This window comes from Lactobacillus sp. W8174, assembly GCF_016100975.1.
Lineage (GTDB): Bacteria > Bacillota > Bacilli > Lactobacillales > Lactobacillaceae > Lactobacillus > Lactobacillus juensis.
In genome coordinates, this window is record NZ_JACFRN010000001.1 from 576,715 (window position 1) to 673,285 (window position 96,571).

The following is a 96,571-nucleotide window of genomic DNA, read 5'->3' on the forward strand; positions in this document are numbered from 1 at the left end:
AAAATTAAACGAAGAGAATCAGGAAAGCAACAACAATCGCCAAAATAGGAACGGCTTCAATCAAACCAACACCGATAAACATTGTTGATCTCAAGTTACCAGCGCTTTCTGGTTGACGGGCCATGCTCTCAACTGTCTTAGTGATAACTTTACCATTACCCCAAGAAGCTGCTAAAGCAGCGATACCAGCTACGATAGCTGCTGAGATATATTTAAAAGCTTGTGACATATTTAAACCTCCAATAAATTATTCTTTTGTAACCTTTTTTCCAACATAAACCATGGATAAGGTTACGAAAACATATGCCTGGATAGAGCCAATGAAGACAGAGAATCCTTGCCAAATCATAGCAAGCGGTGCTGCTAAAACCAAAGTGACAACACCAAAGCTAGGAGCAAAGCTGTTACCTATTAAAGTTAACAACACTTCACCTGCATAGATATTACCATATAAACGCAAAGATAATGTCAAGAAGTTAGTGACCTCTTCAATCATATTAATGGGAAACAGGAAACTAACAGGTTCGGCATAATTGCGCCAATAGCCACCAGTACCGAATTTTTGCATTCCAAATGTAAATGAAAGAAGCAAGGTCATCATTGCAAATGACATTGTCGTCACTGGGTCCGCAGTAGGAGATTTAACAAAGATATTATCTCCTGCTTTAACCTCTAAGAAGAGGCCTAACTGGTTCATAAACCAAATATAGATGAATAGAACAAAAGCATACAAGGAAAGGTGCTTTCTAGCATCCACATCACTGACATTGTCTTTAACAATACCATCAGTGAAGTCTATCAAATATTCCATGATATTTTGCTTTTTATTCGGTTTCATCTCAACTTTGCGTGATAGCCAGATGCAGACAAACAATACTACAGCAGCCATTAACGTCGAGCCTATGATCCCAGACAGATCAAATGTTAAACCCAGAAATTTAAAAACAAATGATTGCTCCAATTCTTCGTGACCTCCCTTCTCGTGTCCAAATTATCGAACACTCATACAATATTAACACCATTCAATAATTTTGTGAAAAATGTAAGCGAATTTTGCGACTATTTTACCTAAAAACAGTTATTTAGTACCAAATAGCCTGTCGCCGGCATCCCCCAAACCTGGTGTAATATAGCCGTTTGGCAGCAATTTTTCATCTTCTGCAGCAGCATAAATATCAACGTCTGGATTTTCTTCTTGAATAGCTTTAACGCCTTCAGGAGCAGCTACCAGTACAGCCAGCTTAATAACTTTGACGCCGCGCTTTTTAAGCGCACCAATCGCCATATTAGCAGAACCACCAGTAGCAAGCATTGGATCTACGACCAAACATTCACGTTCGGCCACATCTTTTGGCATTTTACAGAAATACTCATGTGGCGTAAGGGTTTCTTCATCCCGGTACATGCCAATTACTCCCACCTTAGCTGACGGAATCATTTCCATAACACCATTAAGCATACCAATACCGGCACGTAAAATTGGCACAATCGTCAATTTTTTGCCGGCAATCTCTTTTTGAGTGGTCTTGCCAATCGGTGTTTCAATTTCAACATCTTTTAGCGGCAAATCTCTGGTAATTTCATAAGTCATCAGTCCCCCGATTTCACCGACTATCCGCCGAAACTCGTTGGAACTCGTCTCCTTACGCCTAATAATTGTTAACTTGTGTTGAATTAACGGATGATTCAAAACCGTAAATTTGCCCATCTTTTTCCTCCTATAAACATAATTACGTTTACGAGTATTTTAATAAAAAAAACAAAGGGTTTAAAGTCCTTTGCTAGTAAATTTTTATTTTGTCTGATAATGATGACCCGCAGCTGCTTTATTTAGCCGGTTCATGTAGGCTAGGGTGTCTTCGCTGCCGTTAAATCCCTGCACAAAAATTTGTTTAATCTCCGGCTTATCGTCGAAGTAACGCAAGCCCCCAAATAGGTTATGATCGGCATCTGCTAAATTTTTGCCTAGATTAAATTTATTAACTGCTGGCAACTTGATTTTGTTAAGCACATCAGCTAAAGCCATTACGCCAGTCGCACTAGTTAATTCTATATTTGCAAAGTCCTGCGGATCATCTACAACGACTACAGGAGCGCTAGGAGCATAATGACGATATTTCATCCCCGGAGCTTTGGGCACATCCTTATCAGAAACTTTGCCACTGTTAATTAAAACTTTTTCACCCAAGGCATTACTCAACTCCTCTGGTGTGATTGCACCAGGACGTAAAACGACTGGCGTGGGAACAGAGAGGTCAATAATTGTTGATTCCAACCCCACTTCTGTAGGTCCGCCATCAATAATCCCGGCAATTTTACCTTTTAAGTCATGATAAACATGCTGGGCAGTAGTTGGACTGGGCTTAGTTGATGTATTTGCGGAAGGCCCGACAATTGGATAGCCTAATTTACTGATCAATTCATGAGTCAGCTTATCATTGGGGCAACGAAAAGCAACGGTGTCAAGGCCACCTGTTACAGCTTTAGGTAAACTATCCGGTTTAACATAAAGCAAGAGAGTTAGCGGACCAGGCCAAAATTTTTTGATTAATTTTTGAGCACGTTCTGGAACTTCTTTGGCATATTTAGACATCATTTGAGCATCAGAGACTGTCACAATTAAGGGATTGTCACTAGGACGACCTTTAGCTGCGTATACATTTTTAACGGCTTGCTCATTTGTAGCAATCGCACCTAAGCCATAAACGGTTTCAGTGGGAAAAGCAACTAACTCCCCTTCAGCAAGCAATTTTACTGCATCATCTATTTGATCTTGTGAAAAAATTTTGGTTTCCATCATTTATGCCACTTTCCCTTAACCATACGCGGTTTCCCGGCTAAATCTTTTTTAAATTCAATAGTAAAATCAGGCAGTTCCTCAGCAAATAATTCAGCCAGCTGGTCTTTTTCGCTAAAGCCAAACTCCAGGAAAAATTCTCCGCCACTAATTAAATGATCGCGCACCTGTTTAACAAATTTTTGATAAAATTCAATGCCGTTTTTACCACCAAAAAGCGCTTCTTTTGGTTCATTTTGCAGAACATTTTGGTCCATCACGTCTTTTTCTGTTTCCTTAATATAGGGAGGATTAGAAATAATTTTATCGAATTTTTCCAGTCCGATTAAGATATTGGCTTTACGGACAGTGACATCGACTTTATGAATTAAAAAGTTTTCTTCGCTTGTTCTTAAGGCAGCATCGGTGACATCGGAAGCGTATAAATCAAGATTCGTAATTTGCTTTTTGGCAGCTTCTTTAGCTAGAGCTACAGTAATGCATCCAGAACCGGTACCTAAATCAAGCACTTTGTCATCATTAGCTAGATTCTCGAGAGCCCATTCAACCAATTCTTCTGTTTCAAAGCGGGGTATTAAAACGCCGCGTTTTACTAAAATCTTGTAGCCAAAAAACCAGGAATAACCCAAAATATACTGAGGTGATATTCCTTTAGCCAGCTTGCGCACATCATTTTGTGCCTGTTTAACCTGCTGTGGTGTTAGTTCCATATCTTGTTTTAACTGGAACTCACTGGGACTCAGCTGCAATCTTTCAGCCAGCAAAAAAGCGATGTCTTCCGGCCTTTCTTCTGGTGCCGTTTCCGCAGCCCAAATTCTCAGACTTTTTAAAGTGTCAATCTTAGACATTTTGTTCAGCCAGCTCCTCTAGTTGCTTAGTTTGGTTATACAAAATCAAAGCATCAATTATTTCGTCAAGTTCACCGTTCATTACCCTATCAAGTTTATTAAGCGTCAAGCCGATACGATGATCAGTCACACGGTTTTGCGGGTAGTTATAAGTTCTGATGCGCTCTGACCTGTCACCAGTCCCGACAGCATTTTTGCGTTTAGCATCATACTTGTCCCGATTTTGACTTTCATAATAATCATAGACACGAGATTTTAAAATTTGCATCGCTTTTTCCCGGTTTTGCTGCTGACTACGTTGATCCTGCATTGCGACAACGATTCCTGTCGGCAAGTGCGTCATACGCACAGCACTCGATGTTTTGTTAATATGCTGACCGCCGGCACCACTGGAACGATAGACATCAACTCTAATATCTTTGGGATCTAAATCAAGGTCAACCTGCTCATATTCAGGCATTACGGCAACAGTTGCCGTTGAAGTATGAACACGACCTTGAGATTCGGTCACAGGAACTCTTTGCACACGGTGAGCGCCGTTTTCATATTTAAGCTTAGAATAAACCTTGTTGCCAGTAATCATAATGGCAACCCGTTTATAACCGCCAACTTCGGTTGGCTCACTGTCGACAATAGAAACCTGCCAGTTTTGTCTTTCTGCATATTTTTCATACATTCTGAGCAAATCGCCAGCAAATAAGGAAGCTTCATCTCCACCAGCTGCTCCCCTAATTTCCATAATGATATCTTTATCATCATTAGGATCCTTTGGCAGCATTAAAATCTTGATTTCATCTTCCAGTTTAGCAATATCCTGCTCTAAATCATTATTTTCTTCTTTGGCCATTTCTACCAGATCAGAATCATTTTCATTAGCAATAATATCCTTGTTATCAGAAATTTCTTTTTTATCAGCCTTATATTTGCGGTATTTTTCAACTACATCTCGCAAATCTGCTTCTTCTTTAGAAACCTCCATGTACCTTTTAGTATCATTGATAACTTCTGGGTCAGCCATCATTTCCTGTAATTCATCATAATGAGCAACAAGACTTTCAAGCTGTGCCATAATCTTATCCATGTTGTTCTAATTCCTTCCTATCTTTCTTGCTCCGGGTGAAAATAATGAAACCGACAAACCGGGTAATAACTTTCATCCCCGCCAATTTGAACCTGTTCGCCTTCATAAACCGGTTTACCATTGTGTATCCGCTGATTCATTGTAGCCTTTCTACCGCAGTAGTGGCAAATCGTTTTGATCTCTTTTATTTTATCAGCAAAAATCAATAAATTCTTGGTTCCTTCAAATAAATTATTTTGAAAGTCGTTTTTTAAGCCAAATGTCATTACCGGAATACCCAAATCGTCCACTATTTGTGCGCATTCCACCACATGATGACGCTCTAAAAACTGAGCTTCATCAACAAACACGCAGGCAATCGCGCCATCTCCACGTACTTTTTCCTGCTCATTCAACTTTTTTATATAAGCAAAAATATCAAAATCATGGTCAATTGGAACTGCATCTCTGTGAAGTCCAATTCTTGAGGCCACAGTTCCAACTCCGCTGCGATCATCAATTCCACTGGTTAACAAAGCAATTTTACGACCTTGAGCTTCATAGTTATGAGCATCCTTTAGTATCTCTAAAGTTTTGCCACTGCTCATCGTGCCATACTCAAAAAATAATTGTGCCATTTTTGCTCCTTTATTTCATTTAAATTCACCTAACTAATCTAGTATAATGTAAAAATTAAATATGTGTAGTTAAATGGTTAAAAACTCGTTTTCAGTTTGTGGCTATGCTATAGTTGATAATGATTTTAAAGCGAGGGAAGAAAATGAGTTTTAAGTCTGTAATAGCAAAAAGCGCGGGTAAATCAAGTTACTGGTTTTTACATAATGTTTTAAAGGGCGGTACTAGTTTTCCCGGCAAGTTGGCAATGGACCTGGATCCTGAAATTTTAAAAACACTGGCTGATGGCTATGAAACCGTTATTGTTACAGGTACAAATGGCAAGACCATGACTACAGCTTTGATCGTTGCTGCACTGCGGGAAAAATATGGCGATGTTTTGACCAATCCATCGGGTTCCAACATGCAACAAGGAATTGTGACAGCCTTTTTAGCACACAAAAAGAAAAAATCTTCAAGACCAATTGCAGTGTTAGAAGTTGACGAAGCAAATGTCAAAATGGTGACAGAACTGCTTCATCCCAGCGTTTTTGTTTTAACCAATATTTTTCGCGACCAAATGGATCGCTATGGTGAAATATACACTACCTACGATAAAATTGTTGAAGGCATTAAATTAGCACCTAAAGCTACTATTATTGCCAACGGTGATGCCAGTATCTTTTCTTCAGTCGACTTACCCAATCCTAAAATTTTTTATGGCTTTAAACTGCCTAGTGATGAACCGCAAAATGACAGCAAGGCCCCTGTCAATACGGATGGCATCTTATGCCCTAAGTGTGATCATATCTTACATTATCATGAACGTATTTATGCCAATTTGGGAGACTTTTTCTGTCCTAACTGCAACCATCACAGACCCGAATTAACCTATTCTGTTAACAAAATTATTGAGCAGTCACCAAATAAACTCAAATTTCAAATGGGCAAAAAAGACTACAGCATTAACATTGGCGGAACTTACAATATTTATAATGCTCTAGCTGCCTATTCTGTGGCACGCTATTTTGACCTGAGCGAAGAAGAAATTGCTCAGGCTTTTGCAAAAAACAAGCGGATTTTTGGCAGACAAGAATTAATTAAATATGAAGGAAAAGAGATTGACCTGATCTTAGTTAAAAATCCGGTTGGTCTAGATGAAGTGCTGCACATGCTTAACACTGAAAAAGATGATTATTCTTTAGTAGCATTGCTTAATGCCAACCACGCTGACGGCATCGACACTTCCTGGATTTGGGATGGTCAGTTTGAAGACCTCAACCATAAACAAATTAAAAAAATTCTGGTTGGTGGAGAGCGCTGGCACGACATGGGCTTTCGTCTGGAAGTTGCCGGTTTTGACCCGGGCAAAATGGTTACCTGCACCGACAATGAGGAAGTAATTGCCAATATTGCTAATTTACCAACGAAAAAGGTTTACATTTTGTCTACCTATACTGCTATGCTCTCTTTACGCAAGACTATGGCTGAGAAAAAGATGATTAAGGCTGGGATGTAAAAGTAACAGTAATATAAATTGAAAACCCGCAAAGTGTGCAATGAAACATTTTGCGGGTTATTTTTATTTTGTATTTTGTGCTAAGTTAAAGATCTTGACGTTGTTTTCTTGCGCTATTTTTTCGTTAAAGTTGTGAGCCACTTTAATAACAATTGAAGGCAGTTGGTAAATTAAGCGGTGTACTTCATCAGCATTTTGATGATCCAGGCTAGAGGTAATTTCATCTAGTAAAAAGATCTTCTTATGACGCAGCAGTCCTCTGGCAACAGCCAGTCTCTGCGCTTGCCCACCTGAAAGGTTTTTGCCTTGTTCCTTAATTTCAAAATCCAGTGCTTTGCTACCTAGCTCTTTGTATAAACCTACCTTTTTCAGAGAAGCAACTAATTCTTCGTCTGTGAAATTTTGCAAAAGAGAAAGATTTTCCCGAATCGTTCCTGCAAATAACCAAATATTCTGTGAAATAAACACAAAATCTGAATATTTCAATTTGTGTCCGCCAAATTTCACATCACCCATTTCAATTGGAATGTATCCTGCTATTGCATTTAGCAAAGTCGATTTGCCAACACCCGAGGGTCCAGTAATAATCATTTTGTCGTTTTCATTTAGGCTTAAAGACAGGTTTTTAAAAATTTCTCGGTCACCACGTTTAACCGACAGGTTTTCAACAACCAGTTTATGGTCAGCGACTGGCTGAGCAATTTTTTGATCTGTTTTTGTTTCAGTCCAATAAATCTTTCTAATTCCTTCTGTACTTTGAATTTGAGTTTCAAAATTAGTCAGTTGCCGAAAGCCACCAACCACGTGATCCGCAGTAAGAGTCAAGGTAAGAATCGTACTTACTGTGACCCCTAAGAAGTTGTTTTTGGCCATCCAAAGCCCTATGAAAATCGGAGTTAAAGTTATTAATATGGCAAATAACCAGGAAATAAACTGCAGAACACATTGGAAAGCATTCAATTGGTAATATCTTTGTTCCTCATCGTGCAAAGAATGATCAAATTTCTGCATAAATAGTTTTTTAACGCCAAAATTCATAATTTCAAAACGCCCTGCAAATAAGTCACGCGTAATCGCCAAAAAATTGGAATTAGAATGACTCCACATGTCTGTCTTAATTTTCATCTTTTCTTTCCCCAAATAACTGGGAAGAAGCGACATGAACGATAAAATTAAATAAATCAGACTAAAACCGGATTAGTCATTAATACTACAACTGTAGAAGATATGACTGTCATCAAACTTTGAAAAAGCAATAAAAGCGGCTCAAAATACTTTTCTTCTATCTGTTTGGAAATACTAGTCATGTTGTTCAAAACTTCAGATGAATCCAAATTAGGATTGTTAAATGAACTGGCAAAATTTGCCCTAAAATAAATGCCTTTTATCTTTTCATTTAAAGTCTGAATTGCTTTTTGCATTAACAGGCTAAATAAGAAAAGAGAAACATAAACGGTTAAATATGATAAAACTGCGGCTATGCCAAATACGATCAAACTGTGACCATCTTTGACGTTAAGTCTGGGAATATAACCTAAAATATAACCATTTAATACTCCTTCAAAAGAACTGGTAACACCAAAGATAAATAAAGAAATTATCATCCAGGGATTAAGATTTTGCAAAACCCATTTTAGTGTGACATTTACCTCTTTCTTGTTCATGCTTTTACCTCATATTAGCTTAAGTTATTTAGTTTGTAATTATAGCAAGATTAAAAACAAATGACTATCACATGTGAGTAAGAGGTTAATTTTTTCAGGTAAGTGGTTTAAAAAAGGATGTGGTACATATAACATTTGTTAGATCTGATGGATGTTTTGTGGATTTTAAAAGCTAAAGTTACAAAAAAACGATAAATTCAAATTAAAATTTATCATTTTATTAGTATAAGAAAATTAAATTTTTTAAATAACTATATTGAAGTTAGACTCAAGAAGTGTGGTTTTATTAAAAGTTTGCTTTCTTAACAAATCTATTTTTATCTACAATGTAATATTTTTTATTTTTAATTTTGACGGGATCACCATATGTTTTTACAGTTGAACCTTTTTTCAAAACTTTCTTATTCTTGCGATCACCATACTGATTATAAAGGTAGGCATTATGTTTTAATTTACGGACAACAGGATCAACATTACCGGCAGCAATGTAATATTTTATGTTGCTATTGGCCTTATCATTTAGAACGTAAAAATTCCGTCCGCTGATAGTCGTTTTACCACAGGTCATTAGTTGCGAACCAATTTTTAAAACAATTTGGTTTGCACGATTACCAGTATTGTCATAAAGATAAGCATTGTGCATCAACACTACAGTCTTTTCACTGCTTGAATCCTTATTATTGTTTTCGTCTTTGTCCTTATTTTCATCATTATTCTCCACTGGATTTGTCGGCTCAACCGGAACGGGATTAGGAGCAGGATTATTATTGTCGGTATCATCTGGTGGTGTTACTAGTTTCTTCCAAGTATAAGCACCCGGCTTGAGAGATCCATCTTGACTTTTTTGAATTAATTCAGCAGTAGTTAGTTGAGGCTCGTTATTATTATTGGGTAATCGCCATTTGTTGATAAAATTTTCTTTATTTGGTGTTTTTTCAGGATTTGGTTGCCCCAAAGCCACATCGGTACTTAATTTTGTTTTTGAGCCTAAAACTAAAGTAGTTATACCTGGTGCGTATTGGTATACTACCTTGCCGTTCACAATAGCCCCCACTGGTAGAGTCAAATCATTTGCCAGCATATTTTTCATATTGGGACTTTGGGTAGTATCAAACGAACTCAAATCCAAGTAGTTGAGGCTAATCAAGTAACTAAGCATATCTGCCATGTCAGTCACTTTTTCAGTATTGAAATGACTTAAATCAAGTTCAGTTAAATTATAATCACCATGAAACATATTTTTCATTGAAGTTACAGAACTGGTATTAAGATTTTTGACTCCATCAATTTTAGTAAGATTTGCACAGCCATTAAACATAAAAGTCATATCTTTGACATTTTTTGCATTGGAAGCAAAATTACCACCAATATTTAATGATCCGTCATCACCATCTATGAACATATCCGTAAACATGTAACTCATATCAGTAACTGCAGAAGTGTCCCAGCTTGATAAATCAAGAGACTTAATTTTACTGGCATAAAACATCCCTTTCATGCTAGTTACTTCTGAAGTATCAATGTTACTTAGACCACTGATCTCTGTGAGATTTATTAAACGCTCATCCTTTACAAATCGAAACCAATAGCCAAAGTCGCCTACTAGTTTTAAATGCTGGTCAAATTGGATCTTCTTTACGTTTTTTAAAATATCTGGGTCTGCAAATGCACCCGCGCCATTGTCTGTACCCTTAATTGTACCGGCACCCACTTTTAATGTGTTATTTGAAGGATCATAACTCCATTCAGGACCGTCAGCACCCCATTTGCCAGACTTGACAACAGTTGATTCATCTTGAGTTTGTACAGAATTTTTTTGTTTTTGAGAATCATCATCTACTCTTTTATCCAGTTCTTGATAACCAATTTTAATAGATCCAAATGTGTTTTTATTGCCCGCTGACGGCATTTTATTTGCAAGAGTTTGGTTTGACTTTTCCGCTGAATCATTAGCTTTGACAACATTGTTGTTAGCATAAAGAAAAATACTTAAGCCTGCAAAAGCCATACTGCAACTGATAAAAATTTTCTTATATTTGCTTGTAATCATATTTATATTCCTTTAATTTAATAATTTAAAAACTATTATTTTATATTCAATTTTAAATATATCACAAGAAGTATAAAAAGCACTGAATCTGCTTAATTATGCATTTAACCAAACAGCATATAGATATTCACAATATTATATACCCCTAAAAACTATAAAAATTATAGCAACTATAAACTTAAATATTAACTGTAGTTATAAAAGTAGTACTTTTTATTTAATATTTATAATTTGCTAATTCATCAGTTAAGTTTTTTAGAAACATATCATTTCTATATTGATTAAAATACTACAGCAACTGGAATTTAAGAATTAAAACTTCTCCAATTTGGCCGTAAATAAGATTAGTGAATATCATTTACGGTATTAACAATGTACGATAAAATTAAAGTATACTTGATTAGAAATTAATTATAAATCTAAAAATCGTCAATAATTTTTGCTATCAGGTATTTCTGTCCACCACGCCAATGACAACAAACCTACGGCAATATCGCTTCAGGAGGAAGTAATGGCTAAATTTAAGAAAACCCTTTCAATTGGCACCACTATTTTAGCGGCACTGACAATTGCAGGTTGTTCTAGCAATAAAACTAGTAAGGGAAGTGCTAACAAACCTGTTAAAACCACTCACCAGCAAAAGAAACCGAAGCCAAAAGTTGCAGACTATCCCAATATTAAAGACGCGGAAGCTGACCTCAGTAAAGGTAAAAATTTAAAAGGCAAGACGGTACAATTCAAAATTAAAAAATTTGAACCTCAAAGTTCCTTCGGTTACAACATGGAAACCGGCAAACATCTTAATTTTGTTAGTCCAGAAAATCCCAACGCTAAAAAGGGAGATACTGTTTTTCTAAAAATCAAAAAAGTAAAATCGGTACTTGGGTCCTTTGTCATCACCTATTCTGATCTATCTAAAGTAAATTAATGATTACAATCTCGAAAGCTTTGTAATATTTTTAAAGACCTGAAAAATATAGGAGGAAGTAATGAAAAAACGTAAGAACATTTTGTCAGTAGCTACTATTTGCTTAACAGCCTTATTCTTAGTTGGTTGCTCTAACAATAGCAATGGTAATAAGTCTGACAGCAATAACCCAAAAAGCAGCCAAAAAGCGAAGAAAACAAACACTCAAAAAACTTCTTTTAGGAAATCTTTTGACAAAATCCAAGTCGGTGACGTCATGCAGCAAGGTAATGGTGGAAGCACTCTTAAAGATGTGAAAAACATTTTGGGTCAGCCAAATTCGATTTCATCAACTGAGGTTAAAGGCTTTAAGGTAAAATCATATTCTTGGAGTAAATATGGGTCTACAATAATGGTTCAATTTAGTCATAAAAAGGCTATCACCAAAACAGTCTCGGGCTTTAAATGGAGCCGCAACAGCACTAAGCTAACGCTTAAAGCATTTAATTCAATAAAAACAGGCAGTTCTTACAGTACACTTGTCAAAACTTATGGTGAACCCGATGGATTGAACGAAAATGTCGTTTTAGGAAAGAAAAATGTAACCGCGGTTTACTTCACTGGAATTAAAGCAAAAAGTGCAGGAGCAAATGCCAGTTTCACATTTGCCGATGATAAACTAGTGTCTAAAACTGAAACTAATTTAAAATAAAGCAGTTTTTATTAAAAGAAAAATAAAACTACAATAGTTGTCTAGCTTTTGGTGCTTAGTACATATGGTTTGTATGAACTGTAGCAAGAAGTTAAGAAATAAGGGTAAATGGAATGTCAAATGTCCATTACAATAGCGACTCTTGACCTACAGCAAATTTATACAAATATTAAATTTGAATAAAAATGCTTCAAGATATATAACTTTTTTATTTATAGCTATTATGTGAAAAAATACAAGATGTTGTGTAATCTTCTCTATTTTTGGTGATTTTTGCAGAAAAACTACCAAATATTGTATATTTACTATAAAAATAAATTTGCTATAATACGAATATGGATCAAGTTCGAAGGGCCCGAGGAGTAGGTGTCGAACTAACAAAGCCTCATATTCTGTATTATTACAGATATGGGGCTTTTTGTTTTACTAAAATATTTTTTAAGGAATACAAATGTCAGTAAATGATTTTGGCTCTATAATTTATCCTGTTGATGGCTTATCTATGTGGTAAGCTGTTAATGGGTTTTTTATTGCATAAAAAAAGAGGACATTTTACCTCTTGCTTCGTGTAATAAAATATTAACTTCACCCAATATTTTTTTATAGAAGGTTTGAATTATGTCCTCTCTTAATAATTATATTAAATTTGCTCTTGATATTAAAGATCAAAACATTGTTTTTGAAGATTATTTCTTCCGTTTGGTTAACGGCTATAAGTGGAAGGTTTACCAAGCTGTCTTATTGAAGCCCAGTCGTCCCTTTTGTGACTCACAGGAGCTGCGACACAATGGCCGCTTGAAAACCGAAATCCGCTATCCTGCTGCCAATGCCAGTCAGCCAGTCATTATTAGACTTTTTAAGCAGAGAGGCTGGTGTTGCACCTGCAATAAACGCTCAATGACCAGCATTGCCCGGGAAAACAATGTCTCTGTCAATACCGTGCAAAGAGTGCTGGTCTCTTGCTCGCATCAGTTTAGTAGCAGCTATGATTATTTGCCGGAGCATCTGGCCTTCGACGAGTTTAAAGGCGTTGACCGCACCTTGCATTTTATTTGTCTTGATGCCGACAAACTCGAGGTGGTGTAGATTCTCCGTACACGCTATAAAAAAGCAATCATTGCCTACTTCAAAAAGTTTACGCCAGTGGCTTTGCAAGGCGTCAAAACAGTTTCTCTGGACCTGAATTTTTACTATCAGGACATTGTGCGAGCATGTTTCCCCAACGCTGAGCTTATGATTGATCGCTTTCACATGGTACAAATGCTTACACGCTCCCTCAACTCTCTGCGCGTGCAGGTCATGAAAAAATTCAAAAAGACCAGCAGAGAGTGCAAACTTCTTAAAGCACCGTGGAAGCTGTATCTTAAGAAGTACCAGGAGCTTGACAAAATTCATCCGCATTACAATTGGCACTATAAAGACAGCCTGACGCAAGAGCAGGTAGTTAGCGAAGGCATCGCCTGCAGCACGGAGCTCACTAATGCCTACAACCTGCTGCAGTCATTTTATGATGCTTTAGCCGCCAAAGATCCGCAGGCAATTAAAGAAGTCATTCATATGTTGGCTGGCAAATGCATCAAACACTGTTAACTTTTAAGCATAATCTAAAAGCAGTGATCAACGGGATAACATCAAATTATTTTAACGGCTGCTTAGAAGGCTTCAATCGCAAGATTAAACAAATTGAGCGCACAGCTTTTGGCTACGCCAATTTCTACAATCTGCTAACCAGGAATAAATTGGCAAAACTACTTTTATTAATTACTTTACCAGATGTCAACAATTGTTCTGAAAATTCATTAAATATTATATCTATTAATGTATAATTCTTTTTGAGGTGAGAAAAATGAGTAAAAAACTAAATGCAAAGGAAAATACTGAAAAAGATGCTAAACAAGATAAAGAAGAAAATACAGATACAGATGTTGAACAGGAAGCCTGGGAATTTGTTGATCTTGTATTTACAGGTAAAAAATGTACACCGGAACAGAACATTAATTTAGATAACCTTGCTAAAAAACTTAAAAATAATAAAATCGCTTTCCAGTACATTGATCTAGATATTAAAAATCTTATTTATAGCGTTGCTATTGGTAATGATAAAAAATTAATTAAGATATTTAATAAATGCTATGATGCACTTGAAACACTTGAAACACTTAACAAACTATATCCAAAACACAAACAAGATCTAGAGAATGATATTGAAGAGAACTTACCTCCTTACTTAAAAAAATTAAAAGGTTATACAGATCATGAAATTAAAAACCTTTATAAAAACGTAGTTACTTCATATAAATGGTATTATGGTATTATAACTAACAAAGGGGATTGGGCTAATGTTAAGGAAAGACTCGATGACATGGATCGAAAAATCGAAGATAACAGAATAAAGTCAGAAAACAATATTAAAAAAGACATTTACCCAGATTTTATTACAATTCTAGGCATCTTCACTGCTATTACTTTTGCTATTTTTGGTGGAATGAACTTGCTTAGCAGCCTATTCCGAAATATTGGTAGTACATCAGCTTCATTAGGTCAAACTCTAATTCTTGCCGCAATATTTGGTTTAATTATGTGGGGTATTACTATATTATTATTTTATTGGATAAGTACGATTAAAGAAGATCAATATAAAAAATTTTATAAAAATACGGGTTTTTGGTTAAACATACTGTTTATAGTATCAATTATATTACTACTAAAAATAGGTCTATGTTTTTTCTTTAAAAAATAAAATACTGTGTAGTGATGAAACAGAATAAATGCCAACATTTTACCTGCTTTTCTCAAATTAAACCCTAGTTAAAATAATTGCCTAATATTTTATTAAAACTTGAACACTTTCCCAAAAGCGAACTTTTTTGTCTAAATAAAAAGCTGTAGTGCCCAGAATGGTATTGCAGCTTATTTTATTAACTTAAATGAAGGGTTAAGATTCATACTTTTTTGAGTTTTAGCAAAATTCGCCATAAACTCATCAATTGCTATGTGCTTTAAATCGTAATATCGTGATTGCTTGTAACCAACATCCCTCATTACTACACGATTAGGTTTATCAAGTATATACACTTCAGTTAAGATTCTTCCTGATTTTTCTGAACAAGTCCTAATTGCTTTAATAATACATGTGGTAATATTCTTAGCATACTCAATTCTATTGTTAGTTTTAACGCCTTTAAATATATCTTTTGTCCCTTTGATTAAATCAACCTTATTTTGCCCTGATCGAACAGCAAATACGCTTAAATCACGTTTAAGAAAAGTTCTTACATCTTCTTTATATTCCATTTTAAGTCCTTTCGCTTAATTAAAACTTTATTTTTAACTACAGTTTGCAGTTCTATCCAAAATATGAAGTCTTTTTTACTAGTATTACTATTTAATTTAGCATTTTTTAAACAACTTTCAATTTACTTGGTATCCCTTTAAATCACTTAAAAATTAACGTTTTCCATTAATCAATTATACCAATTTAGCTAAATATTTAAGATTAGCCCACTTGCAAGTCTGCTTAAAAATATGAAGTCTAATATGAAGTTTTTTAGCTCATTTTGAGCTAATTTCAAAAAATGGCAAAAAATAAAAATGCCTTAGTACCAACACTTCAAACGAGTTGAAACTAAGACAAATTACAAAAATTGGGATATCCGGGCTCGAACCGAAACATGCAGGAACCAGAAACCTGTGCCTTACCATTTGGCTATATCCCAGTGTTAAATCACCCGCACGAGAATTGAACTCGTAACTCCACCTTGAGAGGGTGGCGTCTTAACCATTTGACCAGCGGGCAAAATCAACAGTAATTATTATGCTTGAAGAGACAGTTATTGTCAAGTACTTTCAGTTCAAAAACTAAATTTAACTAATGAGTACTTTTAACACAAAGAAAAACTTCCAGAATGCTATTCAATCCGGAAGTTTTTTATTATTGCTCATATTTTTTGCCAACTACACTTTTTTGCAGTTTTCTTCAACTACTTTGTGCAAATGAACAATTAGGTATATTTTCTCCTGTTTAGTAATCCTCAAGTTAATTTTTTTCTAATAAACTCATCGAAAGCATTAATAATTTCAACTTCCTTGGGCATTTTTGCAGCCAGGTCTTGGTAAAGTCCCTCTTGATCTTCATCTGAAAACAGTTCGTCTTCATAAACTCTTTCACAAAAATAATTTAGGTGCGTCAAAAAACGTGAATAAGTGAAAGTATTTTGGTCGATTTTTCCCCCGATAATCCTTTGAGCTATTTTCTCGAGACTGCTCACCAAATCAGCTATTTCCCTGTTTTTCTGTTGATCTTCAACGTCAATTTCCGCATCCACAAAATGTAGACCAATGCCCGTTGCTTCGCTATTTGGTAACGAAACATGCATTTTTTTATTAATCAAATTAACTGCAAATAACCCTACCTGATATTCGTTTCTTTGATGAAGTAAAACGTCAGGATAGTTGAAATTTTCACCAATATTTCCCTCTTTAACTCGTTTTACCACAAAAGAAATATGATCAGCCAAGGATAAATAAAGGTAATCTTTTACTTTGATTTGATATTTTCTGGCGGCAAAATCTATTATTTCCCTAACCATATTTAGATAAGTTTCATCTATTGTATTGGCTAGCTGAATAAAGTTTTTTAGCATTTTATTATCGGTTAAGACAAAAATCTTTTGAATTTCCTCTTTTTTAACAGGATAACCAATTGCTTTATGGTAACCTAGACCCTTGCCCATTAGGATACACTCTGCACCTGATTTATCTAATGCCAAAATAAGCGAATTATTCAAAACTTTTAGCACTTTCATCAGCTCACCGCCTAATTGCATACAATTGTTTAGTTGACCAATCCGTTATTTGCAATAACTTTTTGGTACCAGTAAAAACTGTCTTTAGGAATCCGACGTAGATCTTTTAGATCATTGTCAGCTCTATTGACGTAAATAAAGCCATAACGCTTTTTAAATCCCTGATGTGAACTTAACAGATCCATAACTGACCAAGGACAATAACCGATTAGCTTTACCCCATCCTGAATTGCATCATAACAAGCTTGGATATGATCTGCAAGATATTTTATGCGGTATTGATCATGAATCTTGCCATCCTTTGCCATAATGTCTGGCGTACCTAAACCATTTTCAGTAATAATCATTGGCAAACGAAACTGACGATAATATTCATTCAGTACAATTCTCAACCCCATAGGATCGATTTGAGCACCATATTCCGTTGCAGACAGGTTAGTATTTTTTTCGATCTTAAAATAGCCATACAGATCAAAATCCACATCATTTTTCCTTGTACCAAAAGGGTGCTTGGCATCACTCGGTAAGTAACTGGCAACGAGAGTACGATAATAATTGACTGCTATGAAGTCAGGCCGAGCATCGCGCAATACTTGCTCATCTTGATCTTGCATTGATGGCAAAATGCCCACTCTTTTAAGGTAATTGCTATAGTACCCCGGATATTGTCCGTAACAATACATTTCCAGAGCATAATTTGTTTTGAAATTGTCATTCATTTTAGCAGCCCAAACATCTAGTGGCTTGGTAGATGCCGGATAAGTCATGGTGGATGATATTGCAGGTCCTATTTTACCGTTTGGCACCATCTTATGACAATCTTGCATAACATAGGCACTTGCTACAAACATATTGTAATCCATTTGAGCTCTGACACGTTCTTTATTCTTGGCTTCAACATGATACATGTTTAAGCGCTCGTCTACACGAACCATCAGGTTTTGTTCGTTGATCACCTGCCAGTTCTTGACTCTGTCACCAAATTCCTTAAAACATATTTGGGCATATCTTCTAAAAGCCGAAATGCAAGATCTGTTTTCCCAACCGTTGTATTTTTCTACCAAGGCTAGGGGCAAATCAAAATGATATAAAGTAACAAACGGCTCAATCCCATTTGCAATCAGGCAATCAATCACTTTATTGTAAAAGTCTATCCCCTTTTGGTTAACCTGACCATCACCGTCAGGAATAATTCTCGACCAGGCAATGGAGAAACGGTATACTTTAAGACCTAATTCTTTCATTAAAGAAATATCTTCTCGATAATGATGATAAAAATCACTGGCCACTTTGGTATCAGCTTGCTGAGGACCAGCATGAACAAAAGAATTATAATCTGCTACTGATTCTCCCTTACCATCTTCGTTCCATCCGCCTTCAATTTGAAAGGCTGATGAAGATGCACCCCATAAAAAGTCTGGGTTAAATTTTTCCATAATTACTCCTCTAATAATCATATCTTAGATTTGGATATTATGATTTCGATAACAGGTATAACAACTGGTCGTTATTAGTGACGTTATCCTTGTTCGTCGAACCAATGGCTGCATAGTTTTTCGAATTAGTCACTACAACGGTCGTGGTTAAGTCATAACCTGCCTGCTCAATCTTTTGCATGTCAAATGAAACTAGCAGTTGCCCCTTCTTGACATGATCTCCATCTTGAACGTGCTTTTCAAAATACTTTCCATTTAGTTTAACAGTGTCGATACCAATATGGATCATCATTTCAATTCCACTGTCTAATATTAAACCAATTGCATGTAAAGTCGGATATATCATGCTGACTGTGGCATCTGCAGGAGCTAAAATTTTTCCTGAAGTAGGTTGAACTGCAATACCTTTACCCAAAACTCCGGATGCAAAGACATCATCTGAAACCTGAGTTAGAGGTATCGTTTTACCTGCAACAGGAGAATTTACAGATAAGTCGCAGTCATCTGCAACTAAATCTTCATCAATGGTTTTAGCAGGATTTTCTTCCTGATTACTCTCAATCTGGTCAGTTTTTGAACTACTTTTTTCTACAGGAGGTTCATCACTAGGTAAATCATTAAAACCTAATATAACTGTTAAAATGCAAGCTCCACCAAAGGCAATTAAGCAACCCAAAATGTAACAAATGAAAGCTTTAGTTCCGGCAGAAGCATATACGGGAATGGTCAAGACACCTTGATTGGCAAAAGCATTCCCATAAGAGCCACCCCAGCCCATTAAGGCACCGCCTAAAGCACCACTAATTACTGCATAAACCATAGGCTTTTTCAGACGCAAGTTAGCACCATAAATAGCCGGCTCGGTAATACCAAACAATGCAGTCACTGTAGCTGAAGCTGCCACAGTTTTCAGATTTTTATTTTTAGTTTTGAAGAAAACTCCCAAAGCCGCACCAGCTTGTGAAAAGTTTGCTGCACCAGCAAAGGCAAGCAGGTTTTGCCGTCCCGTTTTAGCAACATCGTTTATACCTATCGGAATAATTGCTCTGTGAGCACCAAAAATAACAAGTACACACCAGATACCACCAACAAAGGCACCTAACAAAATCGGACTTAAATTCATGATATAGTGATATGCCCAGTTAACAGCGTTACCAATATAAATACCAATAGGGCCGAAAATCATTAAGGTTGCAGGTACCATAATAAGTAAAGACAAAGTTGGTACCATAATAATTTTGAGCACATCCGGCATTATTTTTTTAACAAATTTCTCAACGTAAGCCAGTACAAAAACCGCTATGATGATGGGAACAACCGAGGAAACATAATTTGCCTTGGTAATTCCAATCCCAAACAGCGTTACTGCTTTTTTTCCAGTCATCAGCTCTACCAAAGTGGGATAACATAGCGTTGCTCCCAGAGTCATAGCTATGTATTCATTTGTTTTAAAAACTTTAGCAGCCGATCTAGCCAAAATCACTGGCATAAAATAGAATAGAGCATCTGACGCAGCATTCAAAATAATATAAGTATTAAATGTCTTTATATCAACGTGGTAGACATTTAAGCCAATTAATGCTGCAACAGCCAAAATACCCTTTAACATTCCCGAAGCGGCAATGGCCGGAATAGTTGGCGTAAAAATAGCAGTTACAACATTTAAAATCTTTGTCCCAATACCAACTTTTTTGTCTTGCTCATCATCTTCCGTAGCGGTACTTTCAAGCAGCGGCATGATTTCATCATAAATTTCTTCCACTTTATTACCTAAAACGACTTGAAACTGACCACTGGCCTCTACAACCTGAATCACTCCTTCTATACTGGAAACTTTGTCTTTGCTTACTTTACTTTCATCCTTTAAAACAAATCTCAATCTGGTAAAACAATGCGTTAAACCAGAGACATTTTCTTTTCCGCCCACTCCATCTATGATTTGTAGTGCGATTTTATGATTATTCATAATTTTCCTTCTTTTATTTCAATAAAAAAGACCAAACATACGTAAATAAAACCGTTAATCTCGGTTCTTAATTACATACATTTGATCTTGCCTGCATTACCAGTAACACGTCAAATAAAAGTTCTTTTATTTTACAAAATTAAATTTAACATTAGAATTCCATTTATGCAAGCGATTACATAAAATTTACCATTAAATCTATTTTTTAACATTTAAAATTTCATTCGCACTTATTTGCAAAAATAAATCAATGAATCGTATATAATAGAGTGAGAAACTTTGAACAAAGGATAGTTTTTATGATTGACTACTCAAACACCCAAAATTTAATTGAATCAATGGTTACGGAACGCATTGTACCGGGCGTAAACTATGCTTTTTTTAAAAATGACCAAGTTTTCACTTCAACCGTCGGCTTTGCAAGTACCTATCCGACAGTTACGCAACTTAGCCCGTTTGCTATTTATGATTTAGCCAGTCTGACCAAAGTAATTATTACTGAAAATATTTTGCTCAAATTATATCAAGACGGACAGCTCAATTTTACTGAACCACTGCACGACTTTATTCCTGAATTTAAAGATGAACGTGTTCGCCTTTTTCATCTGCTTACCCACACCAGCGGAATCCGTGGCTGGATTGAAAAGCGCGACCAATTATCCCACGACGAACTAATCAATGCTATCATTCATTTACCTGTCACAGACGAGTTTGAACATAAAATGCGCTATGCCGATACGAATTTTATCTTGTTGGGGTTGGTTGTTAAAAAAATATTTGGTCAACCAGTTCAAGAAGTTGGTCAAAAATTAATAATTGAGCCCTCAGGTTTAAAAAATACGACATTCAATCCCCCTAAGAACTTATGTGTGCCCACCGCTGTTTACCAAGGGAAAGTTTTGCAAGGTGAACCGCACGATCCTAAAGCACGCCAGCTTGGCAGTGATTGCGGTTCAGCAGGGCTTTTCTCCACAATGAATGACTTGGTTAAATTAAGCAAAGGATACTTGGGCTTGGATAAACACATTCTGCCCTTCAGTCAAAAAATTGTCGCAATGTTATTCGATAATAAAAATCCGGCGGGTGTCAAACCACGCTCATGGGGCTGGGACTTACGCTTTGACCCTCAGTTGCATTATCCCCTGATTCTGCATACTGGCTTCACTGGTGTTCTTATGCTTCTTGACCGCGTAAAAAAGTCTGGCTTAATTCTTTTAACCAATCGTATTCACCCTACTGGTCATAATCAGGTCTTTCTAACTATGAGAGAAAGAATTATTCAGAGTTTTTTAAAAGAAAATGACGAGTAAAAAGCAGCTTCATATAATAGAAGCTGCTTTTCTAGCATTTTTTACGATTTGGCCAAAAATGATAGACAAGGTCAACTACTGCTTGAGCCAGCATACCGCCTGCCATCCAGTACATCGCCATCATCATGTTACCGGTAAAGGTAAAATAAGCGGTAATAGCGTAAACAACTACCCACAAAATTTTGAAAAACAAATTATCACACATCATTTGTAAAAAAACTCCCTTCAATTCATTTCAAATTATACCTTTTTTTAGGCAAAAATTGGGGCTTTTTTTAGTTATTTAATCGCTGAAAAGCATATTTATCGAAATTATTTATTATAATTGTTATTGTTGCAAAATGTTTACATTCGTAAGCATTAGTAAACTTTTTTGAGAATTATTTTTTTGATGAAAGCATTTTAATGCTTTTTATTCGTTATGTAATTTAATTGCTTTTCAAACTATGAAAAAGGACTTTAATTTCATTCTTTTAAAGTCCTTTTATTGTTATGCAAAATAATTAGATTGTCGTAACTCTCTTCGACGTGATTTAAATATTGTTTTAAAAAACTTTTTATCAAATTACAATCAAAGTCTACTCATCAATTTCCATTTTGGTCACATTTTTTCCGTTCGTAGCAATTACTTTTTGATAAAAGTAGAAACTATCCTTTGGATATCTCTTCATATCAAGCATTGACTGGTTGTTCCTGTTAACATAAACCAAGCCGTAACGCTTGTCCATTCCGTCGTTAACACTTAACAAATCTAAAAACGACCATGGATTAAAAGAAATGACATTAACTCCGTCTTTAATAGCTTCACGTAATTCAAAAATGTGCCCGTTGAGATACTTAATCCGTTTTGGGTCATGCACCTGACCGTTTTCAAGTTGGTCACGTTCTGGCCAGCCGCATTCGGTAATAATAATCGGAATATTGGGATAACGATCATTGACTTTTTGCAAAGCAAAACGCAAACCGACAGGGTCATAAGAAAAGTCCCATTCAGAGTTCATTAGCCGGTCATCTGTTACTTTTTCTACATTGGAGATGACGCCGGCAAGCATTTTAGGGCTTTCTTCATTGCTCAGCTTAAATATTGACGTTGAATACCAATTTAATCCTAAAAAATTAGCACGACCGTTTTTTAAAATATCTGCATCCCCTTCATGGTAATCAAGGGTTATGTTGTTGTCCTTCAAGTACCGTAAATAGTAACTTGGTAGTTCTCCCCTTAAAGCCACGTCCATATCAATAAATGAGATTAAATCTTCCATGTTCTTACTTTTGAGTGCATTTTTAGAAGTATGATCATAAGGAAAATTAGTCATATAGGATACTGCTGGCCCAATCATTGAGTTAGGAAACATATTATGACAAAGCCTATATACTTTTGCCTGAGCTAAAAACATATTGTAATTAGAATTTTCACCTTTTTCCCTTAAATGGCGCAAATTCTCATCTTTAATGCCATTCATTTCAGGTACATTAGCTAGCAAAGATTGTTCATTAATCGTTAACCAATATTTAACTCTATCTCCAAATTCATTAAAGAGCGTTTTAGCATAGTTATAAAAATCATTAATGGCTTTACGATTAGCCCAACCACCATACTGCTCCACTAAAGAAATGGGGCAATCAAAGTGAAACATTGTTACAATGGGTTCAATTTGATTTTTGATTAGTAAATTAATCAGTTTATTATAAAAAGCAATTCCTTTTTGATTCGGTTTTTTGTCATTGCCATGAGGAAAAATTCGCGACCACGAGATTGAAAAGCGATAGCTTTTCAATCCGAGCTTTGCCATTAAAGCAACATCTTCTTCAACATGATGATAATGATCAACAGAAACAGAAGTATCTAAAAATTTGCTTTTTTTAGATCTTAAATCAGCAATTGACATTCCCTTCCCATCTTCATTTGCGGCGCCTTCAACCTGGAAAGCCGAAGTACTGGCTCCCCAGAGAAAATTTTCAGGAAAGTCATCTTGAAGATGAATTTTATTACCCATATTTACTTATTCTCCTCTTCAAATGCCTGCTTATCTACAACCTTAAAGAATGGCAGATAAATCATAAACATCAATAAAAAGTTAATTAACCAAACTACTGCCCCTTGCCAACCCATAATCATTGTATCAGCAATTATTTTAGGCATTGTCCATGGCATTCCCATTCCTAAACTGGGATTGTAATTGGTAATAAAACCAATCTTTACGGCTAACAAACCAATACCACCGGAAACAAAGGTTGATAAAACAAAGGGTACAAACATCAGTGGGTTTAAAACGATTGGCATACCAAAGATAATGGGTTCATTAATATTGAACAGATTTGGCAAAGCAGAAACCTTAAAAAATTCCTTGTACCGCTTGGACTTACTTAATATCAAACCCATTAAAACCAAACTAAGCGTTGCTCCAGCTGCATCATTATTAGCAAAAGCAAAGACTACCAGGTTATTCAAATAAGGAATTCTTTTTCCAGCTTGAAAGGCAGGCGTGCTACCCACCATCATTGAGATTACTAAAGGAATAATTACTGATTGAATAGCAGCCGGATGAATACCAAACGTAAATAAGATATTTGAGAGAGCAAAAACCAAGATTAAAGTTAACGGTGAACCACCGACGTGCATTAACGGTGCTGTTATTAACTTATTAATAAAGTCAAATACGTTATTAAACGGAGAAAAATCAAATATTGCCCTAACGATAAAGACAGCAATAAATATGATTATGCCAATTATTAGTGGCTCAATTGACGAACTGACCATACTTGGAACTGAATCTGGCAGTTTAATAGTTAGTTTCTTATTCTTGCTTAATTTTACATAAAATACACCAATTAAAATTGATAAAATAATTGCCACAATTATGCCTTCGCTACCCAAATAGGTCATTTGAAAAGCATTAACAGGCTTTTTACCGGGAACAGTTTGCGGCATCAGCACGAAAAAGCTGGCCAAGCCGAACAAACCAGCGACAATTCCGTTTTGCTTGCAGCTTTTGGCATAATTATAAGCAATGGTAAAAGCTATAAAAACAGCCAAAATGTTCATCGTACCATTAACAATGGCAGACATTGACGGGGTTATTCCTACCTTAGCAAACCAACCTGCCACAGGTTTGATTGGAAAGCTGGCAAATATTGAGAACACCGAGGCACCAATAGTGACTGGTAATGTCATTACCATGCCGGAAGATATACTTTGCAGGACCTTATTTTGTCCTAATTTATTTGAAAACGGGACCAGATATTTTTCCAGCCATTTTTGAAAATTTTTCATTTTCTACGCTCCTATCCTATTAATTCGCTTTCATTTCTTAAAGTATATGTTCATTGAAATAAGCGAACAATATGCAAAAGCTAGACAATCTATGTTGATTTCACAGATTTTAACGAAAAAAGAAAACACGAAAAAAATCCCTTATCTGGTATTAGAACGGTATTTTGCTGGAGAAATACCAAAGTAATGTCTGAAAATTTTATAAAAATAGGACGCATTTTCATATCCTACTCTGCTAGCAATTTTTTCGATTGAAGCCTTAGTGTAGGTTAAGTATTTTGCAGCGACATTCACCCTTTGTAACTGAACTAGTTTAATAAATGACAATCCGGTTTCATTTTTTAAATAATCTGATAGATAATTTGGATTAAAGCCAAAATGCTGTGCCATCTGTTCCAATGTGATATCAGAATAATTTTTCTCAATATAAAGTAACAAGGAAAGCAAATTATTGTTTTTCTTTTTTGAGTCTGTGACTTGAGCCTCACGATAATAAGTTTTTCGGATCAGCAAGGAAAACATAGTTAGCATTTCTAATTTAATGATCTGGTCTGATTGCACCCGGGCACCATAATATTCATCAATAATGTCATAAATAATTGCAGTTATTTTAGGGTCATGATCAACTTCAAACAAACTATATCGCCCTTCACCGTAATCTTCATCTGACAACAAAGAAAAAAGTAAATTGGAAATCGAAATCCCCTTTCCCTTTGATTGTAAAAAATCAAGTTCATTAAGAGAAAAAGCGGAAGTGCGTAATTCAATGTTTAAAACCACATCATTTTTACCAATTGGTTCTACTTTGTGGGGTGTTTTGTAACCGACAAAAATCATATTATCCTGATTAACTTTAATACGCTCATGCTCAGTTACTACGACACAATTACCCACTAAAGGTATGTTAATTTCTACATAATCGTGAACATGAAAAGGAATATATGATTTTACAGGTTGAACAGAAATAGTAATAGAACTACTGTTTAAAACAAAGTTATCTGAATATGTATCATAAAATTCATAGATCGGATCACTATTGATAGTACCGACAACTTTAATTGAATCATTTTGCGATTTTAGGTTAGCCAATAAAGTTTCCCAATCACGAAAGCCATTATTCTGGCGTAACATTTGAATTATTTTTTCATGCATTTTTGATCCCTTTTAATCAGTGACTTAAATTCTGTGAAATAGACAGTATTATCATGTAATTTAACAATAGTTTACTTTTTTACATTAAGTTAAAATGAAGAACAAAGCAAGACATTTCAAAATTTGGGAGGAAAAGATGACGGATTTAACTCAAAGTCCTTACAACTTAACAGCTGCAAAGATTAATTTTGTAAAAAATAAAGTAAATAATATGTCACTTGCTGCTAAAATAGGACAACTTTTCTTTGTTATTGGTGAAGATGAAGATAAAAAAGACTTAACTAAATTTATTCAGAAATATCAACCTGGCGGGATTATGTACCGTCCTGATAAAGCTCAAAAATTGCATCGTGAAATAGCAGTTTCGCAGAAAGCAAGTCAAACTCCCCTTTTTGTTGCTGCCAACTTGGAAGCCGGAGGGAATGGATTATTAAGCGAAGGGACTTGGTTCGGCAGACCTTTGCAAATTGCTGCTACCAACAACGAAAAGAATGCATATAATTTAGGCTATGTATCGGGCTATGAGGCTAAACAAGTCGGTGGCAACATGGCTTTTGCACCAATTGTAGATCTTGATTTAAACTTTCGTAACCCAATAATGAATGTAAGAACATATGGCAGCAATAAAGAACGTGTAATTAGAATGTCTGACGCACAAATCAAAGGTTTTAATGCTAATCATATTATTCCAGTAGCAAAGCACTTCCCTGGTGATGGCGTTGATGAGCGAGACCAGCATCTTTTGAGTTCAATTAACTCGTTATCTGCTGACAAATGGATGGAATCATACGGGCAAATTTATAGTCACTTAATTCAAAATGGTTTGCCTGCCATAATGATCGCCCACATTATGCAACCAGCCTGGGAACGCCGTTTACAACCAGGTATTGAAAATAAGGATTTACGCCCTGCCTCTACTTCCAAACTATTAGCTGATGGACTTTTACGGACTGTTTTGCATTTTAACGGTCTCACAATTACTGATGCCACGCCAATGATAGGATACAATGCAATTTTGCCACGCTCAGAAGCATTACCCGCCACCATTAACGCAGGAATCGACATGATCTTATTCAACAAGGATATCGATGAAGACTATCAGTTTGTGACTGATGCAGTCAAAAGCGGCAGGATTTCAATGACTCGACTCGACGAAGCTGTTACCAGAATAATTGCCACTAAAGTTGCACAAGGCGTGATGGATACAGAAAATAATCTTTGCGAACCTGCATCGCCAGATATTGATTTGAAATTATCTGCACATAAAAAGATGGCAAAAAAAGTAGCACAAGAATCTGTTACCTTAGTTAAAGACCGCGATAAACTTTTGCCTATTACTCCAGAAAAATATCCTCGAGTAAGGTTAGTTGTTTTAGGAGATACCGATGATGGCGGCTTCAAAGAAGGCGGCAAAGTAACCACTAAATTCAAGGAAAAGCTTGAAGAAAAAGGATTTAAAGTTACTGTTTTTGACCACAAAAATCTTGATTTTAAAGAAGTTTTCGAAGGTGGAGTGCAATACGAAAATGATCAATTTGACCTGGCCTTTTATGTGGCTAACGTTGAAACGGCAAGTAATCAGACCACAACCAGACTTGATTGGATTCATCTAATGGCAGCTGACGCTCCCTGGTTCATGAAGAGCATCCCTACAGTTTTTGTTTCTACTTGCAATCCCTATCACCTCTTTGATATTCCAATGGTTTCAACTTACATTAATGCTTATACAGGCAATGATGTCACAATTGATGCTCTTCTAGAAAAAATGACGGGACATGACAAATTTACCGGACAAAGTCCTGTAGATCCGTTCTGTGGCCATTTTGAAACTCATTTATAAAGAGGAAAATCAATGTTAAAAATCAAAGATATTTTAGTCAACCATTATACCGAACCTCTTGGTTACGATTTAGACAATCATTTAAGAATTGAATTCAGTGCTGAAGCTAATCAAAAGGCAAGTCATATACAAAAGCGTTTAACAATAAATGCCCATAAACCTGTTTATGATAGTCACTGGCAACAATATGATAATAATTATTTTGACTTCGAATTGGAACTAAAACCCCGAACCCGTTATGAAATAACAATTTTTCTAAAAGATAATCATACTCAAACAAGTAAAAATAGCTTCTTTGAAACTGGTAAAATGAATGAACCTTTCACTGCAGAATGGATTGGTAATCATAATAAAGACATTCAAAATACTCTATTAAAGAAAAGCATTGATATCACTAAAAAAGTAGTAAATGCCCGCCTCTATATCAGCGGTTTAGGTGTTTACGAAGCTTTTTTAAATAAGAAAAAAATTGGTAATGAGTTTCTTGCACCAGGTGTTACAGCCTATGACAAACTGGTACAGATTCAAACTTATGACGTAACTGAGATGCTGAATGAAAAATCACAACAGGAACTTTTAATTTCCCTAGGGGACGGTTGGTATAAGGGCAACTTTGGTTTTGACGGCGGTCAAAATTGCATCTATGGTGACCAACAAATGGCTATTGCTGAGTTGCATATCGCTTATGATGATGGCAGCAATCAGATAATAAACACCGACGCCACATGGCAAACTTCTGCTGGTAAAATAACCAAATCAGCCATTTATTACGGAGAGGACTTTGACGATACCAAAAAAATAACTAATTGGCAGCCTGCAATTATATTGCAGCATTCTAAAGAAATATTGCATGATCGTCTAAGCTTGCCCTTAAAAACAAAAGAATATTTACCTGTTAAAGAAATTATACGTACTCCTAAAGGTGAAACAGTCCTCGATTTCGGTCAAGATCATGCTGGTTGGCCAGAATTTTACAATCACGAATCAGCTGGCAAGGAAATTGACTTACAAATGGGAGAAATACTCCAAGACGGCAATTTTTACAGGGATAATCTTCGCCAGGCTCGTGCAGCCTTTCATTATATTTCAAACGGTGAACAAAAATGGATCAGACCACATTTCACCTACTATGGTTACCGTTATGTCAAAGTTTCCGGTAATTCTCAGCCTTTAAGAAAAGAAGATTTTAAAGACGCGGTAATCTATTCTGATCTTGAAATTACTGGTGGTATCAAAACCTCTAATACCAAAGTTAATCGCTTGCTCCAGAATGTTTTATGGAGTCAAAAAAGCAACTTCTTTGATGTTCCAACAGACTGTCCGCAACGAGACGAGCGCCTGGGCTGGACGGGCGATGCCGACATTTTTTCAGGCACTGCAATTTTAAATATGAATGCATACCCTTTTTTCAAAAAGTATGCTAAAGACATGAAAATTGAGCAGGCTGCCCATCAAGGTATGTTAACAATGTACGCGCCAGCTATGGGAAATGACAATGGCGGTGCAGCAATTTGGGGAGATGCCGCGACTGTTATTCCGTGGACAGCTTATCAGGCTACTGCTGATCCGGCCATCTTAAGACAAAATTATTCTAGTATGAAAGCTTGGGTAGATTGGATTGGTCAAGCGACTACGACCAAGAATCTTTGGACAGGGTGCTTTCAATTCGGTGACTGGCTGTCTTTAGACGGTGAAAACCCGGCTATACCTAGTGGAAAAACTGACGAAGACTATATTGCCTCAATTTATTACGCTTATTCCAGTTGGATTGTTGCTCAAGCAGCTCGCATTTTAGGTAATACCACTGATGCTCAAGAATATGACCGACAGTCTCAAGCTATTAAAAAAGCGATCAGAGATGAATTTATTACAAAAAATGGCCGTCTAGCAATTGATACACAAACAGCTTATGCATTAGCTCTTCATTTTGAGTTAGTACCAGAAGAACAGAAAAAACGCGTTGTTAACGATCTTGTTCAGAGGCTAAAAAAAGACCACAATCATTTACAAACTGGTTTTATTGGAACGCCCTTTATTTGTCAGGTTCTGTCAGAAAATGGAGAACATAAATTAGCAACGCAAATTTTTCTAAACGAGGATTTTCCAAGCTGGCTCTATGAAGTTATTTTGGGTGCCACCACTATTTGGGAACGCTGGAATTCAGTCTTGCCTGATGGCTCAATGAATCCCGCAGGAATGAACTCACTGAACCACTATTCAATCGGTGCAATCATGCAGTGGGTTTATCAACAAGTTTTGGGCTTAAGAAAACAAAATAATGGCTATCAAAACGTGCTTTTTGCTCCTCAATTTGATTATCGGTTTAAAAAGATTTCAGGACACTATCACAGTTCTTATGGCGATCTCAAAATGGCTTACCAACTTGAAACTGATGCCCAACACACTATCAAGGTCAACTTAAGCATTCCTTTTGGTCAAAGAGTAACCGTAAAATTACCTAGAGTGAAGGATAAAGTAGAAATTAATGGCAGGCAATCATCTTTGCCACTGGAATTAACTAACGGTGATTTTACAATTTCTTATGTGCCTGAAAAAAGTTATATTGAATACTACAATATCAATATGCCCGTAAAAGAACTAATGAGCGATGCGGAACTTGTTAAAGAGCTAAGGCCAATCCATACTGTTTTTGACTTTTTGCAAGATCCCGATAATCTCAAAAAATTTGGTGAAAATTCTATGGTAGAATTGAATAGTCTGTTGCCATTTATCAATATTTCAGACGAAGATTTTAACCAAATAAACAAAATACTTGATACTACGCCAGTAACAAGTGAAAGGAAGTTTTTAAATGAAAGGCGTTCTCTTTGATTTAGATGGAGTCATTGCAGATACATCCGTATACCATTTCCAAGCTTGGAGAAAATTAATCAAAAAACATTTTAATCTCGAATTGCCGGATGAACTTGAAAAGCAAACAAAAGGTGTAAGCAGAACAGATTCTTTAAAGGCAATCTTAAAATTTTTAAATATCTCCGTGTCACAAGAACAATTTAATGAAATGACCACTGAAAAAAATAATATTTTCCGCAATTTGTTGGCCAGTTTAACTCCCGCAAATATCTTACCTGGAATTAGTGAATTAATTTCATCCCTAAAGAAAAACAACGTCAAACTATCTTTGGCTTCTGCTAGTTTAAATGGTCCATTTATACTAGAAAAATTACAATTGACTGATGCATTTGATGCTATTGCAGATCCCAGTAAAGTTGCCGCTGGCAAGCCAGCACCAGACATTTTTATTGCGGCAGCTGAAGCAATTAATCTTAAACCACAAGATTGCGTAGGTATTGAAGATTCAATTGCAGGTATTACTGCTATCAACAAGTCAGGTGCTTTATCGGTTGGCGTTGGCTCTAAAACAGATCTAAAAGATGCTAAACTACTTTTTCCTAAAACAGCAGCATTAAATTATGATCAAATCGAAACTGCATGGGAAAAATTTAATTTAAATTAGGAATCAGTTTACAAATAAAAACTCGTGAATAAAACAAAATTTGTTTTTCACGAGTTTTTTTGATGTTTAAAATAAATTGGTGTAAGTAAGGATTTGTTTTTATGACAGATTTAAGTAATTACAATTATTCACCTAGATAGGCAAAGGCTACCTTTTCATCATAAACATGAAAGACTTTTTCAAAGAGAAAACGGCAAACCATTGCTACTACAACTGGGAATACAATCCAGACAATTAGCGCCATCACAATATTAATACTTGCTTTGCCAGCATCTAAGGATGCCAGAGGGCCAACCAGGCCAACGAGACCGAAGCCTGCAGAAGCCGGCGTGCCACTAACATGAAATAATGCTACTGGAATAGCGGAAAGCGCTGCTGTAATTAATGTTGGTAAAACGATAATTGGATGCCTGAAAAGATTGGGCATCATCATTTTCATTGCCCCTAATGCAATTGCAATAGTAACTCCTGATTTATTAGTTCGCCAAGAATGAACGACCAATACCAGTGTCGTTGCCGCGACTCCCATTGCTGCTGCACCTGCAGAGATACCATTTAATTGAATAGCCATTCCAATTGCCACAGTGGATATTGGTGAAATGATTAAAATTGCAAACATACAGGAAATTAAAATACACATTAATATTGGCTGTAAATTAGTAAAGGAATTAATTACTGAACCGAGCCAAGTAGTAATTTTGCTTACATACGGCAAAATCAGCATGCCAATCCAACCAGCTCCACCACCAACAACAATCGGTGCGGCAACAATTTTGACGGAGCCAAAACGTTGACCCACTAATAACAAAAGCCCCACAGCCAAGCCAGCTGTAATCATGGTGTTAATGAGATCACCTGTCCCTGCTGAAACAAAGACGCCTTGAGCTTTAGTAGCAGGGTTCACAATTTGTGGTACGAATTTTGTAACACCAGAGCCAACATAAGCAGAGGCACCTACAATTGCAACGTCCAGTGGGACCATTTTAAATTGAATGGCAATTAACGCCCCAATTAACAAAGGTGTGGCACATTGAAAAATCAGTAATGCCTGGTTAATAGATGCCGTCACCGGATTTTGACCAAAAAGTTTTAAAATTGCACTGACTACTGCATTTGGAATCAAACCCACGATAATTCCCGTTGCAGTCCCTGCCAAAATGTTGTTAAGAAATGTTTTTACTGTTAGTTTGTTAGTATTGGTTGTATCAGCCATATTTGTACTCCTTTAATAAAATAGTGCTTAGGTATACATTGTCAGCAAAATAATTTGTGACAAAATTGAAATATGCTGATTGCTAATTCGCCTCATTGCTTTTTCCTCCTTAAAATTAATTATTAAGTATTTTATCATCTTATTTAAAAAAGTACATAGAAAAATTAAAAATAATTTAATTTTATACTAAGTAATAAAAAAGTATAACTAGATACTCTTGGAGTCTAGTTATACTGCAAAAATGTATTTTATTTTTATAATATCAATGATAGTATCATTAAAATTCTAAAATCAGTCTTTTTAGGGAGAAACTAAGATAACAAAATTGTTACCTGTTTAAAGATTTACAAAACTGGTTTTCACTATTCTTGAGCAAAAAACTTTTCATAATGTACTAAATCCTCTCGAGGAATTTTCGCTATTAATTAAGTCATCTCAAAAAGTGCATTTGTTGCTTTTAAATTTTTTTCTTATTCCTGATTCATTTATATATATTTACCATTCGAGCTAATTACTCGTTTGTACCAGAAGTAGCTGTCTTTTAAGTAACGTTTTCTGCTTCCTTGTCCGTTATCATCAATATCTACATAGACAAAGCCATAACGTTTTGACATTTGTTGAGAAGAACACGAAACGATATCAATCGGTCCCCAAGCACAATAAGCAATTACTTCTGCCCCATCATGTATTGCCCTTCCTACTTGTTCAATATGCATACTCAGATATTCTGAACGATAAGGATCATGTACTTTTTTATCATTTTCCAATTTGTCATAAGCACCTAAGCCATTTTCAGCAATAATAATTGGTTTTTGATAGCGATCATAATATTGAGATAAAGTATTGTATAGTCCTTGAGGATCAATAGCCCAACCCCAACTACTTTGCTTCAAATTCGGATTTTGTAAATTATCTGCTGGCTGCATCTTATTCTTTGTTGAGTCAACCATACGAGAATAGTAATAAGAAATAGCTAAAAAATCCATACGATTTTCGTTAATTAATTTCAATTCATTTTGGGTAATATCAAGTTCAATATTCTTATCATTAAAATAATTTAAAGCAAATTTGGGATATTTACCTCTAAATTGAACATCTGTCACAAAATATTGCATACGATTTTGCTGCATTGCAAGAATAACATCGTCCGGCTTACTACTTGCAGGATAAACAGTACCATCAGCAACCATTGTTCCAATGTGTATATTAGGATTATTCAAAGAACGTGCATAATTTTTTATTTCGGCTCCTGCCACAATTTGATTATGCATTGCTTGATAAAGAGCTTGTTCCTGATTTGGATATTGATCATTAGCTACACCAACTGAAAGCCAAGGCTCTATTTGAACCATATTAATTTGATTAACTACAATCCAATATTTTACACGATCGCCAAACCAATCTAATAAAACTTTGCCAAATTTTACAAAAAGCGGAATAACCTTCTTATTTGGCCAGCCCCCATATTTAAGTGTAATATTTACAGGAGTTTCATAATGATTCATTGTCATAATTGGTTCAATACCCAACTCCAACATATAATCAATCATTTTTGAGTAATGCCTTAGTGCCTTTTCATTAGGCTTTTCATCGTCTCCATTAGGAAAAACTCTTGACCAATCTAGAGAAGTTCTAAAAGTTGTAAACCCTGCATTAGCTAAAAGCTGTAAATCTTCCTTATAAGTATGGTAAAAGTCAATACCAAAACGTTTGGGATAATAGTTTTCACTATCTTGACTGTTTTTCTTAACTTCGTTTAACGTCATCCCTTCTGACTCCGCGGCTTGCAACTCTTCATTTGATAATCCTTGAAGATAGGGTTGCACATCTGAGGAATTTAATCCTTTTCCATCTGCCTGAAAAGCACCGTCTGCTTGACTTGCAGCTTGAGCACCGCCCCATAAAAAGTTTTTGGGAAAGTATGGAAAATTATTTTTTCTCATTCTGATCACCTATACAATGACAATCACGCTTTTCAAATATCTTTATTAAATTATTTGCCAAATTATACTCAGTGTTGATAGTCATCAAAGTATCTTGAGCATGTGTAAATAATACTGAGTATTGTATTGGCTTACCTTCAGCTTCTTCTTGAATTTTTTTGGTTTGCAGACGATGAGCTTTTACTAATTTTTCGTTTGCTTTCTTCATGTTCTCTTTTGCGTTATCGTAATTCGAATTTGCTACATCATCCAGAGCTTTACTGATAAAATCACGGGCATCACCGGCGTTTAAAATAATGTTCATTGTATTTTTAACATTTTCTTCACTAAATTGTTTATTATCTTCCACCTCTATGCCTCACTTTCAGTTTCTTGTTTAACCAAATTTCTGTCATAAACTTTGAAAAATGGATAATAAATTAAACCACCAACGATAAAAAGGATTACTAATAAAATCATAGAGCTGACTGCTGGACTAACAATCCAGGTAACAAAAGGAAATGGAATATACCACATTTGCATTAATGAATGTGGTATAGGAGAAAGACCTGATTTAAACCAAAACGCAGTAATTAAAGGCAAAACAATGCCATTGATCCATAATGGAATCATTAAGTAAGGATTCCAAACTATTGTGCCAAATACAACTGGTTCATTAATATTAAAAATTGTTGGTAAAACACTGGCTTTTCCAAGAGCTTTAAGTCGATTCGACTTTGCCCAAAATAGCATCATTAAGACAAGCGGCATTGTACATCCAATACCACCAATCCAAGGAAAACTAAAAATAAGCTCACTAGTGAATATATGTTTAGCTGCATGTCCCAAAGAGTATGCACTTGCATTGGCAGCTATACCAGCCAGCATTACTGGCTTATCAATTCCAGATAATACCCAGCTGGAAATTCCCATTGAATAAATAAAACACTGTAAAAATAAATAAAATGTAAAACCCCACCAAGTATCTAAAGATGTCGCTATAGGTGAAAAAATAGCTACAATTAAGCGATAAAGATTAAAGTGCAAAATATCCGTAAGCAACCAACCTGTTGCTATTACAACAGCAATAGGCAACATTGAATCAAACCAAGCTGTCACAAAATCTGGCATTGAAGTATCATCACTAAAGAAACTAAACTTAGCAAATAGTTCCATAATCAAAGCAACAAAAACACCAACAACTAAGGCAACAAACATCCCTCCTGCACCGAGTTCTGAAAATTGGTATGAAATTACATTACCAGTTTTATCCCATGAAGGGTTAGCAAGCATCAGAAAAAGTGCAACTGAGGATAGGCCTGCTATAATTCTTTGCTTATTGATCTTTTTAAATTCCATGAAATTAAATGGGACTAAAAAGGCAACAAAAATTGAGGTCAAGCCAAAAGTGAAACTATTAATTGGCGAAAGATTTGGCCACCATTTCCAAAAGTTTGTCGGTATATTTAATAAAGTAATTAGTGAACCGACAAAGATAAATGGTAAAACTTCCAAAATAGAATTTTTGATAGTGATAATCCATTGATTATTAGCAACTTTTTGTGCCTTAGGAGCAAATTTTGTATTTAAAAAGGTCATGAAGCCATTCATTCTTAAATTTTCCTTCTTTCTTTATTGTTCTAATTCTTTTTTCAAATGATCTACTGCACCCTTACCATCAAGGATTGCATAATATTCTGGCTTCATTAAGATTACTTTTACCTGTGAAGGTACTCTTTCTTTTATTGCATTAAATTCTGCTTTTAAGTGAGGTCCAACCATTAGTGCATCAATATCGTTAGCATAATCAGATAATTCTGCTTCGCTTCTTGCTTGAATTTTAAAATCCAAACCTGCTTTTTTTGCAGCTTTACGCATGTTTGCTGCCATAAAGCCAGAAGATGCTCCGGAACCACAAATTAATAGAACATTTTTAGTCATTGCTTTTTCCTTTCAAGTATTTTTTAGTAATATTTCTTGACTATTTTTTAAACATACTTTTACTTTGTTTTATGTAAATGGTTTTTTCACTTTTTCTCCTCAAAACAGAAAACGACTTTTCTACCAAAGCCATGGTAAAAAAGCCGTTTTAAAAACAGAAATTAATGTTTTAAATGCTGATTTATCCATAGTTCGGAATTTACGGTTCCGAGTAGAAACTGTCGTCCGTATTACGACAATATATAGATATCTATATCTCCTGTATTTTAGCAAAGCTTTATTTTAAGTGCAAGATCGCCAAAAATAGAAAAAGGGAATATTTTAGCAAATATTCCCTTAATAGTTCATTTTTAATTTTGGTATTTATTTTTGATTTTATTTCAATTTCTTCTCAAGTCTGAATAAGTTTAAATAACTAAGCAAAATTATCACACTGACAAATGTCAAAAATAAAAATGCTTCTTGACTGCCTTGGGCCGTAAGTGCTGCATAATTACCAGGTCTTTTTTGCCAAGATGAAATAATAGCTGCCATTACTGTTGTTCCCATTGATCCGGCATACTGTTGACCAGTTTGAAAAACTGCGGTCGCATCGGTATGCAATTCTTCTGGTTGTAATTTCGATGCTTCAGCCATAGTATTGTTAAACGCCATCTGGCGACCGATAATCATAATGCCATAAAAAACACCAACCATGAATGTACTGATTTTCAAACTAAACAAAGAAAAAAGCAAACAGGCCGTTAAGCAGAATATTGTTCCAGTAAGTAGTGGCAATGGTGCACCCTTTTTATCATAAACATGACCAAACCAAGGGTTTAAAATACCACTGATAATACAACCCGGAAGTAAAACCAAGCCTCCGATTAAAGAACTGGCATGATTAACAATTTGCACATAATTTGGTATCGCAAAGCTGGTGCCAATATTGATAAACTGCAATAGTAGATAAGATATCATGGCAAAAATAAAGGGTTTGTTTTTGAAAATGTTCAAGTTAATCAGCTTCTTTTTGCTAGACCGTGACAATTTTATAAATGCGTATACCAAAATTGCCACGATAATCATGCTGAGCCAAAAACCGATATCTGTAAAACCATTGCTAATTCTATTAAAACCTAAGTTAAAAATTACCATTGCACTAGCAATAACAATATAACTTAGCCAGTCAAAACTCGGATGTTTTTTCTCATGGTATTGTTCAATTACGAATAAACCCAAAATCATAATAAATACAGCAATCACCGCTACAATTTCAAAAATTAAGGGCCAGCCAAAATAGTAAACAACTGTACCGCCAAATGTAGGGCCTAAAGATGGTGCAAGAATAATGACTAAACCAGTCAAGCCCATATAGAAGCCCCATTTTTCTTGCGGCATTAGTTCTACAACCATATTAAACATTAATGGTATTGATAATCCTGCTCCGATTGAAGAAATTATCCGACCTGCAAGTAAGATCCAGAAATTAGAGGCAAAAGCAGCTACAATTGAACCGGCAATGAATGCAATTGCGGCAGTTAAAAACAGTTGCCTTGCTGAAAAACGGTCGTTTAAATAAGAGCTTGCAACCATAATTACAGAAATTGTTAGTAAATACCCTGTTGTCGTCCACTGGACTAATCCTAAACCAATGTGAAATTGTTTCATCAATGTGGGAAAAGTAACGTTTAAACTTGTTTCTGTCAAAATGGAAACAAAAGCCATTAAAGCACAACTGATAATTGCCAAAACCCGCTTGGGTGTTTCTTTCTTTTCCGCCATAAAATTAAATCTCCTTAATAAAAAAGGCTAAAAGCCAAAAACTTTTACCCTTTCCATAATGGTTAATATGAATAAATACAATGTACAGGATGATATGTCTTTTTCTGATATAAACATAACTCATGTAAAGTAAGCATATATTTATCTTAATCTTATTTTAAAAAAGTTTCAATAATTAAAAATTATTTTTCCTGCTTAAATCTATTTGCTAGGTCATCGTGTAGTTCTTCGTAACCCGGTTTATTAAGCAAACCAAACATATTGCGCTTGTATTCTTCAACACCAGGTTGATTGAATGGATTAATGCCATTAACATAGCCAGAAACTGCAATTGCCAGTTCAAAGAAGTAAATTAAGTAACCTAAAGTGTGTTCCGTTTGATCAGGAATATTAACTGTCATAACAGGAACACCACCATCAGTGTGAGCAAGAACTACTCCTTCATAGGCACGTTCATTTACAAAGTTTAAGCTTTTACCAGATAAGAAATTCAATTGGTCTAAATTACGATCGTCAGAAGGAATTTTGACATCATTTGCCGGATTCTCGACTCTAATAACTGTTTCGAAAAGATTTCTGCGGCCTTCTTGAATATATTGACCCAATGAGTGCAAATCAGTCGTAAAGTTGGCACTGGCTGGCCAAATACCTTTATTATCCTTTCCTTCTGATTCTCCCATTAATTGTTTGCACCATTCACTAAACATTCTTAAAGTTGGTTCATAGTTTTCAACAATTTCAGTGGTGTAGCCTTTGCGATAAAGAATATTACGCAAAGCAGCATATTGATAAGGAGTCGCGTTACTTAAATCTGTATTGGTATACTCTGCTCTGGCATCAGCAGCGCCTTTCATTAATTGGTCAATATCGGCACCAGAAACTGCAATCGGCAACAGACCAACAGCTGACAGTACGCTGTAACGTCCACCAATATCATCTGGCACAACAAATTCTTCATAACCTTCAGCATCTGCTTCAGTTTTTAAAGCACCTTTAACGCGATCAGTGGTAGCAAAAATTCTATTCTTAGCCTCATCTGCGCCATACTTTTCAATTAATTTATCTTTAAAAATGCGAAAAGCAACAGCTGGTTCAGTGGTGGTACCGGATTTAGAAATAACATTAACACTAAAGTCCTTGTCACCAAGCCATTCAATCAGATCATGTAAATACGAGCCTGATAAGGAGTTGCCGCAGAATACAACAGTAGGATATTTTTCTTTACCCTTGCCATAGAATGCACCATTTAGAAACTCAATAGCTGCCTGAGCGCCTAAATATGAACCGCCAATACCGATACAAACTAAGACTTCAGAGTCACTTTGAATCTTTTGGGCTGCTTTTTTGATTCTGGCAAATTCCTCTTTGTCATAATTAACCGGCAAATCAACCCAGCCCAGAAAATCATTGCCTGCCCCAGAACCATCTCTCAGTTCTTTGTCGGCAACATTAACTAAAGCTTGCATCTCGCCTAGTTCATTATCGTGAACAAATGGTGTCAGTTTTGTACCATCAAATTTAATTAAACTCATAATCACGCTCTCCTTACTGAATTAAATATGTATTTCACAAGAACATTTTAGCAATCTTATTTTACAAATACCAGTGCTTTTAGTTAGTTTTATGGGTCCTTCTCCTGATTATCATTACAAGCCAATAGCAGAAATAGCCAATTACCGTTCCGCAACTGTTAAAGAACACATCATCAATATCTGTAACTCCAGTTTCCAGTAAAAACTGCATCCCTTCAATAAAAACTGAAAAAATGATACCAGCGAAAACAACACGCCAAAAGGTTTGTTTTTTGGAAAAAACAAATGGTGATAAAAATCCAAATGGAATAAAGCACAGGATGTTACCCAAAGAATTGTATACAAAGTCTAGCCTGCTGGGGGCATGATACATTTTCCAGGTTTCCCTCAAAAAGACAAAATTTATTTCGTTTAAAGGCCTGTGCAGATTAAGGGTCAGGTTCCAGGGAAAATAAGTGTTACGAAAAGTAGTTAACATCAGCACTAAAATTAAATAAAAAGCAAATAACCATACTGACGCTTCAGATTTAATTGTACGCCGACTCCTAATAGTCATTAGCCAGATTAAGCGTATTACCATAAAAAACAGGAAATAAAAGATAGTTTTATCAAGTGCCAGTACAATCAACTTAATCAAAGCAAAATGATTGATTTTAGTAGCGTAAAGTTGCGAAAGCAGGTTATATAGTGGTCCTAAAAATATCATTCTGATTCAATTCCTAAAATATAGTTCATTTAAATTATACTCAAGTTTCTGCAATTAATTATTAAAAAAGGTCTAACAAAACAGAAAAGATTGTCTAAAAGGACAGAAACTTTTAAAATAGTCTGATAAGGGAGAGTTCATTTTGAATAAAAAAAATCTGACTAACTTCATTCAGACTCGTATAGGCTTTTTCTGCCTTCTGGTTGTTTTATTTGCGCTCAAGTACATTTTTGCAGCCTACCATGATTTCAATTTGGGTATTTCAGATCCTTATCAACATATTATCATGTGGTTAAGTCCTGTTGGTAGTGCAATTTTATTAATAAGCATCGGATTATATTTTTCCAAGCCTGTCATTTCATATTGCGCAATGGTCCTGCTTGATGTAGCAAATTCTGGCCTGTTATTCGCCAATGTTCTTTATTATCGGCAATTTTCCGATTTTATTACCGTAAAGACTATTACTAATGCTGGAAAAGTTGCTCCTGGTCTAGGAAAAAGTGCAGTCGCATTGCTTCAACCTTCTGACTTGTTATTGTGGCTTGACCTTATCATCATAATCATATTACTGATTGCTCACAAAATCAGAATTGATCAAAAATCCTTTGGCCTTCTTACACCATTTGCTGTTACTTCAGTTGGTGCTTTAATTTTAGTGCTGAATGTCTTTTTGGCTGAATCTTCTAGACCACGCTTGTTAGGTACCACATTCGATCGTTCATACATTGTTAAATATCTTGGTATTGATACCTACACGGTTTATGATGCTGTTAAAAATGAACAAACAGAGCAGGTAAATAAAAATGCCAATACAGCTGACTTAAATAAGATTTTGGCTTATACTCAAAAAAACAAATTACCAGTAAATACAGAATATTTTGGTAAAGAAAAAGGCAAAAATGTAATAATAATCCATTTAGAAAGCTTTCAACAGTTTTTAATTGATTTAAAAATTAATGGTAAGGAAGTTACTCCCTATCTCAATTCACTTTATCACAATAAACATACATTAAGTTTTGCCAATTTTTACCACCAGGTTGGAATTGGCCGCACCAGTGACGCAGAAAACATGCTGGAAACCAGCACTTATGGTATTTCTGACGGGTCTTTATTCACTGCCATGGGCAGTTCAAATACTTTTCAGGCTGCTCCTCAAATTTTGCGTCAACATGGCAACTACACTTCAGCCGTATTTCATGGCAATGTCGGTACTTTTTGGAACCGTGATGATGTTTATAAAAACATGGGTTATAACTATTTCTTTGACCAAAATTACTTTAGTCATGATAAAAATGACCATATTGGCTATGGCATCAAAGATAAAATTATGTTTGCTGAAAGCATCAAATATTTAGAAAGGATGCAGCAGCCTTTTTATACTAAATTTATTACCGTTACAAATCATACTCCCTTTGACATGGATGAAGAGGATCTGGATCCGAGCTTTAAAACCAGTGATACGTCAGACAATTCAATTAACAATTATTTTGAAACTGCTCATTATCTGGATCAATCTATTCGCGAGTTTTTCAATTACTTGAAGAAATCAGGTTTGATTAAAAATACCATGGTTGTAATCTATGGCGACCATTACGGATTAACTAATTCTGAAAACGAAACTTTGGCACCAATTGTAGGTGAAAGTTCTGATACTTGGAATGCTTATAATAATGTCCAGATGCAACGTGTACCTTTCATGATTCATGCTCCAAATTTAAAGGGAAAAATCAAACAGGAAGTCGCAGGCGAAATAGATGTTTTGCCGACTTTGCTCCATCTTCTGGGAGTTTCAAATCGCAATTATATTCAGTTTGGCAGTGATCTGCTAGCGCCAAAATATCGCCCCTGGCTTATTTTTAGAAACGGCACTATTGTTAGTCAAAAATATATTATTATTGGTGGTAAAGGCTTAAAAGGCGTTGTTTACGACCGCCAAAGCGGCAAGCAGATCATTAATTTTACTGAACAGGAAAAATATGAAATCACAAAATTGGCCAAAGAAGGCAAGAAGTCACTGAAATACTCTGACTTGTTAAATAATCATAATTTGTTACGTTTTTACACTCCGAGCGGGTTTAAGCCTGTCGAACCCACACAGTTTGACTATTTAACCAATTACAAACAGATGGAAGACATCAGACAACAATTAAGAAACAAATCAACAGCACTGATAAGCAAGCAGCGTAGATCTACTACCAGACTATACAAAACAGATGCTACAGAGCTTAAGGGTCATGAAGAAGAAATCACAACAATTCCGGAATCTGTTTCTGGCAATCATTTAACTGAAAAGCATATTAAGCCTAGTAAAAATCGTAAAAAGTCATATAATTAAGAAATAATCATTATTTTTTAATTTTGGAGGTTAAGATGAAATATTTCATAATTGTTGTGCTGATTTTGCTTTTATTATTTTCTATGTGCCGTGTTGTCCCGCAAAACAATGAAGGTTTAATAGAAACATTGGGAAAATATTCCAGAACAGTAAAAGCTGGTTTAGTAATAATCATCCCCGTAATACAGAGGTTACGCAAAGTTTCCCTAGCAATGTTTCCGGCAGAAATTTCGAAGTATTCAATTATCACCAAAGACAACGCAGAAATTACTACCAGCTTAACCTTAAATTACTTGGTAACTGATTCCTATAAGTATTTTTACAATAATACCGACTCGGTAAAGTCAATGGTGGAACTAATCCGTGGTCATTTAAGAGATATTATTGGACGGATGGATCTAAATGATGCTCTAGGCTCAACAAGTAGCATTAATAGTCAGCTGTCCGATGCTATTGGTGATTTAACGGACATTTATGGCATTCGTGTAGTCAGGGTCAACATTGATGAGCTTTTGCCCAGCACTGAAATTCAAAAAGCTATGGACAAGCAGTTAACTGCCGATCGTGAAAAAATAGCAGCTATTGAAAAAGCTGAAGGTGAAGCTAAAAATATTGAACTGACTACAAAAGCCAAAAACGATGCTTTAATTGCAACCGCTAAAGCTAAGGCGGAAGCTGTTAAAACAGAAGCAGATGCTGAAGCATATCGGATAGATCAGTTGCAAGCCAGCCTGGCTAAAGCAAGTGACGGCTATTTTAAAAATCAGAGTTTGGACAGTTTTAATAATTTAGCTAAAGGACCTAACAACTTAATCGTAGTTAATAAAGACGACCTTACCAGCCTGGGAACCATTCCAGCAATGGCAAAGGTCTGGCATGAGGCAACAAAAGATAGCGAATAAATTCTAAGCAGCAAAAAATCATTTCCAAACTCGGAAATGATTTTTTAGTTTTCGAGATATTGTTCATATCCACGATCAAATAAAATAATTGTAAATTCAGCTCCATGATTTATTTCTGACTGCACAGTTATTTTGCCACCATGTTGTTTGATCAAAGAAGAAACTATCGACAGTCCTAAGCCATATTCTCCTCTTCCTGAGCGGCTACGAGACGGATCGGCTTTAAAATATCTTTCAAAAACATATTTAATTTGTTGTTGATTCATCCCAATCCCATTATCTTCAACAATAATAGTTGTTGCATGAGCCACCCGATAGCCGCTTATTTGAATTTCGCCATCAGAAGTGAACTGAATTGCGTTCTGGACCAAATTGACCATTATTTGAGTAAAGCGATCTTTATCAGCATAAATTGGTAAATCTCTTGGTGCATTGATAGTAATAGTATCATTGACCTTAGCAGCATTTTGTTTAAGCTGCATTGTCACATCATCTAGCGTTTTTCTAGCATTAAAGGTGGTCTTAACTAAGTTTATTTGATTATTACGAATTTTTTCATAATCCAAATTTTCATTAACTAATCTGATCAGACGCTTAGTTTCCCTATTCATCAGGTCAATGGATTTAGGCTTTGCTTTATCAGGAATAGCATCATATTGCAAGCCCTCTAAAATACCATTAATGGTAGTCAGAGGCGTACGCATTTCATGAGCTGCATCAGCCATAAATTGATCACGCCTTTTTTCCTGCTCCTTAACCTCTTGGTTTGATTTCTTTAAAGCGCGAACCATCTGGTTGAAGTTATCAGCAAGCTGGGTTATCTCATCATTGCCACTGTAATTTGTTTGGACGTCAAAATCTCCAGCAGCAACTTTCTTAGTAGCTCGTGACAGCTTTTTTATTCTGTCAGTTGCATAAAAAGAAAGAATAAAGCTAAGCATCAAGCCCACAATTATTGCCGAAACAAGAGCACTAAATAAATTTTGCTTGGCTATAGTCACTGGCTTTTCAACCTTGGCAACTCGGACACCTAACCAAATCGCCCCGATAAATTTACCTTTGTCTTTCCATGGTAAAAGAACGCCGGTACAAGCATCTTTTTTATGCCCTAAGCTGGAAAGAGCCTCATTATTATTTTTGATATGAAGCTTCTTTCCCTGTTTTAATTGCATAACGCGCTTTGAAGTTAGGCGTATGTCTTCATTTTTCTCAGGATAGATTTGAGTACCATGCTTGTCAAAAACACTAAGATAAACCCTATCGCTATGAAGAACGAATTCCAATTTATGCAAAAATTTGGGGTTTAACATGGCTGAGCCATTTTTTTCATCGCTTGCGGCTAAAGTACCTAAAGCTGAGGCAAAATCCTCCATTCTCTGATAATTATATTCATATGATTGTTTAGTTGCATTATTTATTTCAGAAAAACCGATTATTGATACCGTAGTAAGAATGATTAGTAAAAAACTAAGCATATGCTGATAAATTAACTTCATGTTAAAACCTACGAATCATCAAATTTATAGCCAACGCCCCAAACGGTTTGGATGACATTTGCACCTACTTTTTCCAATTTTTGGCGCAGTTTTTTAATATGTGCATCCACGGTGCGATCTTCACCATAATAATCATAACCCCAGACAGACTCTAATAATTGTTCACGAGAAAATACTTGTTTGGGCTTCTGTGCCATAGTATAGAGTAAATCAAACTCTTTAGGTGTAATATTTTCAACATATTGACCATCATAAAGCACCTCACGCCGACTTTTAGAAATTTTGATGTGATCAGTTTCAACATCAAATTTTTCAGTATTTTTTACCGCTTTCGTTTGTTCCTGCTTATCATCAATTCTAATCCTACGTTGTAAAGCCTTAATGCGGGCTATTAAAGCTAATGGACTAAATGGTTTAGACACATAGTCATCAGCACCAGCATTAAATCCTTGAATCTGCTCTTCCTCACTACTTCTAGCAGTCAACATGATAATTGGTATGGTAGGTGAAATTGCACAAACTTCTTTAGCAACTTCTATGCCATCTTTTTTTGGCAAGTTAAGATCTAATGTTATTAAATCATACTGATCTGGATTTTTAGCAAACATTTTAACGGCTTGTTCTCCATCAGTTGCAATATCCGTGGTCCATCCTTCTTTTTCAAAGAACATCTCCATCATTTCTGCAACTGACTGATCATCCTCGACCATTAAAATTTTCAGTTTCATTTCCGGTCCCTAAATCCTTTTGTTCTCTCCTTTTTTACTTTGTCAGGGTCTATGTAATCTGCTGGCAGTTCATGACGCTTTTGCAAAAAGCTTTTTAAACTTTTCTCTGTAGCCATGATTGGAAAGATAATGAAAAGATAAAATGTCAGCAGCCAAAGTAAAAAATATCGATCCCATTTAAGTAAATGGATTCCAATCCCCAATACTAATTGGATTAAACCAAATATAATAAAATAGTAACTTGCTTTGTGTTGAGCAAATTTGAAACTAGCTTTATTAACTTGGGCCAAGTAGGAATAATAACTATAAAATGGACGTGGTCTTTTTGGAGGCGATATCAGCCATAACAGTCCAACTACCATAATAATCGAACCGCACGCAATATAAATCATTCTCTTTTCCTTTCCACCTTAAGAATTAATCCTGATTACCAGGAGTAGAAATAACCATTTTCATATTACCTGAAAATTTAAATTCCTTAATATTATTCGGAATTATCATATTTGTGCCAATAGATAAATTAAAAGTCTTGTTTTCACACTCAATTGTACCTGAACCATTAATAATTGTTACTAATAAGAAAGGATGCCCATTTAAGCCAGTATTCCACTGTCCATTTAAATCTATTTGCCACAGATAAAAATGAGGAGACAATGGTGGCTCCACCAAGGTTTTAATGATGGCATCTTGATTTCTTCTAGATGTTATTTTAAGTTTAGGATCCACATGAGGTACTTGAGTGACGTCAATTGACTTCTGCGTGTGCAGCTCCCTTTTTTTACCAGTCTTTTGATCTACACGATCATAATCATATAAACGGTAGGTAACATCACTTGACTGCTGCGTTTCAATGACTAAAATCCCTTTAGTCAAAGCATGTATCGTTCCCGAAGGGACATAGAAAAAGTCTCCGGCTTTGACAGGAACCTTGCGCAACAATTTTTCCCACTCGCCCTTGTGAATCATATCCGCAAGTTCAGAACGTGTTTTAGCAGTATGACCATATATTAGATATGAGCCTGGATCTGCCTGTAAAACATACCAGCTTTCTGTTTTTCCACTGTCATTTTCTACTTTGCGGGCATAATCATCGTTGGGATGAACCTGTACAGATAGATTATCATTGGCATCCAGAAATTTTACGAGAAGTGGAAACTCCTTACTCTTGGGGTTACCAAACAGTTCCGGATTTTCATAATACACTGTACGTAAACTCTGTCCTTTAAAGTCACCATTTGTAATAGTTGAAGCATCATCCTTATAACCGGAAATAACCCAAGCTTCACCTACTTTACCATCTGGTATATCGTAATTAAAAATGGTTTTTAATTTGCGTCCACCCCAAATTTTGGGTCTAAAATATGGGGTAAGAAAAAATGGTTCCATTATGATCACCTCACTATTAGTTTAAGCTTTTAAACTATAAATTTAAAACTATTTTTTCAAATATGAAAACAATTGTTATTATTTTAAGAGTTAATATCCTTATAAAATACTTATAATAAATAATCTCGTTTATTTTAATATATTGCTTTAAAAAGGCCAAAGAAAAAGCCTGTCAGATTGATTTGACAGGCTTTTTAAATGGGGAATAATTTACTACTATTTTTAATGTTTTCTGCTACTTTCTCTTACTCTTTAATCCCTCCAGTCTTGATTCTGCAATCTCATGTTCCAACTCGTTTTCATATTTTTCTCTTTGAGCTTTATCCCAGCCATAATAATCAGACATGTGTTTAATCACGCCATTCTTTATTTGGTCTAATGTATCACTCTTGAATAAAATATGATAAGTACGTCTTAATAGATAGTCAACTGGTGTTAATGTCATTTCCTCTGCCAGCGAGTAATCAAGAGCTGCAGTTTCACCAATACTCAATCCTTCTTCTGGTTTGATTGTTTGGGCATAATCGTAAATTTGCTCCGCCTGAGAGCCAAATAAGTTTGCAATCTCTTTTGCATCGTCAGCTGCAAGGCCGGCAGCCACACCATCTTTAGCAATGCGAGCAAGTTCTGCTTCTGCATTGTCAGAATCAAAATCGCCACCAGCAACTTTAATTTCAGCTGAATCTTGCAACGTAAAGTTTTTAGAAAACTCATCATGAAACTTTTGCTGGATTTTCTTCATTGCACCATTGGCCATGATGCGGTAATCTGTCAGCTTACCGCCGGCTAAGGTGATCAATCCATCTTCTGCTTCGGTTAACGAACTACCACGTGATACTGCAGATGGTGCTGAAGTACTATCAGAAACGCTGGCACCTGTTGCCGCATCTGCAGCCTCGTTACCCTCAACTTCAACTTCAATCAGGGGCCGTACGCCAGCCCAGCTGGCTTCAATATCGTTAATTGTTAAATGAGCCGCAGGATACTTTTTATTAATGATATTTAACAAGTAATCTACATCGCTTTGTTCAACTGTTGGATGAGCATAATCACCAGAAAAGTCAGTATCTGTAGTACCAAAGTAAGTTTTGCCTTCTCTAGGAATGGTAAAAATCATTCGGCCATCAGCCGTACCAGAACCAAAATATGTTGGCTGTGGCACGGTCAAACGGGATTGGTCAACTACCAGGTGGACACCTTTTGTAGGACGCAAACGTGGTTTCTTGTAAACTTCTTTATCTTCTTGTCTTACCAAGTCTGACCAAGGTCCTGAAGTGTTAATAACAACATCAGCATGAATATCAAATTCTTCACCAGTTAAATTGTCGTGAACCCGCACACCATTAACTTGTTTTTGATCATTATGCAAAATTGCTACACATTTTAAGCGACTAACAGCCAGACAACCTAATTCATGCGCTTTTTTAACATTTTCTACTACTAAGCGGGAATCGTTATTTTGGTAATCCAAGTAAACACCTGCACCTTGCAGGTTAGCACTATTTAATTGTGGTTCTCGTTTTAATGTTTCTTCCTTATCCATCATGTAGTTGGCATATTTAATTAAAGGTGAGTCTCCTTCAATACCTGCTAAATGATCATAAAGATCCATTGCCACTTTTACCGAGAACATAGTAAATGTTGTCCCCGGTTCGTCATAAATTGGCAAAATCATAGGATCAGGTTGGGTCATATGCGGAGCAATATGCTGGATAACAGCACGCTCCTTGACTGTATCAGAAACGACTTGGACATCAAAAGTCTTCAGGTAGCGAATACCACCGTGTACAAGTCTGGTAGACCTTGATGATGTGCCTCCACCAAAGTCTTGCATATCAATCAAGCCTGTCTTCATTTTAGCCGCACTGGCCTGAAGAGCCACACCTGCTCCGGTAATGCCGCCACCGATAACCAGCAAATCTAATTTTTCATTTTTTAAACGTTCAATTTCTTCTTTTCTGGTTTCAATTGAAAACGCCATGATTTAGCCTCTTTCTTTTTAATAAAAATTTCTAATTATTTTTCTGATATGGCTTATATGAAAAGCTCTGAGCAGCTTTAACAGCTGATTTCCAGCCTTCATAAAGGTGATCTCTTTCTGCACTGCTCATTTGCGGTTTAAAGGTTTTACCTACTTTTTGAATTTTCTTGATTTCATCAAAGTCCTTCCAAAAGCCAATAGCTAAACCAGCTAGAAAAGCTGCACCTAATGCCGTTGTCTCGAGGTTGGCAGCACGCTCAATTTCGATACCCAAGATATCAGCTTGGAACTGCATTAAATAGTCATTATTGGCAGCACCGCCATCGACCTTTAATTTAGGAATTTTAATTTTAGTATCTTCATGCATCGTGTCAATAACGTCACGGCTTTCATAAGCTAGAGACTGCAAAGTAGCTTTGGTAAAGTCATCACTGGTTGTGCCCCGAGTCAGACCGAAAACAGCTCCACGGACATTAGAATCCCAGTAAGGAGCACCTAAGCCGGTAAATGCAGGGACAACGAAAACCTCATTATTGTCTTTTGAGCGCTTGGCAGCTTCTTCTGATTGAGGAGCATCGTCAATAATTCCTAGTTGATCACGCAGCCACTGAATAGCAGAACCAGCTACATAAATACTACCTTCCAAAGCATAATTTACTTTGCCGTTGATGCCATAAGCCACAGTAGTTAACAAATTATTAGCTGAAAATTTAGGCTTTTCACCAGTATTCATAACGGTGAACGCACCAGTGCCATAGGTGTTTTTAACCATTCCCGGCTCAAAGGCCAACTGTCCAAACAAGGCTGATTGCTGGTCACCTGCCATGCCGGCAATTGGTACTTGACTGCCATAAAAGTGAAATTCAGCTGTAGTACCATAAATCTCGGAGTTAGACCGAATTTCAGGCAAAATTTTTCTTGGAATGCTTAATAACTTAAGAATTTCATCATCCCAATCAAGTTTGGTAATATTAAACAGCATTGTCCGACTGGCGTTCGTATAATCTGTCACATGAACCTTGCCGCCAGTCAATTTCCATACCAGCCACGAATCAATGGTACCAAATAATAATTCGCCGTTTTCTGCACGTTCCTGAGCTCCTGGAACATGATCAAGAATCCAGCGAATTTTGGTAGCTGAAAAGTAGGCATCAGGAATTAATCCCGTTTTTTCATGAATCATATCTGAATAGCCATCAGCAATAATTTTATCGGCAATATCCGAAGTCTGACGCGATTGCCAGACAATAGCATGGTATATCGGCAAGCCGGTCTTCTTATCCCAGATAACGGTCGTTTCACGCTGATTTGTGATACCGATAGCTGCTATTTGGTTAGGTTTAATCCCTGAGTTAATAAATGAATTGGCAATTGTGGACAAAACTGAGTTCCAAATTTCATTGGCATCATGTTCTACCCAGCCAGGTTTAGGAAAATATTGATTAAACTCTTTCCGTGAGTCAATTACTTTTTTACCAGAATGGTCCAAAATAATTGCTCTTGTACTAGTAGTACCCTCATCAATCGCTAAAATATATTTTTCAGCCATTATACTTTCTCCTTTTTAGTCTTAAAACTAATTTAGTAAAGGTAACTGTCGTTACAAATTCAATTTTACCCTCGCTTTTTGGGAAGCGCTAACATATAATGATGATAACTTATTAGTTAAAGTTATAAGCAAAAGGACATAATGTGATGAAATACAGTTTATTAACATATAAGTACTTTATTGACGTCGTTGAAACTCAAGGTTTTACCCCCGCCGCTAAGAGAAATTTTGTCTCCCAAACAGCAATTAGCAATGCAATTAAAAATTTAGAAAAAGACCTGGGCGTTCAACTGATTGATCGGTCAACTTCTCATTTCAAAGTCACTTTGGCCGGAATTAATTTGTACCATTGTGCAGTGCCAGTGTTAAATAAATACTATGAATTTAGCGAAAAAATCAGTCAATTGAATAATTCTTTTCAAACGTTAAGAATACATTACTTACACGCTTTTGATTATTGGGCTGTTGAACTAGCACATTCTCTTGCAAAAAATAATCCTGATTTACAATTACAACTCGATACTGAAAATTTTGCCGCTAGCATCCCTAAACTTGATGCAGGCGATTATGACGTATTGATTGGATTTTCCACTGCCGTCAGTAAAATTAAAAATATCCATGTTAGAAAAGTTGGAACTGCCAATTTTGGCATTTTATTGAATAAGAATTCTTTTGATTCTAACGAAAAGTTTAAAAAAGACCTACTAAAAAAGCAGCCCCTTTTTTTACAAAAATGGACTGCTACTGATAATAACGACGTACAAACAAAAATTAAAAATATTCTGGAAAAAATGAATATCAGTTATGACCAAATAATTTACTTAGACAGTTTCGATGCCGCTCTAGCCAACGTTGTGTTAGATCACGGTATGGCAATTTATCCGGAGGAATTGCCCTTGCCAAAAATATATGATAGTTATGTTACTTTTTTACCAAACTTGCCTAAACTAAAATACGATGTTGTTGCGATATATAAAAATCCAGCTATTTTTAATATATTAGACCGCTCTTTATCAGTAGATTAAGTAATTTATTTTATATCATATATCATATAGTTATTATTCTTATTAACGAAGTTAGAAATAATACTTTTTATTGCAGAATTATTTTCGTTCTTGTTAAAATACCTGAGATAGAGATAAAGTTTTATAAAAAACAAAAGCAACTTGCTGATATTTTTGCAGGTTGCTAGTTTTATAACTTTATTCACTAAAAAGTATTTGACCAATGTCTTGTTTCAAATTATTAACTGAAAAGTTTTTATTTTTAACTCTTTTATTTTTTTGCGGCAAAGCAACAATAACTATTGGATCTTTATCTTTTGCCTTAATTTTATTCAAATTCATATTAACAAGAATATCTCCGTGTTTTACTTGCTGTCCTTTTTTTACTTTTACTTCGAAAGGTTCACCATTTAAGTCAACAGTGTCAATTCCCAGATGAAGTAAGATTTCAGTACCATCTTTGGTTTTTAACCCTAAAGCGTGCTTACTTTTTGCAATCATTGTTACCTCACCAGTAACAGGACTATAAATCTCCTCACTTTCTGGTATAACAGCAAAACCATCTCCGAGCATACCTTTTGAAAACATGTCATCTTTTACATTACTTAAAGGGATAATTTTTCCTTTAACTGGTAAATATATATTATTTGTAGCCTTTCGTTGGCCTCGTTTGCTAAAAAATAATGTTAAGCCAAAAGACAATAAAGCTGATAAACAAAGAACTAATATTGCAACCCATAGGTTCATATCCATTTGTCCATTATTTGCATGTATAAAAGTTGGTAAAGCTGCTATTCCAGGCGAAACAATTGCATATTGTTTTAATCCCAAAAATCCTGCTAAAATCCCAACTAAGCCTGAAGCAGCCATTGTGCTTAAAAATGCAATTTTATTTTTAATTAAGATACCAAATAATGCCGGTTCCGTTATACCCATTAAACCTGTCAGGCCAGAAGAGAGGCCTAACTGTTTTTCTTTACTATTATTACTATATACAGCTACAGCCAAAGCTGATGCACCAACTGCTACATTAGCAGCTAACATACCAGGAAGAATAAAGGCATCATATCCAGTAGTTGAAACGGCTGCAATACAAATTGGAAATAAGGCCTGATTGGTACCAGTCATAACAAGGAATGGAGTGATCGCTGCAATGATTCCGACAGAAAACCAGCCAAATTTTAAATTGATAAATTTTAAAATATTAGCAATAATAGAACCAATTTGAAATCCCAGAGGACCTAACCATAATAAAGTTATTGGAACAACAATTAGCATTGTAACTAACGGGTTTACGAAAAATTTAATACTTTTCGGAACTACCTTTTCCAAAACTAGGTCAACCAATTTCATAAAGATAATGCCCAACAAAACAGGAATTACAGAGGTATTATATTGTATTTGTGGAATAGGTAATCCCAAAAAGCTCAAACCTTTTGCCGAATCAATGGTTTTATATACTAAAACAGCACCTAAAAATCCACCCATCATAGGATTCAGATTTAATTTCCGGGCTGCACTGTACCCCAAATAAAGAGGTAAAAAGAAATAGCCTGCTTGATAAATAGCAAATAAAACTGTGTAAGTCCCACTCTTTGTACTTAAACCAAAAAATGATGTTCCAATATTTAAAACTGCGGAAATCAATCCAGCAGCAACTAAAACTCCTAGTATTGGTACAAAAGTACCTGATATAAAGTCAATTATAGTATGCCCAAGATTTGACCACGAAAAATTAGTATTTTTTATATTATCTGTTTTTTCATGGCTTTGGTGATCTGTTTTATCATTAGTACCATTAATCTTAATAATTTCGTTATAAACGTTTGCTACGTCTGTTCCGATAACTACTTGATATTCTTTTCCGTGATTTACAGTGCCTGCCACCTGTTCTATATTTTTAATTGCTGTATCATTTATATTTTGAACATTATGAACACGTATACGTAGTCTCGTAGCACAATGATTTATATTTTCAATATTTTTACTTCCTCCAACATTGTCATAAATTTGTTGCGCCAAACTTTTATAGCTGAGCATGTTATTCACCCCAATCTTCTCCATTTGACTTAACTAACTTTGAATACCAGTAATATGAATCCTTAGGTATTCTTCTAAAATTAAGTTTCTTTTCATCGGTAGTGTTAACATAAACAAAGCCATATCGTTTTGACATGCCATTACCTGTACTTAGCACATCTAAAAAAGTCCAAGGATTATATCCAAACACTTTACAGCCATCTTGTATTGCTAAACCAACTTGTTTAATTTGTTCGCGCAAAAAGGTTATTCTTTCTGGATCGTGAACTTTTCCATCATCACTTACTTTTTCATGTTCTCCATAACCATTTTCAGTAATAATCATTGGTAATTGATAGTGATCCCAAACATAGCGCAACATATATCTTAAAGAAACAGGATCTTTTTCCCAATCCCAATCCGTATACTCGACATATGGATTTCTTACCAATTGATATAGACCAGGAACTTTGGGGAATATTAATCCGCCCTTTTTACCGGTTTTATTGAGTATATATGCTTGAGATGTATCATTTTGAGAACAATATTTTGCCGTGTTTGAACGATAGCAATTTAAACCAAAATAGTCTATTTTAGCTTGTTTTATTAAATCCATGTCTCCAGGACGAATATCTGGGTCAATTTGATATTGTTTCCAATAGTTTTTTATAAAACCGTTGTATTCTCTATGCACATAAAGATCATTCCAAACTTTTTCTGTTAGTTCTTCGGCATTCATAGCGGCAATTTGATCTTGCGGATTACATGAATATGGATAAATAGGAACATATCCAGGAACAGGTCCAATTTTGCCATCAGGGACTAATTCATGACAAGCAATAACTGCTTTAGCGTGACACAAATTCATAACATGATTAACTTTCCATTTGTCTTTAAACCATGTGTCTGGATGTTTATCTATACCCAACCAATCACCGTAGCAAATTTGCATATTTTGTTCATTAATTGAAAGCCAATATTTGACACGATCGCCAAATTCAGAGAAAAGCGTTCTGGCATATTTATCAAATTCTTTTATTATCCCTCTGCCATACCAGCCGTCATATTCTTGGTCTATCCATACTGGCATATCATAGTGATAAATGGTAACAATTGGTGTAATATTATATCTCAATAACTCATTAATTAAATCATTATAGAAATTTATTCCTTGCTGATTCAATTTACCATCTTTAGTTGGATAAATTCTAGACCAAGATATTGAGAATCTATAGGATGTTAGACCTGCTTCAGCCATCAAGCGTATATCTTCCTTATAGTGGTGATAATGATCAGAAGCATATGTGTCATCGGCATAGGGCTTTTTCTTTCTTGAGTTTAAATCCATTAAAGATAAAGTCTTTCCGTCTTCTTCAACTGCTCCTTCAATTTGCCATGAGGATGATGACCCTCCCCATAAAAATCCTTTTGGAAATATCGGTTTTTCAATGTACTCTTTCATATCTATCTTCCTCTCTTCCTCATCTATCCAAATTATAGATTTGACTCGGAAGCAAGGCGCATCAGCATTTGAACCCTATTTATCTGTAGGGTTCAAAAAAAGATTCCTGTAATTATTAGCCAAAATTGCAAGGAAGTAAGGGACACCAAACTCTCTGTATATTTGAGCATTAGCAGTTTGATCAACATGACTCATAAAATATACGTACGTAAATTTGTTTGTAAATTCTTTAAGTCTATTACAGGTTATTAAAATTGATTTAGAGGGACAGCTATGAACATAATCCCCAATCTTTTCTGCGTATTTTCCTGTAACAGAGATAGAAAATATTAAATCTGTTTTTTGAAAATTTTCTTTTATTTTTAAAAATTGTGTTTTCGTTGTTATTGGAAAAACTATTTTTCCGCACCTTGCTAATTCAATTTGAAACTCCTTAGAAACATTATTTTCAGTATTTTCCGCGAGTATATAGAATTTAGAAGAATTTTTTATTCTTTCACTTATTCTACCCACTTCGTCAGTATTCATTCGATTGTCCAACTCTCGTATAATTGCAAGAATTTCTGAGGTTAAGTTTTTTCTGTATGCAGAATCAGTAACTACATCCCCCATAGAATTATTTTCAATCATTGCTTTTTTTAAATTAAAGAAGTTTTCAAAACCAATTCGCTGACAATATCTTCTGATGCTGGATCGAGATACGTTGCATTTCTCAGCTATTGTATAAATATTAAAGTTTTTTGCTTCATAATAATGGCTAATAAAATACTCAGCTAAAATTGTATCTATATCGCTAGAATCAACACTGATAGTTTTTGTCAAATTTCCTAAAATATTTGCTTGGACTGGATTCATTTAATATCCCTTCTTATTCTCTGAAGAAAAAACATATCAAAGTTTACAAACAACAACCCTTTTACCTATAATACCAAATATTTAAAACTAAATTTATAGAATAATAAGCTGATTAAATTTTTACTTAGAAACGAAGTTTTAGCCTCTGATGTATGTATATGTTTTTTAAGGAAAAAATTCAGGATAAAATTAAAAAGGACCATCTCTAATCCAAAATTTGAGGTTAGTCCTTTACTAGAGTTTAATAAAATATTTTTTTAGAGACAAAATAATAATTTTCATAGTTTTCCTAATTTACCTAAACCAGTAACTATAGTTATAAGCATTGAAAAGAACATACAGATAGCGGCAACAACGAATATTGAATGTACTTCTGCTTTGATTAAAAATCCACTAACTAAAGACATAATTGGTCCTATAATCCTGGTTAACGAAGTTGAAATCGAAGTTATGGTGCCTTTGTATTGGTCTGGGGTTTCTGCTTGAATAACAGTAAAGAAGTTGGCTTGCGACCAGACGCTACCAAACGAAACCAATGCGTAACCAAAAGTGACCCAAAAAAATGACTGGACATCAAGCATAATTAGGAAGCCTACCATTATCAACAAGGCTATCAGAATCATTTGCATACCTAGTCTCATGTTTTTATTAATTCATAAATAAATAAAATTGCCTAGAATACTTGCAATCGCTGCTACCGTGAAAAAGATGCTGACCATATTAACAGAAACTTTCATTTCTTGTTTTAACAAAAAAGTAAGCATGGGAACAACTGCTTGAAAGCCAATATTTGCCACGAAAAAACTTGCAATCAGCCATTTAATATCATGATTTCTAGATAAAAAAGTGATTCCCTCTTTTGCACTTTTATTAAATGACTTTTCACCTTTTACTGACTTTTTTTCTATATGTAAAGGTTCATAATCTTTAATAACATAAGTTAAGTAACCAAAGCTTAAGGCATCCAGTAAAAAGCCACCAAGATAATTAATTAAATTAATAATGACAGCAGCAATACCTGGACCAAAAGTTTTTTGAATCGACGAAATTAATCCCATTTGTCCTGAAACAGATGAAAGTTCTTCTTTTTTAACCGACTCGGCTATGAATATTTGATATCCAGTCCAAGTAATTAAATCAAATGTACCAAGTATAAAGACTACTAATAAAAGCCAATATAATGAAATGTTTTTTATAGCCAAAAATGGTGCAATTATAATTAGCACCATTTGCATTATTAAAGAAAAGAGCATGATTTTCTTACGAGAATATATATCAAAAATGGGTCCAATTGTTAGTCCAAATAGAGCTGTCGGCAGATATTCAACTGCAGTTAACAGTCCCATTATGACTGATGAATGGGTTCTAGACAGCATCAGCAATGGAATTGCAAAAGTGTAAAATTGATCACCCAGTCCTGAAATGGCATAGCCTAAAAGTAGTTTGTTTTTTTGTGTTAAATTTTTCATTGTGACTTCTTTTTTAAATTTACGACAAACTATGTGCTTAACTATTATAATGCACATATTTTTCTTTTTTTAGTTTAAATTAAATTGAGTAGTTTTATTGTTAGTAAAATAGTTTTTAAATCAGATCGTTTTTTGATTTATTTTTAGTATAATAAATATATATAAATAGAATAACTTATTTGAAAAGTGATAAAACATGAGTAATTAAACAGGTAAAAGTTGGGGCAAGTTGGACAGCCCTTTTCTTTGGTGCGTGGGTACCAATTTTCAGAGGAGATTGGAAGTTTGCCATTCTTTTTGGAATTATTCATTACTTGAATTTTGTTCTTTTGGAATTATAGGATTAATTATAAGAATTGTAACCTGTGTCAAATATAATTCTTGGTATATATCAGAACTACTAAATAATGGTTATTTTCCTGCTGATAAAACATCTGAACAGGTATTAAGACAAAAAGGTCTTTACCTAATTTGAGAGGATTTTAAATAAGCGGATTTATAATTACAAGTGGAATGGTAAACTTTAATACAACTAACTAAAATTAAACTATTCAATTAAAATACAATTATTACAAAATGTGACCTCAAAACTCAAAAAATATTTGGAGGTTATATTTTTTGATTAACAATTTATTTCTTGATTTCACACGCACTCACAATTTCTGAGATGCGAACTTCATTTTCTTCAGATCCTCCTATAAATGTTAATTCTGGTTCATCATCTTCTTCATTCATAATATCTTGGACAAATATTGTTTTCTTTTTACCATTTTTTAAATTAAATTGAACTGTTCTACCATAAAAAAGTTTTCCTAACTCTTGCAATGTCATTTTGTGTGGATCCATTTCATCAACTTCCTAGTCATTAAACAATTATTATATAATTTTGATACTGAAATAAATAAGCATATAAATTATCATTTTTAAACACTCGGTGAATAACAAGTAACAATTATTTTCACTTTTTTAACTTTATAACACTTACTTATTTTTTTACTGCTTTCCTTCATCATAATACTCTATTAATTCCTTTGTCTATATAGTTAATAAGCATTTTTACTACACGATTAATTGTTTCATATTATTTTTACTGAATAATCTTTCACAGAAAATGTTTATCAAAATGGATTGTTATCCATTAACAAATGCTTCAATCTAATTTCCGTATTCAAAGAATAAAATAATTAGATTATTTATTCTTTTATGCAGTGCAAATACCGTTCGCAGACAAAATAAAGAGTCTGGGAAAAAAGTGTTCTTTGAAGTTAAATTAAAAAATTTCACAATTTAAAAAGACCGACAAATCAACGTTTTATTGACGTGATTTGTCGGCCTTTTTTAGTTAGGTTAGAGTTTTTTCCCAGACTCTATATTTAAATATTTATGGAGGTGAGGGGAATTGAACCCCTGTCCAAACGCATTCCGTCACTGACATCTACGATCATAGTTATATTATTTGAACTTCACTAGTCCAAAACGCCATATAACAGGGCTAGTATGGACTAGCTAACCTGGAATGACTCTTTTTAACTATTCAGATGAGGTAGTTAAACGTAACTCACTAAGTTGATACTTGAATTCAGACGTGAGTAATCCGAAAACAAGCAACACATGCGCCTAAATTAGGCAGCTAATGCGTAAGAATTTTCTTTATTTGCAGTTATAAAACTGTGACGTTTTTACGTAGACGTGACCTACGAACCGCAGTCAATGCGAATCTACGCCTGTCGAATCCCAAAACACCCCCGCTTTGGGTAAAAACAATTATAGCATAATATAGCAAACTTGCCTAATATTATAAAATCCTTTCTTATTTATCAAAAAACAAATTTTTCAAAAGCCAAGGCTATACCATCTTGATCATTCGATGCAGTTTCAAAGTCAGCTTGTTTTTTTGCTTCTGCAGAACCATTATCCATGACTACTGAAGTTCCAGCTACTTGAAACATTGGTATGTCATTTCGTTCATCCCCAATTGCCATTATTTCTTCCGTTTTGTAATTTAACTTTTGTGCTAAGTACTGTAATGCAATACCTTTATTAACATTGGCATGCATTACTTCTAAAAAATTAACGGCTGCTCTGACAACATAATTATCTTGACCAAAAACATGCTTAACTTCAGCTTCAATTTTATCTAGTTTTTCTTTTTCATCGCCAAAAACGGCTTTGATAACAGTTTCATTACTTGATAAATCTTGTGGTTTCCTAATCAATAATCCGGCATTGTTTTCCCATGCCTGCGTTACTGTTATTCTACCCACATTCAAATTGCTGGTAATAATTTGACTGTCAGCATTCACAATATTATAAAAAACTTTGTTTTTCTGACTAAATTTGTCAATTGCTTCATAAGTTTTTGCAGACAAACATTTCTCAAGTAATTTTACGTGCAACCCTGTTTCAATTACGGCACCATTAAAAGTTATTACATATTGATTATTGTTATTCAACGCTAATTCATCAATGAATTTTTTAACTCCAGCATAGGGTCTTCCTGAACATAAGACCACTTTAACATTTTTGCTAATTGCTTTTGTAATTGCTTCTCGAGAAGATTCTAGAATCTTACCTTGACTATTTAATAAAGTATCATCAACATCAACAGCTACTAATTTAATCATTTATGTTTCTTTCTAACAGTTAGTTATTATATATCGTGGCTTCTAAGCTTACTTTTCATTATACAGAAATTTTAAAAATAAAAAATTGTATATCTAAACGATTTTAAACATTTATTTATGTTAACTGTTAACACAAAATATGTAAATTCTATAACTAAGTCACTTCTAAGATCAGCAAATCTACCGCATATTAGCTCATTTTCAAAGCAAAAGAAAAACCGTTAAGAAACTTTCTTAACGGTCCATATATTTTTCTAAATATATTAATCTAAATGTGCTAATCGAACAACATCACGTTCAATCATCAATTCTTCATCAGTTGGAATAATTAGAGCTTTGATCTTTGAATCTGGTTTAGTAATAAACTTCTCGCCATTGGATTTATTAGCTTCTAAGTCTGGCTTTAAGCCGATGAATTCAAAGGATTTCATAACATTTTCACGAATACCTGAATCATGCTCCCCTACACCAGCGGTGAAAATAATCGCGTCTGCACCTTTCATTTCCACCATATAAGAACCAATATATTGGATGACACGATTTACAAAAATAGCTCTTGCAAGATCAGCTTTTTTATCAGAATTATTCTCTAGGTCTCGCATATCAGAAGAAATTTCAGAAATTCCCAGCAGACCAGACTTATCATTTAAAATGTCAATCATTTCGTTAATATCAATATGATCTTTATTCATGATATATTGCAAAACAGACGGGTCAACGTCACCTGAGCGAGTACCCATCGTAATGCCAGCTAATGGAGTGAAGCCCATAGATGTATCAAAAGATTTGCCATCTTTAACTGCAGTAATTGAAGCTCCTGAACCAAGGTGACAAACAATCAGTCTCAAATCTTTGGCATCCTTACCAAGCATTTGAGCAGCACGACCAACAATATAACGAACGGAAGTGCCATGAGCACCATACTTGCGCACACCATATTTTTCATAATATTGATAGGGAATTGAGTACATATAATGTACGGGATCCAAAGTCTGATGGAATGAAGTATCAAAAACGCCTACTTCTGGAACACCAGGCAGTAATTTCATAAAGGCTTCAATACCTTTACCTTCAGCTGGATTATGAAGTGGTGCATATTCCTTCAAATCATAAACTTTTTGTAGATTTTTCTTATCAATTAGAGCAGAATCTTTAAAGTCTTCTCCTCCCGCAACTATTCTATGACCAACCCCTACAATTTCACTCAAATCGCTAATCACATGATATTCTTTTAAAGCCTTAAGCAGCAAATTAACAGCAGTTTCCTGATCTGGAATTGCCACATCCTCAGTGTGTTTTTCACCATTAGCCAATTCAATTTCAAAGGAAGAGCCATCAATACCAACTCTGTCAGCAAGTCCACTAGCTAAGACCTTTTCTTCAGGTAACGCAAACAACTTATATTTAAATGAAGAACTGCCTGAGTTGATTGCTAAAACTTTTTTCATAAATCTAATTCCTCCATAAACATGACTTTATAAATTTCACAAATCAATTAATGTTTTTAGTATACCACTCATTTAGTTTGACATTAAGCTTTATTAGGTCCTGTTCACTCTTAAATGAGTCTAACTTTGTGAGAAAAACTTCACTATTTCTGGCATTTTTTCCATGATTTTGAAAAACTAAAATTGATTTTTGATTAAATTTATTCTGAAAGGCACTATCAGGTAACTCAATTATTGCACGCAAAAAAACCTTATCACTTAGCCATGGCATAAAGTCACTACCACCCTTGCCAGACAAAATATTTTGAGGCACTATCAGGAAAGCATAGCCACCGGCTTTAAGATTTTTAATGATCTGTTCAATAAATAAAAGGTGAGCAAGCGAGTGACCATTTTCAGATTTGGTAGCAAAATTTTTAGCATTTTTATCAAGTGGATAATAGCCAACTGGCAAATCGCTTACTACAACATCAGGGCTTTTAAACATCCATGGAGTTAAAGCATCCTGGCAAAACATTTCAATATTAATATCATTCAAATGAGCTTCAATATCAGCAAAACTTAACATTTCTTCATCATTGTCAATACCATAAAGTTCAAAATTAGACTTTGAGTGATTAGCACTTTTTAACTGACTGATTACAGAAAATAATAAATTCCCAGTTCCAATTGCAGGATCAACAATTGTCAATTTTTCTTTTGGTAAAAGTTTTAACATAAACATTGCAATTACTGTTGAAATCGCAGGCGGTGTTGGCATTTGATTGACATCCAATCCATCCTCATTAACCGCTTTTAAAGTTAAATAGGTAAAAATCTGCAGCTTTAATTTATTGGAAAGTTTATTATAATTTAATTTTGCATATTTTTGACTCAATTCTTGAACAGCTTTTTTATCGGGAGCACCCAGCTCAACCTTAATTTGATTATTTTCAAGGTTATCAAAAGTTTCCGTCAGAGCATCTCCAAACGAGACATTTAATGCCTCTTGTAAACAGTTAACACAGTCTAAGAAATCATTAAACAGTTTTTCAATTTTATCCATTGCTTATTCCCCTTATCTCTTAAACATTTTAATAGAAAAAAGGTAATTAGAGCAAGAGAATCAATCATTAATTAAATATTCAATTAATAAAAAATCATTTTCCATACTCTCTTGATAAATATCCAGATAAAATTGAATAAAAATTAAACAAGTGATTAATACCAGAATACTGCTCAGAAACGCATTAGCTTTTAGTCTTATGCTTTTGCTTTTGATCATTTAATTCCTTCTCTTTATTCTTTGGTCTAGAGCCAAATTTAAAATACAACTCTGATGTTCTGCCATCTGCTTCCGTAACTTTTATTTTCAACAATCTATTTGCAGTGGTAAAACTAGACTTATTTACATTTAATAATAGCGGCATGTGTCCGCCTTCAGGAGTAGTAACGCGCAACATCTTTTTATATTGTGTCAAACGATATATTGTATCTTTTCCCTGCGCATCGCTCTTTTTAAAAACTGCCTTTTCAGAATTGGATCGCTCTGGTAAAGTATATATTCTTTCATTTTGTTTCTCTTTAATAAACCGGTTGAGCTGCACATAAGAAAATACAACGTCATCTGTTCGATGCTGAACTTTATTTGCTAGAGTAAGACTTTTTACTAAATTTTGTAAAATGAGAACTACTAATAGCGTCACAAAGACTGCAAATACAGCTTCTGCCAAAATAAAACCTTTAGTATTTAATTTTGTATATCTTTCTTTCTGATTCATCATAAATGCTATTATTACCATAAAGTTTATAAATATGATCGTGAATTAATATTCTTTTTATTTCATGCTTTTTCAAAACACTCCAAGCATATGTTCGGTCAGTTTTTTGCTCTACTCTGCGTTCGATTACTCTACTTTCTCTAATAGTTAATGCTAAAGTTGTAACACTAATTAATGCAATCATTAAACCAACCATACTCTCTGCCATCATAAAACCGCTTTTTTTCCTATTTATCATCAATTGCTCGTCCCCAAGTCATTTGCAACTTCACTCTTCTTGTATATTGATGGTTAGTAACAGTAATTGTGTGAGGCGGTAACGAGCCACTAATTGAAATTTTTAATAGACTTAAGTTACTTATACTTATTTGCGGTTTCATTTTTATTATCTGCGGCTTTTTTCCACCAATAATTATCAATTTTTTTGACGGAGGATAATATCTGACTATACTTGTCCGATTTTGTATAGCTGATCTTCTTGCTGCATGTTCAATAGAGCTCTTAATTTCTTTAACTGTATTTTCCAGTATTAGTTTTTCTCTATATTCATTTATTTTTATAGCACCTAAACCGGCTAAACCAAGCGTAATAGTGAGGGTAACAACCATTTCAACTAGAGTAAAACCCTGTAACTTAGACTTATTTAGCATTTCTTTCAACTACACCATCAGTAACCGTATAGTTTTTAGACTTTGAGAATTGTTTCTTCGTTAAGTAGCCATCATCAAACATATTTTGAAAGTTAATTTCTTTACCATTACGGTCTTTATCATCCTCATAAAGTGTAGCTTGAGTTTGCAAGGTTATTTTAAAAGCATCATTAGTCCTTTCATTTGCACTATTTTTCTGCTTAGTTAAATTTGGTGCAATGATTATAAGCAGCATCACTATGATTGCAACCACTACTACCATTTCAATCAAAGTAAAGCCTTTTACCTTACGTTTATCAGTTGTAGATTTTGTTATGATGTTTTTCACTTTTTCCTCCTATATTTCCTGCATCATTGCATACATTGGCAATAAAAGTTTCAAATATAATCCAATAATGCATAAACCGATTAAAATAAAACAAATGGGTTGAACATTTACTATTAGTTTTTCTATTTTTTGTGTTAGATCGTTAAAAAAAGAACGTCCTAATAATAAAAACTTCTTACTCAAGTCATCTCTTGTTGATCCGGCTTTTAATAGCAATAAAATTTCATTAGGCAAAAATTGCTCTTTTTTTATGATTTCTTCAGGATTCATCCCCTTAGCCAGCTGTTTTCCAACCTTTTTTCCTACATATTGCTGTAAAGATCCCTTAACTTGCATAGCTGAATAGTCACAAATCTTTTGCAAGGAAAAGCCACTAGACAGTAGTAGTCCGGTGTCATAGATCAAGATATATTTCACATAAATTTGAATTAACGGCCCAACAATTGGAAAGCTACTAAGTCTCTTCAAAGAGCGATAATCTTGTTTTCTCAATAAGAAAATCATTCTACTCATGAAATAAACTAAACTTAAACTCAAAATTAATAAAAGCAATAACAGATAGTCTCCAGTATGTTCGCCAGATTCAGCAAACTGATTAGATACAAAAGTTTGCATAAATAACAGAAGAAAAATCATCATTAACACTAAAATGAAAGGGTATGTCATTTCAGATTTCAACTTTTTTATTTGCTCCTGTTTCAAACGAGTAAGAGTCGCAATTTGGGTTAAACATTCAATTAGGTTTCCCTGTACCATTGATAGCTCAATCTGAGTAGCAATAGTCTTGGAAAAACCCAAATTCAACATTTCAGAACTTAGTTTCTTTCCTGACCTAATTCTTTTACTTAACCTATTAAATAAAATCTTCTTTTTAGGCCATATTATTGGCATCATTTCCAAACTCGTATTTAATGAAAAACCATTTGACAAACTATTTTGCAAATATTCAAGAAATTCTAAGCGCTCTTTATTTGATAATTTATCCTGCCTGAAATTTTTCAAAGACTTGTTCACTAATTTTATTCCTCTCCCTTAACGTGACCAAATTGTGATGCCAATTAACATAATCACCTCGCTTATGCTTGCTTATGTCCGCTTGTAATTGGCGGCCACTATCAATGTCCATTAAGCAGGCAAAACCCTTGTCAGTTGGTAATAGTCGTTGATAACTAACCGCGGTCAGGCAGTTATAAAGATCTGCCGTGTTAATCTGTAGACTTTCTAATCTCGAAATGGTCTGCAGAGTACTCTTAGCATGGACTGTTGCTAAAACAAGATGGCCACTTAAAGCCGCATCTACTGCAAGCCTAGCCGTTATTGCATTTCTGATTTCACCAATTATTAAAATATCTGGTCTATGACGTAATGCTGCCTCAAGCAATTTGGAATATGTAATTTCTGCTGTGAGATTAACCTGCGTTTGCAAAAAATTTATTTCATGTATTTCCACTGGATCTTCAATTGTCATGACCATCTGGTTCTGCCCAATCATTTTTGCCAAGTTATACATAGTTGTAGTCTTACCAGAGCCAGTTGGACCACTGGTGACTATTAAACCTCTTTGCTGTGCCAAAGTTTTCAGAATTTCTATTTGCTCATTAAAAAAATATTCACCTGTATTTATCTGATAAATAATTCTAATTACCAGTGATTCACAGTCATTAAAGTCTCCAATACTGGATAAACGCAGATAATATATTTGATCATGAAAATGATACTCAAAAGCTCCTACCTGTGGCCTACGATGTTCAGCAATATCCATTTGAGCAGCAAATTTCAAAAAATTGATCATTTCCTTGCCTTCATTTATAGAATATTCAGCTTGATTTTCTAAACCTGTTATTGTGCGGAATTTAACAACCAAATTATCACCAACTATTAAAAAGAATATGTCACTCGAATGCTCATTTATCGCGTCTTCAATTAAAGAATTAGCAGCTTCTTTGATTTTCATAAAAAACCTCCTTTCCTTGCGACCATAATTAATTACGCAAAAAAGCAAACTTTTTTCAGATATATTCAAAAAAACTAGAAATCTTCTCAATTAAATTTATAAAATAGATATAAATAATTATTCAAGCTTTGACTATACTTTATTTTCTCAAACAAAAAAGCAGCACCAAAGTGCTGCTTTTACCCATTAAATACTTTACTGAACTGCATTTAACACATACTTATTTAGATAGAAAAATTTTTTATTAATATGAATAAACACTAGGAATAATAAAATCATATATTTGCAGTTAATTAAGTAGTATTTAACGCTTGAGCTTATTGACCTCACTCTCCTTTCTTTTTACGGATGCCTAAAGCACCTGTAATTGAACCGAAGAGTGATATTATTCCTGCTACTAAGAGTGAACTTTCCAATGAATCTTTTTGACCAGTTTGAGGTAATTTGTTTTTGTTAGAATTTATTTTTTGATTTTTTGAGGGAACATAAGGAGTTTTATTTACTAAGTGTACAACTTGTTCATTTTCTTTTACCGGAACAAGATGTGGTCTTTTTACAGAATCTTTTTTATCAGGAGATTGTGGTTTTGAATTATCGGTTGAAGGAATTTTTGAAACATCAGTTGGAGTACTATTATTATCTTGATTCGGATTTTTTTGCGAATTGTTTTTGGTATAAATGTAAATTATATTTTGAGGGGTATTATTAAAGTAACCAATTCTATTGCCTTTGCCATAGCTGAAGGTATAACCAGTAATTCGAATAGGCGAACTTATATAGCCGTCACCAATATTGCCAGACAAAACTTTATCAGGAGCTATTTGCTGACCGTTTTCATCTTGGTAATGAATGGTAACATTAGCAGCTTTTACGGGAGCGTTTTCTCTACTTTTAACTGTAACTTTAATATTAGCTTCTTTGGTGTTGCCACCTTCATCAGTATATGTATATTTTACCTGATAAGTTCCAGGAACATTATCATTAACTTTTCCTGTAACTTTCACTTGATTTATTTTTATCATATTTCCAAAAGCATCTGTACCACCATCAAAAGCTTCCTCTGGAGCCCACTTATGTCCTTGATTAATTGTAATATCGTGCGCCTTGATACTTGCTTTACTTTCAACTACTTTTACTGTGGCTGTTTTCTTAATTGAGTGTCCTGTGGCATCCGTATATGCATATTCTACTTGGTATTCACCCGGCTTTTGTGGGTCAACAGACCCGTTAACTTGAAGATCTTTTATCTTCAAAGGATGACCATCAATATCTTTAGCACTAACAAAATTATTGTCCGGTTTCCAAGTTGATGATGGACCAGAAACAATCACAGTATCCTTGGTTTCAATTGCCAATTGGTTAGCTAATACATTTACATTTGCATCAGCTTCTTTAATGTTTCCAGCTGCATCTGTGTAAGTGTATTTCACTGGGTAGGTACCAGCTTTACTATTGTCAACAGTCCCGTTAACTTCGACCTGATCAAATTTAATTGGTTTTCCATCGACATCAGTTCCGGCATCAAATGCAGTTTCAGGTGACCATTTATCTCCTTGATAAATAATTACGTCATGTGCTTTAATACTTGCCTTGCTTTCAACTACATGAACTATAGCTTCGCTTTTTGCTACAAAGCCAGTTGAATCAGTATAGGTATATGTTAAGGTGTAATCACCCGCTTTACTTGTGTCAGCAATACCGGAAACTTTAATGTCACTCAAATCAAGCTTTTCACCATCTTTGCCTACTAATTTATCAACATTATCTGCCATATTCCACTGACTATTTGGACCTGCTACAAAAGTAGTATCTTTTGTTTTTATTTCAGACTGGTTATGTTTAACAGTAATTGTTCTGTGAAAAGTAACAACATTACCTGCATCATCTTTAACACTGTACTTAATTAAGTATTCATCTTCCTGTGGCTTTTTGCCATCTGTTGGATAACCATTATAATCGGTTACTGTAATTTTATCGGTTAGTACCTTAGATCCTTCAAAAGCATAAACATCCTTTTTTGCATCGTAATCTTGAGTGTCATAAATAACTGTATCAACGCCTCTAAAAAACGGAGTGTTCATGTCACCATCAACGTTTTGAAACAGAGAAGTATTTTTAAAATTTTTATACCATCCCGTTACATAATTTACATTGTTCACAGCATTAATTGTTTCTTCGGGCACATAGGCACGTAAAAACAAAGGATGCCACAAGTTGTTTTTAACTAGATAATCACCTGCGTCAACTTCAATTTCATTATCAGTAATTGTCCATTTCAACAATGGATCATTAGTTATGTCAACAATTTCTCCATCTTTATCCATGAACAGATGGTAATGGTTTAAGTCAAATTTATCCTTAGATTTAATACCTAACTTAGCCCCTGCCTGTCCACCAATGGAAGCTTGATAGTTGACTAGATAAGAAAAGAATAACGAACCTGATTTACTTTTATCATTAGGATTTCTAAAAACCAAATCGTTAGGTAATCTATTTGGAAGAGTTTCATTTGGATATTCATTCACATCATTTAGTTTAGCATTACCACCATTACCTGTGTCCCCATAACCGGGTATGCCTGAATTATTTCCGTTCTGATATCCATAAGGTTTGATGTAAACATTGTCAGTAAAAATTGTCTTACTTTTTCCTGCATTTTGGTAAGTAACTAAAACTTTCCCTGGAACAACATCTGGATCTTTAGTATTAGTGCCTTCTGGCTTATCCCAATCATATCCAGGATTTGCAGTAGCAAAATTTACAATAAAATTATATTCTCCAGCTAATAAATCATTATTAATACAAATATCATAAGTACCATCATTATTATCAGTTACAGAAAAATCATTCTCATGTTGATTAATGGAAGCAAAGTTAAGAAATTTATTATGAGGAACACGAGAATCAGGTTGAACTTTTATTCTAAATTTAGTACCTTTAGGAATAACTTTATCGTCCATACTTGTATTTTTGACCTTAAATTTTAGCATGTATGCTTTATTACCAAAATCAAGTGGCTTTTCTAATGCACTTTTAGGATCAGAAGTGACTGACACTGACATATACGACAAATCATCTGCATTTTGACTATCATTATTGCCAGTTCTAGTGGAATCCTGATTGTTTGCGACTGAATCAGATGGCTCATGGTCACTTTCACTATTGTCGTTCTTAGATTGATTCAAGTCTTTATTACTATCACCTATATCATTTTTTTCTGTTTGAACATTCTGATTTGAATTTACTGTCTGGTCAGCTTTAACTTGATTAGTTTGTAAAGCAACACTAAGTAAACAAACAGGAACTGATAGGACAGTAGCTAACATTTTATTTTTATATCTTTTGTACAAAATTTTCCTCCATCTTGCAATTAAAAGCACAGTAAAAACCACTTTTACTTTGTTGGCTTCTAAAATTATACATATATATAATATTTTTATTAAAAAAATATTGATTAGCAATCTAGGTAATAATCAAATTAAATTGGTCACTACCTAAACCAACTAATTAAATCATTTACACCTCTAAGGATTTTATATGCTAGGTAAATATATAAGTGTAATTATCAATTGGTTGTGATTGCTAACCAATATAATGCAATAAAAAGACTTTTTTTATTGCGGTTTTGTCTCCTTGCATATATCATTAACAAAGAAGCAAAAAACCTGAAACATTTTTCTTCTTTGATTTAAACCTATTCTGACCTCCAATCTTCTTTTTACACGCAATAAATATTATTGCCTTCTCCGCTACCATAAGTGATACTATTTAGGTACACTAAAAAAGTAGTCAAATTCGAACCGAGGCTACTAAATTAACTAACACAATAATGAAAAGTTTGTGCCCGACCACTTTGTGGATGGTTTTATTATATTACCATATATGATAGCGGTCAAGCTCAAATACAATCATTTGTGATACTTTTTTTAAGGATGAAAATAGCATGAATGTTTATTCTCGTATTTACGACTCCGCTAAAAAACACGGAATGTCAATAAAAGAACTGGCCAGAAAAGCCCATATAGGTGAAAATAGTATTTATCGCTGGAAGACAATCAAACCGTCAATCCAGTCTTTGACCAAGGTTGCACAACAATTGCATGTTTCAACTGATTACCTTCTTGGTCAAGAAAAAGATAACTCAAAAAGCTATCCTGTGGATATAGCTGACAAAAACATTCAATTGCTATATCAGGGACATGAAGTGCCAGAAAAATATATTAAAATGCTTCGCTTTATTATGGAAGAAGATAAGGAGGAAAAACGTGAAAATTGATTTTTAATATAAAAAATTCTCTAGAACCGAAATTTCGATTCTAGAGAATCCATTAAATTAAATGAATATTTTCTTATTCTTCGTCAGCTGCAGCCGTATAGACATTCTGAACATCATCGTCATCTTCTAGAGCATCAACTAAATGGTCAAATTGCTCTTTTTTATCATCTGGAACAGGCGTTGTGTTTTCAGGTATCATTGTCAATTCTGCATTGGCTAACTTATAGCCATCTTTTTCTAATGCATCCCGAACTTGTGCAAATTGTTTTGGATCTGTATAAATTTCATAAGCGTCATCACTGGTTTGCAAGTCATCGCCACCAGCATCCATTACATCAAGTAACATCTGATCTTCATCAGCATCAGTAGTTGTGCGATCAATGACAATATAACCTTTACGATTGAACATATATGCAACAGAACCAGTTGCTCCTAAAGAACCACCGTTACGAGTAAAGGCTACTCTAACTGCAGAAGCTGTCCGGTTCTTATTATCAGTCAGTGCTTCAACAAAGATGGCTACACCACCTGGTGCGTATCCTTCATAAGTGATTTCATCATAATGCTCTTCTGAATTGCCCTCTGCCTTTTTAATAGCACGGTCAATATTTGACTTAGGCATATTGTTGGCATGAGCCTTGTCCATTACCATACGCAAGTTAGGATTTCCGGAAGGGTCAGGACCACCGTTCTTTGCAGCCATGTAAATTTCACGAGATAATTTTTGGAAAATCTTACCCCTCTTTGCGTCTTGTGCATTCTTGCGGCCTTGAATATTGTGCCATTTTGAGTGTCCTGACATTTAAGAATCCTTCTTTCTTTTCTTATCATTAACGTTATTATCTTACCGCAGAGGACCATAAATTTCAATACAAGCAACTATTTCTCCTGCTTTTTTAATTAAATATGAATGTGCTTTCATTAAATAAGTTTGTCTAGCCTCTGGTCATCTTTTTATTTAATTAGTAAAATAAAAACATTAGTTGTTTTTCAAAGGAGAGAACTTTAGTGGAAGAAATAAATTCAAACAAAAAATATATTTCTTGGCCCGTTTTAACCTTAATGGCTTTTTGTACCGTTATTGGGTTAGACGATATAATGTACAACTTCCAAAACCAGGGAATGCCGGTTGTAACTTCATGGATTATCATGTGTTTATTCTATGTTATTCCTTATTCTTTAATGGTTGGACAATTGGGATCCGTTTTCAACAGTGAAGGTGGAGGTTTATCTTCTTGGGTTCGTGGGACTAATGGCGAATTTCTGGGATATTTTACTGCCTGGACATACTGGGCTGCATCTATTCCCTATGCTGTTGATTCTGCTAATGAAATTATAGTTGACATTGGTTGGGCACTGACAGGTTCTGAAAAGTTTCAAAGCCAAATTTCTAACACAAAATTTGCTTTAATGACATTTGCCATGTTTATTATTTTCATTATTGTTGAACATTACTTTTCTCACTCAATGGAAGTCTTATCTACTATTGGTGGTGGACTCATGCTTATTATGACCTTGATGTTTGTTTTTCTCGCATTTCTAGGACTGGCAAAATCAGGCGGTCATATGGCTACACAACCATTTACCTGGCGGACATTAATTCCCAAGTTTGACATGCATTATTGGACAACTATCGCAATGCTCATTTATGCCTTAAATGGCTGTGAACTTGTTGCTCCTTATGTGACCAAAATGAAAAAGCCTAAGTCTGACTTTCCTAAAGCAATGATCGCACTTGCTTTAATGACTATTTTTTTAACAGTTTTCGGTTCATTTGCTTTGGGAATATATTTTAACAGTTATCATATTCCAAACGATTTAAAAATGAATGGTGCATACTATGTCTTTGATATGGTGGGGCATCAATACGGTCTGGGCAAGACTTTGCTTTATGTATGGGCTTGGACTTCTGTTTTCTACAATGCTGCTTTATTAGCAGTGCTGCTTGACGCCATGACCAGAATGCTTATTTCTGATACTGGTGATAAGTACATGCCTAAATTTTTACAGAAAAAAGATAAAAACGGCCTTCCTATCAATGGCTACGTATTAACCGTTTCTTTATCAGCATTTATCATGCTCTTGGGTATCTTTTTACCAGACATGAACGACATTTTTAATTGGCTATTGAACTTAAATGGCATCATCTCACCAGGAGTAACTTGCTGGATATTTTTCTCCTTCATGCAAATTAGGAAAAACTCTAAAAAATTTACTTCAGACTATGTCTTTATTAAAAACGATAAATTAGGATATCTTGCAGGACTATTTTTACTAATAGTTACTGCTGCAGCTACTATTTTAGGCATTGCACCACAAGATATTAAAAAATTCAGCGGTTATTGGTGGTATGAACTAATTATCAACATCGTTGCCATTATTGTCTTAATCGGCTTGGGTGTGATATTACCAAGCATCAGACGTCGTGAAGAAGAGTATGGCATTGCATTTAACCGCAAACAATGGATCACCATGTTCATCCTAATCATTGGTTCAATTATCTTTGACCTTTATTTAGGAGAAAAAAATGCTTTATTTAATAATGCAGTTATTAATTTCGGCCAGGTAAAAATCGGTATAAATATCTTTTTGATTATTATTGAAACGATATGTGCCATTTTAATTTGCTGGCTAGTTGGCAAAAGAAAACCCATTACAACTAAATAAATATAGATAAAAAGCAGAAACGTTGCCAGTAACATTTCTGCTTTTTCTTTTAAATTAATGAATATCTAGAGTTAAACCTGACGCTAATTACTATATAATATACCTAGTAACACTTATTAAGGAGATTAAAATGACACGTATTCCCTTTAAAGCAGTAGCAGTAGACATGGACGGTACTTTTGAAAATGATGACAAACAATATGATCATCAACGCTTTGAAAAAATTTTAACCAAGTTGAGACAACACCACGTTCATTTTATAGTTTCCAGTGGTAGGCCATTATCACGTTTGCGCCAAGATTTCTATGATTTCTTGGACAGGATAGATATTGTAGCTGATAATGGTTCAATTCTCACTCAAGACAATAAGATAATTGTTCGTCATGTTTTTACCTATAAAACGGGTATTAAACTGATCAGTTTTATTGAAAATAATTATCCACAAGTACATATTGCTGCTAGTGGGTTAGATCATTCTTATATTAACAAAAAAGCCCCGACTCAATTTAAAAATATGATGCATTTCTTTTACCCCAATGTAGTAGAGATTGCGAAATTAGTTGATATACCTACAAGCGATAGTTTAACAAAGCTAACTCTAAACTGTTCCTCCAAGCTCGCTGGCGAACTAGAAAAAAAGTTCAATCAAACAAACCCTGAACATATTCACTGTACTACCAGTGGTTTCGATAATATTGACGTTATGCCCAACAATGTTAATAAAGGGCAAGGCATTAAATATTTTTTGAGGTATTTTAATGTTAAGCCAGAAGAACTCATAGCGTTTGGAGATGGCATGAATGACCGTGAAATGATTGAATTGGCTGGGTACAGTTATGCGATGAAAAACGGTCATGAAAAACTTAAAAAGATTGCAAAATATGAAGCACCATCAAATAATGACATGGGCGTTTTACAAGTATTAGAAAGTTTTCTAGATTAAAATAAGTTTATATCAGTTATTTTAAAATCACTAAGGACAGATTTTCATGAGTTATATTGACGTAAGACACAACTACAAACGCTATCAAACTGGAGATACTGAAATATTAGCCAATAATGATGTCAGTTTTACCGTGGAAAAAGGTGAATTGGCTATTATTTTGGGTGCATCCGGTGCTGGTAAGTCCACTATTCTAAATATTTTAGGCGGAATGGACACCAACAGCTCTGGTGATGTCATTATCGACGGTAACAATATTGCCAAATACAATAAAAGACAATTAACCAGCTATCGCCGCACTGACATTGGCTTTGTATTCCAGTTTTACAACTTAATTCAAAATTTAACCGCAAGAGAAAACGTAGAGTTGGCATCAGAAATAGTTCCAGATGCACTTGATCCGGTCAAAACTTTAATAGATGTTGGTCTTAAAAACCGCATTAATAATTTTCCTGCAGAACTTTCAGGGGGTGAACAACAAAGAGTGGCAATTGCTCGGGCAATCGCCAAAAACCCTAAAATTTTACTTTGTGATGAACCGACAGGCGCACTTGATTATCAAACTGGAAAAAGTGTTTTGCAAACCATTATCAATATGAGTCGTGACAATGGCACTACAGTAGTCATAGTTACTCATAACAGTGCTTTAGCTCCCCTTGCAAACCGTGTGATTCACTTCCATGACGGCAAGGTTACGCAAATTGAAGAAAATACACAGCCAGCAGATGTTGCCAGCGTTAAATGGTAGAAAAGGCTAATCATGAATAAAGTTATTCTGAAAGATTTTTGGCGATCAATTGAACATACTAAGGGACAATTTATTTCTATCATGGGATTAATGATGATTGGTGCATTTGCCTTAGTTGGTTTAATGGTGACAGGACCTGACATGCGTGATACCGGCAATCACTATGCGCAAAAACTAAATACAGCTGACCTGACCGTTATCTGTAATTATGGTTTAGACCACAAAGATACGCAAAAAATCAAGAAAACTAAAGGCTTGCAGGCCGTTGAATTTGGCTACATGACAGATACGGTTATTAAAAACAGCCGGGAAAGTTTTCGCATTTTTTCAAAGCCAAAATCAGTGGGCAAATATGAATTGCGTAAAGGTCGTTTGCCGGTAAAAACAAATGAAATTGCTTTGGCAGACCATTATTCACATAAATATAAAATTGGCCAAAATATCAGTTTTACAGAGAAGAAGAATATTTTAGGAAGCACTCTGCTAAAACGAAAAAGCTTCAAAATTACAGGTTTCGTTCGGTCCAGTCAAATTTTATCAAATGTAAACTTAGGGCAAAGCAACAGTGGTACTGGAGAACTTAAAGGTTATGCAGTAGTCAGCCCTAATGCCTTTAATCATACGGTTTATACAGTGGCTAACCTAAGATACAAAGACTTGCGTGGCCTTGACTCTTATGGCAAAGTCTACACTAGTAAAGTTAAGCACCATAAAAAAGTTTTACAAGATAAGTTAAAAAACACCGCACGTCAAAGGCAAAAAAGAATATTATCTGCTGCTAACAAAAAAATTGCCCCTCAAGAAAAGAAAATTCAACAAGCAGAGCAGAAATTAGAGACTGCAAGTGAGCAAATTAGTTCCGCAGAAAAACAACTAACCCTCCAAAAAAGTAAATTAAATGCGCAAATATCACAGACTGAAGCTGCAGGAGCTAATTTACCTCAAGCAGCAAGATTGCAACTAGAGCAGGCTCAGCAAGAAATTGCTGCAGGTGAGCAAAAATTAAAACAAGAAAAAAAGATCTTTGCCCGTAAATCTGCGAGAGCCAATAAAAAAATTAAAAGTGGTAAAGAAAAAATCAGCAAAGCTAAAAAACAATTGCGGAAATTGGCTCTGCCGAGCTATAGCGTATACAATCGGCGCGAGGTACCAGGCGGTGAAGGTAATTTAGTTTACACAACAGTTGCGCAAGTAGTGGAAGATTTAGCTAAAGTATTCCCTATTTTTCTATACTTCGTTGCGGCTCTAGTTACCTTTACTACAATGAACCGCTTCATTGATGAAGAAAGAATCAATTCCGGTACAATGAAAGCCTTAGGCTATAATGATCAAATCATTATTAATAAATTCATCGCTTATGGCTTTATTTCAGGTACAATCGGCACTATTTTGGGCGTTTATTTGGGACACACTTTGATGCCACAAATTGTTTACCATGCTTATTACAAGTCACTGACTATCCCACCCATTGAATTACACTTTCATTGGCAAATCAGTTTGATCGCTTTATTCTTGTCTTGGATCAGTTCCGTTTTGCCTGCTTACTTAACTGCTAAAAATGAGTTTAGAGAAAAACCGGCCGCATTACTATTGCCTAAGCCTCCTGCAGCAGGCTCTAAAATCTTGCTGGAAAGGATTCCTTTTATTTGGAACCATCTCAGCTTTACTCATAAAGTTACTGCCCGTAATATTTTTCGTTATAAAAAGCGCATGCTGATGACTATTTTTGGTGTTTGTGGTGCCGCTACTATGCTCTTTGCCGGTTTTGCTGTAAAAAATTCGATTACTAATATGAATAACCGGCAATTCAACGATCTTATTCACTACAACATGATCGTCGCCCAGAAGCCTGGTATTTCAAACCATCAGCACAAAGCTTTAAATAGCAAATTAAAAGAAGACAGTATTAAGTCAGAAACACCAATTTACTATGAGTCAATGTCTAAAACTGCTGGTAAAACTGGCGATACACAAGATATTACCTTAATTGCTCCTTCTTCTAGCAAGGTACTGAAGAACTATGTTCATTTAAATAATCGTAAAACCAAGCAGACGTTGCACTTATCAAACAACGGGGTTATTATTTCAGAACGATTGTCAACATTGCTCAAAGTGAACAAAGGTGACTATATATCTTTAACGGATAAGAATAATCAATCTAGGAAAATGAAGGTAGCTGGCATCACTGAAATGTACATGGGACATTTTGTCTTCATGAACAAAACGCAATATCAGAAAATTTTTAACAAACGCTTCACGTCAAATGCATACCTTGTTAACTTAAAAAATTCTACTCGCAAAAACACGAGAAAAATCGCTGCAGAATTTATGGCTCTTAATGGTGTAGCAGGAGTGGTGCAAAACACTGCAATTAGCCAAGAGCTGGATGTGGTAGTAAAATCTCTGAACTTGATCATGGTCGTTTTGATTGTAGTTGCCGGACTTTTAGCAATTGTAATTCAATATAATTTGACCAACATCAATATTGCCGAAAGAATTCGCGAACTCTCAACCATCAAAGTTTTAGGTTTCTACGATAATGAAGTTACGATGTATATTTATCGCGAAACTATTCTTTTAACAGGTATTGGCATTTTAGTTGGCTACCTCACAGGAGATTTACTTTACCGCTATATTCTTTATGTGGTGCCACCTGACAATGTCATGTTTAATCCGGCATTATCTGTCTCAAGTTTTTTGTGGCCATTAGGAGTTATCGGTATCATTACAATAGTTCTAGGATTTATTGTTAACAAAAAATTAAAAGACCTTGATATGCTTGAAGCTTTAAAATCAGTTGATTAAATAAGTAGAACTGCTCTCACAAGAACAGTTCTATTTATTTCTGCAAAAATTAAAAACTAAATAAAAATATGTTATACTTTACTCATTAGATTTAATGTTCTCGACAAGATCTTCAAATTAACGTGGATAAAGAACTTGATCATCCTTCCTTTTTAATTGATGAAGTTTCAATAAATTAATTTTGGAGATAAAATTGAATAATATTTTACAAGTTAAACATTTAATAGAAACATACAAAGATAAAAACCAAAAGTTTCAAGCTCTAGATGATGTTTCTTTTACAATTGATCAAGGAGAAATATTAGCTCTATTGGGACCTAATGGTGCAGGGAAAACTACCACAGTCTCAATTATAGGTGGCTATTTGCTCCCTACTTCTGGTCAGGTAATTTTAAACGGACAGGATATTACTACTGCTCGTAAAAGACCCAACATAGGCGTTTCTTTTGGTGGAGATCTAGGGTTTTACCGTAACGCCACAGCAAAGCAAAATTTACAATTTTTTGCAGATCTGGCCAAAGTACCCTTTCGTAAGCAAAAAAAAGAAATACAGCGAGTTCTGTCTATTGTTGAGCTGGATAATGTCGCAAATAAAAAGGTAGGGAAATTTTCTAAAGGAATGACGCAAAGACTGCATATCGCCCGTTCCTTGTTAAATAGTCCAAGTTTATTACTTTTAGATGAACCTACTAGTGGTTTAGATGTTGAAATAGCGCAAAGCGTTCAGAAGACTATTAAAAAATTAGCAGATTCCGGCATTAGTATTTTATTAACCAGTCACACAATGTCAGAAGTTGAAAAGCTAGCTAAAAATGTAGTTATTCTAGGTGCAGGAAAAGTTTTTTTCACTGGCACCGTTTCTGCTGTTTTGGGTTTGGCTGAAAAAGAAATTAACCAAAAACCTAAAAATTTGGAAGAAGCTTATTTGGCAATAGCACCTAAACTAAGGAGGAATTAGATATGCGTTTTATTCGTCTTTTCCTCTTTCATGTAAAAGATTATCTTTCCGATCAGTACTTTGTCTGGTTAACAATCACTAGTACTGTTTCCATTTTTTTGATGCAATATATTATGGCCTATGCTTCTCACGATTTGAATAATCCACAATTGTGGCTGCAAAGTGGTATTTTTGGCATGTGGACCTCGTGTACAACCGTTGCCGGTTGTATCGGTTTTGAACGATACAAAGGAACGCTGCCATATTTGCTAAACAGTCAATATGACGAGCGTGCTTCTTTAATTACTTTACTTTTACCTGCTTCGAGCTATGGTTTATTTTCATTTCCTATTGCTTATATTCTTGCCAAAATTTTAGGAGTAGCTACTGGTAAAATTTTTCTGTACCAGATTTTGCTAATTTTACTACTGTGGATCGGATGCTCAGTAATGGGAATTTTAATTTCTTCATTTCTTACTCTTTCACCTAATGCAATGGTTTATGAGGGCTTAATTGGCACTCCTATTTTGTTATTAGCAGGATTATTTGGCAATGAGACAATTTTGAATCCCTTAACCAAGTTTTCTCAGTGGTTTATTCCTATAACTGGACCAATTGCTTCTTTGTCCCATAATAAAAGGCTCAACTGGACTGCTTATTTTTGCAGTTTACTTTTTTGGCTTTTGTTAATTGTGATTATTGTGAGAAAAATTAACGACCTTGTCAGAAAGAAAGGAGCTCTGAAAATTATCTAATGTTTGCTACACAATTCTCTGGCCTTTCTTTTCTCAATAATTGGCGTACCAAACTAACTTATTTCTTTATCACACCAATGATAAATCTGGCCCTGTTAGTATTAATCAATATGCAGTATTCTAATCAATTTAACTGGGATGTTGCGATCAGTTCAATTGCAATAGATGCTGCGGTACTTGCTCTTGAAACATTTTGTTCTGCCGTGATTAATGATGCAGATTTAAAAATTGACTTTGAATTAATTGCCAAAAGACCTTTTAGTATCATGTATTGGCTTTCTAAATGCATTGTTGCCATTATTATAGGTTGCACTTTAGCATTAATTAACCTATTTTTATTGTACTTAGCCGGCTCTCCCATAGTCATTATTGAACGAGCTTTGCTCATGCTACCGCTTTTATGTATTTATGGCTGCGTTTTAGGTTTTGTATCTTGGGCCATCTCATGGCAAATGAATGATCCTTACTTTTTGGAGAATATTTTTAGCAGTTTAGCCGAATTAGTATCAGGAGTCCTAGTTGTAATTTCAGCTTATCCTGAATGGTTAAAAGAAATTGCTTTACTATTTCCTTTTGCAGAACCTGTTACTTACATCAAAACTGGTAGCGCCAATTTGATGTACAGTGCATTAATTACATTTATTTGGCTCATTATTGGAATTTTAGCTTATATTAGCCAAATCAAGCCAGTTCTGGCTAAAGGTAAACACCATTATTAAAGCTTACACAGTAAAATAGCAGTCGCAAGATTTGCGACTGCTATTTTTATATCTATATTTTTGTTTTTCCTAACAAAACTGAACTGATTACAACCGATAATGAACTAAAGGCCATTGCTAATCCTGCTATTTCTGGACTAAGTGTGAGACCCACACCTGCAAAAACACCAGCGGCAACTGGAATGCCCAGTACATTATAAATGAAAGCCCAAAACAGATTTAGCTTTATCCTATTAAAAGTCTTGCGACTAAGTTTCAAAGCGCGAACAACATCTTCTAGGTCATTTTTGATAAGCACGATACCACCCGCATCGATGGCAACATCCGTACCCGAACCCATGGCAATTCCAACATCTGCCTGGGTTAGAGCTGGTGCATCGTTGATCCCATCACCAACAAAGGCGACATGGTGCTTCCCCTGCAATTTTTTAATAACATCTGCTTTATCAACCGGCAAAACCTCAGCAATTACCTGATCGATATCCACCTGTTCTGCAATAGCGTCGGCTACTTGTTGATTATCTCCAGTTAACATGACAGTTTTCAAGCCTAAACGATGTAAGTCGTATATCGCATTTTTGGCATTCACTTTAGGAGCATCCTGAATTGCAATTAGACCCAGCACTTGATTATCTTGAACAACAGACACTACTGTTTTTGCCTCATTTTGCAATGCCACTATTTGCTCTTCTAATTCTGGAGCAATTTTAATTTCTTTTTGTTTTTTGGGACTGCCGACCGCAAAATTTGTACCAGAAATTTTACCAGTGACACCCCATCCCTCAATTACAGTAAAATTTTCTACCGTTTTTAACTGCAACTTTGCCTTCTTAGCCGCAGCTAATATAGCTGGAGCAAGAGGATGTTCAGACAATTTTTCTAAACTGGCAGCATATTGTAGGACATTTTCTTTATCTCCAACAATATCTGTTACTTGTGGTTGACCTTTGGTAATCGTTCCCGTTTTATCAAAAACTATAGTATCAATGCTGTTTGCAGCCTCTAAAATTTCTCCATTTTTAATTAGGATTCCCATTTTGGCACCACGACCAGTTCCAACCATTAATGCAGTTGGTGTTGCCAGCCCTAAAGCACAAGGACAGGCAATAACCATAACCGCAACGGCAAAAACTAATGCAGTTGCTATACTTTTACCTAGGAAAATATACCAAACTAAAAATGTTACAATTGCAATAATCAAAACTGTTGGAACAAAAATATTTGCAACCTTATCAGTTAATTTTTGAATCGGTGCATGACTGTTCTGTGCCTTTTTAACAATCTCAATAATTTGCGCCAGCATCGTTTCATTACCAACTTTTTGGGCTTGCATTACAAATGATCCCGTTTGATTGATTGTAGCTCCTATTACCTGATCGCCTGTCACTTTTTTAACTGGCATGCTTTCGCCAGTTACCATAGATTCATCAATGCTTGAATTGCCAGAAACAATTTTGCCATCAACTGGTACTTTTTGCCCAGGCATTACTTGTATGTAGTCGCCCTTCACAACTTCAGTGATAGGAATACTGACAAATTGATCATCGCGCTTTACTAAGGCATTTTTTGCGCCCAAATTAAGCAATTTCCCCATAGCGTCAGAAGCAGTTGCCCGCATTTTTTCTTCTAAAACCTGCCCTAATAAGACGAAAGTAATAACAAAAGCAGCACTTTCAAAGAAAACAGGCCTTTTAGTAAACATCGCATAAATACTGTAAATATAAGTTATCGATGTTCCTAAAGCAACGAGAGTATCCATATTTGAATGGTGCTTTTTAAAGGCAGACCAGGCACTAGTAATAAATGGACCTGCTGAAATCAACATAATTATTGTTGTAAAAATAAGCATGGTCCATTCGCCACCTGGCAACATCCATCCAGTAAAAGGATGAATAATCATTTCCAGAAGCATTGGCAGTGATAATATTAGCGACGTCCAAAAACGTGTTGTAATTTTCATTATTTTTCCTTAGCTATTTGACAATTACCTTACCATGAAACATGTTCATACTGCATTCCCATTGATATTCACCTGGTTTTGAAGTATCAATTTTAACCGTTTCTACTTTGCCTTCAGGTAATTTCTGATTTATGCCAAAATCTGAAAATACAACATGATCTAAACAATTGGAGGAGTCTGTTCTCTTAAAGTTTAAAGTAGCTGGTACTCCCCTTTTAAGAACGACTCTTTCTGGTGAATAACCACCTTTAACTTCAATATCAACACTCTGTTTGTTTGACTTCATAGTGGCTTTCTCCTCTTCTACTTGATGGCTACCAAAGAACCACCATGCAATAAAAGCTATTAGTGCAAGACCCAAAGCTAGGATAATAATTTTATTCATGATAATTCCTCCCCGATGAAGCTTATTATTAATGTCTACATTTGTAAACTAAATTAAGTATAAATTATGTATCTACAAATGTAAACATAAATGCTCAAAAAAAACTTACTGATTTTTTTCAGTAAGTTTTACCTCATTAATCTGCATCTAATCGCTTTAACCAATGAGTCAGATCATTTTTTTCCACCATTATTTGCTTAAGTTCGGCCTTATTATTAGCGGCCAAAAAGAGCATTAACTGCAGATACTTTGCCACAGAAAGTCCATAATTTTCCAGGTTAGCCTTAGCTGCTTTTACTACTGTATCATCTAAACTAATTGTAAGAAGTTCGTCTTTCAAAGTCTATCCCATTTCTATATTCTAAATAAAAACTAACAGGATTATTTTAGAAAAACCTCTAATGCTATGCAAGTATTTAATTCAAAATCTTAATTCTTTTTATCTACCTGCTCCATTATATTTCTTCAAGCCTAAATTCCATACCCAATGGTCTAAGAAAAGGAATAGTGAAGCTATCAAGAGTTGCAATAACGTTATTTGCCATTGCCGTGGTTTTATTAAAATAACTGTTGCAGGACAAGCAATTAGTCCAAAAGGCAGGATGAAATTAAAAATAATATTACCCAGTCCCCGATAAATACTTGCAGGGTAGCGACTCATTTGTATCATACTTAAAAATAAATCATTTCTGCCAAAATTTGTGGGAAACCAAAATGCCGAAATTGTCCATAAATACCAAAGAGAATAGTATAAAATGCAGCCAAAAACGCAAGAAAGCAAAAATAACAACACCTGGCCTATATTAATACTTATACCCTGACATGCATAAATAATTACAAATAGTCCCAGCACCGAATTAATTAATTGTGTAAATTCAATTGCACTAAAAAAGTAATATACCTTAGCGTTAATTGGTTTTAATAAAATTGAATCTAAGGTTCCTTCTCTAATGTCTTTTTCCATTTTAGGCATCGATTTGACCAAGAAAGCCATTAAGAAGCCGTCAAGCATAGTATAAACGCCAACTAGCAATAAACATTCTTTGTAGGTCCAACCACCAATAGTATCAACATTTAAATAAATTACCTTAAAAAAAGCGATCGGAATGCCTAACCACAATATAGAAGAGATTATACCAAACAATGTGTCTAATCTGAAACTAATGGTTTGCAATAAGGCAATTTTAATTAACGATTTGACTACTTTAAGTTTACTTTTCATAATCAACCCATTACATCAGAGTATCTCTGAAGCCCTTCTTTATTAACTATTTTTACTATTAAATAAAAAACTATCATCCATACAATTTCAATGATTGTGTTTTTAAGCCATATATTTAATGGTAATGCTTTAACAAGCGTATCAATTGGAAAAGAGCTGAAATATTGAAATGGCAGTAGTTTAATTACTTTTACCAAAAAAGGCGGCAAAATTTCCAAGGGAAAGTAAAAACCTGCCAGCAGATTGACTACAACTTCTTTTACCAGTAAAACAAAGAAAAGATTGTCAAACCAGTATGCTACACATCCAATAATGTAAGAAAAAAGAAACCATAATATGGCTGCCATAATTAAACTAAATGCAAATTCAAGCAGTACAAGTAAAGAAATATGAATTAAATTACACGCAACTATATAGACAAATCCAATAATTAAAATTGGAGCAAGCAAAATCAAATTTGCCAGTCTGTCGCCCAGCATTTTAGCAAAATAGTATTTTTCAATTGTTATTGGTCTATGGATGATATTAGACAATTCTCCTGAATGGATATCATCATTTAATTCCCAGTCAACTGCATACCATACAAAAGAATTAATAAAATTAACCCCAATATAATAAATTACCATTTGATTTTTGCTAAAACCACCAATCGTTTGACCATGATTCAATATTAAAGACCATAAATAAAACATCACTAAACTTGGTACCAGTGCCTGCAAAAGCAAAATTATGACGCTGCTCTTATTGGCTAATATAGACTTCAATGAGATCTTGCTTACTGAAAAATAGGTTTTTATCATTTTTCTTTCTCCTCAGCAAATAGCTCTAAGATAATGTCTTCAAGCTTCAGGTCATTTATTTGATAGTCGGAGCCTTGATTATCCCCTGCCAGCTGAACAACCTGATCATCTACCTTTTCTACAGGAACTTTAATTGTCACAGTCAAATCATCCTGATCAATAATCTTGGCGCCCAGTTTACTTTCGTTGAAGTTCTCCGATTTAATAAAAGTAATATATTTATTTTGATTAAACCTCTCTAATAAATCTGTTTTTGGTCCATCCCACATTATCTGACCGCAATTTACAATAATCAGGTGATCACAGATAGTAGCAATATCTTCCATGTCATGAGAGGTAAGAAAGACAGTCAATTTTTCTTCCTGATTCAGCCTTAACAAAAACTTGCGTATATCCCTTTTTGCCAAAACGTCTAAGCCAATAGTCGGTTCATCTAAAAAGAGTATTTTTGGTCTAGTTGCTACGCCAGCCAGAAATTCTACTTTCATTCGTTCTCCCAGTGATAATTTGCGGGTTTGTACATCTAATTTTGAAGTTACATTTAATATCTGAGCCAGATCATTGACCGTTTTTTGAAAAATTTCTTCCGGTATATCGTACATTGACTGCAATAATTTTAAATAATCTCTAGGGGTTAAATCAGGAAAAAGTTGCGATCTATTTCCCATAACGACTGAAATTGATTTCTTGAAATCATTTATCCTTTTTGTAGGATCATAGCCATTTACCCTGCAAGTTCCGGCTGATGGAAACAAGGTACCAGTCAGCATCTTAATGGTCGTGGTCTTACCTGCCCCATTTTTGCCAATAAAGCCAACTTTTTCACCATTCTTGATAGTAAAATTGAGCGATTTGACTGCTTGCACTGCCGTCTTTTCAGGCTTAAAAATATTTTTAACAACTGCACGCCAGTTTTCACCCCTGCTGCTAATAAAATAATCCTTAGAAAGATTATGAACTTCAATTGCATTTTCGTTCATTTTTGACCTCATTTAGTTATCTAGCCAGCACAAAAAAGCAATTTTTAAAAGGACAATCCTTTTTACAAAATTGCTTTAAGTTTTGAACACCTATCATCATACATTTAGAAACTGTCATTGGTTTAACCTTATTACTTATAGTTTTTAAATCAGCAACAATTAGATAAATTTTACCACATTTTTAACAGTTTTTAAATATAATTTAATTTTTGGCACAAAATATATTTTCTATCTAGAAAATATCACCTTTTACTTGAGATATATTCATCTATTTGGGCAAGATAGCTTTCTTTTTCTTGCTGACTGATCCAAGATGTTTTAAATGAATTTTGTGCTATTCGAATCAGTTCTTTTTCACTCCAATCGCACTTTTGGGCAAATTTATAGTAAACATCATTAATATAATTACTACCCTTATAAGCCGGATCATCGGAATTAAAACTAATCAGTGCGCCGCTATTAAAAAGCTTATTAATGGCCTCTTGTTCCATAACTTTGCGGGTGTAAAAATAAGCCATGGGACATGCTGTAATACCAATTTTTTGGTCTATTAAAAATGCCATTAAATCCGCATTTTCAACTATATTTAAGCCATGATCCAAACGATCCACCGTAATAATTTCTAAAGCTTGTTTGATATGATCAACTGAATCAACTTGGTGTAGATCACAATGCATTGTTAAATAGTAACCTTGAGCTCGGGCCTTAGCAAAAACCAGCATAAACTTCAACGGTGGGTTATGATGCTCATCTGAATCAAGACCAACACCTAATATCCAGCCTTTTTTATGATATGGTTCAGCTTCTTTTAAAGTTTGCATTGCTGATTCTTGTGAATACTCTCTTAAAAAGCACATTATTAACCTTACATCAATGTCTAATGATGCTGCATCAACAATCGCTTCATGAATGCCTTCAATTACTGTAGCAAAAGGGATGCCGCGACTAGTGTGTGCTTGAGGATCAAAAAATAATTCAAGATGTTTGACATTGCTGTCAGCTTCTTTGCGCAAAAAAGCTGCAGTTAAATCATAGAAATCTTGTTTTGTCCGCAAGACCTGCATCCCTCTATAGTATGCCTTTAGAAATTCCGGCAATCCTACTCCATAATTCCTGTCAATATCCGCTGGAGTCTTAGCACCGATATCAATCTGGTTTCTCTTAGCGATGGCAAATTCCATTTCGGCTTCTAGTGTTCCTTCTATATGAACATGCAGTTCAGCCTTAGGCAATCCGTCAACAAACTTACGAGATAATTTTTGGATCATCTTTTTCTCCTTAACAAAATAATTTTAAATACGAACATTTTAAGTGAAGTCTAATTACCCTCTTTATCATTTAAGCTTTTATATAGCTATAAATCAATATTAAAAATCATAACATTTTTATTTATAACTTACAATATCTATTAATATTGTGATTTTGTTCGATTTTTACATTGAAATACTTCGCTAGTAATACTATAATTTTAACAATACGATCTATAATTTTATCTTGACCAAGGTTAAAATCACTAGTAAAGTGTAATCAATTTAACTTTAATATTTTTGAAAAGGAGAGTGCATTAAATGTCAAATTGGACAACAAAATTTGTTAAAGAGGGCTTAACGTTTGACGATGTGTTATTGATTCCAGCGGAAAGCCATGTATTGCCAAATGAAGTGGATCTTCATACTCAATTAGCGCCTAATCTGAAACTCAATATTCCTATTATTAGTGCCGGAATGGATACCGTAACTGAAGGCGCAATGGCAATAGCAATCGCTCTGCAAGGTGGTTTAGGAGTGATCCATAAAAATATGTCCATCACTGCCCAAGCTGGCGAAGTTGCAAACGTCAAAAATGTTGTTGTTCCATCTAACATTACTAAAGCAGCTGTCGATGATGACAATCATCTGCTCGTCGCTGCAGCGATTGGCGTGACCAGTGATACTTTTGAGCGGGCTGAAGCACTTATTGAAAAAGGTGCAGATGCAATTGTCATTGATACTGCCCATGGTCACTCAGCTGGTGTTTTACGCAAAATTAAAGAGATTCGTGATCATTTTCCTAATATTACGTTAATTGCCGGTAATGTTGCTACAGGCGATGCTACCAGAGCACTTTTTGATGCTGGTGTGGATATCGTAAAAGTGGGTATTGGCCCTGGGTCTATCTGCACAACCCGCGTAGTAGCTGGTGTTGGCGTACCACAAATTACAGCAATTTATGATGCTGCTACTGCTGCAAGAGAATACCACAAACCAATAATTGCAGATGGTGGAATAAAGTATTCAGGTGATGTTGTTAAGGCCCTCGCAGCGGGTGGCAATGCTGTCATGCTTGGGAGCATGTTGTCAGGTACCACTGAAGCACCGGGAGAAATATTTGAAAGCGATGGTCAAAAATATAAGACCTATCGGGGTATGGGATCTGTCGGAGCAATGGCTCAAGCCCATGGATCCTCTGATAGATATTTCCAAGGTGGTGTCAATGAAGCTAATAAATTAGTTCCTGAAGGTGTTGAAGCACGCGTAGAATTCAAAGGTGATGTTTCTGATATTATTTTCCAAATTATTGGTGGTTTGCGTTCAGGTATGGGTTATGTGGGTGCAGCCACTATTGATGAACTACGTGAGAATGCTCAATTTGTGAAGATTACCAATGCTGGTTTAAGGGAATCTCATCCACATGATGTCCAAATTACAAAAAAAGCACCTAATTACGAAAGATAAAAATTTAAATTAAAAAATAGTTATTGCGTGAAAGCAATAACTATTTTTTTGATCTATTTTTCAGATATGGCTTCATTCAGCTTCTGTAGATTTTTTACCAATTCTTTCTTCGTATCAGCTCCTAAAATTTTGGCATAACTATTCTCAGAATTGACAAAATAATTAGTTATTTTTGGTCTTAGCTTGACAGCTTTCTCAGTTAGAATTATTGCCTTTAATCGTGTATCATATTGATCAACTTTTTTGGTAATTAAGTTTTTTTCTTCCATTAAGCGTAATACATTAGTAGCAGTAGACTTCCTAATGTTAAATTCATGCTCAATATCCTTCTGATAAATTGACTTGTTTTGGGCAAATGAAGCCAAATATTCAATGATCAACATCTGTGTTCCAGTTAAGCCAATTTTTCTGGCGTAGTAATCAGCATTACGATTAAATGTATTTTGTACACGCTGTAAGGCTAATCCTAATCTGTTCATTAATCTATTCCTTTGCCTTCATTGGTTTTGTTGCTTGGTAAAGTAAGTATACACCAACAAGAACAATAATTAGAATAAAAATAAAACCTACCTGAGCAGCCTCAATGTATTTTCCAGTAGTAGAGCTTTGACTACTCATCTGTTCTACAAATTGCATAATAGCTGAAATAATTGCCGTGCCGACAGCTCCAGCAAATTGCTGTGCCATATTGAACAGCCCATTGCCATCTGTATTTTCTTTTTCATCTAGTTGACCAATGGAAGCAGTCATCGTGTCACCCATTACCAGACCTATACCCATCATTGTAATAGCATAGAACAGAATAATTTTGCCAGATGATAGTGAGGAAGCAAATAAACAATAAAGAATGCCGCCTATTATTTCAAAAAAAGCACCCGTCATAATTGGCTTTCTGGGACCGTAATTGTCGAGCAATCTGCCACTAATTGGTGAGAGCACCGCTCCAACAAGTCCACCGGTTAAAAGCAGAAGACCTGCAGTCATTGCTGTAGAATGATTAACAATTTGAACATAATTAGGCAAGATAAACGACAATCCTAAAGTATTAACTTGAAAAATAAAATAAGCTGTTATGCCTTGAGTAAATTTAGTGTTTTTAAAAACTCTAATATTAATTAACGGAGTAGCGGTATTTAATGAATGCTTGATAAAAATAATTAAACAAATAACACCAACTGCCAGAGGCAAAATGAACATTAATGGTTTTTGTAATATGGTAGACAAATTGCTAAAAGCAAAAATAAAACCTATGAATGTTAAAGCAATACTCAGAAATCCTGCTGTATCGAGTTGAGTATGTGCAATTTTTTTGGATTCATCATTAATTGAAGCTATACCCATTAGTAGAGAAATAATCATCACAGGAATGATAAAAATAAATATGTAGCGCCAACCTAAAGTATTGACGACTAATCCGCCAAATGTTGGACCTAAAGCTGGAGCAACCGCCGTAATCATTGTTCCTATTCCCATAAGCAGTCCAATTTTATCTAATGGCGTCCGTTCCAAAATAATATTAAACATTAATGGAATAGCTATTCCTGCACCTGCTCCTTGGATGACACGACCAAGTACCAGAAAAATAAATTGATTTGCTACTGCATCAATTACTAAACCACAAATAAATAAGGTAGCGGCTGTCACAAAAAGTTTTCTTGAACTAAAATTTCTTTTTAAATATGCAGATAATGGCATAATAATAGAAGCAACTAACAAATAACCAGTTGTCATCCACTGTACGGTAGCCATATTAACATGAAAATCATTCATTAAAACGGGAAAAGTAACGTTTCCTGCTGTTTCAATTAGCACACCTGAAAAAGACATTAATCCGGCTGCGAAAATTGAACAAATTAATTTTGCATCTAATTTTCTTTGCATTCAAATTCCTCCTAAAATTTAGTTAGCAAGCTAACTAATTAACCATAGTAACTCACATTTTTTTGAAATGCAATAAATTTAAAGCAAAGAAAAACCCACCTTAAACTTCAAGGTGAGCAATTTTTTAAAATACTTATTTATCTGTGTCAATCACATATTTTTGCCAATAACGCCAAACGCTTTCGCTTGAAAAACGCTTGGCATTTTCATATGCACCATCGTTCAGTTTCCTGCGTATTTTAGGACTAGCAAAAAACTCAGTAATTTTGGCAGCTAAATCATCTATATGACCACTTGGTACGATAAAGCCACTCTTTCCGTCAGCGATTAAATCCTCTACTCCATAATTAAAATTATATGAAGCTACTGGAACACCGTGAGATTGAGCTTCAAGTACAGAAAGGTTAAAGCCCTCATACCGGGAAGTAACAACAGCAAGCTGCGCATCATCATAAATATAATTCATATCTTTCGCATAACCCATAAAATGGACTACATCTTCCAAACCCAGGTCCTGCACTAATTTTTTTAACTTTTTTTCTTCCTTGAAATTATCAGCGCCATTTCCGTAACCATAAATGTCTAAAGTCAACGAGTCGTTATTTTGATAAGCCTGATTGAAAGCTTTGATGGCATCATCAATCCGTTTTTCATAAAATATTCTAGCCACTACTATTATTTTACCTTTTGTGCGCTCACTCATTGGTATATGTTCAGCATGTAGCTGCTCATCTGGCACTATTCCAACAGGAATAGCAACGATTGGTACTTGCGTCCTCAGCCTTTTACGCATGTCATCTGCTTGTTGTTTTGTAGGAGTAATTACTAAATCGGTTTTACTAAGTAGCTCATTATTAGAAATTGAGTTGTAGGTAAGAGGTGAAGTAGGATCCCAGTAATCTCTAAAATGAATACTGTGAAAATGCTCAATTTTTCTGGCAGGCGTCTTCATATTAATCATTGGTACATTAGTAATATTGCTACGATCCGAAATAAATGTTGATCTTTCATCCCCATCTTGCTCATTCAATTCATCGAGCATAATAGTAAAGGCCTGACCATTATTCATTAGTGAATGGACAATGCCATGAATATCGGTCATTTGAATGTTAGTAGCAGGATAGACATTTGGTTTTCTTTCATATGAAATTTCATAGTAAATGGTATTGTTCGGACGAAAGAACAATTCATAAATCAAATGACCGTCAACTGTATCATAAATTTGGGTCATACTCTTAAATCCACGTGTATCGTAAAATTCCTGCTTAATACAGTGGACATCAGCATTAAAATATTTTATTGTATCAATGCTGCCATTAGGCAACATATTAACGGTCATTGTTTTACGTTGACCTTCAAAGACTTCATAACCATTGTCAATTTGTTTCACATTATTACCACTCGGAATCGGCAAATCTTTTATAGTTACAATACGACTAGTAAATTTTACTGTGCCGGCAAAAAAGTCGAACTTATTGACATAATCATCATCTGTCATGTTATACAAAGGTAAATTACGATGAGCAAACCGATTATATTCTGATGTCACTATTTTTGCCTTAACGTGATTGCGTTTGAAAAGCATTAATCTTTTGACTTCTGCGTGCTCTATTCCCGAACTATTCGCATCTAATCTATTATCTAAAAAGTAATACATAAATTGTCCTTTATTCCTATATTCAAACTATCTTAGTCAATTTTAGCATATATTTTTTAAATATAAATAATGGATTTAAATGCAAAAAAGCATTAACCGATCAATATTCGGCTAATACTTTAGTTGAATTATAAATTAATTACTGCTGCTTTTTAGTTAATTTTAAAATTAAAGGCCAGATAATTGCAGCAATTATCCCCAAGGCTAACCCGGACCACAAAATCGGAGAGGTAGTTAATGAAATTCCACTAACAACATTGTTCTGTAGCCATTGAACTAATTGGTTTGCTAAAAACTGTAGTGCTCCAAATGATCCTATGGCCGCAACCAATAAAATAATTGAAGCCCAATATTTACCAAATAACATCAACAAAGCAGCTAGAATAAAAACTAATATTGTTGCAAAGAGGCAATAATGAAAAATACTAATAGTTTGGTTAACTTTATCTTTGTTTTCATTCAAGCCATTGTTAATCTTATTTAACAGCAGGTTGCTTACAGCTTTTTGTACTTCATTATTTTCTGGGAAAGACAAATTCTTAGCAGATACTTCTCCATTTTCTTGATAAGTAACACCGAGATTATATAGACTAACATAAGACATATCCTTATGATATTTTTTGGGTAACTGTTCTAAAATTTTGTCTTCAACACCAAAATCCTTAGCCAGTTTCAAGGTACCCTTTAGCCTTGAATCACCAGTATCATTTACACTTTTTTTAATTACTTTCTGTGCCATGCCACGAACATTTTGCACATTAATAGTTATTGGAGATTCCAGTAACAGAAAGCCAGAAATACAAACCACTGCAGTAAAAATCACTCGGAATAGAATACTAGCAAATTTTTTCATTAAATCAACCTCCCACATTAATATTAACTATTTAATCTAGCAGTCATGTTGACCCGAAGCTAAACAGTTACAATTAACCATTTCAGGAGCACTTTCTTTTTTATAAGCAAGTTCTTTTTCTATTTTAGCAATGTCACCCTGAGCAAGAGGCATATCTTTAAGAATAGCTATCATTACCTGACCTTTATGCATATCACACATATGGCTCATCACTTCTTTTGTGACCTCAATCATCATTTCAATCTGAGTAACAGTAGCTGAATAAACAAAACGGCGGCCATCTTTACGGGTTTTTAACAGACCCTTTTTGACCAAACGTCCCATCAAAGTTTTGATAGTAGATTCAGACCAGTTCTTTTTTGCCTGAAGCTGTTGAATCACTTCACCAGTGTGAATTTCTCCTAAAGTCCACACTATTCTCATAACTTCCCACTCAGCTTCGGAAATATTATGTTCTCTATTTTTTTCTACCATAATAATCAACTCAACTTTATTTTACTACAGAACAAACTTTTTTATTGCTTTGGCAATTCCATCATGGTCATTATCTTCTGTTACGTAATCGGCATAATCTTTTATCTCTTCGATTGCGTTACCCATGGCTATTTTCATAAAGTCGGGATTCGTAAACATTGAAACATCATTGCCTTGATCGCCAAACACCATAACTTGACTTGGCTTAATTTTCAATCTGTCAGCCAGCTGTAAAACAGCATTTCCCTTGGAAGCATCTTTAATGTTGATTTCAACAATTGACGAAAAACTGCGAACAATATCATATTTTGCAAAAGCCCATTGAGGAATATTATTCCATAGTTTATCAACTTCTCGCTCATCATCAAGGACGCTAAGACCCACTTTATTAAAAGCAAAATCTTGTGTTATTTCTTCAGCTTTACGTACTTTAAGCACATTATTAGTAAAAGTTGCATTTCGTGCCAGGTTAACTCCTATATCACGATCACATGTCCAATAGCATTCTGGGGTTTCAAAATGAAGGTTAACCTGAGCTAATCTTTGTAATTTCCTCATGTTAGTAAAATCGCGATAGTTCATTTCTTCATTCATTAAGATATTGCCCGCTAAATCTTGGATCACAGCGCCATTGAAAACAATGTCATATTGCCTTTTTCCTTGCAAACCCAACTGTTTATTAAATTCAATTGTACCAGACAATGGTCGACCTGTAGCCAGAACCACTTTTATACCCTGACTATCTGCTTGTTTAAGAACTCTTTCAGTTTCCGGTAAAATCTGCTTTGTAGTTGTCAACAAAGTGCCATCTAAGTCAACCGCAATCAACTTTATTGCCAAAATAATATCCTCCTACACTTTTTCACTATTTTCTTTATTATACAAAAGTGTCCGGGAAAAAAGTAGGTCATTGTCCATACCAAAAAAGTAGACAAGTCTCAATTTGATATAACTATCAAATTTGAGGGTCATATCATTTTGAGTGGTTTGCCTACTCTTTTATTTGTCAAGGATTATTTAATAATGTAATTTAATTTTCGAAGGTAATTTTTTAACCCTTCTTTTCTGCCAATATCTTTTTCCAAAAATCAAAATATTATTCTACCGTTACGCTTTTAGCTAAGTTTCGTGGTTTGTCCACATCCAACCCCTTATCTTTTGCTGCAAAATAAGCAAATAATTGTGCTGTTACCACACTAACAAGTGGCGACAGATAATAATTAACTTCAGGTAAAACAATATCGTCACTAGCTTTAGCTAATGATTTACGCGCAATAGTAATAACTGTTGCTCCACGAGCAATCACTTCCTGAATATTACCCCGCATCAAATCCGCTGTGACAGGATCATTAATCAATGCAATTACTGGCGTGCCTTTTTCAATCAATGAAATTGTTCCGTGTTTTAGTTCTGCTGCCGCAAAACCTTCAGTTTGGATATAAGAAACTTCTTTAAGCTTTAACGCCGCCTCTAAAGCAACTGGATAATCAATCCCCCTGCCAATATAAAAGGCATTACGACTTGGTATAATATCCTTTTGAGCGAGCTGCTCAATTTTTTCCTGGCTGGAAATTACTTGTTCTATTCCTTCCGCTGCTAAAGCAAAATTCTCTTTTAAGTCAAACGCTGCGGCATCTTTAATGCCTAATTTTTCTCCTAATGCCTTGGCAACTATAGCTTGAACGGCAACCTGGGCAGTATAAGCCTTAGTTGAGGCTACAGCAATCTCCGGACCTGCTTCGAGTGACATAGCATAATTAGCTTCGCGCGCCAGAGTCGAATTAGGCACATTTGTTAAAGTCAGACTGGGAATGCCCCGTTTAATCGCCTGTTGCAAGACAACGCGTGAATCAGCCGTTTCACCTGATTGCGATAAGAAAATAAAGAATGGGTGTTTTGACATCATTGGAAAATGATAGCCCGCTTCTGAAGCAAAACCTACTTCAGTTGGAATCTTAGTCAGCTTTTCAAAAAGTTGTTTACCAACTAAACCCGCATGGTAACTTGTACCGGCAGCAAAGATATATAATCTATCTGCCTTTGATAAAGCATTAATAATTTTAGCATCTACTTTTGGGTCACCATTTTGATCAAGATAATATTGATCTAAGTGCCGTAAAACACTTGGCTGCTCACATATTTCTTTAAGCATGTAAAATTCATAAGTGCCTTTAGAAGCGGCATTTTCGTCAATATTTAACTCATAAGGTTGATGCTCAACTTTTTGACCAGTAATAGTTTCAAGCTGATAATCGTTTTTAGTAATATCTCCGACTTCACCATCTCGTAAATCAACGAAAGTTTTGGTTTGATCCAATACTGATAATGCGTCAGATGCGATTACATTAAAACCGTTACCAAGTCCCAACATCAAAGGAGATTTATTTTTAGCAATAAAAATATGGTCTGGATTTTGATTGTCTATTAATAAAAGGGCATATGATCCCTTTATTACTTGTAGGGCCTGTTTTAAAGCAGTAAAAGTATCTTCATTCTTTTCACGAGCAAATTTGCTAATTAATTGAACAATCACTTCAGTGTCTGTGTCAGATTTAAAGGAAACATCTTTGAGATATTGCTTTTTTATGTCCTGGTAGTTTTCAATTACACCATTGTGAACCAAATAAAAGCGTTCGGTTTCATCAAATTGGGGATGAGCGTTAGCTTCAGTGGGCTTGCCATGTGTTGCCCAACGAGTGTGGCCAATTCCAACCATGCCCTGTTCTTGTGGGCTCATCTTGTTCTTCAAGTCCTCAATACGGCCAGCAGTTTTAGTTAAATATTCTTTTCCTGCCAAATCATTGAGATAAATTCCTGCAGAATCATATCCGCGATATTCAAGCTTTGACAAGCCATTTAAAACAATTTCTCTAGCAGATTTTCCAACAATGCCAACAATTCCACACATATATTTCTCCTTTGGTCTAGTAAAATATTTTTTATTTGGGCTAATCAATTAATTCAACTTACGTATGGAATATTAGCCTTTTTAGCAAAATTGGTCAAGCTTTATTTTTATAATTGGTCTATACTATAATGTGAAACTACTATCGCTAGTACAAAAAATAGGCAAAAATAAATGATAAAAGCTGCAAATTGAGAACAGTTAAATAGGTATAATTTTGAATAAATATCATCTATCTTATAAAAAATAATAATATTTAAATATTATGCAAAAGAAAGCGGTCTTCTTCCTACTTTTGATGCTTTAGGTGAAATTGTTAGCCTTAATAGACAATTAACCAGATAGCTATTAGAATTTAAGGATAAAGGAGTAATTACAATGAAAATTAACAAAAAATTGTTTATTAGCTTATTAGCTGGAATATTGACA

83 protein-coding genes, 2 tRNA genes, 1 other RNA gene, 1 pseudogene and 1 riboswitch are annotated in these 96,571 nt (G+C 34.8%); of the genes and pseudogenes, 21 read left to right on the top strand and 66 right to left on the bottom strand.

Going from position 1 to position 96,571, the window contains the following annotated elements:
• Positions 1-4: 4 nt before the first annotated feature.
• From atpE to H3U49_RS02715, 7 genes are all read right to left on the bottom strand, one after another.
• A complete protein-coding gene (atpE, locus tag H3U49_RS02685) occupies positions 5-229 on the bottom strand; it encodes a F0F1 ATP synthase subunit C (protein ID WP_034981200.1) in 225 nt (74 codons plus the stop codon).
• Between the two features lie 18 nt (positions 230-247).
• On the bottom strand, positions 248-961 hold the full coding sequence (gene atpB, locus H3U49_RS02690) for a F0F1 ATP synthase subunit A (RefSeq protein ID WP_046331973.1): 714 nt from the start codon (positions 959-961) through the stop codon (positions 248-250).
• Positions 962-1,078: 117 nt separating this feature from the next.
• Entirely contained in the window at positions 1,079-1,708 is a 630-nt protein-coding gene (gene upp / locus H3U49_RS02695) for a uracil phosphoribosyltransferase (protein WP_198179422.1), read from the bottom strand.
• A gap of 84 nt (positions 1,709-1,792) precedes the next feature.
• Positions 1,793-2,797 carry an L-threonylcarbamoyladenylate synthase gene (locus H3U49_RS02700; protein WP_198179586.1) on the bottom strand — a complete coding sequence of 335 codons (1,005 nt, stop codon included), beginning with the start codon at positions 2,795-2,797 and terminating at the stop codon, positions 1,793-1,795.
• On the bottom strand, positions 2,797-3,645 hold the full coding sequence (gene prmC, locus H3U49_RS02705) for a peptide chain release factor N(5)-glutamine methyltransferase (RefSeq protein WP_198179424.1): 849 nt from the start codon (positions 3,643-3,645) through the stop codon (positions 2,797-2,799). Before prmC ends, H3U49_RS02700 begins: the two co-directional genes overlap by 1 nt.
• Positions 3,638-4,726, bottom strand: coding sequence for a peptide chain release factor 1 (gene prfA, locus H3U49_RS02710; protein ID WP_046331970.1), 1,089 nt, complete (start codon positions 4,724-4,726; stop codon positions 3,638-3,640). The genes prmC and prfA overlap by 8 nt, the downstream gene beginning before the upstream one ends.
• A 17-nt stretch (positions 4,727-4,743) precedes the next feature.
• Complete coding sequence (locus tag H3U49_RS02715; protein WP_198179425.1) at positions 4,744-5,343, bottom strand: thymidine kinase; 600 nt, start codon at positions 5,341-5,343, stop codon at positions 4,744-4,746.
• 143 nt (positions 5,344-5,486) lie between these two features.
• Here H3U49_RS02715 and H3U49_RS02720 point away from each other — a divergent pair, with 143 nt between their 5' ends.
• The gene (locus H3U49_RS02720) at positions 5,487-6,839 is read left to right on the top strand and encodes a Mur ligase family protein (RefSeq protein WP_198179426.1); all 1,353 of its coding nucleotides are present in this window, start codon (positions 5,487-5,489) and stop codon (positions 6,837-6,839) included.
• A 63-nt stretch (positions 6,840-6,902) separates the two neighbouring features.
• On the opposite strand, the gene H3U49_RS02725 is transcribed toward H3U49_RS02720, so the two are convergent.
• The 3 genes from H3U49_RS02725 to H3U49_RS02735 all read right to left on the bottom strand — a co-directional run bounded on the left by H3U49_RS02725 (position 6,903) and on the right by H3U49_RS02735 (position 10,553).
• Positions 6,903-7,964, bottom strand: a complete 1,062-nt coding sequence (locus H3U49_RS02725; protein ID WP_198179427.1) for an ABC transporter ATP-binding protein — start codon at positions 7,962-7,964, stop codon at positions 6,903-6,905.
• A gap of 56 nt (positions 7,965-8,020) precedes the next feature.
• Complete coding sequence (locus H3U49_RS02730; RefSeq protein WP_198179428.1) at positions 8,021-8,503, bottom strand: ABC transporter ATP-binding protein; 483 nt, start codon at positions 8,501-8,503, stop codon at positions 8,021-8,023.
• A 286-nt stretch (positions 8,504-8,789) separates the two neighbouring features.
• The gene (locus H3U49_RS02735; protein WP_198179429.1) at positions 8,790-10,553 is read right to left on the bottom strand and encodes a BspA family leucine-rich repeat surface protein; all 1,764 of its coding nucleotides are present in this window, start codon (positions 10,551-10,553) and stop codon (positions 8,790-8,792) included.
• Positions 10,554-11,064: 511 nt separating this feature from the next.
• On the opposite strand from H3U49_RS02735, the gene H3U49_RS02740 reads away from it, so the two are divergent.
• From H3U49_RS02740 to H3U49_RS02755, 4 genes and pseudogenes are all read left to right on the top strand, one after another.
• Positions 11,065-11,481: a hypothetical protein gene (locus H3U49_RS02740; protein ID WP_198179431.1), complete on the top strand. Its 417-nt coding sequence runs from the start codon at positions 11,065-11,067 to the stop codon at positions 11,479-11,481.
• A 61-nt stretch (positions 11,482-11,542) separates the two neighbouring features.
• Positions 11,543-12,172 (top strand): DUF3862 domain-containing protein, encoded by a 630-nt coding sequence (locus H3U49_RS02745; protein ID WP_198179433.1) that lies wholly within the window; start codon positions 11,543-11,545, stop codon positions 12,170-12,172.
• A 618-nt stretch (positions 12,173-12,790) separates the two neighbouring features.
• Positions 12,791-13,998, top strand: a pseudogene (locus H3U49_RS02750) (ISL3 family transposase).
• 20 nt (positions 13,999-14,018) lie between these two features.
• Positions 14,019-14,912, top strand: a complete 894-nt coding sequence (locus H3U49_RS02755) for a hypothetical protein (RefSeq protein ID WP_198179435.1) — start codon at positions 14,019-14,021, stop codon at positions 14,910-14,912.
• A 170-nt stretch (positions 14,913-15,082) separates the two neighbouring features.
• On the opposite strand, the gene H3U49_RS02760 is transcribed toward H3U49_RS02755, so the two are convergent.
• From H3U49_RS02760 to H3U49_RS02785, 6 genes are all read right to left on the bottom strand, one after another.
• Positions 15,083-15,466 carry a hypothetical protein gene (locus tag H3U49_RS02760; protein ID WP_198179437.1) on the bottom strand — a complete coding sequence of 128 codons (384 nt, stop codon included), beginning with the start codon at positions 15,464-15,466 and terminating at the stop codon, positions 15,083-15,085.
• A 350-nt stretch (positions 15,467-15,816) separates the two neighbouring features.
• Positions 15,817-15,888, bottom strand: a tRNA-Gln gene (locus H3U49_RS02765).
• Between the two features lie 8 nt (positions 15,889-15,896).
• Positions 15,897-15,968 (bottom strand) — tRNA-Glu (locus tag H3U49_RS02770).
• Positions 15,969-16,203: 235 nt separating this feature from the next.
• Positions 16,204-16,977, bottom strand: coding sequence for a PRD domain-containing protein (locus H3U49_RS02775; protein ID WP_232347593.1), 774 nt, complete (start codon positions 16,975-16,977; stop codon positions 16,204-16,206).
• Positions 16,978-17,006: 29 nt separating this feature from the next.
• A complete protein-coding gene (locus tag H3U49_RS02780) occupies positions 17,007-18,413 on the bottom strand; it encodes a glycoside hydrolase family 1 protein (RefSeq protein ID WP_232347594.1) in 1,407 nt (468 codons plus the stop codon).
• A gap of 37 nt (positions 18,414-18,450) precedes the next feature.
• The gene (locus H3U49_RS02785) at positions 18,451-20,379 is read right to left on the bottom strand and encodes a beta-glucoside-specific PTS transporter subunit IIABC (protein WP_198179439.1); all 1,929 of its coding nucleotides are present in this window, start codon (positions 20,377-20,379) and stop codon (positions 18,451-18,453) included.
• Positions 20,380-20,678: 299 nt separating this feature from the next.
• On the opposite strand from H3U49_RS02785, the gene H3U49_RS02790 reads away from it, so the two are divergent.
• A complete protein-coding gene (locus H3U49_RS02790) occupies positions 20,679-21,689 on the top strand; it encodes a serine hydrolase (protein ID WP_198179441.1) in 1,011 nt (336 codons plus the stop codon).
• Between the two features lie 31 nt (positions 21,690-21,720).
• Here the strand turns inward: H3U49_RS02790 and H3U49_RS02795 are convergent, their stop codons facing one another.
• The 4 genes from H3U49_RS02795 to H3U49_RS02810 form a co-directional block, all read right to left on the bottom strand.
• Positions 21,721-21,897, bottom strand: a complete 177-nt coding sequence (locus H3U49_RS02795; protein ID WP_167594934.1) for a hypothetical protein — start codon at positions 21,895-21,897, stop codon at positions 21,721-21,723.
• A 370-nt stretch (positions 21,898-22,267) separates the two neighbouring features.
• A complete protein-coding gene (locus tag H3U49_RS02800; RefSeq protein ID WP_198179443.1) occupies positions 22,268-23,686 on the bottom strand; it encodes a glycoside hydrolase family 1 protein in 1,419 nt (472 codons plus the stop codon).
• Between the two features lie 2 nt (positions 23,687-23,688).
• Complete coding sequence (locus H3U49_RS02805; RefSeq protein WP_198179445.1) at positions 23,689-24,963, bottom strand: PTS sugar transporter subunit IIC; 1,275 nt, start codon at positions 24,961-24,963, stop codon at positions 23,689-23,691.
• A 141-nt stretch (positions 24,964-25,104) separates the two neighbouring features.
• The gene (locus H3U49_RS02810) at positions 25,105-26,115 is read right to left on the bottom strand and encodes an AraC family transcriptional regulator (protein ID WP_198179447.1); all 1,011 of its coding nucleotides are present in this window, start codon (positions 26,113-26,115) and stop codon (positions 25,105-25,107) included.
• Between the two features lie 136 nt (positions 26,116-26,251).
• On the opposite strand from H3U49_RS02810, the gene H3U49_RS02815 reads away from it, so the two are divergent.
• The 3 genes from H3U49_RS02815 to pgmB are packed head-to-tail and all read left to right on the top strand — an operon-like array spanning position 26,252 to position 31,433.
• A complete protein-coding gene (locus tag H3U49_RS02815) occupies positions 26,252-27,955 on the top strand; it encodes a glycoside hydrolase family 3 protein (RefSeq protein WP_198179449.1) in 1,704 nt (567 codons plus the stop codon).
• Between the two features lie 12 nt (positions 27,956-27,967).
• Positions 27,968-30,787, top strand: a complete 2,820-nt coding sequence (locus H3U49_RS02820; RefSeq protein ID WP_198179451.1) for an alpha-L-rhamnosidase — start codon at positions 27,968-27,970, stop codon at positions 30,785-30,787.
• Positions 30,768-31,433, top strand: a complete 666-nt coding sequence (gene pgmB, locus H3U49_RS02825; protein ID WP_198179453.1) for a beta-phosphoglucomutase — start codon at positions 30,768-30,770, stop codon at positions 31,431-31,433. Before H3U49_RS02820 ends, pgmB begins: the two co-directional genes overlap by 20 nt.
• A 124-nt stretch (positions 31,434-31,557) precedes the next feature.
• On the opposite strand, the gene H3U49_RS02830 is transcribed toward pgmB, so the two are convergent.
• The 8 genes from H3U49_RS02830 to H3U49_RS02865 form a co-directional block, all read right to left on the bottom strand.
• On the bottom strand, positions 31,558-32,646 hold the full coding sequence (locus H3U49_RS02830; RefSeq protein WP_198179454.1) for a PTS sugar transporter subunit IIC: 1,089 nt from the start codon (positions 32,644-32,646) through the stop codon (positions 31,558-31,560).
• 485 nt (positions 32,647-33,131) lie between these two features.
• Entirely contained in the window at positions 33,132-34,589 is a 1,458-nt protein-coding gene (locus tag H3U49_RS02835; RefSeq protein ID WP_198179456.1) for a glycoside hydrolase family 1 protein, read from the bottom strand.
• Positions 34,576-34,938 carry a PTS lactose/cellobiose transporter subunit IIA gene (locus H3U49_RS02840; RefSeq protein ID WP_370567277.1) on the bottom strand — a complete coding sequence of 121 codons (363 nt, stop codon included), beginning with the start codon at positions 34,936-34,938 and terminating at the stop codon, positions 34,576-34,578. The genes H3U49_RS02835 and H3U49_RS02840 overlap by 14 nt, the downstream gene beginning before the upstream one ends.
• A 2-nt stretch (positions 34,939-34,940) precedes the next feature.
• Positions 34,941-36,179, bottom strand: coding sequence for a PTS sugar transporter subunit IIC (locus H3U49_RS02845; RefSeq protein WP_198179458.1), 1,239 nt, complete (start codon positions 36,177-36,179; stop codon positions 34,941-34,943).
• 21 nt (positions 36,180-36,200) lie between these two features.
• Entirely contained in the window at positions 36,201-36,509 is a 309-nt protein-coding gene (locus tag H3U49_RS02850) for a PTS sugar transporter subunit IIB (RefSeq protein ID WP_198179460.1), read from the bottom strand.
• Between the two features lie 168 nt (positions 36,510-36,677).
• Positions 36,678-36,775, bottom strand: a riboswitch (purine riboswitch).
• A 109-nt stretch (positions 36,776-36,884) separates the two neighbouring features.
• Entirely contained in the window at positions 36,885-38,273 is a 1,389-nt protein-coding gene (locus tag H3U49_RS02855) for an MFS transporter (RefSeq protein WP_198179462.1), read from the bottom strand.
• 182 nt (positions 38,274-38,455) lie between these two features.
• Complete coding sequence (locus H3U49_RS02860; RefSeq protein ID WP_198179464.1) at positions 38,456-39,805, bottom strand: glucose-6-phosphate isomerase; 1,350 nt, start codon at positions 39,803-39,805, stop codon at positions 38,456-38,458.
• 79 nt (positions 39,806-39,884) lie between these two features.
• Positions 39,885-40,511 (bottom strand): VanZ family protein, encoded by a 627-nt coding sequence (locus H3U49_RS02865; protein WP_198179466.1) that lies wholly within the window; start codon positions 40,509-40,511, stop codon positions 39,885-39,887.
• A 142-nt stretch (positions 40,512-40,653) separates the two neighbouring features.
• Between H3U49_RS02865 and H3U49_RS02870 the strand changes: the two genes are divergently transcribed.
• Positions 40,654-42,846, top strand: coding sequence for an LTA synthase family protein (locus H3U49_RS02870; protein WP_198179468.1), 2,193 nt, complete (start codon positions 40,654-40,656; stop codon positions 42,844-42,846).
• Positions 42,847-42,881: 35 nt separating this feature from the next.
• Positions 42,882-43,748 (top strand): SPFH domain-containing protein, encoded by an 867-nt coding sequence (locus H3U49_RS02875; protein WP_198179470.1) that lies wholly within the window; start codon positions 42,882-42,884, stop codon positions 43,746-43,748.
• A gap of 44 nt (positions 43,749-43,792) precedes the next feature.
• Here H3U49_RS02875 and H3U49_RS02880 read toward each other — a convergent pair whose 3' ends face one another.
• From H3U49_RS02880 to glpK, 6 genes are all read right to left on the bottom strand, one after another.
• The gene (locus H3U49_RS02880) at positions 43,793-45,244 is read right to left on the bottom strand and encodes a HAMP domain-containing sensor histidine kinase (protein WP_198179472.1); all 1,452 of its coding nucleotides are present in this window, start codon (positions 45,242-45,244) and stop codon (positions 43,793-43,795) included.
• A gap of 8 nt (positions 45,245-45,252) precedes the next feature.
• Positions 45,253-45,972, bottom strand: coding sequence for a response regulator transcription factor (locus tag H3U49_RS02885; RefSeq protein WP_198179474.1), 720 nt, complete (start codon positions 45,970-45,972; stop codon positions 45,253-45,255).
• On the bottom strand, positions 45,969-46,364 hold the full coding sequence (locus tag H3U49_RS02890) for an SdpI family protein (RefSeq protein ID WP_045927923.1): 396 nt from the start codon (positions 46,362-46,364) through the stop codon (positions 45,969-45,971). Before H3U49_RS02890 ends, H3U49_RS02885 begins: the two co-directional genes overlap by 4 nt.
• A 25-nt stretch (positions 46,365-46,389) precedes the next feature.
• Complete coding sequence (manA, locus tag H3U49_RS02895) at positions 46,390-47,358, bottom strand: mannose-6-phosphate isomerase, class I (RefSeq protein WP_198179476.1); 969 nt, start codon at positions 47,356-47,358, stop codon at positions 46,390-46,392.
• A gap of 235 nt (positions 47,359-47,593) precedes the next feature.
• Positions 47,594-49,339: an FAD-dependent oxidoreductase gene (locus H3U49_RS02900; protein ID WP_198179478.1), complete on the bottom strand. Its 1,746-nt coding sequence runs from the start codon at positions 49,337-49,339 to the stop codon at positions 47,594-47,596.
• A gap of 31 nt (positions 49,340-49,370) precedes the next feature.
• Positions 49,371-50,888, bottom strand: coding sequence for a glycerol kinase GlpK (glpK, locus tag H3U49_RS02905; RefSeq protein WP_198179480.1), 1,518 nt, complete (start codon positions 50,886-50,888; stop codon positions 49,371-49,373).
• A 146-nt stretch (positions 50,889-51,034) separates the two neighbouring features.
• Between glpK and H3U49_RS02910 the strand changes: the two genes are divergently transcribed.
• Positions 51,035-51,913 (top strand): LysR family transcriptional regulator, encoded by an 879-nt coding sequence (locus tag H3U49_RS02910; RefSeq protein ID WP_198179482.1) that lies wholly within the window; start codon positions 51,035-51,037, stop codon positions 51,911-51,913.
• Positions 51,914-52,090: 177 nt separating this feature from the next.
• On the opposite strand, the gene H3U49_RS02915 is transcribed toward H3U49_RS02910, so the two are convergent.
• From H3U49_RS02915 to H3U49_RS02990, 17 genes are all read right to left on the bottom strand, one after another.
• Positions 52,091-53,932, bottom strand: coding sequence for a glucose PTS transporter subunit IIA (locus tag H3U49_RS02915; RefSeq protein ID WP_198179484.1), 1,842 nt, complete (start codon positions 53,930-53,932; stop codon positions 52,091-52,093).
• Position 53,933: 1 nt separating this feature from the next.
• Positions 53,934-55,373 carry a glycoside hydrolase family 1 protein gene (locus tag H3U49_RS02920; protein ID WP_198179486.1) on the bottom strand — a complete coding sequence of 480 codons (1,440 nt, stop codon included), beginning with the start codon at positions 55,371-55,373 and terminating at the stop codon, positions 53,934-53,936.
• 75 nt (positions 55,374-55,448) lie between these two features.
• On the bottom strand, positions 55,449-56,228 hold the full coding sequence (locus H3U49_RS02925; RefSeq protein WP_198179488.1) for a MurR/RpiR family transcriptional regulator: 780 nt from the start codon (positions 56,226-56,228) through the stop codon (positions 55,449-55,451).
• 278 nt (positions 56,229-56,506) lie between these two features.
• Positions 56,507-56,857 (bottom strand): hypothetical protein, encoded by a 351-nt coding sequence (locus H3U49_RS09860; protein WP_232347595.1) that lies wholly within the window; start codon positions 56,855-56,857, stop codon positions 56,507-56,509.
• Between the two features lie 24 nt (positions 56,858-56,881).
• Complete coding sequence (locus tag H3U49_RS02930; RefSeq protein WP_232347596.1) at positions 56,882-57,697, bottom strand: MFS transporter; 816 nt, start codon at positions 57,695-57,697, stop codon at positions 56,882-56,884.
• 630 nt (positions 57,698-58,327) lie between these two features.
• A complete protein-coding gene (locus tag H3U49_RS02935) occupies positions 58,328-58,543 on the bottom strand; it encodes a hypothetical protein (RefSeq protein WP_198179490.1) in 216 nt (71 codons plus the stop codon).
• Positions 58,544-59,078: 535 nt separating this feature from the next.
• Positions 59,079-59,444, bottom strand: a transfer-messenger RNA (tmRNA) gene (gene ssrA, locus H3U49_RS02940).
• A 70-nt stretch (positions 59,445-59,514) separates the two neighbouring features.
• Positions 59,515-60,321 (bottom strand): Cof-type HAD-IIB family hydrolase, encoded by an 807-nt coding sequence (locus H3U49_RS02945; protein WP_198179492.1) that lies wholly within the window; start codon positions 60,319-60,321, stop codon positions 59,515-59,517.
• Between the two features lie 263 nt (positions 60,322-60,584).
• A complete protein-coding gene (locus H3U49_RS02950; RefSeq protein ID WP_198179494.1) occupies positions 60,585-61,769 on the bottom strand; it encodes an acetate/propionate family kinase in 1,185 nt (394 codons plus the stop codon).
• A 43-nt stretch (positions 61,770-61,812) separates the two neighbouring features.
• A complete protein-coding gene (locus H3U49_RS02955; protein ID WP_198179496.1) occupies positions 61,813-62,814 on the bottom strand; it encodes a class I SAM-dependent methyltransferase in 1,002 nt (333 codons plus the stop codon).
• 184 nt (positions 62,815-62,998) lie between these two features.
• Positions 62,999-63,481, bottom strand: a complete 483-nt coding sequence (locus tag H3U49_RS02960) for a ComGF family competence protein (RefSeq protein ID WP_198179498.1) — start codon at positions 63,479-63,481, stop codon at positions 62,999-63,001.
• Between the two features lie 10 nt (positions 63,482-63,491).
• The gene (locus tag H3U49_RS02965) at positions 63,492-63,767 is read right to left on the bottom strand and encodes a hypothetical protein (protein ID WP_198179500.1); all 276 of its coding nucleotides are present in this window, start codon (positions 63,765-63,767) and stop codon (positions 63,492-63,494) included.
• Positions 63,757-64,179: a Tfp pilus assembly protein FimT/FimU gene (locus H3U49_RS02970; protein WP_198179502.1), complete on the bottom strand. Its 423-nt coding sequence runs from the start codon at positions 64,177-64,179 to the stop codon at positions 63,757-63,759. Before H3U49_RS02970 ends, H3U49_RS02965 begins: the two co-directional genes overlap by 11 nt.
• Positions 64,169-64,507 (bottom strand): competence type IV pilus major pilin ComGC, encoded by a 339-nt coding sequence (gene comGC, locus H3U49_RS02975; RefSeq protein WP_370567280.1) that lies wholly within the window; start codon positions 64,505-64,507, stop codon positions 64,169-64,171. The genes H3U49_RS02970 and comGC overlap by 11 nt, the downstream gene beginning before the upstream one ends.
• Positions 64,508-64,516: 9 nt before the next feature.
• A complete protein-coding gene (locus tag H3U49_RS02980; protein ID WP_198179504.1) occupies positions 64,517-65,521 on the bottom strand; it encodes a type II secretion system F family protein in 1,005 nt (334 codons plus the stop codon).
• The gene (gene comGA / locus H3U49_RS02985) at positions 65,487-66,461 is read right to left on the bottom strand and encodes a competence type IV pilus ATPase ComGA (RefSeq protein WP_198179506.1); all 975 of its coding nucleotides are present in this window, start codon (positions 66,459-66,461) and stop codon (positions 65,487-65,489) included. The genes H3U49_RS02980 and comGA overlap by 35 nt, the downstream gene beginning before the upstream one ends.
• A 326-nt stretch (positions 66,462-66,787) precedes the next feature.
• A complete protein-coding gene (locus H3U49_RS02990; RefSeq protein WP_198179508.1) occupies positions 66,788-69,811 on the bottom strand; it encodes a bacterial Ig-like domain-containing protein in 3,024 nt (1,007 codons plus the stop codon).
• A gap of 593 nt (positions 69,812-70,404) precedes the next feature.
• On the opposite strand from H3U49_RS02990, the gene H3U49_RS02995 reads away from it, so the two are divergent.
• Positions 70,405-70,737 carry a helix-turn-helix domain-containing protein gene (locus H3U49_RS02995; protein ID WP_198179510.1) on the top strand — a complete coding sequence of 111 codons (333 nt, stop codon included), beginning with the start codon at positions 70,405-70,407 and terminating at the stop codon, positions 70,735-70,737.
• 73 nt (positions 70,738-70,810) lie between these two features.
• Here H3U49_RS02995 and H3U49_RS03000 read toward each other — a convergent pair whose 3' ends face one another.
• The gene (locus H3U49_RS03000) at positions 70,811-71,539 is read right to left on the bottom strand and encodes a YebC/PmpR family DNA-binding transcriptional regulator (protein WP_034977621.1); all 729 of its coding nucleotides are present in this window, start codon (positions 71,537-71,539) and stop codon (positions 70,811-70,813) included.
• 260 nt (positions 71,540-71,799) lie between these two features.
• On the opposite strand from H3U49_RS03000, the gene H3U49_RS03005 reads away from it, so the two are divergent.
• The 7 genes from H3U49_RS03005 (at position 71,800) to H3U49_RS03035 (ending at position 80,311) form a co-directional block, all read left to right on the top strand.
• Positions 71,800-73,404, top strand: a complete 1,605-nt coding sequence (locus H3U49_RS03005) for an amino acid permease (RefSeq protein WP_232347607.1) — start codon at positions 71,800-71,802, stop codon at positions 73,402-73,404.
• A gap of 130 nt (positions 73,405-73,534) precedes the next feature.
• A complete protein-coding gene (locus tag H3U49_RS03010) occupies positions 73,535-74,347 on the top strand; it encodes a Cof-type HAD-IIB family hydrolase (RefSeq protein WP_198179514.1) in 813 nt (270 codons plus the stop codon).
• A gap of 46 nt (positions 74,348-74,393) precedes the next feature.
• The gene (locus H3U49_RS03015) at positions 74,394-75,095 is read left to right on the top strand and encodes an ABC transporter ATP-binding protein (protein ID WP_198179516.1); all 702 of its coding nucleotides are present in this window, start codon (positions 74,394-74,396) and stop codon (positions 75,093-75,095) included.
• Positions 75,096-75,107: 12 nt separating this feature from the next.
• On the top strand, positions 75,108-77,900 hold the full coding sequence (locus H3U49_RS03020; protein ID WP_198179518.1) for an FtsX-like permease family protein: 2,793 nt from the start codon (positions 75,108-75,110) through the stop codon (positions 77,898-77,900).
• 193 nt (positions 77,901-78,093) lie between these two features.
• Positions 78,094-78,858 carry an ABC transporter ATP-binding protein gene (locus H3U49_RS03025; protein ID WP_198179520.1) on the top strand — a complete coding sequence of 255 codons (765 nt, stop codon included), beginning with the start codon at positions 78,094-78,096 and terminating at the stop codon, positions 78,856-78,858.
• Between the two features lie 2 nt (positions 78,859-78,860).
• Complete coding sequence (locus H3U49_RS03030; RefSeq protein WP_198179522.1) at positions 78,861-79,592, top strand: multidrug ABC transporter permease; 732 nt, start codon at positions 78,861-78,863, stop codon at positions 79,590-79,592.
• Complete coding sequence (locus H3U49_RS03035) at positions 79,592-80,311, top strand: antibiotic transporter permease (protein WP_198179524.1); 720 nt, start codon at positions 79,592-79,594, stop codon at positions 80,309-80,311. Before H3U49_RS03030 ends, H3U49_RS03035 begins: the two co-directional genes overlap by 1 nt.
• Positions 80,312-80,363: 52 nt before the next feature.
• Here the strand turns inward: H3U49_RS03035 and H3U49_RS03040 are convergent, their stop codons facing one another.
• The 7 genes from H3U49_RS03040 to add form a co-directional block, all read right to left on the bottom strand.
• Positions 80,364-82,271: a copper-translocating P-type ATPase gene (locus tag H3U49_RS03040; RefSeq protein ID WP_198179526.1), complete on the bottom strand. Its 1,908-nt coding sequence runs from the start codon at positions 82,269-82,271 to the stop codon at positions 80,364-80,366.
• 13 nt (positions 82,272-82,284) lie between these two features.
• Positions 82,285-82,656, bottom strand: coding sequence for a cupredoxin domain-containing protein (locus tag H3U49_RS03045; RefSeq protein ID WP_187154408.1), 372 nt, complete (start codon positions 82,654-82,656; stop codon positions 82,285-82,287).
• A gap of 136 nt (positions 82,657-82,792) precedes the next feature.
• On the bottom strand, positions 82,793-82,996 hold the full coding sequence (locus H3U49_RS03050) for a hypothetical protein (protein WP_198179528.1): 204 nt from the start codon (positions 82,994-82,996) through the stop codon (positions 82,793-82,795).
• Positions 82,997-83,095: 99 nt separating this feature from the next.
• Positions 83,096-83,878 carry an ABC transporter permease gene (locus H3U49_RS03055; RefSeq protein ID WP_198179529.1) on the bottom strand — a complete coding sequence of 261 codons (783 nt, stop codon included), beginning with the start codon at positions 83,876-83,878 and terminating at the stop codon, positions 83,096-83,098.
• A 2-nt stretch (positions 83,879-83,880) separates the two neighbouring features.
• On the bottom strand, positions 83,881-84,678 hold the full coding sequence (locus H3U49_RS03060; protein ID WP_232347597.1) for an ABC-2 family transporter protein: 798 nt from the start codon (positions 84,676-84,678) through the stop codon (positions 83,881-83,883).
• Positions 84,675-85,658, bottom strand: a complete 984-nt coding sequence (locus tag H3U49_RS03065; protein WP_198179531.1) for an ATP-binding cassette domain-containing protein — start codon at positions 85,656-85,658, stop codon at positions 84,675-84,677. Before H3U49_RS03065 ends, H3U49_RS03060 begins: the two co-directional genes overlap by 4 nt.
• 242 nt (positions 85,659-85,900) lie before the next feature.
• Positions 85,901-86,926 (bottom strand): adenosine deaminase, encoded by a 1,026-nt coding sequence (gene add, locus H3U49_RS03070; protein ID WP_198179533.1) that lies wholly within the window; start codon positions 86,924-86,926, stop codon positions 85,901-85,903.
• 300 nt (positions 86,927-87,226) lie between these two features.
• Between add and H3U49_RS03075 the strand changes: the two genes are divergently transcribed.
• On the top strand, positions 87,227-88,372 hold the full coding sequence (locus H3U49_RS03075; RefSeq protein ID WP_198179535.1) for an IMP dehydrogenase: 1,146 nt from the start codon (positions 87,227-87,229) through the stop codon (positions 88,370-88,372).
• Positions 88,373-88,425: 53 nt separating this feature from the next.
• On the opposite strand, the gene H3U49_RS03080 is transcribed toward H3U49_RS03075, so the two are convergent.
• The 7 genes from H3U49_RS03080 to glmS form a co-directional block, all read right to left on the bottom strand.
• On the bottom strand, positions 88,426-88,851 hold the full coding sequence (locus tag H3U49_RS03080; protein ID WP_198179537.1) for a MarR family winged helix-turn-helix transcriptional regulator: 426 nt from the start codon (positions 88,849-88,851) through the stop codon (positions 88,426-88,428).
• Positions 88,852-88,855: 4 nt separating this feature from the next.
• Positions 88,856-90,253 (bottom strand): DHA2 family efflux MFS transporter permease subunit, encoded by a 1,398-nt coding sequence (locus H3U49_RS03085; protein WP_198179539.1) that lies wholly within the window; start codon positions 90,251-90,253, stop codon positions 88,856-88,858.
• A gap of 133 nt (positions 90,254-90,386) precedes the next feature.
• On the bottom strand, positions 90,387-91,910 hold the full coding sequence (locus H3U49_RS03090; protein WP_198179541.1) for a glycosyltransferase: 1,524 nt from the start codon (positions 91,908-91,910) through the stop codon (positions 90,387-90,389).
• A gap of 139 nt (positions 91,911-92,049) precedes the next feature.
• Positions 92,050-92,763 carry a hypothetical protein gene (locus H3U49_RS03095; protein WP_198179543.1) on the bottom strand — a complete coding sequence of 238 codons (714 nt, stop codon included), beginning with the start codon at positions 92,761-92,763 and terminating at the stop codon, positions 92,050-92,052.
• A gap of 36 nt (positions 92,764-92,799) precedes the next feature.
• A complete protein-coding gene (locus H3U49_RS03100) occupies positions 92,800-93,237 on the bottom strand; it encodes a CopY/TcrY family copper transport repressor (RefSeq protein WP_198179545.1) in 438 nt (145 codons plus the stop codon).
• Positions 93,238-93,261: 24 nt separating this feature from the next.
• Positions 93,262-94,077 (bottom strand): Cof-type HAD-IIB family hydrolase, encoded by an 816-nt coding sequence (locus H3U49_RS03105; protein WP_198179548.1) that lies wholly within the window; start codon positions 94,075-94,077, stop codon positions 93,262-93,264.
• Positions 94,078-94,333: 256 nt separating this feature from the next.
• Complete coding sequence (gene glmS / locus H3U49_RS03110) at positions 94,334-96,145, bottom strand: glutamine--fructose-6-phosphate transaminase (isomerizing) (protein ID WP_198179550.1); 1,812 nt, start codon at positions 96,143-96,145, stop codon at positions 94,334-94,336.
• Between the last annotated feature and the right edge of the window lie 426 nt (positions 96,146-96,571).

What these genes read in the sequence shown, in the direction of transcription:
- H3U49_RS02855 (WP_198179462.1), bottom strand. Translation starts at nt 38,273, where the DNA reads ATGGCGGAAAAGAAAGAAACACCCAAGCGGGTTTTGGCAATTATCAGT.
- H3U49_RS02725 (WP_198179427.1), bottom strand. Translation starts at nt 7,964, where the DNA reads ATGAAAATTAAGACAGACATGTGGAGTCATTCTAATTCCAATTTTTTG.
- upp (WP_198179422.1), bottom strand. Translation starts at nt 1,708, where the DNA reads ATGGGCAAATTTACGGTTTTGAATCATCCGTTAATTCAACACAAGTTA.
- add (WP_198179533.1), bottom strand. Translation starts at nt 86,926, where the DNA reads ATGATCCAAAAATTATCTCGTAAGTTTGTTGACGGATTGCCTAAGGCT.
- glpK (WP_198179480.1), bottom strand. Translation starts at nt 50,888, where the DNA reads ATGGCTGAAAAATATATTTTAGCGATTGATGAGGGTACTACTAGTACA.
- H3U49_RS03010 (WP_198179514.1), top strand. Translation starts at nt 73,535, where the DNA reads ATGACACGTATTCCCTTTAAAGCAGTAGCAGTAGACATGGACGGTACT.
- H3U49_RS02820 (WP_198179451.1), top strand. Translation starts at nt 27,968, where the DNA reads ATGTTAAAAATCAAAGATATTTTAGTCAACCATTATACCGAACCTCTT.
- H3U49_RS03060 (WP_232347597.1), bottom strand. Translation starts at nt 84,678, where the DNA reads ATGATAAAAACCTATTTTTCAGTAAGCAAGATCTCATTGAAGTCTATA.
- H3U49_RS02875 (WP_198179470.1), top strand. Translation starts at nt 42,882, where the DNA reads ATGAAATATTTCATAATTGTTGTGCTGATTTTGCTTTTATTATTTTCT.
- H3U49_RS02835 (WP_198179456.1), bottom strand. Translation starts at nt 34,589, where the DNA reads ATGAGAAAAAATAATTTTCCATACTTTCCCAAAAACTTTTTATGGGGC.
- H3U49_RS03075 (WP_198179535.1), top strand. Translation starts at nt 87,227, where the DNA reads ATGTCAAATTGGACAACAAAATTTGTTAAAGAGGGCTTAACGTTTGAC.
- H3U49_RS03095 (WP_198179543.1), bottom strand. Translation starts at nt 92,763, where the DNA reads ATGAAAAAATTTGCTAGTATTCTATTCCGAGTGATTTTTACTGCAGTG.
- H3U49_RS02810 (WP_198179447.1), bottom strand. Translation starts at nt 26,115, where the DNA reads ATGCATGAAAAAATAATTCAAATGTTACGCCAGAATAATGGCTTTCGT.
- comGA (WP_198179506.1), bottom strand. Translation starts at nt 66,461, where the DNA reads ATGAAAATCAAAGAAGCTGCTAATTCTTTAATTGAAGACGCGATAAAT.
- H3U49_RS03040 (WP_198179526.1), bottom strand. Translation starts at nt 82,271, where the DNA reads ATGAAAATTACAACACGTTTTTGGACGTCGCTAATATTATCACTGCCA.
- H3U49_RS02865 (WP_198179466.1), bottom strand. Translation starts at nt 40,511, where the DNA reads ATGATATTTTTAGGACCACTATATAACCTGCTTTCGCAACTTTACGCT.
- H3U49_RS03035 (WP_198179524.1), top strand. Translation starts at nt 79,592, where the DNA reads ATGTTTGCTACACAATTCTCTGGCCTTTCTTTTCTCAATAATTGGCGT.
- H3U49_RS02815 (WP_198179449.1), top strand. Translation starts at nt 26,252, where the DNA reads ATGACGGATTTAACTCAAAGTCCTTACAACTTAACAGCTGCAAAGATT.
- H3U49_RS02995 (WP_198179510.1), top strand. Translation starts at nt 70,405, where the DNA reads ATGAATGTTTATTCTCGTATTTACGACTCCGCTAAAAAACACGGAATG.
- H3U49_RS02920 (WP_198179486.1), bottom strand. Translation starts at nt 55,373, where the DNA reads ATGAAAGAGTACATTGAAAAACCGATATTTCCAAAAGGATTTTTATGG.
- H3U49_RS02805 (WP_198179445.1), bottom strand. Translation starts at nt 24,963, where the DNA reads ATGAAAAATTTTCAAAAATGGCTGGAAAAATATCTGGTCCCGTTTTCA.
- prfA (WP_046331970.1), bottom strand. Translation starts at nt 4,726, where the DNA reads ATGGATAAGATTATGGCACAGCTTGAAAGTCTTGTTGCTCATTATGAT.
- H3U49_RS03045 (WP_187154408.1), bottom strand. Translation starts at nt 82,656, where the DNA reads ATGAATAAAATTATTATCCTAGCTTTGGGTCTTGCACTAATAGCTTTT.
- H3U49_RS03100 (WP_198179545.1), bottom strand. Translation starts at nt 93,237, where the DNA reads ATGGTAGAAAAAAATAGAGAACATAATATTTCCGAAGCTGAGTGGGAA.
- H3U49_RS02965 (WP_198179500.1), bottom strand. Translation starts at nt 63,767, where the DNA reads ATGATAAATAGGAAAAAAAGCGGTTTTATGATGGCAGAGAGTATGGTT.
- H3U49_RS02800 (WP_198179443.1), bottom strand. Translation starts at nt 23,686, where the DNA reads ATGGGTAATAAAATTCATCTTCAAGATGACTTTCCTGAAAATTTTCTC.
- H3U49_RS02925 (WP_198179488.1), bottom strand. Translation starts at nt 56,228, where the DNA reads ATGAATCCAGTCCAAGCAAATATTTTAGGAAATTTGACAAAAACTATC.
- H3U49_RS02900 (WP_198179478.1), bottom strand. Translation starts at nt 49,339, where the DNA reads ATGGCGTTTTCAATTGAAACCAGAAAAGAAGAAATTGAACGTTTAAAA.
- H3U49_RS02845 (WP_198179458.1), bottom strand. Translation starts at nt 36,179, where the DNA reads ATGAATGGCTTCATGACCTTTTTAAATACAAAATTTGCTCCTAAGGCA.
- H3U49_RS02755 (WP_198179435.1), top strand. Translation starts at nt 14,019, where the DNA reads ATGAGTAAAAAACTAAATGCAAAGGAAAATACTGAAAAAGATGCTAAA.
- H3U49_RS02970 (WP_198179502.1), bottom strand. Translation starts at nt 64,179, where the DNA reads ATGCTAAATAAGTCTAAGTTACAGGGTTTTACTCTAGTTGAAATGGTT.
- H3U49_RS02790 (WP_198179441.1), top strand. Translation starts at nt 20,679, where the DNA reads ATGATTGACTACTCAAACACCCAAAATTTAATTGAATCAATGGTTACG.
- H3U49_RS03055 (WP_198179529.1), bottom strand. Translation starts at nt 83,878, where the DNA reads ATGAAAAGTAAACTTAAAGTAGTCAAATCGTTAATTAAAATTGCCTTA.
- H3U49_RS03020 (WP_198179518.1), top strand. Translation starts at nt 75,108, where the DNA reads ATGAATAAAGTTATTCTGAAAGATTTTTGGCGATCAATTGAACATACT.
- H3U49_RS02950 (WP_198179494.1), bottom strand. Translation starts at nt 61,769, where the DNA reads ATGAAAAAAGTTTTAGCAATCAACTCAGGCAGTTCTTCATTTAAATAT.
- H3U49_RS02775 (WP_232347593.1), bottom strand. Translation starts at nt 16,977, where the DNA reads ATGAAAGTGCTAAAAGTTTTGAATAATTCGCTTATTTTGGCATTAGAT.
- H3U49_RS02915 (WP_198179484.1), bottom strand. Translation starts at nt 53,932, where the DNA reads ATGCTCAGCTATAAAAGTTTGGCGCAACAAATTTATGACAATGTTGGA.
- H3U49_RS03000 (WP_034977621.1), bottom strand. Translation starts at nt 71,539, where the DNA reads ATGTCAGGACACTCAAAATGGCACAATATTCAAGGCCGCAAGAATGCA.
- H3U49_RS02955 (WP_198179496.1), bottom strand. Translation starts at nt 62,814, where the DNA reads ATGGATAAAATTGAAAAACTGTTTAATGATTTCTTAGACTGTGTTAAC.
- atpE (WP_034981200.1), bottom strand. Translation starts at nt 229, where the DNA reads ATGTCACAAGCTTTTAAATATATCTCAGCAGCTATCGTAGCTGGTATC.
- H3U49_RS02720 (WP_198179426.1), top strand. Translation starts at nt 5,487, where the DNA reads ATGAGTTTTAAGTCTGTAATAGCAAAAAGCGCGGGTAAATCAAGTTAC.
- H3U49_RS02715 (WP_198179425.1), bottom strand. Translation starts at nt 5,343, where the DNA reads ATGGCACAATTATTTTTTGAGTATGGCACGATGAGCAGTGGCAAAACT.
- H3U49_RS02760 (WP_198179437.1), bottom strand. Translation starts at nt 15,466, where the DNA reads ATGGAATATAAAGAAGATGTAAGAACTTTTCTTAAACGTGATTTAAGC.
- H3U49_RS02885 (WP_198179474.1), bottom strand. Translation starts at nt 45,972, where the DNA reads ATGAAACTGAAAATTTTAATGGTCGAGGATGATCAGTCAGTTGCAGAA.
- H3U49_RS02890 (WP_045927923.1), bottom strand. Translation starts at nt 46,364, where the DNA reads ATGATTTATATTGCGTGCGGTTCGATTATTATGGTAGTTGGACTGTTA.
- H3U49_RS03080 (WP_198179537.1), bottom strand. Translation starts at nt 88,851, where the DNA reads ATGAACAGATTAGGATTAGCCTTACAGCGTGTACAAAATACATTTAAT.
- H3U49_RS02930 (WP_232347596.1), bottom strand. Translation starts at nt 57,697, where the DNA reads ATGAAAAATTTAACACAAAAAAACAAACTACTTTTAGGCTATGCCATT.
- H3U49_RS03085 (WP_198179539.1), bottom strand. Translation starts at nt 90,253, where the DNA reads ATGCAAAGAAAATTAGATGCAAAATTAATTTGTTCAATTTTCGCAGCC.
- H3U49_RS03015 (WP_198179516.1), top strand. Translation starts at nt 74,394, where the DNA reads ATGAGTTATATTGACGTAAGACACAACTACAAACGCTATCAAACTGGA.
- H3U49_RS02730 (WP_198179428.1), bottom strand. Translation starts at nt 8,503, where the DNA reads ATGAACAAGAAAGAGGTAAATGTCACACTAAAATGGGTTTTGCAAAAT.
- H3U49_RS02830 (WP_198179454.1), bottom strand. Translation starts at nt 32,646, where the DNA reads ATGGCTGATACAACCAATACTAACAAACTAACAGTAAAAACATTTCTT.
- H3U49_RS02700 (WP_198179586.1), bottom strand. Translation starts at nt 2,797, where the DNA reads ATGGAAACCAAAATTTTTTCACAAGATCAAATAGATGATGCAGTAAAA.
- H3U49_RS02935 (WP_198179490.1), bottom strand. Translation starts at nt 58,543, where the DNA reads ATGGATCCACACAAAATGACATTGCAAGAGTTAGGAAAACTTTTTTAT.
- pgmB (WP_198179453.1), top strand. Translation starts at nt 30,768, where the DNA reads ATGAAAGGCGTTCTCTTTGATTTAGATGGAGTCATTGCAGATACATCC.
- H3U49_RS02880 (WP_198179472.1), bottom strand. Translation starts at nt 45,244, where the DNA reads ATGAAGTTAATTTATCAGCATATGCTTAGTTTTTTACTAATCATTCTT.
- H3U49_RS02945 (WP_198179492.1), bottom strand. Translation starts at nt 60,321, where the DNA reads ATGATTAAATTAGTAGCTGTTGATGTTGATGATACTTTATTAAATAGT.
- H3U49_RS03090 (WP_198179541.1), bottom strand. Translation starts at nt 91,910, where the DNA reads ATGTATTACTTTTTAGATAATAGATTAGATGCGAATAGTTCGGGAATA.
- H3U49_RS02780 (WP_232347594.1), bottom strand. Translation starts at nt 18,413, where the DNA reads ATGGAAAAATTTAACCCAGACTTTTTATGGGGTGCATCTTCATCAGCC.
- H3U49_RS02735 (WP_198179429.1), bottom strand. Translation starts at nt 10,553, where the DNA reads ATGATTACAAGCAAATATAAGAAAATTTTTATCAGTTGCAGTATGGCT.
- glmS (WP_198179550.1), bottom strand. Translation starts at nt 96,145, where the DNA reads ATGTGTGGAATTGTTGGCATTGTTGGAAAATCTGCTAGAGAAATTGTT.
- prmC (WP_198179424.1), bottom strand. Translation starts at nt 3,645, where the DNA reads ATGTCTAAGATTGACACTTTAAAAAGTCTGAGAATTTGGGCTGCGGAA.
- H3U49_RS03005 (WP_232347607.1), top strand. Translation starts at nt 71,800, where the DNA reads ATGGCTTTTTGTACCGTTATTGGGTTAGACGATATAATGTACAACTTC.
- H3U49_RS02785 (WP_198179439.1), bottom strand. Translation starts at nt 20,379, where the DNA reads ATGAATAATCATAAAATCGCACTACAAATCATAGATGGAGTGGGCGGA.
- H3U49_RS03030 (WP_198179522.1), top strand. Translation starts at nt 78,861, where the DNA reads ATGCGTTTTATTCGTCTTTTCCTCTTTCATGTAAAAGATTATCTTTCC.
- H3U49_RS02745 (WP_198179433.1), top strand. Translation starts at nt 11,543, where the DNA reads ATGAAAAAACGTAAGAACATTTTGTCAGTAGCTACTATTTGCTTAACA.
- H3U49_RS03065 (WP_198179531.1), bottom strand. Translation starts at nt 85,658, where the DNA reads ATGAACGAAAATGCAATTGAAGTTCATAATCTTTCTAAGGATTATTTT.
- H3U49_RS02860 (WP_198179464.1), bottom strand. Translation starts at nt 39,805, where the DNA reads ATGAGTTTAATTAAATTTGATGGTACAAAACTGACACCATTTGTTCAC.
- H3U49_RS02740 (WP_198179431.1), top strand. Translation starts at nt 11,065, where the DNA reads ATGGCTAAATTTAAGAAAACCCTTTCAATTGGCACCACTATTTTAGCG.
- H3U49_RS02795 (WP_167594934.1), bottom strand. Translation starts at nt 21,897, where the DNA reads ATGATGTGTGATAATTTGTTTTTCAAAATTTTGTGGGTAGTTGTTTAC.
- H3U49_RS02850 (WP_198179460.1), bottom strand. Translation starts at nt 36,509, where the DNA reads ATGACTAAAAATGTTCTATTAATTTGTGGTTCCGGAGCATCTTCTGGC.
- manA (WP_198179476.1), bottom strand. Translation starts at nt 47,358, where the DNA reads ATGGAACCATTTTTTCTTACCCCATATTTTAGACCCAAAATTTGGGGT.
- H3U49_RS02910 (WP_198179482.1), top strand. Translation starts at nt 51,035, where the DNA reads ATGAAATACAGTTTATTAACATATAAGTACTTTATTGACGTCGTTGAA.
- H3U49_RS09860 (WP_232347595.1), bottom strand. Translation starts at nt 56,857, where the DNA reads ATGCAAATGATTCTGATAGCCTTGTTGATAATGGTAGGCTTCCTAATT.